Origin of the sequence: Marmoricola endophyticus (assembly GCF_014644415.1) — a bacterium.
GTDB lineage: Bacteria > Actinomycetota > Actinomycetes > Propionibacteriales > Nocardioidaceae > Marmoricola > Marmoricola endophyticus.
In genome coordinates this window covers 2,207,558-2,321,344 of record NZ_BMKQ01000001.1, presented here as the reverse complement: position 1 = coordinate 2,321,344, position 113,787 = coordinate 2,207,558, and the positions used below count along the sequence as shown (strand labels likewise).

Annotated in this window: 107 protein-coding genes, 3 tRNA genes and 2 pseudogenes (2 of these 112 only partly in view); 43 read left to right on the top strand and 69 right to left on the bottom strand. The window is 72.6% G+C overall.

Translation table 11 applies throughout. The features are described 5' to 3' along the window. Positions 1–430, top strand: partial view of an acetyl-CoA C-acetyltransferase gene (locus tag IEX42_RS11390; protein WP_229660802.1) — the 3' portion only. Its footprint begins 806 nt before the window's first position; 430 of the gene's 1,236 nt are visible here — the last part of the coding sequence; its start codon lies beyond the left edge, outside the window; it ends in the stop codon at positions 428–430. Between the two features lie 7 nt (positions 431–437). On the opposite strand, the gene IEX42_RS11385 is transcribed toward IEX42_RS11390, so the two are convergent. The 5 genes from IEX42_RS11385 to IEX42_RS11365 are packed head-to-tail and all read right to left on the bottom strand — an operon-like array spanning position 438 to position 5,122. Beyond that, positions 438–1,271, bottom strand: coding sequence for an FAS1-like dehydratase domain-containing protein (locus tag IEX42_RS11385; protein ID WP_188779870.1), 834 nt, complete (start codon positions 1,269–1,271; stop codon positions 438–440). Then, entirely contained in the window at positions 1,268–2,422 is a 1,155-nt protein-coding gene (locus tag IEX42_RS11380) for an acetyl-CoA acetyltransferase (protein WP_188779869.1), read from the bottom strand. Before IEX42_RS11380 ends, IEX42_RS11385 begins: the two co-directional genes overlap by 4 nt. Next, positions 2,419–2,790, bottom strand: a complete 372-nt coding sequence (locus IEX42_RS11375) for a Zn-ribbon domain-containing OB-fold protein (protein WP_188779868.1) — start codon at positions 2,788–2,790, stop codon at positions 2,419–2,421. Before IEX42_RS11375 ends, IEX42_RS11380 begins: the two co-directional genes overlap by 4 nt. Then, positions 2,787–3,971 carry a CaiB/BaiF CoA transferase family protein gene (locus tag IEX42_RS11370; RefSeq protein WP_188779867.1) on the bottom strand — a complete coding sequence of 395 codons (1,185 nt, stop codon included), beginning with the start codon at positions 3,969–3,971 and terminating at the stop codon, positions 2,787–2,789. The genes IEX42_RS11375 and IEX42_RS11370 overlap by 4 nt, the downstream gene beginning before the upstream one ends. Beyond that, positions 3,968–5,122, bottom strand: a complete 1,155-nt coding sequence (locus tag IEX42_RS11365) for an acyl-CoA dehydrogenase family protein (protein WP_188779866.1) — start codon at positions 5,120–5,122, stop codon at positions 3,968–3,970. Before IEX42_RS11365 ends, IEX42_RS11370 begins: the two co-directional genes overlap by 4 nt. A 92-nt stretch (positions 5,123–5,214) precedes the next feature. Here IEX42_RS11365 and IEX42_RS11360 point away from each other — a divergent pair, with 92 nt between their 5' ends. The 3 genes from IEX42_RS11360 to IEX42_RS11350 are packed head-to-tail and all read left to right on the top strand — an operon-like array spanning position 5,215 to position 7,806. Beyond that, positions 5,215–5,874 carry a GntR family transcriptional regulator gene (locus IEX42_RS11360; RefSeq protein WP_188779865.1) on the top strand — a complete coding sequence of 220 codons (660 nt, stop codon included), beginning with the start codon at positions 5,215–5,217 and terminating at the stop codon, positions 5,872–5,874. Then, positions 5,871–6,740: an HpcH/HpaI aldolase/citrate lyase family protein gene (locus tag IEX42_RS11355; protein WP_229660801.1), complete on the top strand. Its 870-nt coding sequence runs from the start codon at positions 5,871–5,873 to the stop codon at positions 6,738–6,740. Before IEX42_RS11360 ends, IEX42_RS11355 begins: the two co-directional genes overlap by 4 nt. A 31-nt stretch (positions 6,741–6,771) precedes the next feature. Then, positions 6,772–7,806 (top strand): alpha/beta hydrolase, encoded by a 1,035-nt coding sequence (locus IEX42_RS11350; RefSeq protein ID WP_229660800.1) that lies wholly within the window; start codon positions 6,772–6,774, stop codon positions 7,804–7,806. Here the strand turns inward: IEX42_RS11350 and IEX42_RS11345 are convergent, their stop codons facing one another. Together IEX42_RS11345 and IEX42_RS11340 are read right to left on the bottom strand one after the other, a co-directional pair. Further along, entirely contained in the window at positions 7,807–8,562 is a 756-nt protein-coding gene (locus IEX42_RS11345) for an SDR family oxidoreductase (RefSeq protein WP_188779864.1), read from the bottom strand. Between the two features lie 42 nt (positions 8,563–8,604). Next, a complete protein-coding gene (locus IEX42_RS11340; protein ID WP_188779863.1) occupies positions 8,605–9,123 on the bottom strand; it encodes a hypothetical protein in 519 nt (172 codons plus the stop codon). Positions 9,124–9,235: 112 nt separating this feature from the next. Here IEX42_RS11340 and IEX42_RS11335 point away from each other — a divergent pair, with 112 nt between their 5' ends. Next, positions 9,236–9,901: a histidine phosphatase family protein gene (locus IEX42_RS11335; RefSeq protein ID WP_188779862.1), complete on the top strand. Its 666-nt coding sequence runs from the start codon at positions 9,236–9,238 to the stop codon at positions 9,899–9,901. Positions 9,902–9,931: 30 nt separating this feature from the next. Here the strand turns inward: IEX42_RS11335 and IEX42_RS11330 are convergent, their stop codons facing one another. The 4 genes from IEX42_RS11330 to IEX42_RS11315 form a co-directional block, all read right to left on the bottom strand. After that, positions 9,932–12,415, bottom strand: coding sequence for a glycoside hydrolase family 65 protein (locus IEX42_RS11330; RefSeq protein WP_188781087.1), 2,484 nt, complete (start codon positions 12,413–12,415; stop codon positions 9,932–9,934). Between the two features lie 26 nt (positions 12,416–12,441). After that, a complete protein-coding gene (locus tag IEX42_RS11325) occupies positions 12,442–13,176 on the bottom strand; it encodes an HAD family hydrolase (RefSeq protein ID WP_188779861.1) in 735 nt (244 codons plus the stop codon). A 169-nt stretch (positions 13,177–13,345) separates the two neighbouring features. Then, positions 13,346–15,550, bottom strand: coding sequence for a 3-hydroxyacyl-CoA dehydrogenase NAD-binding domain-containing protein (locus tag IEX42_RS11320; RefSeq protein ID WP_229660799.1), 2,205 nt, complete (start codon positions 15,548–15,550; stop codon positions 13,346–13,348). Positions 15,551–15,753: 203 nt separating this feature from the next. After that, positions 15,754–16,989 carry an acetyl-CoA C-acetyltransferase gene (locus IEX42_RS11315; protein WP_188779860.1) on the bottom strand — a complete coding sequence of 412 codons (1,236 nt, stop codon included), beginning with the start codon at positions 16,987–16,989 and terminating at the stop codon, positions 15,754–15,756. Positions 16,990–17,105: 116 nt separating this feature from the next. On the opposite strand from IEX42_RS11315, the gene IEX42_RS11310 reads away from it, so the two are divergent. Beyond that, a complete protein-coding gene (locus IEX42_RS11310; protein ID WP_188779859.1) occupies positions 17,106–17,408 on the top strand; it encodes an antibiotic biosynthesis monooxygenase family protein in 303 nt (100 codons plus the stop codon). Here IEX42_RS11310 and IEX42_RS11305 read toward each other — a convergent pair. Beyond that, the gene (locus IEX42_RS11305; RefSeq protein ID WP_188779858.1) at positions 17,351–18,799 is read right to left on the bottom strand and encodes an FAD-dependent oxidoreductase; all 1,449 of its coding nucleotides are present in this window, start codon (positions 18,797–18,799) and stop codon (positions 17,351–17,353) included. The two genes, IEX42_RS11310 and IEX42_RS11305, sit on opposite strands and share 58 nt — an antisense overlap. Positions 18,800–18,863: 64 nt before the next feature. Here IEX42_RS11305 and IEX42_RS11300 point away from each other — a divergent pair, with 64 nt between their 5' ends. Continuing rightward, positions 18,864–19,472, top strand: coding sequence for a TetR family transcriptional regulator (locus IEX42_RS11300; protein WP_188779857.1), 609 nt, complete (start codon positions 18,864–18,866; stop codon positions 19,470–19,472). Here IEX42_RS11300 and IEX42_RS11295 read toward each other — a convergent pair. After that, complete coding sequence (locus IEX42_RS11295; RefSeq protein ID WP_188779856.1) at positions 19,469–19,801, bottom strand: ArsR/SmtB family transcription factor; 333 nt, start codon at positions 19,799–19,801, stop codon at positions 19,469–19,471. The genes IEX42_RS11300 and IEX42_RS11295 overlap by 4 nt on opposite strands. 56 nt (positions 19,802–19,857) lie before the next feature. Between IEX42_RS11295 and IEX42_RS11290 the strand changes: the two genes are divergently transcribed. Then, positions 19,858–20,061: a hypothetical protein gene (locus tag IEX42_RS11290; protein WP_188779855.1), complete on the top strand. Its 204-nt coding sequence runs from the start codon at positions 19,858–19,860 to the stop codon at positions 20,059–20,061. 60 nt (positions 20,062–20,121) lie between these two features. Here the strand turns inward: IEX42_RS11290 and IEX42_RS11285 are convergent, their stop codons facing one another. Further along, entirely contained in the window at positions 20,122–20,898 is a 777-nt protein-coding gene (locus IEX42_RS11285; protein ID WP_188779854.1) for a pentapeptide repeat-containing protein, read from the bottom strand. Between the two features lie 44 nt (positions 20,899–20,942). On the opposite strand from IEX42_RS11285, the gene IEX42_RS11280 reads away from it, so the two are divergent. After that, a complete protein-coding gene (locus IEX42_RS11280) occupies positions 20,943–21,521 on the top strand; it encodes a DUF805 domain-containing protein (RefSeq protein WP_188779853.1) in 579 nt (192 codons plus the stop codon). Positions 21,522–21,525: 4 nt separating this feature from the next. On the opposite strand, the gene IEX42_RS11275 is transcribed toward IEX42_RS11280, so the two are convergent. After that, positions 21,526–22,674 carry a CaiB/BaiF CoA transferase family protein gene (locus IEX42_RS11275; protein ID WP_308422228.1) on the bottom strand — a complete coding sequence of 383 codons (1,149 nt, stop codon included), beginning with the start codon at positions 22,672–22,674 and terminating at the stop codon, positions 21,526–21,528. A 156-nt stretch (positions 22,675–22,830) separates the two neighbouring features. Further along, positions 22,831–23,760 (bottom strand): cation diffusion facilitator family transporter, encoded by a 930-nt coding sequence (locus IEX42_RS11270; protein ID WP_188779852.1) that lies wholly within the window; start codon positions 23,758–23,760, stop codon positions 22,831–22,833. A 66-nt stretch (positions 23,761–23,826) separates the two neighbouring features. On the opposite strand from IEX42_RS11270, the gene IEX42_RS11265 reads away from it, so the two are divergent. Continuing rightward, on the top strand, positions 23,827–24,672 hold the full coding sequence (locus tag IEX42_RS11265) for a Cof-type HAD-IIB family hydrolase (protein ID WP_229660798.1): 846 nt from the start codon (positions 23,827–23,829) through the stop codon (positions 24,670–24,672). A gap of 3 nt (positions 24,673–24,675) precedes the next feature. Here IEX42_RS11265 and IEX42_RS11260 read toward each other — a convergent pair whose 3' ends face one another. The 7 genes from IEX42_RS11260 to IEX42_RS11230 all read right to left on the bottom strand — a co-directional run bounded on the left by IEX42_RS11260 (position 24,676) and on the right by IEX42_RS11230 (position 30,002). After that, entirely contained in the window at positions 24,676–25,170 is a 495-nt protein-coding gene (locus IEX42_RS11260; protein ID WP_188779851.1) for a hypothetical protein, read from the bottom strand. A gap of 87 nt (positions 25,171–25,257) precedes the next feature. Then, a complete protein-coding gene (locus IEX42_RS11255) occupies positions 25,258–26,049 on the bottom strand; it encodes a Cof-type HAD-IIB family hydrolase (RefSeq protein ID WP_188779850.1) in 792 nt (263 codons plus the stop codon). Next, positions 26,046–26,564: a GNAT family N-acetyltransferase gene (locus tag IEX42_RS11250; protein WP_188779849.1), complete on the bottom strand. Its 519-nt coding sequence runs from the start codon at positions 26,562–26,564 to the stop codon at positions 26,046–26,048. The genes IEX42_RS11255 and IEX42_RS11250 overlap by 4 nt, the downstream gene beginning before the upstream one ends. A gap of 13 nt (positions 26,565–26,577) precedes the next feature. Beyond that, positions 26,578–26,904, bottom strand: a complete 327-nt coding sequence (locus tag IEX42_RS11245; protein ID WP_188779848.1) for a hypothetical protein — start codon at positions 26,902–26,904, stop codon at positions 26,578–26,580. Further along, a complete protein-coding gene (locus tag IEX42_RS11240; protein ID WP_188779847.1) occupies positions 26,897–27,754 on the bottom strand; it encodes an HAD family hydrolase in 858 nt (285 codons plus the stop codon). Before IEX42_RS11240 ends, IEX42_RS11245 begins: the two co-directional genes overlap by 8 nt. After that, positions 27,747–29,027 carry a serine--tRNA ligase gene (serS, locus tag IEX42_RS11235; protein ID WP_188779846.1) on the bottom strand — a complete coding sequence of 427 codons (1,281 nt, stop codon included), beginning with the start codon at positions 29,025–29,027 and terminating at the stop codon, positions 27,747–27,749. The genes IEX42_RS11240 and serS overlap by 8 nt, the downstream gene beginning before the upstream one ends. Before the next feature lie 42 nt (positions 29,028–29,069). Next, entirely contained in the window at positions 29,070–30,002 is a 933-nt protein-coding gene (locus tag IEX42_RS11230; RefSeq protein ID WP_188779845.1) for a hypothetical protein, read from the bottom strand. Positions 30,003–30,107: 105 nt separating this feature from the next. Here IEX42_RS11230 and IEX42_RS11225 point away from each other — a divergent pair, with 105 nt between their 5' ends. Together IEX42_RS11225 and IEX42_RS11220 are read left to right on the top strand one after the other, a co-directional pair. Beyond that, positions 30,108–30,830 (top strand): hypothetical protein, encoded by a 723-nt coding sequence (locus IEX42_RS11225; RefSeq protein WP_188779844.1) that lies wholly within the window; start codon positions 30,108–30,110, stop codon positions 30,828–30,830. A gap of 88 nt (positions 30,831–30,918) precedes the next feature. After that, entirely contained in the window at positions 30,919–32,580 is a 1,662-nt protein-coding gene (locus IEX42_RS11220) for a bifunctional phosphatase PAP2/diacylglycerol kinase family protein (RefSeq protein ID WP_229660797.1), read from the top strand. Between the two features lie 24 nt (positions 32,581–32,604). On the opposite strand, the gene IEX42_RS11215 is transcribed toward IEX42_RS11220, so the two are convergent. Both IEX42_RS11215 and IEX42_RS11210 read right to left on the bottom strand, forming a co-directional pair. Continuing rightward, positions 32,605–33,360, bottom strand: coding sequence for an MgtC/SapB family protein (locus IEX42_RS11215; RefSeq protein ID WP_229660796.1), 756 nt, complete (start codon positions 33,358–33,360; stop codon positions 32,605–32,607). 63 nt (positions 33,361–33,423) lie between these two features. Continuing rightward, on the bottom strand, positions 33,424–34,731 hold the full coding sequence (locus tag IEX42_RS11210) for a hypothetical protein (RefSeq protein WP_188779842.1): 1,308 nt from the start codon (positions 34,729–34,731) through the stop codon (positions 33,424–33,426). Positions 34,732–34,875: 144 nt separating this feature from the next. Here IEX42_RS11210 and IEX42_RS11205 point away from each other — a divergent pair, with 144 nt between their 5' ends. From IEX42_RS11205 to IEX42_RS11195, 3 genes are all read left to right on the top strand, one after another. After that, positions 34,876–35,724, top strand: a complete 849-nt coding sequence (locus IEX42_RS11205; protein WP_188781083.1) for a prephenate dehydratase — start codon at positions 34,876–34,878, stop codon at positions 35,722–35,724. A gap of 29 nt (positions 35,725–35,753) precedes the next feature. Then, positions 35,754–36,344 carry a TMEM165/GDT1 family protein gene (locus tag IEX42_RS11200; RefSeq protein WP_188779841.1) on the top strand — a complete coding sequence of 197 codons (591 nt, stop codon included), beginning with the start codon at positions 35,754–35,756 and terminating at the stop codon, positions 36,342–36,344. Between the two features lie 71 nt (positions 36,345–36,415). Then, a complete protein-coding gene (locus tag IEX42_RS11195) occupies positions 36,416–37,645 on the top strand; it encodes an arginine deiminase (RefSeq protein WP_188779840.1) in 1,230 nt (409 codons plus the stop codon). 47 nt (positions 37,646–37,692) lie between these two features. Here the strand turns inward: IEX42_RS11195 and IEX42_RS11190 are convergent, their stop codons facing one another. The 3 genes from IEX42_RS11190 to IEX42_RS11180 all read right to left on the bottom strand — a co-directional run bounded on the left by IEX42_RS11190 (position 37,693) and on the right by IEX42_RS11180 (position 40,126). Beyond that, positions 37,693–38,556 (bottom strand): DUF5926 family protein, encoded by an 864-nt coding sequence (locus tag IEX42_RS11190; RefSeq protein ID WP_188779839.1) that lies wholly within the window; start codon positions 38,554–38,556, stop codon positions 37,693–37,695. Positions 38,557–38,614: 58 nt separating this feature from the next. Then, on the bottom strand, positions 38,615–39,082 hold the full coding sequence (locus tag IEX42_RS11185) for an ATP-binding protein (RefSeq protein ID WP_188779838.1): 468 nt from the start codon (positions 39,080–39,082) through the stop codon (positions 38,615–38,617). 141 nt (positions 39,083–39,223) lie between these two features. Then, positions 39,224–40,126, bottom strand: coding sequence for a glycerophosphodiester phosphodiesterase family protein (locus tag IEX42_RS11180; protein WP_188779837.1), 903 nt, complete (start codon positions 40,124–40,126; stop codon positions 39,224–39,226). A 54-nt stretch (positions 40,127–40,180) separates the two neighbouring features. Here IEX42_RS11180 and IEX42_RS11175 point away from each other — a divergent pair, with 54 nt between their 5' ends. Further along, positions 40,181–41,056 carry an oxidoreductase gene (locus IEX42_RS11175; protein WP_188779836.1) on the top strand — a complete coding sequence of 292 codons (876 nt, stop codon included), beginning with the start codon at positions 40,181–40,183 and terminating at the stop codon, positions 41,054–41,056. A gap of 12 nt (positions 41,057–41,068) precedes the next feature. Here the strand turns inward: IEX42_RS11175 and IEX42_RS11170 are convergent, their stop codons facing one another. Next, positions 41,069–42,409, bottom strand: a complete 1,341-nt coding sequence (locus IEX42_RS11170) for an esterase-like activity of phytase family protein (RefSeq protein WP_229660795.1) — start codon at positions 42,407–42,409, stop codon at positions 41,069–41,071. A 101-nt stretch (positions 42,410–42,510) separates the two neighbouring features. Between IEX42_RS11170 and IEX42_RS11165 the strand changes: the two genes are divergently transcribed. Together IEX42_RS11165 and IEX42_RS11160 are read left to right on the top strand one after the other, a co-directional pair. Further along, complete coding sequence (locus IEX42_RS11165) at positions 42,511–42,906, top strand: hypothetical protein (RefSeq protein WP_188779834.1); 396 nt, start codon at positions 42,511–42,513, stop codon at positions 42,904–42,906. A 4-nt stretch (positions 42,907–42,910) separates the two neighbouring features. Further along, on the top strand, positions 42,911–43,516 hold the full coding sequence (locus IEX42_RS11160) for a TetR/AcrR family transcriptional regulator (RefSeq protein ID WP_188779833.1): 606 nt from the start codon (positions 42,911–42,913) through the stop codon (positions 43,514–43,516). Here IEX42_RS11160 and IEX42_RS11155 read toward each other — a convergent pair. After that, positions 43,503–44,867, bottom strand: coding sequence for an MFS transporter (locus IEX42_RS11155; protein WP_188779832.1), 1,365 nt, complete (start codon positions 44,865–44,867; stop codon positions 43,503–43,505). The two genes, IEX42_RS11160 and IEX42_RS11155, sit on opposite strands and share 14 nt — an antisense overlap. Positions 44,868–44,955: 88 nt before the next feature. On the opposite strand from IEX42_RS11155, the gene IEX42_RS11150 reads away from it, so the two are divergent. Beyond that, positions 44,956–46,869, top strand: a complete 1,914-nt coding sequence (locus IEX42_RS11150) for a M3 family metallopeptidase (RefSeq protein ID WP_188779831.1) — start codon at positions 44,956–44,958, stop codon at positions 46,867–46,869. A 160-nt stretch (positions 46,870–47,029) separates the two neighbouring features. On the opposite strand, the gene IEX42_RS11145 is transcribed toward IEX42_RS11150, so the two are convergent. Next, a complete protein-coding gene (locus IEX42_RS11145) occupies positions 47,030–47,464 on the bottom strand; it encodes a hypothetical protein (RefSeq protein WP_188779830.1) in 435 nt (144 codons plus the stop codon). Between the two features lie 72 nt (positions 47,465–47,536). Between IEX42_RS11145 and IEX42_RS11140 the strand changes: the two genes are divergently transcribed. From IEX42_RS11140 to IEX42_RS11130, 3 genes are read left to right on the top strand one after another with little or no spacing between them, the layout of a single operon-like run. Then, a complete protein-coding gene (locus tag IEX42_RS11140; protein ID WP_188779829.1) occupies positions 47,537–48,403 on the top strand; it encodes an Fpg/Nei family DNA glycosylase in 867 nt (288 codons plus the stop codon). 14 nt (positions 48,404–48,417) lie between these two features. Then, positions 48,418–48,762 carry a rhodanese-like domain-containing protein gene (locus tag IEX42_RS11135; RefSeq protein WP_188779828.1) on the top strand — a complete coding sequence of 115 codons (345 nt, stop codon included), beginning with the start codon at positions 48,418–48,420 and terminating at the stop codon, positions 48,760–48,762. Next, the gene (locus IEX42_RS11130) at positions 48,759–49,292 is read left to right on the top strand and encodes a hypothetical protein (protein ID WP_188779827.1); all 534 of its coding nucleotides are present in this window, start codon (positions 48,759–48,761) and stop codon (positions 49,290–49,292) included. The genes IEX42_RS11135 and IEX42_RS11130 overlap by 4 nt, the downstream gene beginning before the upstream one ends. Here the strand turns inward: IEX42_RS11130 and aat are convergent. Beyond that, positions 49,276–49,971 (bottom strand): leucyl/phenylalanyl-tRNA--protein transferase, encoded by a 696-nt coding sequence (gene aat / locus IEX42_RS11125; protein WP_188779826.1) that lies wholly within the window; start codon positions 49,969–49,971, stop codon positions 49,276–49,278. The two genes, IEX42_RS11130 and aat, sit on opposite strands and share 17 nt — an antisense overlap. A gap of 47 nt (positions 49,972–50,018) precedes the next feature. On the opposite strand from aat, the gene IEX42_RS11120 reads away from it, so the two are divergent. Beyond that, positions 50,019–50,702, top strand: coding sequence for an EcsC family protein (locus tag IEX42_RS11120; RefSeq protein ID WP_188779825.1), 684 nt, complete (start codon positions 50,019–50,021; stop codon positions 50,700–50,702). Between the two features lie 4 nt (positions 50,703–50,706). On the opposite strand, the gene IEX42_RS11115 is transcribed toward IEX42_RS11120, so the two are convergent. The 5 genes from IEX42_RS11115 to IEX42_RS11095 all read right to left on the bottom strand — a co-directional run bounded on the left by IEX42_RS11115 (position 50,707) and on the right by IEX42_RS11095 (position 57,922). Next, positions 50,707–51,930: a hypothetical protein gene (locus tag IEX42_RS11115; RefSeq protein ID WP_188779824.1), complete on the bottom strand. Its 1,224-nt coding sequence runs from the start codon at positions 51,928–51,930 to the stop codon at positions 50,707–50,709. 88 nt (positions 51,931–52,018) lie between these two features. After that, on the bottom strand, positions 52,019–53,095 hold the full coding sequence (locus IEX42_RS11110; RefSeq protein WP_188779823.1) for a hypothetical protein: 1,077 nt from the start codon (positions 53,093–53,095) through the stop codon (positions 52,019–52,021). A gap of 41 nt (positions 53,096–53,136) precedes the next feature. Then, the gene (locus IEX42_RS11105) at positions 53,137–54,060 is read right to left on the bottom strand and encodes a hydroxymethylglutaryl-CoA lyase (protein ID WP_188779822.1); all 924 of its coding nucleotides are present in this window, start codon (positions 54,058–54,060) and stop codon (positions 53,137–53,139) included. After that, the gene (locus IEX42_RS11100) at positions 54,053–55,909 is read right to left on the bottom strand and encodes an acetyl/propionyl/methylcrotonyl-CoA carboxylase subunit alpha (protein WP_188779821.1); all 1,857 of its coding nucleotides are present in this window, start codon (positions 55,907–55,909) and stop codon (positions 54,053–54,055) included. The genes IEX42_RS11105 and IEX42_RS11100 overlap by 8 nt, the downstream gene beginning before the upstream one ends. Before the next feature lie 453 nt (positions 55,910–56,362). Next, positions 56,363–57,922 (bottom strand): carboxyl transferase domain-containing protein, encoded by a 1,560-nt coding sequence (locus IEX42_RS11095; RefSeq protein ID WP_188779820.1) that lies wholly within the window; start codon positions 57,920–57,922, stop codon positions 56,363–56,365. A 67-nt stretch (positions 57,923–57,989) separates the two neighbouring features. Here IEX42_RS11095 and IEX42_RS11090 point away from each other — a divergent pair, with 67 nt between their 5' ends. Together IEX42_RS11090 and IEX42_RS11085 are read left to right on the top strand one after the other, a co-directional pair. Then, positions 57,990–58,538, top strand: coding sequence for an SACE_7040 family transcriptional regulator (locus IEX42_RS11090; RefSeq protein ID WP_229660794.1), 549 nt, complete (start codon positions 57,990–57,992; stop codon positions 58,536–58,538). A gap of 93 nt (positions 58,539–58,631) precedes the next feature. Continuing rightward, a complete protein-coding gene (locus IEX42_RS11085; RefSeq protein WP_229660793.1) occupies positions 58,632–60,218 on the top strand; it encodes a DHA2 family efflux MFS transporter permease subunit in 1,587 nt (528 codons plus the stop codon). A 9-nt stretch (positions 60,219–60,227) separates the two neighbouring features. Here the strand turns inward: IEX42_RS11085 and IEX42_RS11080 are convergent, their stop codons facing one another. Both IEX42_RS11080 and IEX42_RS11075 read right to left on the bottom strand, forming a co-directional pair. After that, positions 60,228–61,439, bottom strand: coding sequence for an acyltransferase family protein (locus tag IEX42_RS11080; protein ID WP_188779818.1), 1,212 nt, complete (start codon positions 61,437–61,439; stop codon positions 60,228–60,230). A gap of 78 nt (positions 61,440–61,517) precedes the next feature. Next, positions 61,518–63,521, bottom strand: a complete 2,004-nt coding sequence (locus IEX42_RS11075) for a M13 family metallopeptidase (RefSeq protein ID WP_308422225.1) — start codon at positions 63,519–63,521, stop codon at positions 61,518–61,520. A 36-nt stretch (positions 63,522–63,557) separates the two neighbouring features. Between IEX42_RS11075 and IEX42_RS11070 the strand changes: the two genes are divergently transcribed. Then, positions 63,558–63,839, top strand: coding sequence for a GNAT family N-acetyltransferase (locus IEX42_RS11070; protein WP_188779817.1), 282 nt, complete (start codon positions 63,558–63,560; stop codon positions 63,837–63,839). Positions 63,840–64,133: 294 nt separating this feature from the next. On the opposite strand, the gene IEX42_RS11065 is transcribed toward IEX42_RS11070, so the two are convergent. Both IEX42_RS11065 and IEX42_RS11060 read right to left on the bottom strand, forming a co-directional pair. Beyond that, positions 64,134–64,712 carry a DUF4265 domain-containing protein gene (locus IEX42_RS11065; RefSeq protein ID WP_188779816.1) on the bottom strand — a complete coding sequence of 193 codons (579 nt, stop codon included), beginning with the start codon at positions 64,710–64,712 and terminating at the stop codon, positions 64,134–64,136. 160 nt (positions 64,713–64,872) lie between these two features. Continuing rightward, the gene (locus IEX42_RS11060) at positions 64,873–65,688 is read right to left on the bottom strand and encodes an ABC transporter ATP-binding protein (protein ID WP_188779815.1); all 816 of its coding nucleotides are present in this window, start codon (positions 65,686–65,688) and stop codon (positions 64,873–64,875) included. A 57-nt stretch (positions 65,689–65,745) separates the two neighbouring features. On the opposite strand from IEX42_RS11060, the pseudogene IEX42_RS18335 reads away from it, so the two are divergent. Next, positions 65,746–65,916 (top strand): annotated as a pseudogene (locus tag IEX42_RS18335) (FitA-like ribbon-helix-helix domain-containing protein); the annotation flags it as partial. A gap of 617 nt (positions 65,917–66,533) precedes the next feature. Here IEX42_RS18335 and IEX42_RS11055 read toward each other — a convergent pair. Both IEX42_RS11055 and IEX42_RS11050 read right to left on the bottom strand, forming a co-directional pair. Then, positions 66,534–67,502: an NADPH:quinone oxidoreductase family protein gene (locus tag IEX42_RS11055; RefSeq protein WP_188779814.1), complete on the bottom strand. Its 969-nt coding sequence runs from the start codon at positions 67,500–67,502 to the stop codon at positions 66,534–66,536. A 46-nt stretch (positions 67,503–67,548) separates the two neighbouring features. After that, complete coding sequence (locus IEX42_RS11050; RefSeq protein ID WP_188779813.1) at positions 67,549–68,778, bottom strand: M15 family metallopeptidase; 1,230 nt, start codon at positions 68,776–68,778, stop codon at positions 67,549–67,551. Between the two features lie 114 nt (positions 68,779–68,892). On the opposite strand from IEX42_RS11050, the gene IEX42_RS11045 reads away from it, so the two are divergent. The 3 genes from IEX42_RS11045 (at position 68,893) to IEX42_RS11035 (ending at position 71,775) form a co-directional block, all read left to right on the top strand. Continuing rightward, positions 68,893–69,069, top strand: a complete 177-nt coding sequence (locus tag IEX42_RS11045; protein WP_188779812.1) for a hypothetical protein — start codon at positions 68,893–68,895, stop codon at positions 69,067–69,069. 39 nt (positions 69,070–69,108) lie between these two features. Beyond that, positions 69,109–69,876, top strand: a complete 768-nt coding sequence (gene ppgK, locus IEX42_RS11040) for a polyphosphate--glucose phosphotransferase (RefSeq protein ID WP_188779811.1) — start codon at positions 69,109–69,111, stop codon at positions 69,874–69,876. A gap of 135 nt (positions 69,877–70,011) precedes the next feature. Continuing rightward, positions 70,012–71,775, top strand: a complete 1,764-nt coding sequence (locus tag IEX42_RS11035) for a sulfatase family protein (protein ID WP_188779810.1) — start codon at positions 70,012–70,014, stop codon at positions 71,773–71,775. Between the two features lie 8 nt (positions 71,776–71,783). Here IEX42_RS11035 and IEX42_RS11030 read toward each other — a convergent pair whose 3' ends face one another. The 6 genes from IEX42_RS11030 to IEX42_RS11005 all read right to left on the bottom strand — a co-directional run bounded on the left by IEX42_RS11030 (position 71,784) and on the right by IEX42_RS11005 (position 78,457). Continuing rightward, on the bottom strand, positions 71,784–72,452 hold the full coding sequence (locus tag IEX42_RS11030; RefSeq protein WP_188779809.1) for a DUF429 domain-containing protein: 669 nt from the start codon (positions 72,450–72,452) through the stop codon (positions 71,784–71,786). 53 nt (positions 72,453–72,505) lie between these two features. After that, the gene (locus IEX42_RS11025; protein ID WP_188779808.1) at positions 72,506–73,015 is read right to left on the bottom strand and encodes a YflT domain-containing protein; all 510 of its coding nucleotides are present in this window, start codon (positions 73,013–73,015) and stop codon (positions 72,506–72,508) included. Continuing rightward, the gene (locus tag IEX42_RS11020) at positions 73,012–73,701 is read right to left on the bottom strand and encodes an ATP-binding cassette domain-containing protein (protein WP_188779807.1); all 690 of its coding nucleotides are present in this window, start codon (positions 73,699–73,701) and stop codon (positions 73,012–73,014) included. The genes IEX42_RS11025 and IEX42_RS11020 overlap by 4 nt, the downstream gene beginning before the upstream one ends. Then, a complete protein-coding gene (locus IEX42_RS11015; RefSeq protein WP_188779806.1) occupies positions 73,698–74,537 on the bottom strand; it encodes an ABC transporter ATP-binding protein in 840 nt (279 codons plus the stop codon). The genes IEX42_RS11020 and IEX42_RS11015 overlap by 4 nt, the downstream gene beginning before the upstream one ends. Next, positions 74,534–77,572 (bottom strand): FtsX-like permease family protein, encoded by a 3,039-nt coding sequence (locus IEX42_RS11010; RefSeq protein WP_188779805.1) that lies wholly within the window; start codon positions 77,570–77,572, stop codon positions 74,534–74,536. The genes IEX42_RS11015 and IEX42_RS11010 overlap by 4 nt, the downstream gene beginning before the upstream one ends. 99 nt (positions 77,573–77,671) lie before the next feature. Further along, positions 77,672–78,457, bottom strand: a complete 786-nt coding sequence (locus IEX42_RS11005; protein ID WP_188779804.1) for a carbon-nitrogen hydrolase family protein — start codon at positions 78,455–78,457, stop codon at positions 77,672–77,674. A 93-nt stretch (positions 78,458–78,550) separates the two neighbouring features. Between IEX42_RS11005 and IEX42_RS11000 the strand changes: the two genes are divergently transcribed. Continuing rightward, positions 78,551–78,988: an HIT family protein gene (locus IEX42_RS11000; protein ID WP_188779803.1), complete on the top strand. Its 438-nt coding sequence runs from the start codon at positions 78,551–78,553 to the stop codon at positions 78,986–78,988. 36 nt (positions 78,989–79,024) lie between these two features. Here IEX42_RS11000 and IEX42_RS10995 read toward each other — a convergent pair whose 3' ends face one another. Next, a complete protein-coding gene (locus IEX42_RS10995) occupies positions 79,025–80,326 on the bottom strand; it encodes a M1 family metallopeptidase (RefSeq protein ID WP_188779802.1) in 1,302 nt (433 codons plus the stop codon). After that, positions 80,323–84,183, bottom strand: coding sequence for a Pls/PosA family non-ribosomal peptide synthetase (locus IEX42_RS10990; protein WP_229660792.1), 3,861 nt, complete (start codon positions 84,181–84,183; stop codon positions 80,323–80,325). The genes IEX42_RS10995 and IEX42_RS10990 overlap by 4 nt, the downstream gene beginning before the upstream one ends. A 56-nt stretch (positions 84,184–84,239) precedes the next feature. Between IEX42_RS10990 and IEX42_RS10985 the strand changes: the two genes are divergently transcribed. The 4 genes from IEX42_RS10985 to IEX42_RS10970 all read left to right on the top strand — a co-directional run bounded on the left by IEX42_RS10985 (position 84,240) and on the right by IEX42_RS10970 (position 87,627). Then, on the top strand, positions 84,240–84,860 hold the full coding sequence (locus IEX42_RS10985) for a 4'-phosphopantetheinyl transferase family protein (protein WP_188779801.1): 621 nt from the start codon (positions 84,240–84,242) through the stop codon (positions 84,858–84,860). 102 nt (positions 84,861–84,962) lie between these two features. Beyond that, positions 84,963–85,640, top strand: a complete 678-nt coding sequence (locus IEX42_RS10980; protein WP_188779800.1) for a response regulator transcription factor — start codon at positions 84,963–84,965, stop codon at positions 85,638–85,640. Continuing rightward, positions 85,633–86,994: a sensor histidine kinase gene (locus IEX42_RS10975; RefSeq protein ID WP_188779799.1), complete on the top strand. Its 1,362-nt coding sequence runs from the start codon at positions 85,633–85,635 to the stop codon at positions 86,992–86,994. The genes IEX42_RS10980 and IEX42_RS10975 overlap by 8 nt, the downstream gene beginning before the upstream one ends. An 87-nt stretch (positions 86,995–87,081) precedes the next feature. After that, a complete protein-coding gene (locus tag IEX42_RS10970) occupies positions 87,082–87,627 on the top strand; it encodes a PepSY domain-containing protein (RefSeq protein WP_188779798.1) in 546 nt (181 codons plus the stop codon). A 61-nt stretch (positions 87,628–87,688) separates the two neighbouring features. Here the strand turns inward: IEX42_RS10970 and IEX42_RS10965 are convergent. Further along, a tRNA-Leu gene (locus tag IEX42_RS10965) sits at positions 87,689–87,775 on the bottom strand. Between the two features lie 176 nt (positions 87,776–87,951). Between IEX42_RS10965 and IEX42_RS10960 the strand changes: the two genes are divergently transcribed. From IEX42_RS10960 to pknB, 7 genes are all read left to right on the top strand, one after another. Further along, the gene (locus tag IEX42_RS10960) at positions 87,952–88,692 is read left to right on the top strand and encodes an FHA domain-containing protein (RefSeq protein ID WP_188779797.1); all 741 of its coding nucleotides are present in this window, start codon (positions 87,952–87,954) and stop codon (positions 88,690–88,692) included. Next, complete coding sequence (locus IEX42_RS10955) at positions 88,689–89,159, top strand: FHA domain-containing protein FhaB/FipA (protein ID WP_188779796.1); 471 nt, start codon at positions 88,689–88,691, stop codon at positions 89,157–89,159. Before IEX42_RS10960 ends, IEX42_RS10955 begins: the two co-directional genes overlap by 4 nt. A 3-nt stretch (positions 89,160–89,162) precedes the next feature. Next, the gene (locus IEX42_RS10950; RefSeq protein ID WP_229660791.1) at positions 89,163–90,644 is read left to right on the top strand and encodes a PP2C family protein-serine/threonine phosphatase; all 1,482 of its coding nucleotides are present in this window, start codon (positions 89,163–89,165) and stop codon (positions 90,642–90,644) included. Positions 90,645–90,663: 19 nt separating this feature from the next. Continuing rightward, a complete protein-coding gene (locus tag IEX42_RS10945; RefSeq protein ID WP_188779795.1) occupies positions 90,664–92,055 on the top strand; it encodes an FtsW/RodA/SpoVE family cell cycle protein in 1,392 nt (463 codons plus the stop codon). 52 nt (positions 92,056–92,107) lie between these two features. Then, positions 92,108–93,598 (top strand): peptidoglycan D,D-transpeptidase FtsI family protein, encoded by a 1,491-nt coding sequence (locus tag IEX42_RS10940; protein WP_188779794.1) that lies wholly within the window; start codon positions 92,108–92,110, stop codon positions 93,596–93,598. Positions 93,599–93,659: 61 nt separating this feature from the next. Next, positions 93,660–95,153, top strand: coding sequence for a protein kinase domain-containing protein (locus tag IEX42_RS10935; RefSeq protein ID WP_188779793.1), 1,494 nt, complete (start codon positions 93,660–93,662; stop codon positions 95,151–95,153). Further along, complete coding sequence (pknB, locus tag IEX42_RS10930; RefSeq protein WP_188779792.1) at positions 95,150–96,892, top strand: Stk1 family PASTA domain-containing Ser/Thr kinase; 1,743 nt, start codon at positions 95,150–95,152, stop codon at positions 96,890–96,892. Before IEX42_RS10935 ends, pknB begins: the two co-directional genes overlap by 4 nt. A 6-nt stretch (positions 96,893–96,898) precedes the next feature. On the opposite strand, the gene IEX42_RS10925 is transcribed toward pknB, so the two are convergent. Next, positions 96,899–97,687 (bottom strand): DUF881 domain-containing protein, encoded by a 789-nt coding sequence (locus IEX42_RS10925; protein ID WP_229660790.1) that lies wholly within the window; start codon positions 97,685–97,687, stop codon positions 96,899–96,901. Between the two features lie 85 nt (positions 97,688–97,772). Here IEX42_RS10925 and IEX42_RS10920 point away from each other — a divergent pair, with 85 nt between their 5' ends. Beyond that, the gene (locus IEX42_RS10920) at positions 97,773–98,252 is read left to right on the top strand and encodes a cell division protein CrgA (RefSeq protein ID WP_229660789.1); all 480 of its coding nucleotides are present in this window, start codon (positions 97,773–97,775) and stop codon (positions 98,250–98,252) included. Between the two features lie 211 nt (positions 98,253–98,463). On the opposite strand, the gene IEX42_RS10915 is transcribed toward IEX42_RS10920, so the two are convergent. From IEX42_RS10915 to dnaA, 16 genes and pseudogenes are all read right to left on the bottom strand, one after another. After that, the gene (locus IEX42_RS10915) at positions 98,464–99,216 is read right to left on the bottom strand and encodes a rhomboid family intramembrane serine protease (protein WP_229660788.1); all 753 of its coding nucleotides are present in this window, start codon (positions 99,214–99,216) and stop codon (positions 98,464–98,466) included. Positions 99,217–99,368: 152 nt separating this feature from the next. Next, positions 99,369–99,884: a peptidylprolyl isomerase gene (locus IEX42_RS10910; protein ID WP_188779790.1), complete on the bottom strand. Its 516-nt coding sequence runs from the start codon at positions 99,882–99,884 to the stop codon at positions 99,369–99,371. A 61-nt stretch (positions 99,885–99,945) separates the two neighbouring features. Then, positions 99,946–100,299 carry a DUF3817 domain-containing protein gene (locus IEX42_RS10905; RefSeq protein WP_229660787.1) on the bottom strand — a complete coding sequence of 118 codons (354 nt, stop codon included), beginning with the start codon at positions 100,297–100,299 and terminating at the stop codon, positions 99,946–99,948. Between the two features lie 61 nt (positions 100,300–100,360). Further along, the gene (locus tag IEX42_RS10900) at positions 100,361–101,146 is read right to left on the bottom strand and encodes an endonuclease I family protein (RefSeq protein WP_188779789.1); all 786 of its coding nucleotides are present in this window, start codon (positions 101,144–101,146) and stop codon (positions 100,361–100,363) included. A gap of 61 nt (positions 101,147–101,207) precedes the next feature. Next, positions 101,208–101,966, bottom strand: coding sequence for an SURF1 family protein (locus IEX42_RS10895; RefSeq protein WP_188779788.1), 759 nt, complete (start codon positions 101,964–101,966; stop codon positions 101,208–101,210). Positions 101,967–101,989: 23 nt separating this feature from the next. After that, positions 101,990–102,062 (bottom strand) — tRNA-Ala (locus IEX42_RS10890). Between the two features lie 24 nt (positions 102,063–102,086). Further along, positions 102,087–102,269 (bottom strand): DLW-39 family protein, encoded by a 183-nt coding sequence (locus IEX42_RS10885; protein WP_188779787.1) that lies wholly within the window; start codon positions 102,267–102,269, stop codon positions 102,087–102,089. 81 nt (positions 102,270–102,350) lie between these two features. Further along, positions 102,351–102,424: transfer RNA gene (locus tag IEX42_RS10880), tRNA-Ile, on the bottom strand. 80 nt (positions 102,425–102,504) lie between these two features. Continuing rightward, a complete protein-coding gene (locus IEX42_RS10875) occupies positions 102,505–103,131 on the bottom strand; it encodes a DUF3566 domain-containing protein (protein ID WP_188779786.1) in 627 nt (208 codons plus the stop codon). Further along, complete coding sequence (gene gyrA / locus IEX42_RS10870; RefSeq protein WP_229660786.1) at positions 103,131–105,800, bottom strand: DNA gyrase subunit A; 2,670 nt, start codon at positions 105,798–105,800, stop codon at positions 103,131–103,133. Before gyrA ends, IEX42_RS10875 begins: the two co-directional genes overlap by 1 nt. A 133-nt stretch (positions 105,801–105,933) precedes the next feature. Further along, the gene (gene gyrB / locus IEX42_RS10865; protein ID WP_373286189.1) at positions 105,934–108,093 is read right to left on the bottom strand and encodes a DNA topoisomerase (ATP-hydrolyzing) subunit B; all 2,160 of its coding nucleotides are present in this window, start codon (positions 108,091–108,093) and stop codon (positions 105,934–105,936) included. Between the two features lie 312 nt (positions 108,094–108,405). Next, positions 108,406–108,987, bottom strand: coding sequence for a DciA family protein (locus tag IEX42_RS10860; RefSeq protein ID WP_188779785.1), 582 nt, complete (start codon positions 108,985–108,987; stop codon positions 108,406–108,408). Continuing rightward, on the bottom strand, positions 108,984–110,144 hold the full coding sequence (gene recF / locus IEX42_RS10855; protein WP_188779784.1) for a DNA replication/repair protein RecF: 1,161 nt from the start codon (positions 110,142–110,144) through the stop codon (positions 108,984–108,986). The genes IEX42_RS10860 and recF overlap by 4 nt, the downstream gene beginning before the upstream one ends. A 15-nt stretch (positions 110,145–110,159) precedes the next feature. Further along, positions 110,160–111,119, bottom strand: a pseudogene (gnd, locus tag IEX42_RS10850) (phosphogluconate dehydrogenase (NAD(+)-dependent, decarboxylating)); the annotation flags it as partial. 24 nt (positions 111,120–111,143) lie between these two features. Next, positions 111,144–112,304: a DNA polymerase III subunit beta gene (dnaN, locus tag IEX42_RS10845; protein WP_188779782.1), complete on the bottom strand. Its 1,161-nt coding sequence runs from the start codon at positions 112,302–112,304 to the stop codon at positions 111,144–111,146. 437 nt (positions 112,305–112,741) lie between these two features. Further along, a protein-coding gene (dnaA, locus tag IEX42_RS10840) for a chromosomal replication initiator protein DnaA (protein ID WP_229660785.1) crosses the window boundary here: on the bottom strand, positions 112,742–113,787 show its 3' portion. The gene runs 433 nt beyond the window's last position; only the last 1,046 of its 1,479 coding nucleotides appear in the window; its start codon lies off the right edge, out of view; it ends in the stop codon at positions 112,742–112,744.

Below are 113,787 nucleotides of genomic sequence, written 5' to 3'. Positions count from 1 at the left end.
CTGCATCGTCACCACGCCCGCCGAGGCGGAGCGTCTCGGCCTGCGCCCGATGGCCCGGATGCTCGGCTGGGCCGCGACCGGCGTCGACCCGCGCCGGATGGGCATCGGCCCGGTGAGCGCCAGTGCCAAGGTGCTGGACCGGCTCGGGCTGGGGCTGGGCGACATGGACCTCATCGAGCTCAACGAGGCCTTCGCCGCCCAGGTCCTCGCCTGCACGCGCGAGTGGGGCCTCGACGCCGAGACCGACGACCGGTTCAACGTCAACGGCTCCGGCATCGCCCTCGGCCACCCGATCGGCGCGACCGGCGGCCGGATCCTCGCCAACCTGCTCCACGAGATGGAGCGGCGCGAGGTCCGCTACGGCCTGGAGACCATGTGCATCGGCGGCGGGCAGGGCATCGCCGCGGTGTTCGAGCGCTGGGTGGGCTGAGCCGGCCTCAGCCGCGCACGTCCATCCGGGCGCAGCAACGACCCTGCGACCAGGCCTCGAGGTGCAGGCCGCCGGTGTCCTCGTCGGGTGCATCGGTGACGACCACCTCGTCGCCGACGTATGCCGTCGCGGTGAGCCGGTACGCCAGCGCGCCCGGCGCGCGCCCCAGGACCGTACGGGCGCGCTCGGCGCACCACAGCGCGAGCAGCGGGCCGTGCACGACGAGCGCGGGGTGGTGCTCGACGTCACGGGCGTACGGCGCGTCGTAGTGGATCCGGTGCAGGTTGTACGTCAGCGCGCTGTACGCGAACAGCAGCCGCTCGTCCGGCGTCGTGGACCAGCCCTCGGGCCGGTCGCCGCCGGGGCCGGCCGCACCTGCGCCGACGTCCTCCGCGCGGCGGTAGACCACGTCACGGCGCTCGCGGATCCGCTCCTCGCCCCCGACGCTCCAGGTGTGCTCCTCGGTGACCAGCAGCAGCCGGCCCGACCGGCCGTCGCGCACGCGTACGTCGGCGACCTCGCTGCGCCGCGAGGCGTGCTCCCCGACCCGCAGCGGAGCCACGACCTCGACGGTCCCCCCGCCGAACATCCGCCGCCGGTCGGCCAGCGGCGGCAGCAGCGCGCCGCCGAGCGGGTGGCCGTCGGGGCCGAGGTCGGCGAGCGCCGGCGCGTCGCGCAGCTGCGCCTCGCGCCACAGCGGCGGCAGCGGCGCACCGGCGACGGGCGGGTCCACCCCGAGCAGCGCCGCCAGCCGGCCGGCCGCCGACTCCTCGACGACACCGTCGGCCACCGCGGGCGCGGGCCGCCAGGTCGCGGCGACCTCCTCGAACGGGTCGCTCACAGCGTGTCCGCCGTGCCGAGAACGGCGGTGACCTCGCTGGCCAGCGCGCCGCCGTTGCCGTGCACCAGCGCCGTCCGGGCGCCGGCGACCTGGCGGGCGCCGGTCTCGCCGCGCAGCTGGCGGGTCGCCTCGATGAGCAGGAAGATGCCGAACATCCCCGGGTGGCAGTACGACAGCCCGCCGCCGCTGGTGTTGACCGGCAGCCGACCGCCCGGCGCGATGCCGCCGTCGGCGACGAACGCGCCGCCCTCGCCCTTGGCGCAGAAGCCGAGGTCCTCGAGGAACAGCACCGGGTTGATGGTGAACGCGTCGTAGAGCTGCACGACGTCCATGTCCGCCGGCCCGAGGCCGGAGGTCTCCCACGCGCGGGCCCCGGAGACGGCGGCGGCCGTCGTGGTGAGGTCGGGCATCTGGGAGAGGTTCGCGTGGTCGGTCGCCTCGCCGCCGCCGAGGACGTACACCGGCTCCTGGGGCAGGTCCCTCGCCCGCTCGGCGGAGGTCATCACGACCGCGCCGCCGCCGTCGGTGACCAGACAGCAGTCGCGCACGGTCAGCGGGTCGCTCACCATCCGGGAGCCGAGCACGTCCTCGACGCTCAGCTCGTCGCGGGCGTACGCCTTCGGGTTCAGCTGCGCCCACCGACGGGCGGCGACGGCCACCTCGGCCAGCTGCTCGCGGGTGGTGCCGAACTCGTGCATGTGCCGGGCGGTGGCCAGGGCGAACATCGAGATCGGGAAGCGCGGGGAGAACTCGCCCTCGTAGCTCAGCGGACGGTTGGTGGTGACCAGCCGCCCGCCGTCGGAGAGCTGGGTGCTGGAGTAGCAGATCAGCGCCACCTCCACCTCGCCCGCGGCGATCGCCTGCGCGGCGCGGACCGCCTGGGCGACGAAGGTGGAGCCACCGATGTTGGTGCCGTCGGCCACCCGGGGACGGACGCCGAGGTACTCCGCGGTGACCAGCGCCGACATCGGGAAGTACGCCGAGGTGGTGTAGAGCGCGTCCACGTCCTCGGTCCCGAGTCCCGCCTCGGCGAGCGCACCGGCGGTGGCCTGCCCGATCAGGTCCAGCGAGGACAGCCCCTCGGGGACCCGGCCGAGGTCGGACTCGGCGACGCCGACGATCGCGGCGGCACCGCGCCAGGCGGCGCTCACGACGGCTCCCCCGCCGGGTCGAAGACCGCCTGGGCGGCCTCGCCCGAGGTGTCGACGCGCAGCGTGACCGCGGAGCCGATGGCGACGGCCTCCGGGTCGCCGGTGACCCTGGACATCATGCGGAACCCCTCCTCGAGGTCGACGAGCACGACGCCGCGCGCTCCGTCGCGGGAGCGCACCACCGTGGCGGAGTAGACGGTCCCGGCCCCGCCGCTGACCCGCCATTCCAGGGCGGTGCCGCCGCAGCCGGGGCACAGGACGCGGGGGTAGAAGACCGGCGCGGCGCAGTCGGTGCACCACTGGTAGCGCAGCTCGCCGGCCTCCAGGCCGGCGCGGTAGTGGTCCTCGGGGGCGGGCGGGGCGCTCATGCCACCACTCCTGTCTCTCGCAGGGTCCGGATCGTCGCAGGGTCGCGGTCGAGCTCGGCCAGCACGCGGTCGGTGTGCTCGCCGAGCGCGGGCACGGCGTCCATCCGCGCCGGGGTGCCGTCGACCAGCGCCGGCGGTCGGAGGGCGGCGTACGTACCGTGCTCGGTCGCCACGTCGGCCCACCGGTCGCGGCCCTGCAGCTGCGGGTGCGCGGCGAGGTCGTCGACCTCGGTCACCTGGGCGGCGGGCACGCCTGCGTCCGCGAGCAGCTCGAGCAGGCTCGCGGTGGGGTGGGCGGCGGTGCTGCGGGCGACCTCGGCGTCCACCCGGTCCCGCTCGGCGACCCGCCGCCGGTTCGTCGCCAGGTCGGCGTCGGTGGCCAGGTCGTCGCGGCCGAGGGCGCCGACCAGCGCCTGCCACTGGCGGTCGTTCTGCACGCCGACGAGCACCTGGCCGTCCGCGGCGGGGTAGGCGTCGTACGGCACGATCGCCGGATGTGCGAGCCCGTTTCGGCCGACCCGGCGGCCGCCGTGCATGGCGGTGTAGAGCGGGTGGCCCATCCACTCGGTGAGCGCGTCGAACATCGAGACCCGCACGTGCGCGCCCTGCCCCGTACGCCCCTTGCGGACCAGCGCGGCGAGCACCGCGTGCGCGGTGTGCAGCCCGGCGGCGACGTCGGCGCTCGGGATGCCGGTCTTGGCCGGGTGGTCCTCGGTGCCGGTGACCGCGACCAGGCCGGCCTCGGCCTGGACGAGCATGTCGTACGCCTTGCGACCGGCGTACGCCCCGCCGTCGCCGTAGCCGGTCATGTCCGCCACCACGATCCCCGGGTGCCGCTCGCGCAGCTCGTCGGCCCCGAGGCCGAGGCGGGCCGCGGCGCCCGGGGCGAGGTTCTGCACCACGACGTCCGCGCCGGCGACCAGCTCGGCGAGCAGGGTGCGGCCCTCGACGCTCTTCACGTCGAGCGCGACCGACTCCTTGGAGCGGTTGAGCCAGAAGAAGTGGGAGGAGGTGCCGCCCACGGCGTCGTCGTAGCCGCGGGCGAAGTCGCCGCCGTCGGTGCGCTCGACCTTGATCACCCGGGCGCCGAGGTCGGCCAGGGTGCGGGTGGCGAACGGCGCGGCGACCGCCTGCTCGAGGCTCACCACGGTGACGCCCTCGAGCGGGAGTGGCGCGGTCACCGGCCGACCTGGTGCCGCGCGACCAGCTGGGCGGCGATGACGTTGCGCTGGATCTCGTTGGTGCCCTCGCCGACGATCATCAGCGGGGCGTCGCGGTAGTACCGCTCGATGTCGTACTCGCGGGAGTAGCCGTAGCCGCCGTGCACCCGCATCGCGTCCAGCGACACCTGCGCCGCGGCCTCCGAGGCGAACAGCTTCGCCATCCCGGCCTCGAGGTCGGCGCGCTCGCCGCGGTCCAGCTTCGTCGCAGCGTCCAACGTCATCAGCCGTGCCGCGTGCACCTTGGTGGCCATGTCGGCGAGCAGGTTGCCGACCGACTGGTGCTTCCAGATCGGCTTGCCGAAGCTCTCCCGCTCCTGGGCGTAGCGCAGCGAGTCGTCCAGCGCGGCCTGCGCGACGCCGACCGCGCGGGCGGCGACCTGCACCCGGCCGACCTCGAGGCCGCTCATCATGTGCCGCCAGCCCTCGCCGGGCGTTCCGCCGAGGACCGCGTCGTCGGGGACCACCTGGCCGTCGAAGACCACCTCGCACGCCTCGACGCCGCGGTAGCCGAGCTTGGGCAGCTTGCGGGAGACGTCCGTCCCGTCGCCCGGCTCGACCAGCAGCACGCTGATCCCGGTGTGCCGGGGCTCGGCCTCGGGGTCGGTCTTGCACAGCAGCGCGACCAGACCGGAGTGCTGGGCGTTGGAGATCCACGTCTTCGAGCCCGAGATCGTCCAGCCGTCCGGGCCGTGGGTCGCCCGGGTCCGCATCGCCTGCAGGTCGCTGCCGCCGCCGGGCTCGGTGAGCGCCATCGTGGCCCGCAGCGAGCCGTCGGCCATCCGGGGGAGGTACGTCTGCTGCTGCTCGGGGGTGCCGAAGCGGCGGATCAGCGTGGAGACGACCGAGTGGCCGCCGGTGGCGCCGGCGAGGCTCATCCACCCGCGGGCGAGCTCGGCGGTGACGCTGGCGAAGGCGGGGCCGGACAGCTCGATGCCACCGTGCTCGGCCGGGATGAGCATCCCGAAGAAGCCCATCTCCTTCATCTGCTCGATGAGGTCCTCGGGGTACACGTCGTCGTGGTCGTACGCCGCGACGTGCCCACGGACCCGCTCGTCCACGAACTCCCGGACCAGCGCGACCAGGTCGCGCTCCTCGTTGCTCAGCTCCACCGTGTGACCCTTCTCGTATACGACTTGCTCGAATCGTACACGATCCTGGATCATTCAGACTGTCCGCGTACGTACCGGACCGAGGAGGGCACGTGGCGAACCCAGACCGGGCGGAGCAGACCCCCGACCGGGTCGCCGCCGAGGTGCGCGAGCTGATCGTGGCCGGCGAGGTGCGGGCCGGGGAGTTCCTGCGCCTGGCGCCGCTGGCCCAGCGGTTCGGCACCAGCGTCACGCCGGTGCGCGAGGCGATGGGGCGGCTGCGCGGCGAGGGGTTCGTACGCCTCGAGCCGCGGCGCGGCTTCGTGGTGCTGCCGCTGACCGACGAGGACCTCGGCGACGTCTACCGGGTGCACGCGTACGTCGCGGGCGAGCTGGCCGCGCTGGCCTGTCGCCGGCTGACCGACGAGCAGCTGGACGCCCTGCGAGCGACCCAGGACGAGCTGGAGCGGGCGTACGAGGCCGGCGACGCCGACCGGGTCGAGGAGCTCAACTACGCCTTCCACCGCACCATCAACCGGGCCGCCGGCTCGCCGCGGCTGCAGTGGTTCCTGGCCACGGCGGCCAGCTACGCACCGCGGCTGTTCTTCGCCCGGATCGACGGCTGGGCGGCCGCCTCCGCCCACGAGCACGACACCGTCCTGCGCGCCCTCGCCGCCCGCGACCCCGACGCCGCCCGCCGGGCGATGGCGGCCCACGTGCGCAGCGCCGGCGACCTGCTCGCCCGTCACCGGAGCCGAGGAGACCACTCGTGACCCCGCACGACGCAGCCCCCGCACGCCCCCGGCGTAGCGCCCTGTCGGTGCCCGGCGACCGGCCCGACCGGGTCCGCAAGGCGTTGGCCAGCGCCGCCGACGAGGTCGTGGTCGACCTCGAGGACGCGGTCGCCCCCGACGGCAAGGAGGCGGCCCGCGGCACGGTCGTCGACCTGCTCGCCGCCCTCGACCCGGCCGAGCGGGACCGCCTGGCGGTGCGCGTCAACGGCCGCCGCACCCCGTGGTACGTCCACGACGTCGCGGCGCTCGCGGCGTGCGCGACACCGCCCGCGGGCGTCGTGCTGCCGATGGCCGAGTCGGCCGAGGACCTGCGCGACCTCGACCGGCGCCTGGCCGGCACCCAGGTCCGAACCCAGGCGCTCGTGGAGACCGCCGAGGGCCTGCACCGCGTCGACGAGATCGCGGGGACCGGCGATCGGCTGCTCGGGCTGGTGCTCGGGTACGCCGACCTCGCCACCTCGCTGGGACGCGACGTCGGGCCGGGTGGCGACGTCGCCTGGCTGCCGGTCCAGCACGCCCTTCTGCTCGCCGCCCGTCGGCACGGCGTGCAGGCGCTGGACGGACCGTTCCTCGACTTCCGCGACACCGAGGGCGGTGCCGCCGCCCACGCCTGGGCTGCGCGTCTCGGGTTCGACGGCACGTGGGTGGTCCACCCGGCCCAGCTCGACGCCGCCAACGCGGCGTTCACGCCGACCGCCGAGCAGGTCTCACGCGCCCGTGCGGTCGTCGACGCCTTCGAGGAGTCCCTCTCCGGCGGCGCGGGTGCCGTGGGGCTGGACGGCGCGATGCTCGACCGTCCGGTCTACGACCGCGCCCGCCAGGTGCTCGCCCGGGCCGCCGACTGATCCTGTCCGTGCCGCGTCCTACCGTGGCGGGGTGACCACCATCCCGCCTGGTCCGCAGGGACCGCCCACCGCCGGCCGCAGCCGCCACCTCGTCGACCCCGAGCTGCTGCCGGTCCTCGACCTGCTGATCGAGACGTCGCCGCCCGGTGGCGTGTCGGCGGACAACCTCGCCGCGACCCGGGAGCAGCGCGAGGCGATGGTGGCCGCCACTCCCGTCCCCGAGGGCAGCACCACCCGCGTCGAGCGGGTGAGCGCGCCGGCCTACGTCGAGGGCGACCCCGAGGTCTCCGCGCTCGTCTACCACCCGGCCGAGCCGTCGGGCGCCGCGCTGCTGCACGTCCACGGCGGCGGGTATGTCATGGGCTCGGCGCAGATGGCCGACCTGACCAACCGGGCGATCGCCGAGCAGGTCGGGATGCTGGTGGTCTCGGTCGACTACCGCCTGGCTCCGGAGCACCCGCACCCGGCGCCGGTGGAGGACTGCTACGCCGGCCTGGTCTGGCTCGCCGAGAACGCCGAGGAGCTCGGCGTCGACCCCGCCCGGATCGGGGTCAAGGGCGAGAGCGCGGGCGGTGGCCTGGCGGCGGCCCTCGCCCTGCTGGCGCGGGACCGTGGTGGGCCGGGGCTGGCCTTCCAGCACCTCGTCTACCCGATGCTCGACGACCGCACGCCCGGCGGCGACGACGCGCAGCCGTACGCCGGCGAGTACGTCTGGACGACCGTCAACAACCGCTTCGGGTGGGAGTCGCTGCTCGGCGGACAGGTCGGAGCGCCGGACACCTCGCCGTACGCCGTCCCCGCCCGGGCCGCGGACCTCGCCGGCCTGCCGCCGACGTACCTCGCCACCGGCTCGATCGACCTGTTCGTCGAGGAGGACCTGGACTACGCCCGCCGCCTGCTGCGGGCCGGGGTGCCGACCGAGGTGCACGTCTACCCCGGCGCGTTCCACGCCTTCCAGGCCGCCGAGCACGCGGAGGTCACCGCGCGGTTCCACCGCGACTCGATGGACGCGCTGCGTCGCGCCGGGCTGGACGATTCGTCCGAGAGACGACCGGTCGCCGGCTGATCAGACCAACCGCTTGAGCAGCGGCAGCGGGGCGTGCCGCATCACGTGCTGCAGCAGCTCCCAGGGCAGCGGTGGGACGTACGCCTGCGCCTTCTCCTTCTCGATCGCCGCCACCATCGCGGCGACGCCCTTCTCCGTCGAGGCCAGGAGCGGGGTGGACTGCTCGACCTGGTCGTTCATCTCCGAGGCGATGTAGCCGGGGTAGAGCACCGTGAACCTCTGCGGCTTGCCGACGAACTCCAGGCGCAGCCCCTCGACGAGGTGCGCGACCCCCGCCTTGGTGGCGGCGTACGTCGCCATCGACCGCGGCAGCCCGCGCACCGCCGACATCGAGGAGACCATCACCAGGTGGCCGAACCCCTGGTCGCGGAAGATCTCCATCGCCGCCTCGGTCTGGCACAGGCCGGCGACGAAGTTGGTCATCGCCGTCTCCCTGTTGGCGGCGTACTGCCCGGTCCCGAGCTTCGCGCCCTTGCCGAGGCCGGCGTTGACCACCACCCGGTCGATGGTCTCGAAGTCGGTCCGGAACGCCCTGAAGACCTCGAACACCGCGTCGTCGTCGGTGACGTCCAGCGCGCGGACCTCGACGCGGCGGTCCGGCCGGGCGGCGGCGATCTCCGCCTTCAGCGCCTCCAACCGGTCCAGCCGCCGCGCGCAGAGCGCGAGGTCGTACCCCTTGGCGGCGAACTGCCGCGCCATCTCCTCGCCCAGCCCGCTGGAGGCACCGGTGATCAGGATCGTCTCGGCTGCAGCCATGGTCCGAGTCTGCCCGGCGCCCGGGGACCCGCGCCGCGAGGGTCAGGTGCCGAGGAGCTTGCCGCACTTCTTGGTCGTCGCCTCGACCCGCTCGGCGAGCTGGGTCTTCCCGCCCTTGGTGTACTGGTCGACGATCGACTGCTTGAGGTCGGCGTCGCTGATCCCGTCCAGGCAGTCCACGTAGGCGTCGACCTGTGCCGCGCTCGCGCCGGAGTCCTTGGCGATGTCCTTCTTCAGCTTGGCGAAGTCGAAGCAGGAGACCAGACCGTCGCCGTACGCCTCGGCGGTGCGCTCCGAGAGCTTCTGCGGCACGCGGGAGGAGGCCTTCAGATCATCGTCGAGGACCTTGTCCGCCTTCAGCTGGTCGATGCCCGCCTCGTCGACCAGCGTGTCGCCGAAGCAGGACGCCACCGACTTCCGCTCCGCCGACGGGGTCGGGCCGGCGAAGACCTTGGCGACGTTCGCCGACGCCGTCGTCTCGTCCTTGCTCATGCCGTCGCCGCAGGCGCCGGTCGCGAGCAGCGCGACGGCAGCGAGGCAGGCCGTGATGAGCCGCTTCACGTCACCTCTCCGGGGGGTAGACAGGTGGCCCGGCAGTCGGGCCGACGTAGGTCATCCATGGTGCCGGACGCGCCCGCCGAACCGAAGCCGGGGGCGACTACCGTCGGCGCCCATGGGACAGGTGCTGCTCGTCCGCCACGGCCAGGCGTCGTGGGGCGCCGACGACTACGACGTGCTCTCGCCGACCGGGTGGGAGCAGGGGCGACGGCTCGGCCGGGCGCTGGCCGCGCGCGGGGTGGCGCCGGACGCCGTCGTACGAGGCACGATGCGGCGGCACCGCGAGACCCTGGAGGCCCTGTCCGAGGGAGCCGAGGGGCTCGCGCTCCCCACGGGCGAGGTCGACGAGCGGTGGGACGAGTTCGACTCCGCCGACGTGCTGCGCGGCGAGGCTCCCGTGCCCGAGGAGGCACCGGAGGACTTCCGCGCCTGGTTCGAGGCGGCGATCGGCCGGTGGACGGGCGGGGAGCACGCCGGCGACTACGTCGAGCCGTACGACGTCTTCACCGCCCGCATCGAGCAGGCGCTGGCCGCCGCCGCCGCGCGTCGGGGCACCGTCCTCGTGGTCAGCTCCGGCGGGCCGATCTCGTGGTGCCTGGCCATGCTCCTCGGCGTCGACCTCGACCGCCGCGGCCAGGTCGACCTCGCGCAGCGCCTCAACCCGCTGTGCGTGAACTCCGGGGTCTCCAAGGTGGTCAGCGGCCGCCGGGGGCTCAGTGCCGTCCAGTTCAACGAGCACACCCACCTGGAGCCCGAGCCGGGGCTGATCACCTACCGCTGACCCTGCGCCTCGGCCCTCACCCGCGCCGGGTCACAGCGGCGCGAGGTTGGCCTGGGTCTCGTCGGGTCCGACGGTCGGCTCGGGGACGCCCGCGGTGATCATCGTGCCGTCGGCGCGGTGGCCGCCGACCAGCGGCTTGTCGCCGAGGAAGCCGTCGATCCGCGGGCCCTGGTCGTCGAGACCGAAGGTGACCGCCTCGCCGCCGATGGTGTGCGGGGTGCCGCACACCCAGACCTCGATCGGCTCACCCCGGTCGACGTGCAGCTGGATCTCGTCCTGCCGGATCAGCACCCGCAGCCGCGAGCCGTGCCACTGCAGGGGGAACGCCAGGCTCTCCCAGCCGACGGGCAGCTTCGGGTAGAACGACAGCGCCCGGCCGTGGTCGCGCATCCCGCCGAAGCCGTTGACCAGACCGGCCCACACCCCGCCGGCCGAGGCGATGTGCAGCCCGTCGACGGTGTTGTGGTGCAGGTCCGCGAGGTCGACGTACAGCGCGTGGTGGAAGTAGTCCAGGGCCATCTGGTGGTAGCCCACCTCGGCCGCGATCACCGACTGCACGACCGCGGACAGCGTGGAGTCCCCGGTGGTGATCGGGTCGTAGTACTCGAAGTCGGCCTTCTTCTCCTCGATCGAGAACCGGTCGCCCTGCAGGAACAGCGCCATCACCACGTCGGCCTGCTTGAGCACCTGGAACCGGTAGATCACCAGCGGGTGGTAGTGCAGCAGCAGCGGTCGCAGCTCGTCCGGCGTCCGCGAGAGGTCCCAGACCTCGCGGTCCAGGAAGTAGTCGTCCTGGGGGTGGATCCCCAGGCCCTCCTCGTACGGGATGGCCATGCCGGCCGCGCACGCCTCCCACTCCGCGACCTCGTCGTCGCCGAGCTCGAGCCGCTCGACCATCGCGGCGTGCTCGTGGGGGTGCTCCTCGGCCATCTCGGCGACCGCCTGCGCCGCACGCTCGAGGTTGTAGCGGGCCATCACGTTGGTGAACAGGTTGTTGTTCACGACGGTGGTGTACTCGTCGGGCCCGGTGACGCCGTGGATGTGGAACGTCGGGTGGCCGTTGGAGCGCCAGAACCCGAGGTCGGCCCACAGCCGCGCGGTCTCCACGAGGATGTCGATGCCGTCGCGGAACAGGAAGTCCTTGTCTCCGGTGGCGTCGACGTACTTCGTCAGGGCGTACGCGACGTCCGCGTCGATGTGCACCTGCGCGGTGCCGGCGGCGTAGTACGCCGACGCCTCCTCGCCGTTGATCGTCCGCCACGGGAACAGCGCCCCGCGCTGCGCCATCTCCCCGGCCCGCTCGAGCGCCGCGGGCAGCATCCGGCGGCGGAAGTGCAGGGTGTTCCGGGCGACGTCGGGCTGGGTGTAGGTGAGGAACGGGACGACGTACACCTCGGTGTCCCAGAAGTAGTGACCCTCGTAGCCCGAGCCCGTCACGCCCTTCGCGGGCACTCCCATCTGGTCCGCGCGCGCACTGGCCTGCGCGAGCTGGAACAGGTTGAACCGGGTCGCCTGCTGGATCTCGGGCTGGCCCTCGACCTCGACGTCGGCGTTGCTCCAGAAGTCGGCGAACCACTCGCGCTGCTCGGCCTGGTAGTACGCGGCGCCGTGCGAGCGGGCCCGGTCCAGGGTCCGGTCGCAGCGGTCGGAGAGCTCGCGCGCAGGCACCCCGCGGGAGGAGTGGTACGCGACCAGCTTGTCGACGCGGATCGTGTTGCCCTCGTGCAGCTCGGCCCGGAAGACCGTCTTGGCGAGGTCCTGCTCGTGGCGGGTGATCTTCTCCACCGGCTCGTCCGAGGACAGCAGGTGGTCGGCCGCGACGGCGACGGTCATCTTCGAGCGGCTGCACATGTAGCCCAGCGCCATCCGGTCGTCCTCGGCGTACGACAGCCGCGGCAGCAGGACGCGCTCCTCGAAGCCCTGCGCCTTGCGCGGGTCGACGCCCTCGCCCATGGCGGCCGACTCGACGTGGTACTCGTCCTTGCCGTCCTGGCGGTTCAGCAGCTGCGAGGAGATGACGATCGGGGCGTCGCCCTCGAGCATCGTCACCGACAGCTGCATCACTGCGAGATGCCGCTGCGCCATGGAGACCATCCGGCTGGTCTCGACCTTGACCCGCTTGCCGGCCGGGGTGCGCCAGACCAGGGAACGGCGCAGGACCCCCTCCCGGAGGTCGAGGACGCGCTCGTACTCCTCGAGGTCGGCCTGGGCGACGTTGAGCGGCTCGTCGTCGACGTAGAGCTTCATCACCTTCGCGTCGGGCGCGTTGACGATGGTCTGCCCGGTCCGCGCGAAGCCGAAGGCCGCCTCCGCGTGCCGGATCGGCCAGGTCTCGTGCAGCCCGTTGATGAACGTGCCGTGCGCGTGGGCGTCGCGGCCCTCGGCCGGGTTGCCGCGCATGCCGAGGTAGCCGTTGCCGACCGCGAACAGCGTCTCGGTCAGGCCCAGGTCGTCGCTGTCGTAGCGCTTCTCGACCAGCCGCCACGGGTCGACGGGATACCGCGTGCGGTCCATCGGGTCGGTGGCGGAGTGCTGCTTGGTCACGGCACGAGCTCCTGCAGGTCGGGGACGACGAGGTCGGCGCCGGCGTCGCGCAGCGCCTGCGCCCCGGCTCCGCGGTCGACGCCGACGGTGAGGCCGAAGCCGCCGGCGGCCCCGGCGCGTACGCCCGAGACGGCGTCCTCGACGACGACGGCGGCGTCGTACGACGCACCGAGGACCTCGGCCGCACGCTGGAAGGTGTCGGGCGCGGGCTTGCCGGGCAGGCCCTCGGCCTTGGCGACGCGGCCGTCGACGACCGTGGCGAACCGGTCGGCGACGCCGGCGGTCTCCAGCACGGCGGGGGCGTTGGCGGAGGAGGAGACGACGGCCAGCGGGACCTCGAGGTCGCGCAGGTGGTCCAGGAGCGCCACCGAGCCGGGGAACGGCTGCACGCCGTCGCGCTCGAGGACCTCGTTGAAGGCGTCGTTCTTGCGGTTGCCCAGCCCGCAGACGGTGTCCGCGTCGGCCGGGTCGTCGGGGTCGCCCTCGGGCAGCTCGATGCCGCGGGAGGCGAGGAAGTCGCGCACGCCGTCGTAGCGCGGCTTGCCGTCGACGTGGTCGAAGTAGTCCTGGTCGGTGTACGCCGCCTGGTCCGGGTGGTGCTCGTCCAGGAACGCGGAGAACATCTCGGCCCACGCACGCATGTGCACCTCGGCCGTCGGGGTGATCACGCCGTCGAGGTCGAACAGCACGGCGGCGTACGACGACCAGTCGACCGTGGGGGAAGTAGTCACCGGACAAGGCTAGGGGGACGGCCACCGCTCTCGCAGCCGTCCCCCCGTGAACCTCTCGTTGCGCGTGGTTGGAGGTCTCGACGCGCTCGCTGGCGCTCGCTGCTCGACCACCTGCGGTGGTCGAGCCCGACCGAGCGCCAGCGAGGGAGGACGTCGAGACCCCTAGCTGTCAGGCGGGCAGCCGCTCGCCCTTCTCGGCCAGCTCGACGAGGTACGCCGGCGGCTCGAACCGCTCGCCGTACTCCGCGGCCAGCTCCTTGGCACGCGCGACGAAGCCGGCGGTGCCGCGACCGCCGGAGCCGACGTACCCCTGGATGAACTGGGCCGCGCCGCCGGTCAGCGGCGGGTAGCCGATGCCCATGATCGAGCCGATGTTGGCGGCCGCGGCCGACTCGATGACGCCCTCGGCGAAGCAGCGGGCGGTCTCGACGGCCTCGATGAAGAGCAGCCGCTCCTTCATCTCCTCGAAGTCGGGCTGGGTCTCGGCGGTCGGGAAGGTCGCGGTGAGGTCCTTCCAGAACCCCGCGCGCTTGCCGTCGACGTACTCGTAGAACCCGGCGCCCTTCAGCTTGGAGGAGCGGCCCTTCTCGATCATCGTGTCGATGACCTTCTCGGCCGGGTGCGGGGAGTACGTCCCGCCGTCGCGCTCGACCGCCGCCTTGGTGGCGTTGCGGATCTTGACCATCAGCTCCATGTTCAGCTCGTCGGTGAGCTGCAGGGTGCCGACCGGGTAGCCGGCCTGCGTGGCGGCCCGCTCCACCGACTGCGGGTGCGCGCCCTCGCCGAGCATGGCCAGACCCTCGTTGACCATCGTGCCGATCACGCGGGAGGTGTAGAAGCCACGGCTGTCGTTGACCACGATCGGGGTCTTCTTCAGCGCCTTGACGATGTCCAGCGCCTTGGCGGTGGTGGCGTCGGTGGTCTTCTCGCCGCGGATGATCTCGACCAGCGGCATCTTGTCCACCGGGGAGAAGAAGTGTAGGCCGACGAAGTCCTCGGGGCGGTCGACGCCCGAGGCCAGCTCGGTGATCGGCAGCGTCGAGGTGTTCGAGCAGAGCAGGGCGTCGGGGTTGATGACGTCCTTGATCTCGGCGAACACCTTCGCCTTGAGGTCGGGGTCCTCGAACACGGCCTCGATCACGGTGTCGACGCCGGCCAGGTCGGCCGGGTCGGCGGTCGGGGTGATCCGGGCGAGGATCTCGGCCTTCTTCTCCTCGCTCATCTTGCCGCGGGAGATCGCCTTGTCCAGCAGGCCGACGCTGTACTGCTTGCCCTTCTCGGCCGCCTCCGCGGAGACGTCCTTGAGGAAGACCTCCATGCCGGAGCGGGCGCAGGAGTACGCGATCCCCGCGCCCATCATCCCGGCGCCGAGGACCGCGACCTTGCGCGGCTCGTACGTCGGCACGCCCTCGGGACGCAGCGACCCGGAGTTGATCGCGCCGAGGTCGAAGAAGAACGCTTGGATCATGTTCTTCGAGTTCTGCCCGGTGATGAGCTTGGTGAGGTAGCGCGACTCGATCCGCGAGGCGGTCTCGACGTCGACCTGCGCACCCTCGACGGCCGCGGACAGGATCGCCTTCGGCGCGGGCATGTCGGCGCCCTTGAGCTGCGTACGCAGCAGCGCGGGGAACGCCGGCAGGAAGCCGGCCAGCTTCGGGTTGGACGGAGTGCCGCCGGGCATCTTGTAGCCCGGGCGGTCCCACGGCTGCTTGGCGGCGTCGGCGTCGGCGGCGTGCTCGGTGATCCACGCCTTCGCGGCGGGCACCAGGTCGTCCTGGCTGGCGACCAGCTCGTCGACCAGCCCGGCGTCCTCGGCCCCGGAGGGCTTGAACTGCGTGCCCTGCAGCAGCACCGTCATCAGCGCGTCCTGCAGCCCGAGCATCCGGGTCACGCGGGTGACCCCGCCGCCACCCGGCAGCAGGCCCAGCGTGACCTCGGGCAGGCCGAGCTTGATCTTGTCGTCGTCGACGACCACCCGGTGGTGGCAGGCCAGCGCGATCTCCAGCCCGCCGCCCAGGGCGGCGCCGTTGATCGCGGCGACGACCGGCTTGCCGCAGGTCTCCAGCGCCCGCAGCGCCGCCTTGGTCGTCTCGACCTGCTCGAAGATCTGCTCCGCGTCGTCCTCGGTGGCCTTCATCATGTCCTTGAGGTCACCGCCGGCGAAGAAGGTCTTCTTCGCGGAGGTGATCACGACGCCGGTGACACCGTCACCCTCGTCCGCGATCTCGCCCTTCAGCCTCTCCACCGCGGCGGCCATCGACCGGCGGTAGAGGTCGTTCATCGTGTTCGCGCTCTGGTTCGGGTCGTCCAGGGTCAGCACGACGATCCCGTCGGCGCCCTTCTCGTAGTGGACGGCGGTCTGCTCTTCGGTCACTGCTTCAGGTCCTGTTCTGGTTCGTGTACGTCGACAAATCGGTGGTCGAGCCCGACCGAGCGGCAGCGAGGGAGGATGTCGAGACCCGGTGACCCGAGGCTGCTTCCTGCCTCACCGGGTCTCGACTCGCTCGTCACGCCTTCGCAGGCTCAGGCGTGGTCGCGGCTCGACCACCAATGAGAGGGGCTGAGCTCGTTCCTCGCTCAGACCCTCTCGATGATGGTGGCGATGCCCATGCCACCGCCGACGCAGAGCGTGGCGAGGCCGCGACGCAGGTCGCGCCGCTCGAGCTCGTCGACCAGCGTGCCGAGGATCATCGCGCCGGTGGCGCCCAGCGGGTGACCCATCGCGATCGAGCCGCCGTTGACGTTGGTGATCTCGTCGTCGATGCCCATGTCTCGCATGAACCGCATGGCGACGGCGGCGAAGGCCTCGTTGATCTCGAACAGGTCGATGTCGCCGACCTCGAGCCCGGCCTTGGCCAGCGCCTTGCGGGCCGCCGGTGCCGGCCCGGTGAGCATGATCGTGGGGTCCGAGCCGGAGACCGCGGTGGCCAGCACCCGCGCGCGGGGGGTCAGGCCGAGGTCCTTGCCGACCTGCTCGTTGCCCAGCGCCACGATCGCGGCGCCGTCGACGATGCCCGAGGAGTTGCCGGCGTGGTGGACGTGGTCGATCTTCTCGATCCAGTGGTACTTCTCCAGCGCGACGTTGTCGAAGCCGGCCTGGGCGCCCAGGTCGGCGAAGGACGGCTTGAGCTTGCCCATCCCCTCGACGCTCGACTCGGGCTTGATGAACTCGTCGTGGTCGAGGACGACCATGCCGTTCTGGTCGACCACCGGGATCACCGAGCGGCCGAAGTAGCCGTTGGCCCACGCCTTGGCGGCCCGCGCGTTGGACTCGACCGCGAAGGTGTCGACGTCCTCGCGGCTCCAGCCCTCGATGGTGGCGATCAGGTCGGCGCCGATGCCCTGCGGGACGAAGCCCGTACGCAGGTTGGTGGCCGGGTCTGCCGCCCACGCGCCGCCGTCGGAGGCCATCGGGACGCGGCTCATCGACTCCACGCCGCCGGCGAGGATCAGGTCCTCGAAGCCGCCGCGCACCCGCGAGGCAGCCTGGTTGACGGCCTCGAGGCCGGAGGCGCAGAACCGGTTGAGCTGCACGCCGGCGACGGTGTCGGGGTAGCCGGCGGCGAGAGCTGCGGTCTTGGCGATGTCGGATCCCTGGTCGCCGATCGGGGAGACCACGCCGAGCACCACGTCGTCGACCCGGTCGGGGTCGAAGTTGTCGTTGCGCTTGCGGACCTCGTCGAGCAGGCCGACCACCAGGTCGACCGGCTTGACCTCGTTCAGACTGCCGCCGGGCTTGCCGGGCGCACCGGCCTTGCCCTTGCCGCGCGGCGTACGGATGGCGTCGTAGATGAAGGCTTCACTAGCTGGCACGGGAATCCCCTCGGAAGGTCGGTGGCACGGCGCGGGGCGGCGCCGGCGTACTCGACTCTGACAGTAACACTGTCATCGTCATCCGCCAGGGCGAGCGTGTGCCAGAGTGCGTGGCCGTGATCACCGAGCACGCGCTGCTGCCCGTCGTCCCCGGCCGCGAGGGCGAGTTCGAGGCCGCGATGCAGCGGGCGGCGCCCCTCGTCGCAGCCTCGCCGGGATTCGTACGCCTGTCCGTCACGCGCGGCGTGGAGTCGCCGTCGACGTACCTGCTGGTCGTGGAGTGGGAGCGCCTCGAGGACCACACGGAGGGCTTCCGCCGGTCGGCGGCGTACGAGGACTGGCGGGCCCTGCTGCACGAGTTCTACGACCCGTTCCCCGTCGTGGAGCACTTCGCGCCGGTGCTCGACGTCCGGGCCTGACCCCGCGACCAGACGTACCCGTCGGGCCGGATCACGACCACCTCGCCGTCGACGGCGGCGTACGCGGTGCGCAGGGTCTCGTCGGCCGCGAGCTCGTCGGCGTCGAGCACCTGGACCGACCCGGCGGGCAGGTCCGGGGGCGCGAGCGCGGCGCCACCGAAGGCCAGCACCGTCCAGTCCGCCTCGCGCCGACGGAGGAACACCGAGCCGCCTCCGACGAGCGGGGCGTCCGGCGCCCGGTCACCCGCTGCGGGGCCCGGACCGCGCTCGCCGGTGCCGTACGAGATCCCCAGACCGCCGGCGTCGCGGACCTGGTCCGCGGTCCGGGCCGTGATGGCGCGTCCCGTCAGCTCGCTGGAGAGCCCGAGCACGTGCGCCGCGACGGGGAGGCGCTCGTCGGCGTAGGACGCGAGCAGTGACGGGTCCGCACCGCGCAGCACCGCGGCGAGCTTCCACGCCAGGTTCACCGCGTCGCCGATCCCGGTGTTCATCCCCATCGCGCCCGCCGGCGAGTGCACGTGCGCGGCGTCGCCGGCGAGGAACACCCGCCCGACGCGGTAGTCCTCGACCATCCGCACGTTCAGCCGCCAGTCCGAGACGACCTCGACCCGGCGTACGCGGACGCGGGGGTGGAGCGCGTCGACGAGCTCGGTGAGGAGTGCGGGGGTGGCCCGCAGGTCGGGGTCCGCGTGCGCGATCTGGATCTGCCAGGTGCTGGCCGCCGGCAGCGGGCAGAGCGCGAAGAAGGCCGACCCGGTCCCGATCAATGGACCCTCCGCGGACCACATGTGCCAGTGGTCGCGGTCCAGCCCGTCGATCTCCGCGTCACCGAGGAGCAGCCGTACCTCCTCGTGGGTCTCCCCGAGGAAGCCCACGCCGAGCTGGCGGCGTACGACGCTCGTGCCGCCGTCGGCGCCGACCACCCACGCGGCACGGAGCCGTCGGTCGCCCTCGAGCACGAGGTCGACGCCCCCGTCGTCCTGGGAGAGCCCCGCGACGCGGGACACGTACTCGACCTCGACGCCCTCCTCGGCCAGCCGCTCGCGCAGCACCTGCTCGGTGCGCCACTGCGGGACGAGGAGCGTGCTGCGCCACGGCGTGGTCGGGTCGGGCGCCGTGTCGGGCTCGGGGTCCCGGCTGCGGTCGCTGAACGAGCCGTCGGGGGCGTGCGTACGGATCGGGAGGTCGAAGGTCCCCAGCGAGACCAGCCGATCGGCGACACCGATCTGGTCGAGCAGCTCGAGCGTGCGGGGCTGGACGCCCTTGGCCCGCGACCCCCGGTGCGGACCCTCCGCCGCGTCCAGCACCCGGACCGGCACCCCTCGCCGCGCCAGCTCGACAGCCGCCGTCAGCCCCGTCGGCCCTGCACCCACCACGATCACGTCGTCCATGGAAGTGACACTACATGCCAAGTGACACTGAGTGTCAATTGATTGCGTGTGCCATTCTGCTCCGGTGGGACTGCGGGAGCGGAAGAAGGAGCGCACGCGCGCCGAGCTGCAGCGTCACGCGCTGCGGCTGTTCCGCGACCACGGGTGGGCGGAGACCACCGTCGACGACATCGCCGCCGCCGCCGACGTGAGTCGCTCGACCTTCTTCCGCTACTTCCCGACCAAGGAGGACGTCGTCCTCTTCGACGACGTCGACCCGGTCATGGAGCGCATCGCCCGAGCACTCCCGCCGCAGACGCCACTGCTGCAGGCGGTGCGGACCGTCGTACGGGACGCGTTCGGGTCGCTCGACGACGAGGCGCGCGGACTGGAGGAGGTACGGATGGAGCTCGCCCGGACCGTGCCGCAGGTCGCCTCGATCCTTCGCGAGCGGAACTCCTTCGGCGTCGAGCAGATCGCGGCGCTCGTCGCGCTCGCCACCGGGCGCCCGGCGGAGGACCCCGAGGTCGTGCTCTTCTCCGGCGTGGTGTGCGGGGCCCGTCTCGCCGCCGTCGCCCGGGTGCACGCGGGCGACGCAGGTGGCTACATCGACGAGCTGGACGCGATGCTCGCCCGGCTCGAGCACGGGATCCCCCTCGCCACCGAGCCGATCGGGTCGGGGCGGGCCGACTAGTCGGGCCGGTGGTGGGCCGGCACACCCGGACCCAGGTGCTCGGCGTGGTGGACCCCGTCCAGCACCAGCGCCCGGACGTGGTCGTTGACCAGGCGGTAGAGCACCGTCGTCCCCTCGCGCCGGGTCGTCACCAGCCGCGCCATCCGCAGCCGGGCCAGGTGCTGGGAGACCGCGGTCTGGCGGCGGCCGACGTACGACGCCAGGTCGCCCACGGAGAGCTCCTCGCTCGCGCTCAGCGCGTGCAGCAGCCCGACCCGGGTCGGGTCCGCGAGCAGCCGGAAGATCTCGGCAGCGACGGTGAAGTCCTCGGGGGCGGCGTTCTCTGGCATATGTGCATTCCTACGCATATAGTGATGTGCACGATCATCGATCAACGGAGGACATCATGACCGATCAGCAGACGCCCGACCACGAGCACACCCACGCCGACGGCACCACCCACGCGCACGACCACGACCCCGGTCACCACGACGACCAGCAGGGCGGGCAGCAGAACGGGGCCCCCGTCGAGCACCACCTGCACGAGCACACGCACGACGACGGCACCACCCACACCCACGAGCACGGGACCGACCACCGGCACGGCTGAGGCGTCACGTCCTCGGCCCTCCGAGCCGCTGAGGCGTCGCGACGCCGAGGACGCGACGTCTCAGCGGAGGACGTCGGGCAGGACCGTCGTCGCGTCGGTACGAGCGGCGCGGACCTGGAAGCGGGTCAGGCAGAAGGTCTCGGACAGGTCCGCCCCGCGCAGGTCGGCGGCGCGCAGGTCGGCACCGAGCAGGTCGGCGGGGCCGAGGTCAGCCCCGCGCAGGTCGGCGCCGATGAGCACGGCGCCGCGCAGGCGGGCGGCGTACAGGTCCTCCTCGCGCAGGTCGCGACCCGCCAGGTCCGCGTCACGCAGGTCGCGCGCCCCCAGCCCCCGCCGGAGGTGCGACGACACCTCGTCGAGCAGCGCTCCGGTCCGGGCCTGGAGGGAGGTCACCTCGACCCCGGCCGGCGCGTCCCGGGAGGCCAGGACCGTGGCCTCCAGCCCGCCCACCTCGTCGGCCAGGCCCCGCGGCAGGGCACGCGCGGAGGCGTCGGCGACGTACCAGAGCAGCTCGTGGAGCCGCTCGACCACCTCGAAGGCGTCGAACATCGCCGCGCGCACACCCGGGTCGGCGTGGTCGGCGCCGGCGAACTGCACCGCCACCACCTGCTGCCCCGACCCGAAGCAGTCGTAGACCACGCACCCGGGGAAGCCCCGCTGCGGCAGCTCGGCGTGGATGGTGCAGCCGAAGTCGGCGCCGAGGTGGGGGCACGGCGTACGCCCCGGCTTGTCGATCGCGAAGTCGGCGGAGGCCTGGAACTGCGGGACCTCGCAGCACAGGCCCGCGCAGGAGGAGCAGTCGGCGACGAGCGCGAGCCGGGGGTCCGGTCGGGTCATGGCGTTCGCCTTTCGTCGCAGCGCGGGTGGTCTAGATTGCCGCCGTGACCTTCGGCGAGTCGATCAGGAGCGTCCTCTCCCAGTACGTCACCTTCTCAGGACGGGCCAGCCGCTCGGAGTTCTGGTGGTTCTTCCTCTTCCTCGTCCTCCTCGACGTCGTTCTGCGCGTGCTCGCCGCGGTCCTCCAGTTCAGCCTGAGGTACTCCGGCATCGGCCTGCTCGTCTTCCTGGCTCTGTTGCTGCCCTACCTCGCCGTCTCGGTCCGACGGCTGCACGACTCCGAACGGTCCGGGGGGTGGTTGGCCGGTCTGGTCCTCGCCTATCTCGGTGCGCTCCTGCTGCTCCTCGTAGGGCTGGTCGGCGCCTCGGTCGAGGGCGGCCCGGGCGACCTCGCCGACAACTTCCACAACGGCGACTTCGTCGGGTTCGCGGTGGCCGTCGTCCTCGGGGGCGCCGCACTGCTCGGCACCATCGTCATGTGGGCGGTGCAGATGTCCCGCCGGTCCACGACGGGCCCGAACAGGTATGGCCCGCACCCACTGCTGCCCTCGGCCTTGCCCGCGCCGAGCCCACAAGGACCAGCAACGCGGAGCCCATGGGGTGGGTCGGACCCGCCGCACTGAACCCTCACCCCTGGACGGCGACTCCGGCGTCGAGCAGCGTGTCGACGTCGTCGATGCCCCACGCGGCCAGCGCCTCGCGGGTGTTCGCGCCCGGTCCGACCGGCCCGGTCCCCAGGCTCGCCTGCGTACGCGAGAAGCGCGGCGCGGGCGTCGGCTGCGTGACCCCGTCCCGCTCGACGAAGACCCCGCGGTCCACGTTGTGGGGGTGCGCCGCCGCCTCCGACAGCGTGATCACCCCGGCGACACACGCGTCGGTGCCCTCGAAGTCGGCGACCCAGTCGGCCATCGGCCGCTCGGCGAACCGGGCGGCGATGGCCTCGCGCAGGGCGGGCGCCTGCTCGGCCACGTCGCGCGGCGGCAGCTCGACGCCGAGCACGCGGACGAACTCCTCGTAGAACTTCGGCTCCAGCGGCGCGACGGACACGTGCCGGCCGTCGGCGGTCTCGTACACGTCGTAGTACGGCGTCCCGCCGTCGAGGAACCCGGCCGCCCGGCGGTCGTCGGGCATGCCGGACGCCGCGAAGGTGGCGTTCATCAGACCGAGGTGGGCGGTGCCGTCGACGATCGCGGCGTCCACCACCTGGCCCTTCCCGGACACGCGCGCCTCGAGGAGCGCGGCCAGCACGCCGATGACGAGGTAGGTCGACCCGCCGCCGAAGTCGCCGAGCAGGTTCGCCGGGAAGTGCGGCCGGGCCGGGTCCTGGCCCAGGCCGAACAGAGCTCCCGCGACCGAGATGTAGTTCATGTCGTGACCGGCGCTCGCCGAGAGAGGGCCGCTCTGACCCCAGCCGGTCATCCGGCCGTACACCAGCGCGGGGTTGCGCTCCCAGCAGTCGTCCGGGCCGAGCCCCAGCCGCTCGGTGGTGCCCGGGCGCATCCCCTCGACGAGGACGTCGGCGGTCTCCACCAGCCGCAGGACCGTCTCGATCGCCGCGGCCTGCTTGAGGTCCAGCGCGACGCTCGGCCGGCCGCGGGTCAGCAGGTCACCGGGCCCGCCGGACAGGGCACCCCCGCCGGGACGGTCGACACGGACGACGTCGGCGCCGAGGTCGGCCAGCAGCGTGCACGCGTGCGGCCCGGGCCCGATCCCGGCGATCTCGACGACCTTGACCCCGGCCAGCGGCCCGGTGCCCTTGCCCAGCTCGTACGTCATGGGCCGCATGATGCCCCACCGCATTCCGGGTGCTCGCCCCCTGCCTGTCGAGTGGTGCCTTCTGCAGGGCCGAGTGGTGTGTTCTGCCGCTCGGCTCCTGGAGAAGGCACCACTCGAGCCAGCAGAAGGCACCACTCAACGGGTAGGTGGGGCCCGTCAGGGGTGGTCGGCGCCGAGGTCCTCGTGCTCCTGGTGGCTGGCCGGCTCGACCTGGAAGGTCGCGTGCTCGACGCCGAAGTCCTCGCGCACGCAGCGGGCGAAGTCGTCGAGCATCGGGCCGACGCCACGCTCGCGCAGGCAGGCGTCGGAGACGGTGACGTGCGCCGACAGCGACGGCATCCCCGACGTGATCGTCCACGCGTGCAGGTCGTGGACGTCCTCGACCCCGTCCATCGCGATCAGGTGCTCGCGGACCTCGGCGACGTCGAGCCCGGGCGGCGCGGACTCGAAGAGGACCGACGTCGCCTCGCGCAGCAGGCTCAGCGCACGCGGGACGATCAGGACGGCGATCAGCAGCGAGGCGATCGGGTCGGCCCGCTCGAAGCCGGTCGCGAGGATGACGACGCCGGCGACGATCGCCGCCACGGAGCCGAGGGTGTCGCCGAGCACCTCGAGGAACGCCCCGCGCATGTTCAGCGACTCCCCGCGCCGCGCGGTCAGCACCGCCAGCGAGACGGCGTTGGCGGCCAGCCCGACCACGGCGAAGACGAGCATCAGCCCGGACTGCACCGGCGGCGGGTCGAGCAGGCGCGAGACGCCCTCGTACGCGACGTAGACGAAGACCACGACCAGCAGCAGCGCGTTGACCAGGGCCGCGAGGATCTCGGCGCGGTGGTAGCCGAAGGTGCGCTGGTCGTTGGCCGGCCGCGTGGCGACGTACGACGCGAACAGCGCCAGCAGCACGCCACCGACGTCGGTGAGCATGTGCCCGGCGTCGGCCAGCAGCGCCAGCGAGCCCGAGAGCAGCGCCCCGACCACCTCGACCACGAACACCAGCGCGGTGATCCCGGCGACCAGCCACAGCCGGCGACGGTCCTCGGCGCGCCCGGCGGCGTGCCCCGTCCCGTGACCGTGCCCGTGTCCCATGCCGGACAGCGTAGGAGCCGACGCCCCGCCGGACCGTGGCGCCGCCCACACGACGAGAATCGGCGGGTGCCCGATATCCCCGGCCTCCCTGGCCTCCCCGACCTCCCCGACGGCATCGGCCTGGTCGCCGTCGACATGGACGGCACCCTGCTCGACGGCGACGGGCAGATCCCCGAGGACCTCTGGCCGCTGATCGAGCGGCTGCACGCGCACGGCGGGTGGTTCGCGCCGGCCAGCGGGCGGCAGTACGCCACCCTCGAGCGGCAGTTCGCTCGCGCCGGGGACGGTCTGGTGTACGTCGCCGAGAACGGCACGTACGTCGTCCGCGACGGCGTCGAGGTCTCCTCGACCACCATCGCCCGCCCGGTCGTGTCCGCGCTCGTGGAGCGGTTGCGCGCGCTCGCCGAGCAGCGTGACGTCGGCACGGTGGTGTGCGGCAAGCACGCGGCGTACGTCGAGCGCACCGACCGGGCGTTCCTCGACCACGTCGACCCGTACTACGCCTCGCTCGAGGTCGTCGACGACCTGCTCGCCGTCGACGACGACATCATCAAGGTGGCCGGCCGCGACGCCGTCTCCTCGTCGCCGCTCGCCGCCCCGCTGGAGGAGACCGCCCCTGGGCACCAGGTCGTCGTGTCCGGTCAGCACTGGCTCGACGTGATGGCCGCCGGCGCCAACAAGGGCACCGCGCTGCGCGCGCTGCAGGCCGACCTCGGCGTGACGCCGGCGCAAACGGTCGTCTTCGGCGACTACCTCAACGACCTGGAGATGCTCGACGCCGCCGAGGCGTCGTTCGCGGTGGCCAACGCGCACGAGGACGTACGAGCGCGCGCGGCGTACCTCGCCCCCGCCAACACCGAGGGCGGCGTGATCACCGTGCTCGGCGCGCTGCTGGACCAGGTGGGCGGCTGACGGTCAGCTGCCGCCGGTCGGGAAGTACATCTCGATGCCGCTCGTGGCCTCGCGCGCCCCGCACCCGGGCGGGACGTGCTCGGCGAGGTTGCCGCCGAAGTCCTCGATCGGCACCGGCCGGCCGCCACCGATACCGACCACGTCCCCGGGTCGGACGACCTTCGTCCCGATCGCGACGGCGACCTCCCCGTCCCGTTCGAACGCCTTGGCGCCGTACGGGAACACGAACAGCGATCCGTCCGACAGCCCGAGACACCCGCCCTCCAGCACCTCGAGACGACCGGTGCCACCGACGGTGGAGTAATCGCCACCCCACTCCTCGGTGTAGACGAGCACTGTCGTGCCGGCCACCGTGCGCGCGGCGGTGTCGGGGTCGAGGTTCGGCCGCGTGGCCCGCCACACCAGCACCCCGAGCGCCACCACGACGACCAGCACGGCGACGCCGGCGTACTGCAGCCGTCGGGTGACCCGGACGGGCTCGTCGAGCGTGAACGTCATGGCGTACCCCCTTGCGCCGAGTGTGCGGCATCCGACACCGCCGCGCAGGCGGATCGGTTCCTTTCCCCGTGGGAAGGGACAAGACGGTCAGCGGGCGGCGAGCAGCCCCTCGACCACCTGGGCGACCCCGTCCTCGTCGTTGGTGGGGGCGAGGTGGTCGGCGACGGCGCGGACGGAGTCGTGCGCGTTGCCCATGGCGTACGAGGTCCCCGCCCACTGCAGCATGGCGATGTCGTTGGGCATGTCCCCGATCGCGGCGACCTCCTCGCGGGCGAGGCCCAGCGACTCGCACAGCTGGGCGAGCGTGGTGGCCTTGGTGACGCCGGCCGCGCTGATCTCCAGCAGTGCCGTGCTCGAGGACCAGGTGACGACGACCCGGTCGCCGACGGCGTCCTCGGCGCGGCGCCAGAACTCCTGGGCGTCGACGCTCTCGTGCCGGGCGAGGAGCTTCACCGCGGGGCCGTCGAAGATCTCCTCGACCGTCCCACTGCGGGCGCCGTCGGGCACCGGGTGGTCGTGCAGGAAGTCCGCCTCGAAGGAGATCCCCCCGACCTGCTCGACCGCGAAGCCGGTGCCCGGGACCGCCGCGCGGATGAGCGAGACCACCTCGAGCCCCACGACGGGGTCGATCGCGCGGGTCGCGCGCACCGCGCCGGCCGCGACGTCGTACACCACCGCGCCGTTGGACACGATCGCGACGCCGTGCGGTCCGACGTGCTCGAAGACCTCCTCGGCCCACCGGATCGGGCGACCGGTCACGAAGACGACAGTGAGGCCGGCGGCGTCGGCGGCGGCGAGCGCGTCCGACGTACGAGCCGACAGCGCGCCGTCCGAGCCCAGCAGGGTGCCGTCGAGGTCGGTGGCCAGCAGCCGGATCACGACGCCGGCACCGCGCGGACCAGGACCACCTCGCGCTCGGCGTCCTCCGGTCCGCCCGACCCGCGCTCGACGAACCCGGCCGAGCGCAGCAGCGCCAGCGAGGCCTCGTTCGAGCGCTGCGTCCCCGCACGCACCCGGACGCCGACCTGGTCGGTCAGCGTGAGCACCGCGCCGAGCGCCTCGGTCATCAGCCCCTGGCCGCGCGCCTGCCCGACCAGTCCGAAGCCGACCTCGACCTCGGGGTCCTCGTCGTCCTCGGGAGGGCCGAAGAAGCCGATCGTCCCCACGACGAGCCGGTCGGCGAGACGGCGCACCTGCCGCGAGGACCACCCGGTGAGGTCGGTCGTCGCCCCCACCCCGTCCAGGTCGTCCTCGCGCGGGAAGTCCGGGTGCCAGTCGTCGCAGCGCCGCGACGGGTCGGTCTCCGAGGAGAGCAGGTCCTCGATCGCGGCGAGGTCCAGCGGCTCGACGGCCACCAGCGGGGTCTGCAGGGGCGAGTACGGCAGGTCGATCACGCCCGCGATCCTCTCAGGAGCCGTCCTCGACGCTCGCCCACCACTCGGCGTACGACGTCGTCCGCGCCAGGTGACGCGTGAGGTCCGGGGCACCGTCGTCCCACCAGACCGGTCCGCGCTCGCCGAGCGCCTCCTTGGCCGCCTGCACCCGGCGGCGCGCCACCTCGACCGCAGCCTCGTCACCCGAGCGCCGGGCCGCGCCCTTCGCCGAGCGGGCCGACATCAGCTCGGCGACCAGCCGCTCGCGCTCGTCGCGGTCCAGCGACGGGTCGGAGCGGCGCCAGAGCCGGCCGCGGACGACGACGTACCGCCCGTCGGGGGTGACCGCCGGGTCAGGCACCCGCGGGGAACCAGCGCCGCAGCTCGACCGCGGCGCCGTCCTCGCCCACGGGCAGGGCCACGTCGTCGGCCGCCGCCTTCACCACGTCGGGCGCCTGGCCCATCGCCACGCCCCGACCGGCCCAGGCCAGCATCTCGGAGTCGTTGCGGCCGTCGCCGATGGCCAGCACGTCCTCCCGCGCCACGCCGAGCTCGGCGCAGGCCCACTCCAGCCCGGTCGCCTTGCTGGTGCCCTCCGGCGCCAGGTCGAGCCAGGCGGTCCAGCCGATGAAGAAGTTGGTGCCGCGCAGACCGAGCATCTCGGCCAGGCGGACGAAGTCCTCCGAGGTGGAGTCCGGGTCGCGGATGATCACCCGGCTGACGTCCTCGAGCCGCATCTCGGCCAGCTCGGAGACGATCAGCTCGCCGTCCAGCTCGCCGGGCGGGAACATCCGGTTCACGCGGTAGCCCACCCCGTGCTCCTCGACCGCGACCGCTGCGCCCGGCACGTGCTCGAGCACCGTCCGCACGGCCTCGGTGGCGTCGAAGGTCACCTCGTGCACGACCTCCATCGGCGCGTGGCGGAAGACGACCGAGCCGTTGGAGGCCACCACGTGCAGCCGCTCGCCGGTCTGTTCGGCGACGAGCGCCGTCAGCCCGAGGTCGTCGGCCATGCCCGCCATGCTCAGCGGCGCCCGGCCGGAGGAGAGGACGACGTGGGCACCCGCACGGGCCGCGTCCAGCACGGCGCCGCGCACGGCGTCGGTCGCCTGCTCGACCGACATGCCGTCGGGATCGGGAACCAGCAGGGTGCCGTCGATGTCCAGCGCCACCACCGCCGGGCGCCAGCCGGCGCTCCCGGCCTCAGCCATCCGCGACCGGCTTCAGCTCCTCGCGGCCCTGGAGGTAGGGCCGCAGCGCCTCGGGGATGCGTACGGACCCGTCCGCCTGCTGGTGGGTCTCGAGGATCGCGACGATGATCCGCGGCATCGCGCACAGCGTGCCGTTCAGCGTCGCGACCGGCGCGGTCCCCTGCTCGAAGCGGCCGCGGATGTCCAGGCGGCGGGCCTGGAAGTCGGTGCAGTTCGAGGTCGAGGTGACCTCGCGGTAGCGCTCCTGGGTCGGGATCCACGCCTCGCAGTCGAACTTGCGCTGCGCGGAGAGCCCGAGGTCCCCGGCGGCCACGTCGATCACGCGGTAGGCGAGCCCGAGGCAGTCGAGGAACTCCTTCTCCCACTCCAGCAGGCGGCGGTGCTCGGCGAAAGAGTCCTCGAGGGTCGTGTAGACGAACATCTCGACCTTGTCGAACCAGTGCACGCGGATGATCCCGCGGGTGTCCTTGCCGTGCGAGCCGGCCTCCTTGCGGAAGCACGGGCTGAACGCGGCGTACCGCAAGGGCAGGCGGGCGGTGTCGAGGATCTCGTCGGAGTGGTACGCGGCCATCGGCACCTCCGAGGTGCCGACGAGGTACATGTCCTCGCCCTCGATCCGGTAGACGTCGTCGGCCGCCTGCCCGAGGAAGCCCGTCCCCTCCATCGCCCGGGGACGGACCAGGGCCGGCGGGATGACCGTGGTGAACCCGTGCGAGCGGGCCTGGTCCATCGCCAGCTGGGTCAGCGCCATCTCCAGGTCCGCGCCCGGGCCGGTGAGGTAGTAGAACCGCGAGCCCGAGACCTTCGCCCCGCGCTCGATGTCGATCGCGCCGAGCATCCGCCCGAGCTCGATGTGGTCGCGCGGCTCGAAGCCCTCGGCGGCGAAGTCACGCGGAGCGCCGACGGTCTCCAGGAGCGCGAAGTCCTCCTCGCCCCCGGCCGGTGCCTCCTCGGCGGCCAGGTTGGGAATGTCCATCAGCGCGGCGCGCCAGTCCTCCTCGGCCGCCGTCTGCGCGGCCTCGGCGCTCTTCACGTCGGCGGCCAGCACCTTCGTACGGGCCAGCAGGTCGGCCTTCTCCTCGCCGGTCGCCCGGGGGATCTGCTTGCCGAGCTGCTTCTGCTCGGCGCGCAGCCGCTCGTAGTCGGCGATCGAGGAGCGCCGCTCCTCGTCGGCGCCCAGCGCCACGTCGACCGGGTCGTCGGGCAGCCCCCGCTTGGCGAGGGCCGCGCGGACGCGGTCGGGGTCGTCGCGGAGCAGCCGGGGATCGATCACGCCGCGAGCCTAACGAGGACCACGGACAGGCGCTCCCGGGTATCAGGCGGGAGGGAGGACCAGCACCAGGTCGTGCTCGGGGGGTACGACGTCCTGCGCCGGCGGGCCGACGGTCGCCCAGCCCGCGCGGCCCTTCGCCCGGACCTTGACGACGAGGTCGGTGCCGGACAGGCAGAACTCCCAGGCGCGGCCGCCGCTCTCGACGAAGCCCGTCACCTGCTGGCAGGAGGCGTCCGCGGGCTGGCCGGCCAGGCTGGCGGGCGCGGCGCCGTCGGAGGGGAGCACCCGTCCGCCCGCGCGCCGCAGCACCTGCTCGTCGAGCTCGCCGTACCCCTTGGGACGGGTCTCGAAGCTGTCGATCGAGGACAGGAACGGGTCACCGGTGTCGGGCGCGAAGCCGCCGAAGATCCAGGAGTCGGTGATCGGGAGCTCACCCTCCTTCACGGCGCGGCCGGGGGTACCGGCGCCGCCGAGGTCCACGACCCACACGGACCGGCCGGACACGACCCGCAGCTGTCCCGGGACGTCGGCGTCGAAGGCGACGTGGTCGGCGCGCAGCGACGGGTCCCCGGTGGCCTTCCGCAGGTCGACCTCGCGCCGGCGGCCGTCGGCGAGGACCGTCACCTGCGCGCGCCCGGCCGCCTGGTCGGCCGCGCTCGGCACGGTGTCGGCCAGCGCGAGCCGGTGCCCGGCGTCGACCAGCAGCGCCCGCTCGGCCATCCCCGTGTCACCGCCCTGGACGGCCGGGGTGCTCACGGTGCGTACCGACCCCTCGGCCGGGCGGACCATCAGGTAGCTCGCCGTCGTCGTCTCCCCGTCGGCGCCACCGTGCCCGTCGATCCGCAGCACCCACGTGCCTCGGGCGAGGTCCGGTGCCGTGTCGTCGTCGCGCACGGGGTCCCCCGACTGCTGGCCGCACGCCGCGACGAGGACCGCGAGAGGCAGCAGCGCCGCCAGCACCCGGGGTCGTCTCATGCACACACTCTAGGAACCTCGTCGCGATCGTGCTGGGCACGCACCGCTGGCGCACCGCTCGGTGACGTACTAGGTTAGCCTCACCTAACTACCACGAGGTGACCGATGGACGACGCCCCCACCACCGCCGGGCCCCTGGCCGATACCGCCCGACGGCTGCTCTCCCGGCCGGTCGACGCGCGGCTGCTGGTCGACGGTCTCGGGCCCGCGGGACGCCGGGTCGCCGACGGCGTCGAGCTCGTCGACCACCACGGGACCCCTCTGCTGCTGTGCGACCCGTACGCCGCGCTGGCCAGCGCCGCCCAGGACGGCCGGGCGGCGACGCTGACCCTGGGCCGCTCCGGCGAGGAGAGCGTGCAGTTCCGCGGCCGGCTGCAGCCGCTGGGACGCGACCACCTCGAGGACCGCGAGGTCGAGCAGGTCGAGCTGCGCCTGGAGACGGTGCACGTCCGGATCGGCACCGCTCGGGGGGTCCCCGTCCCCCTGAGCGACTACCACGGCCGGCGCGACCCGCACCTGACCTCGTACGCCGAGGCCCTGCGCACGCACACCAACGACGGACACGCCGCCGAGCTGCGCGCCTTCGCCTCCCGGCTCAGCGGGGCCGCCGACCGCGTGCTCGCCGCGAGCCCCGACGGCGACTCGGGGATGGACCCGGAGTCGGTCGTGGCCTCGGCCGAGCTCGTCCGCCTCGACCCCAGCGGGACCGTCCTCGTCTGGGTCGACCTGGACGGCGCGCACGAGGTGCGGCTGCTCTTCCCCCACGCCGCGACCTGCTGCCAGGACCTGTCCGACCTGCTGCGCCACACCCTCTGCCCGCACGGGTGACCCCTCGGCTCGGGCGGCACCGGGTCTGCGGGGCGGTTTCCGGGCGGGATTCCGGTCGGGTGCACCCCGTGCGGCATGATGGCGGCCCGTGACCGAGCCACCCGGGTCCGCCACCGCCCCCGTCAGCGAGAGCGTGCAGCGCCGTCGTACCTCCCTGCTGTGGGGCTCCACGGCCGCCGTCGGGTTCGCCCTCGTGTGGCTGGTCGTCGGGCTGGGCTGGTCGCCCGTCCTCGAGCTCGACCGGGCCACCGGGCAGTGGCCCCAGGAGACGACCGCCCAGCACGAGTGGCTGCGACACCTGACGCTCGGGGTGTCCTACGCCTTCGACCTGATCCCGATGACGCTCTACACGATCGTCACCGCGGTGCTGCTCTACATGCGCAACCACGTCCGCGCCGCCGCGTGGACGGTGATCGTGATGCTGACGACCAGCGTCCTCACCACGGTCGTCAAGCAGGTCGTCCGCCGTGACCGCCCCGAGTGGGACGAGCCGCTGCACCGGCTCTCGTCGTACTCCTTCCCCTCCGGGCACGCCTCCGCGATCGCCGCGGCGGCATCGGTCGCCGCGGTCCTCGCCTGGATGCTGGTCCGCCGCCGCAACCTGCGCCGCCTCGTCGTCGCCGTGGCCGTCGCCGTCGCCGTGGTCGTCGCCGCCGACAGGGTCTTCCTCGGCGTGCACCACCTCTCCGACGTCGTCGCCGGCTGGCTGCTCGGCGTCGCGGTGGCCTCCTTCGCGGTGGCGCTGCTCGACCCCATCCCCCGACCGAGCGCGCCGCGCGTCGAGGCGATGCCCGCGGTCTTCCCCAGCTCCAGGCAGCTCGCCGTCGTCCTCAACCCCGCCAAGGTCGACGACCCGGACGCCTTCCGCGCGATGGTCGAGGCGATGGCCGCGGAAGCCGGCTGGGAGCAGACGACGTGGTACGAGACCACCGTCCAGGACCCTGGCGTGAGCCAGGCCCACGCGGCCGCGGTCGGTGGCGCCGACCTGGTGATCACCTGCGGCGGCGACGGCACCGTGCGCACCGTCTGCGAGGAGCTGGCCGGCACCGGCATCCCGATCGGGATCGTCCCCGCCGGCACCGGCAACCTGCTGGCGCGCAACCTCGAGCTCCCGCTCTACCTGCGTGCCGCCGTGGACGTCGCGCTGACCGGCCAGGACCGGGCCATCGACATGGTCTCGGTCAGCGGCGACGCGATGGAGGACAGCACCTTCCTCGTGATGGCCGGGATGGGCTTCGACGCGGCGATCATGGAGGGGGTGAACGAGGACATCAAGTCCAAGGTGGGGTGGCTGGCATACGTCCTCTCCGCGCTGAAGTCGCTGATGTTCCCCGCCGTCCGGGTGGAGATCTCCGTCGACGGCGCCGAGCCCACCAAGCACCGCGCGCGCACCATCGTGATCGGCAACGTCGGGTCGCTGCAGGCAGGGATGCCGCTGATCCCCGACGCCGAGATCGACGACGGCGAGCTGGACGTCGTCCTCCTGAACCCGCGGCGGTTCCTGTCCTGGCTGCCGCTGGCCGTCCGCGTGCTGAGCCGCAACAAGCGCACCGACGAGACCATCACCCGGATGCGCGGTCGCACCGTCCGGGTCGTCGCGTCCGGGGACTCCCCCCGGCAGCTCGACGGCGACCTGATCGAGCCCGGCAAGGAGCTGTACGCCGAGTGCATCCCCGGCCGCCTGCTCGTCCGGGTCCCCCGCGACAAGGAACGCTCCCGCCTGCGGCAGCGGGTCACCGGCGGCGCCTGAGGCTGGCGGCGGTGCCCTCCTCGGCTACTCCGCCTCCTCGTCCTGGACGGTGATGGTGGTGACCCCGTCGAGGACGCCGAGGACGCGGGCGGCGTCGCGCACCCCTGACCCGGACAGCGTGAGGACCACGCCGACCTGGTCGGGCTCGGAGGGGTCGACGGCGTTGATCGACTCGGTGATGTCGCTGACACCGGGCGGGTCGGCGGCCAGGCCGGTGACCGTCCAGTGCTGGCGGCCGCACTCGGTCAGCACCTGGCGCAGCACGCCGTGCCCGTCGACGTACATCACGTGCAGGCGCTGCGACCCGGGTATCCGCCCGGGCAGCCGGGCGAGGAGCGGCGGGAGGCCGAGGACGACGGCGAAGTGCAGCACCACGACCACCACCGCCAGCAGGACCAGGCCCGCCCCGGCGGCCATCCCGATCCCGGCGGTCTCCCAGACCGCTGCGGCGGTCGTCAGCCCTCGCACCGCGCCCTGCCGGGTGATGATCAGCCCGGCTCCGAGGAAGCCGACCCCGGAGACGATCTGTGCGGCGACGCGCGAGGGGTCGAGGACGACGTCGCCGCCGAGGACGTCGCCGAAGCCGTACTTGCTGACCAGCATCATCAGCGCCGCCGACACCCCGACGATCGTCTGGGTGCGCAGGCCGGCGCTCTTGCCGCGCAGCTCGCGCTCCAGGCCGACCAGGGCGGAGAGACCGAAGGCGGCGACCAGCTCGCCGACCTGGAGCACGCCCTGACCGGGACCGGTCAGCAGGTCCCAGGCGTCGTACGTCGTCACGGGCGCCATTCTCCTGCCCCGCGACCGAGCGCGGGGCAGGAGGGTGGGCGGCTACGGCGCGAGCTACTGCTTCGCCGTCGCGGCGTACGCCTGCGGTGCGGTCGGTGCGTCGGGCGCCGTCAGGGTCGGCAGCGCCTTCTCGAAGGCCCGGTCCAGCTTCAGGCTGGGCATCACCGTGTTCGGGTTGTTCGCGTACGCCACCTGGGCCGCCCCGAACGCCGACGCCGCGCGTCGCTGGTTCGGCGTGCCGTGGTGGCCCGGACTGTCGAACTGGCAGTCACCGACGTCGTAGAACGACTGCCCGGCGACCAGCACCTGCTTCGGGTTGAGCCCGAGGCCCTTCTTGTGGGTCACGAAGTACGTCCCGAACGCGTCGGCCATCAGCTCGGTACGACGGGTGGCCTCCGCGCCGGTGAGCTCGGAGTCGAAGAGGTCGTCCTCGTACTGCACGTGGTGCGACATCTCGTGGCCGAGCACGGCCTTGGGGCCGACGCCGTTCGCGCCACCCAGGCCGATCGACTTCAGCGCGGAGAGGATCCCGTCGCCGAAGACCATCTTGTCCTTCAGCCGCCGGATCACCGGGTCCGTCTCGCCCTCGCCGGAGAACGCGAACGCGTTGAGGGTGAAGATCGGGTTCTTCCCGTTCTTGAGCGCCTTGTCGCCCTTGACGATCGCGACGATGTCGCTCGCGATGTCGGTGGCGTCGGCCGGGCCGACGTCGTAGAGGTACTCCACGACCCGGGCCACCCGGTTCACGTCGGTCATCATCTCGCCGTGCATCGCCATCAGCTGCACGTCGTCGAGCCGGACGTCCCAGAACCGCTGGGCGTAGCCGAAGGTCGACGTCAGCGGCGCCTTGTAGGCGGGCAGCAGCTGGTGGTCGGCGTCGGTCGGGGTGCCGTACAGGATCGCGTCGTACGTCGGCACGTCCAGCGCCCCGGTCAGGCTCAGCACGAAGAGGTCGTTGGGGTCGACGTCGGCGAGGATCGAGTCGACGTAGCCGTCCAGCTTGGTGGGCGCGCACTGGTACTGCGTCGGGTCGATCGCATCGGCCTCGGTCGCGCCGGCGGCCTGCTGGACCTTGCCGTCGAGGATCTGCTCCGCGGGTGAGCGGTCGATGCCGAAGCGCTCGCGAGCGGCGTCGCGCCGCTGCGCGAAGTCCTTCGGGAGCTTGGCGAGGATGTCGTCGAGGCGGTCCGCGGAGGCGGAGTGGTCCGCGGCCGCGCTCGCCGCGTAGTGGTCGACGCCGGACGGGCCGGAGTCGCCCGGCGAGGACGGTGAGGCCTGGGCGGCGCCGGTGACGGCGCCGGCGAGGCTGAGCGAGAGGGCGGCGACCGCGGTGGCCGCCCGGGTGGCGAGAGGCAGGTGCATCTGAGGAACTTCCTCCTGTGGGTGAGGAGGCCGAGAGTTCGACCAATGGTGAGGACACCCGACCAGAAAAGATTGACGAAGACCAGACTTGTGCGGATCGTGGCGGTGAGATAGTGCGCGGTGCTGCGGCAGCGGCGTGACAGCATGCGGCGGGTGAACCGGATCGCCTACCAGGGAGAGCCGGGCTCGAACTCCCACACGGTCTGTGCCGAGCACTACCCGGACTGGGAGTCGGTCCCCTGCGCCTCGTTCGAGGACGTCTTCGCCGCCGTCGAGGGCGGCGAGGCGGACCTGGCGATGATCCCGATCGACAACTCGCTCGCCGGCCGGGTCGCCGACATCCACCACTTCCTGCCCACCTCCCCGCTGCGGATCGTCGGCGAGCACTTCCTGCGGATCCGGTTCTCGCTGATGGCGGTCCCGGGCGCGCGGATCGAGCAGATCACCGCCGCGCACAGCCACGTGCACGCGCTGGGCCAGTGCCGCAACGTGATCCGCGAGCTCGGCCTGACGCCGGTGATCTCGGGAGACACCGCCGGGGCCGCCCGCGAGGTCGCCGAGGCCGGCGACCCGACGCTGGCCGCGATCTCCCCGCCGATGGCGGCCGGGATCTACGGGCTGCAGGTGCTCCGCGAGGACGTCGAGGACGCGGACCACAACACCACGCGCTTCGTCGTGCTCTCGCGCGACCTCGTCGCCGCCCCTCTCGGCGCCAGGCCGACGGTGACGTCGTTCGTGTTCAACGTCCGCAACCTGCCGGCCGCGCTCTACAAGGCCCTCGGCGGGTTCGCGACCAACGGCGTCAACATGACCAAGCTGGAGAGCTACATGGTCGACGGCCGGTTCGTCGGCACCCAGTTCCTCGCCGAGGTGGACGGTCACCCCGACGAGCCCGGCCTGTCCCGCGCGCTGGAGGAGCTGGCCTTCTTCACCACCGACATCACGATGCTCGGCGTCTACCCCGCCGACCCGTTCCGCGCCTCCCAGGAGTGACCGACCGCGGCCCGGCCTAGCCTGGTGCCGTGGACCTCGCCGTCATCGCCATCGCCTTCGGCGCCATCTTCGTCGTCGAGCTCCCGGACAAGACGTTCATCGCCGCGCTCGTGCTCTCGACGCGCTACCGACCGCTCGCGGTGTGGATCGGGGTCGGCCTCGCCTTCCTCATCCAGACGCTGCTGGCGGTCACGGTCGGCAAGGCCGTCACCTTCCTGCCCGAGCAGATCGTGCAGGCCGTCGCGCTGGTGATCTTCCTGGCCGGCGCCGTCCTGCTGTTCCGCGAGGCGCCGAAGGCCGACGCCGCGGAGACCGAGAAGGACTACGAGGGCACCGACACCAAGCAGGGTCTGGCCGCCGTCGGCGCGTCGTTCCTCGTGCTCTTCGCCGCCGAGTGGGGCGACCTCTCCCAGCTGCTGACGATCAGCCTCGTCGGACGCTACGACGACCCGGTCGCCGTGTTCATCGGCGCCTGGGCGGCCCTGCTGGTCGTCTCCGGACTGGCGATCGTGGTCGGGCGCGTGCTGCTGCGCCACGTCCGGCTCTCGCTGGTGCACTACGTCGGCGCGGTCGTCTGCCTGGCGCTGGCGGTGTTCACCGCCGTCGAGCTGATCGCCTGAGCCGTACCCGGGCCACGCGCCGGCCAAGAGCGCGCGACGTACCCGGCGAGCCGGTCTCATAGGGTGCGGGCATGGCCCAGAACCCCGCTCCCCTCGGCGCGTCCAGCGAGGTCGGCCGGCTGCGCACGGTGATGCTGCACCGGCCCGGCCCGGAGCTGACCCGGCTGACCCCCCGAAACAACGACACGCTGCTCTTCGACGGGATCCCGTGGGTGGCGCGGGCGCAGGAGGAGCACGACCGGTTCGCCGATGCCCTGCGCGAGCGGGACGTCGAGGTCCTCTACCTCACCGAGCTGCTCACCGAGACGCTCGGCATCGCCGAGGCGCGTGCGCACGCCGTCGGCGAGGCGCTGGCGGGGCTGGACCTCGGCGACACGATGCGCGGCTACCTCTCCGGCTTCCTCGGTGAGGCGTCGCCCGAGGACCTGACCCGGCACCTGACGGCCGGCATCCGCAACGACGAGGTGCGCGGCGGGTTCGGGCTGGTGACCTCGCTGCTCGCACCCGACGACTTCCTCATCGAGCCGCTGCCGAACCTGCTGTTCACCCGGGACTCCAGCGTCTGGGTGCGCGACCGCGTCGCGATCACCTCCTTGGCGATGCCGGCCCGCAAGCGCGAGACCGAGCTGACCGAGCTGATCTACGCCCGGCACCCGCGCTTCGCCGGCACCGAGCGGATCCACGGCTCGCACTTCGAGCACGTCGAGGGTGGCGACGTGCTGCTGCTCGCGCCGGGCGTCATCGCCGTCGGCGTCGGGGAGCGTACGACGCCCGCCGGCGCCGAGCGCCTGGCCCGTCAGGTGTTCCGCCACGAGCTCGCGCACACCGTGCTGGCCGTGCCGATCGCCCAGGAGCGCGCCACCATGCACCTGGACACGATCTGCACCCTGGTCGACGTCGACAAGATGGTGATCTACCCCAACGTCGCCGACTCGCTGCAGGCGTACACCGTCACCGCCAGCGGGGCCCCCACCTCCGACCCCGACCTGGTCCTCGATGTCTCCGCCTCGGCGCCGTTCCTCGAGGCGGCGGCCGCGGCGATGGGCATCGACCGGCTGCACCAGATCGAGACCGGCCTGGACCCGGTCACCGCCGAGCGCGAGCAGTGGGACGACGGCAACAACACGCTGGCCATCGCGCCGCGGGTGGCCGTCGGCTACGAGCGCAACGTCGAGACCAACGCCCGGCTCGAGGACGCCGGCATCGAGGTCGTCGCGATCGCCGGCTCCGAGCTCGGCTCCGGCCGCGGCGGCCCGCGGTGCATGTCGTGCCCGATCAGCCGCGAGGACCCGCAGCGCTGAGCTGCGCCCCCTGCAGCGTCGAATCGCACCACTCGACGTGAAGGGGACTACCGCAGCGTCAGCTGTCGACCGGCGAGGCTGGCGCGGGCCGAGCGCTCGGCGGTGGTGAGCGGCTCGGGGCCGGCCATGGCCGCCTCCAGCGCCGGGAGGTACGCCGCCGCCGGCTCCTCGAGCGCCTCGGCACCGGTGCCGGCGGGCAGGTCCCACACGGGGACCAGCAGCCCGTGGGCGCGGAACATGCCGACCAGCCTGGCCCCGGGCACCAGCACGTCCTTCTCGGCGGCGTGCAGCCGGGCCAGCGCGTCGAGCAGGACGTCCTCGTCGTACGGCATCACCCAGCGGAGGTACTCCCTCGACCCGCTCTCCTCGGCCCAGTACGCCGCCTCGACCGAGGTCAGCCGCAGCGTCGGCGCGATCGCCTCGTTGGCACGCTCCAGGGCGGCGGCGTACGACTCCGCGTCCTCGTTGTCGGCCAGCCAGTAGTCGAAGCCGTCGTGGACCTCGAGGTCGATCGAGTCGCCGAGCAGGTCCTGCAGGCGCGGGCCGTCACCGGGGTCGCGCACGAGGACGACGTCGTCACCGGGCGCGGCCGCGAGGGCCGCCTCGAGCGCCGCGGCGAGGTCACGGCTGGGGTCGCGGTAGGAGTGCTGGACCTGCAGCCCCACCCACACGTCGCCGTTCTCGCGCACCAGCGCAGGGGCCGCGCCGGGCAGCAGCGAGCAGAGGCGGACGGAGCGACCACCCTCCTTGAGGGGTACGTCGGCCGTGGCCGCCGGCACGAACTCGCGCAGCGCGACCAGGTCGCACTCGCCGGGTAGTCCCTCGAACGGCCGCCGGACGAACGCCGGCATCTCCTTCTCGCCGTGGAGCTTGCGCTCGAGCCGGTTGCGCTGACGTGCCTTCTTGCCCATGACGCCAGGCTAGTGAGCCGTCCGCAGCCGTCGTACCGCAGGTCGTACGGCAGTCGTCTCAGGCCGTGCGCGCGACCTGGCCCGGCGCGATGACGGCGTGGACCGTGCCGTACGGCTCGGGCTGCTCGTCGCTCTCGTACCACCAGCGGGCGGCCAGCGCCTCGACCAGGGTGAGCCCACGGCCGAAGGCGTCGGCGGACTCGTTGACCACGTGGTGCGGCACGGTCACCGAGCCGCCGTCGGTGACGAAGAGGTCGACGGCGGCACCGTCGGCGCCCTCGCCGAGCCACTCGAAGCCGATGCGCATCGTTCCGTCGCCCAGGGGTCGGGCGTGGCGCACGGCGTTGCCGACCAGCTCGGAGATCACCAGGCGGGAGTCGTCGACGAAGTCCTCGGACAGCCCGAGGGCGTGGAGGAACTCCTCGAGGTGCTCGCGCGCGACCGAGGCGCTGCGCGGGGTGAACGGGAGCGTCAGGGCGATCGACGGCTCAGCACTGGGCTGGCCGCGAGGCACAGTGGTCGCCACACCGACTCCTCTCGGGCTCACCGGTCCGGCCCTGGCGTACGGGGCTGCGCGGTACGGGGGGTTCAGACCATGCACCTACCCGCCGGCGCACGGGTTCAAACGTAGCCCACCCCGTCGTCTCGCGGCACCCTCGACCACGGCTCACGGGCCGGGCGCCGGGCCGGCACCGTCGCGCTCGAGGTACCGCAGGATCTGTCCCGGCCGGTCCGAGATGAGTGCCTCGACCCCGAGGTCGGCGCACAGCTCGACGTCCTCCTCGGTGTTCACGACCCAGCAGTGCAGGCGCGCACTGCGGCCGATCCGGCGTACGGCGTCGGGGTGCTTGCGGAGCACCTTGATCCCCGGCCCGGCGATCCAGTGCCGGCCGGCGAGGGGTCGGGCGCGGTACCACTCCCCCGGGGAGTCCAGGAGGAACACCACGTCGAGGTCGGGCGCGAGCCGCTCGACCCGGCGCAGCGCCACCCACGAGAAGCTCATCACCCGCACCGGGGAGTCCACGCCGGCCCAGCCGAAGTCGTCGAGCAGGTCGACCAGCCGCTTCTCGACCAGCCCGCCGAAGCGGGTGGGGTGCTTGGTCTCGATCGCCAGCTCCACCCGCCGGGGGTAGTCGGCGACGGTCTCCAGCAGCCGGCGCAGCGGCAGCACCTTGTCCAGGTCGTCCTGCTCCTCGTCGAGCCGGGCCAGCTCCACCCCGCCGTGCGGCGGCGGCTGCCAGGGCCCGCGCTGCGACGCGGGCAGCGGGTCCTCCTTCCAGCGCGCGAAGTCGAGCTGGTCGAGGCTGGCCAGGTCGGTCGTGGAGATGAGTCCGTCGCTGCTGCCCGTACGCCGCAGGTCCCGGTCGTGGGCGCAGATCAGGTGGCCGTCGGCGGTCAGTCGTACGTCGCACTCGAGCGCGTCGGCGCCCTCCTCGAGCGCGGCGACGTACGCACCGAGCGTGTGCTCGGCCTTGAGCTCGCTGGACCCGCGGTGCGCGACGACCGCGGGGCGTCCGTCGGGGAGCGCGGGCGACTCGCCGGACCGCCGTCGAGAGCGCCGGGCTGGCATGCGTCGCATCCTTCCACGTGGGGTGGCTGCGGCGTACGACGCTACGTTGGCGCCATGAGCCGTCCCACCGCTCTCCTCGACCAGTCCGGCCGGACCTTCGTCGTCACCGGCGCCAACTCCGGGCTCGGGCTGGAGACCGCCCGGTCCCTGGCCGCCGCCGGCGGCCATGTGGTGCTGGCGGTCCGCGACACCGCCAAGGGCGAGCGGGCGGCGGCCGGGCTCGAGGGCTCCAGCGAGGTCGCCGAGCTCGACCTCGCCGACCTCTCCTCGGTGCGGAGGTTCGCCGAGTCGTGGGACCGGCCGGTCGACGGGCTGGTCAACAACGCCGGGATCATGATGGTCCCCCACGGCTACACCGCCGACGGGTTCGAGCGGCAGCTCGGGACCAACCACCTCGGCCACTTCGCGCTGACGAACCTGCTGCTGCCGCACGTCACCGGCCGCGTGGTCACCGTCTCCTCGCTGCTGCACCAGGGTCCGCCGATGGATCTCTCCGACGACGAGCACCTCGACCTGCCTCGCTACAACCCGTCGCGGGCCTACCAGCGCTCGAAGCTGGCCAACCTGCTGTTCACCGGCGAGCTCGCCCGTCGGCTGGGCGGCGCCGGACGGGACGTCCTGGCCACGGCCGCCCACCCCGGCTACTCCGCGACCAACCTGCAGAGTCACCACGGCAACCCGCTCGCACGGCTGGGCATGTGGATCGGCAACAAGGTCGTCGCGACCAGTGCCGCGCAGGGTGCCCGACCGACGCTGGCGGCGCTCACCGGCGACGTCCCCACGGACACGTTCATGGGTCCGACCGCGCTCGGTGGGACGCGCGGCGCGCCCGGGCCGGTCGCCCGGTCGGGGCCGGCGCAGGACCCCGAGGCCGCGCGCCGGCTCTGGGAGCTCTCCGAGGCGAAGACCGGGGTCTCGTTCCCCTTCTGAGCGGCCGGCGCGTCAGCGTCCGGTGCGGACCTCGAGCAGCTCGCCGTCGTCCTGCCGACCGTTCGGGAGCAGCTTGGGCTCGAGCGTGTACGGCGGCTGCTGCTCCCTCACCCCGGCGATGCCGAAGTCGTTGTCGTTGCTGATCAGCAGGCGCTTGCCGCGGTCGAGCACCGCGACGCCCTCGATCTTGTCGTGGCCGAAGAAGTAGCCGCGCGGGTCGATGCTGCTCACCAGCCCGGCGACGTCGAGGAACACCGAGGAGGACACCGGGGTGATCCCGGCGTCGGCCAGGTTGGCCACCGTGTCGGCGGTGTCGCTGTGCCCGGCGATGTCCTCCACGTTCTCCCCGCCGACGAGCAGCCCGCCGCGCGCGGGGTCGTACGACGAGCCCGGCACGGGTGAGTGCGGGCCGATGTCGGTGGCGCCGCGCAGGTCGATCTCGTACAGCAACTTGTTCGCCCCCGGCTCCGCCTTGCCGTCGCGCTCGTCGACGAGGAAGCGGTGGTCGTCCAGCGCGCTGATCTCGGAGACCCCGGTGGTCGGGTCGCCGTCGGTGTGCAGCGTGTAGACGTACTCCTTCGTGGCGCGGGTGCGCAGGTCGACGGTGACGATCCGCAGCGCGGACAGGTTCTTCGACTTCGGGCCGTCGGGGGCGTTCAGCCCGGCCTGCATGATCCCCACGAGCGTGCGGCCGTCGGGGGTCACGGTGAGACCCTCCATGCCCTTGTTCGGCTCGCGCTCGGCGAGCTCGCGCGGCAGCGACCCGTCGGTCGGGCTGAGCCGGGCGATCGCACGGCCGCGCCGGTCGACGTGCGTGATGAAGGGGCCGTACTCGTCGGAGACCCAGAACGTCCCGTCCGGCATCGCGGCCAGGCCCTCGGGGTCGTACCCCTCCGGGCTCGGGGGCAGCACGGTGCCGTCGAGGTCGGTGATCGTCTCGTTCGTCGGGTTGGCCGGGTTCGTGCGTCCGTTGTACGGCGTCCCGTCCGCGGCTGCGAGGCCGATGCGTCGTACGAGCCTGGCCTTGCCGTCCTTCAGCCGGAACTCGCCGATCGCGGGCTGGAAGTCCGGGAGCGGCTCGATCTTCGTGCCGTCCGGGCCGTCGACGTTGGGGCCGCGGTCGGTCAGGCCGTAGAAGCGGTCGGAGCGGCCGGGCTTCGCCACGAACGACGAGCCGTAGGCACCGCCCTCGACCCGCGTGCCGCCGATCGTGGCCAGCGGCCTCACGTGGGGGGCGTAGACGCGGACGACGCTCCCGTCCCCGTGGTCGTCGGCGAGGGCCGGGCCGGCCAGCGCTCCGGTCGTGAGGGTCAGGGCGAGGGCGCCCAGCGCCGCGCGGGAGGTCTTCTGCACGGCGAGCAGCCTCACGCGGCGCCGTGGCCGCCCGGTGACCGTGAGGTGAACGCTTCGGCCGGACCTTGCCTGTTGACTAGTCGGTCAATACTATTGACCACATGGTCAACACAGCACCGTCCGCACTCGCCGCGATCGAGCGGCCCGTGCGCGCGTACGTCGTCGTGGCCGTGGCCACGGTCCTCGCGCTGGCCCTGCTGACGGCGCTCGGCTCCGCGCAGGCCACGACCGACGCATGGGTGCACGCCGTCATCGTGGTGGTCCTCGCCGCGCTCCTGCCGCTGCGGCTGCGGGCGGCTCGCCGGGGCAGCGGCCGGGCGCTCGCCGCCGTCGGGGTGATCGCCGCGGTGCTCGCCGTCGCGAACCTCGTGGAAGCGGTCCTGCCCGGCCTCTTCCCCGTGTGGCTGCGCCTGGTCAGCGTCCTGGTCGTCGTCCTGATGGCGTGGACGCTCCTCGGCGTCCGCGCCGCGCTCGGCCGAGCGGGTCGGCCAGACTAGGTCCGTGACCGCCCGCCGACGACTCAGCCCGGAGCAACGCCGGGCGCAGCTCGTCGAGGCAGCGGTGCGGGTCGTCGACGAGGCCGGGTACGCCGGCACCACGGCCGCCGCGATCGCCCGTGAGGCGGGCCTGTCCAAGGGCTTGCTGTGGCACTACTTCGCCGACCTCGACGACCTGCTCGAGGTCACCGCGCGGCACCTCCTCGACGTCCTCCAGGCCGCCGCCGGGTCACGGATGGACCTGGACGCCCCCGCACCCGCGGTGCTGCGCGACGCCGTGCGAGCCAACGCCGCCCTGCGCTCGACCCACCGCGCCGAGCGAGCCGTGCTCGAGGAGATCGTGCGCACGATGCGCACCGGCGAGGGCGCGCTGCGGTTCACGGCGGCGGACTTCGAGCCGGTCTACCTCGCCCAGGAGGCGATCGTCCGCCGCGGCCAGTCCGAGGGTGACCTCCGGGCGTCGATCGACCCGCGCGCCGCGGTGCTCGCCTTCCAGGGCGCCGTCGACGCCATGATGGCCCACCTCGACGCCCATCCCGAGGTCGCGGGCGACGCCTTCGCGGAGGTCGTGGCCGACGTCGTCCTCGGCGGGCTGGTCAGCGAGCGCTGACCCGCCGGGCCACGACCGTGGTCGCAGCGGCGACGAGCGCCGTCAGGACGAGCACGGCGACGAAGGCGACGCGGTGCTCGGCACCTCCGGCCACACCGAAGGTCAGCCCGGCCATCGCGATCCCGACCGCTGCACCGACCGAGTCGCCGATCGCCATGGCGGCGGAGTTCTCGCCCTGCTGCTGCGGTGCGGACGCGGCCAGCACGAGGGCGGCGATGCGGGCGTACAACAGGCCCATCCCCGCCCCGGCGAAGGACCAGACGAGCACCATCACCAGCACCGGGAGGTGCAGCGCCGCGACCGCGAGCACGCCGAGCACCCCGATCAGCAGCAGCACCGACCCGATGCGCAGGGCGCGCTCGTGCGGCAGCCGGTCGCCGAGCCGCGCCTGCACCTGGGACGCCCCCGCCCAGGCGAAAGCGGTGAACGTCAGCGTCACCCCCGACAGCCACGGCGGCAGGTTGTAGTGGCTCTGCAGGAGGTACGGCAGGTAGATCTCCGAGGCGAAGAACGCCCCCGCCACCAGGCCGCGCAGCGCGATCACCGCGGGCAGGCCGCGTCGTACGACGAGGGTGCCCGCGGGCAGCAGCGGGCGCAGCGCGACCAGCGTGACGGCGAGCCCGGCCAACGCGGCGAGCGCCGCGACAGGGCCCGAGCCCCGGCCGCCGAGGTCGACCACGACCACGCCGGCGGCGACGAGCGCGGCCAGCCGCAGCCGCCGCCCGGCGCCGGCGACCGGTCGGTTCTCCGAGTCGGCGACCCGCCGGAGGGCCGGGGCGATCGTCGCGGACGCCAGCGCGGCGAGCACCAGCACCCCGAGGAACACCCAGCGCCAGCCGAAGGCCTGGCCGACCGCGCCGGCCACGGTCGGACCGACGAGCGAGGGCACCACCCATGCCGCGGAGAACGCGCCGAGGATGCGCGGGTGGTCGCGGGCGTCGTACAACCGCGCGACGAGGACGTACAGGCTCACGGTCAGACCACCCGCGCCGAGACCCTGCAGGAAGCGGGCGGCCACGAAGACCTCGATGGTCGGTGCCAGGCCGGCCAGCAGCAGACCGAGCGCGAAGAGACCGACCGCGGCGACGAGCGGTCGCCGAGGCCCGCGCCCGTCCGCCCACAGCCCCGCCGCAACGGTGCCGAGCACCCCGGCGGCCAAGGTGAGCGAGAACGCTACGGAGAAGTACGCCTGGCCGTCCAGCGCCCGGGTGACCTCCGGCATCACCGTGGTCACCGCGAGCGACTCGAACGCCGCGAGGAACACCAGCCCGACCGCTCCGATCGTGCTCCAGCGGTAGCGGGGCGCCAGCAGCGGCGTCGTCGGCTGCGTCTCCTCCTGGGTCGCGGTCATGTCGAGCACGCTAGGACTTCGAGCGCGGTCGAGGTCAAGGCGATTCGTCGGCTCGGTGCGCGTCGTTGCCCGCGCCTAGGGTGAGGCCATGCCGCTGGAACCCCTCGCCCTGCCGACCGACGACTGGGCGAGCTGGCTCGCCGACCGTGCCGGCGGGGAGCTCCGGCTGGCCGGGACCCAGGTCGGAGCGCTCAAGGAGGCGGCGGACGACGCGGTCGCGCTCGAGGTGTGGAACGACGCGATGATCGCGCTCGGCAACGCGTTCGCGGTCTGCTCGCTGCTGTCCTCGGTCCACCCCGACCCGAGCGTGGTGGAGCAGGCCGAGCGGATCGAGGTCGAGGCGCGGGCGTTCAGCACCGACCTGTTCCTCGACGCGGAGGTCTTCGCGCGGCTGGACGCGGTCGACCCGTCGGTGCTCGACGAGGGCGGGCGCCGGGTGCTGGCGGACGCGCTGCGCGACTTCCGCCGGTCCGGTGTCGACCGGGACGACGACGTGCGCGAGCGGGTGCGCGCCCTCGACCAGCGGCTGACGGACCTGGAGCAGGCGTTCTCGCGGCACATCCGCGACGGACGTCGTACGACCCGGGTGCCGGCCGACGCGCTGGACGGTCTCCCCGACGACTTCGTCGCCGACCACCCGGTCGACGCCGACGGGCAGGTGACGATCTCGACGGAGTACCCCGACACCCACCCCTTCCTCGCCTACTGCAGCGACCCCGAGGCCCGGCACGCGGTGGCGGCGACGTACTACGACCTCGCCCACCCGGCCAACGACCAGGTGCTGCTGGACCTGCTCGACACCCGCCACGAGAAGGCGACGCTGCTGGGCTACGCCGGCTTCCCCGACTACGACGCCGAGACCAAGATGATCGGCACGGGCGAGGCGATCGCCGCGTTCGTGGACCGGATCGCGGCGCAGTCCCTCGACGCCGGCGAGCGCGACGTCGCGGTGCTGCGCGAGCGGGCCGCGCAGGACGGTGTCGAGCAGATCGACATCTCCAACAGCCGCTACTACTCCGAGACCGTGCGTCGCGAGCAGTACGACGTCGACGCCCAGCAGGTGCGCCGGTACCTCGACTTCGGGCGCGTCCACGACGGGCTGCTGGCGGTGACCGGGCGGCTGTTCGGGCTGGACTACGTCCCCGTCGACCGCGGCGAGGCGCGCACCTGGCACGAGGACGTGTCGACGTACGACGTGGTCGCCGACGGCGCGCACCTCGGCCGGATCCACCTCGACCTGCACACGCGCGAGGGGAAGTACAACCACGCCGCGCAGTTCGACCTCGTCCCGGGCGTCGCCGGCCGGCAGCTGCCCGAGGGCGTGCTGGTCTGCAACTTCCCGCGCGGGCTGATGGACCACGACGAGGTGGTGACACTGTTCCACGAGTTCGGGCACCTGCTGCACCACGTGCTGGCCGGGCACCACTCGTGGGTGCGGTTCTCCGGCGTGGCGACCGAGTGGGACTTCGTCGAGGCGCCCTCGCAGATGCTCGAGGAGTGGGCGTGGAGCACCGAGGTCCTGCAGACCTTCGCGACCGACGAGGCGGGTGAGCCGATCCCCGCCGCGCTGGTCGAGGCCATGCGCGCGGCCGACGAGTTCGGCAAGGGGGTGCAGGCGCGCACGCAGATGTTCTACGCGGCGCTGTCGTACCGCCTGCACGAGGAGCGCCCGCGCGACCTGACGGCGGCGATGTTCGCGCTGTACGACACGTACTCGCTGGTCCGGCCGATCCCCGAGTCGCACTTCTACGCCGGCTTCGGGCACCTGGCGGGCTACACGTCGGCGTACTACACCTACATGTGGAGCCTGGTGATCGCGAAGGACATGTTCTCGGCGTTCGACGCCGGCGACCTGTTCGCCCCCGAGGTGGCCCACCGCTACCGCGACACCGTCCTCGTCCCCGGCGGGTCGAAGGACGCCGCCGACCTCGTCGAGGACTTCCTCGGGCGGCCGTACGACACCGAGGCGTTCACCGCCTGGCTGGACCGACCTGCGCGTTGAGTGGTGCCCCCTGCAGGGTCGAGTGGTGCCTTCGGCAGGGCCGAGTTGCGCCTTCTGCAGGTGGGCGACCGCGGCGACCGGCACAACTGACCACTCGATCCTGCAGAGCTGACCACTCGACCCTGCAGGTCTGACTACTCGAGCCGGCAGGGGGCACCACTCAACGGGAGCGGCGCGCCAGCACCGCCAGCACCGCCGCCTGGGTCAGTGCGACGAGCACCTCCTGCGGCATCCGGCGCGACGACTCGCGCTGGATCCGTACGTGGAAGGCGTCGACGGCGGCCGGGAAGGGCGAGCGGCCGAAGAACACCCGGCCCGGCTTGTCCAGGTCGGGCAGGCAGGCGCCGGTGATGCCCGCGAGCACCCGCAGCCGGTGTCGACGGGGGGTACGTGCGGCGACCACGGCGATCGCGGCCAGCCCGACCAGCCCGTCGGTGACCGCGACGTGCATGAAGTCCTCGATGACGCCCTCGCCCCAGTGCGGCACGGAGTCGAGGGCGAAGTGGGAGGCGACCCCGGCGCCGAGCGCGCTGGCCGGACCGGGGGACGCGGCGCCGACCAGGGCGCCGGACAGGACGTGGTTCGTGATCAGCACGTCTCCAGTGTGCCGAGCGGGCAGTTCTCGCACACGCCACGGGAGCGTGCGGTCGCCGGTAGCCTCGTCCCCGTGCCGGAGCTGCCCGAGGTCGAGGCGCTGGCCCAGGACCTGGGGCGGCGGCTGACCGGTCGCGCGATCACGCGGGTCGACGTCGCGGCGTTCAGCGCGCTGAAGACCTTCGACCCGCCGCTGTCCAGCCTGAACGGGATGATCGTGGACGGGGTGAGCCGGCACGGGAAGTTCCTCGACGTCGACGTCTCCGGGACCCACCTCGTGCTGCACCTGGCCCGGGCCGGCTGGGTGCGCTGGCGCGACGAGGTGCCCGCCGCGCCGCCGAAGCCCAGCAACAAGTCGCCGATGGCCGCGCGGGTCCACCTCGACGACGGCTCCGGACTCGACATCACGGAGGCCGGGACGAAGAAGAGCCTCGCGATGTACGTCGTGCGCGACCCGCAGGACGTGCCCGGCCTCGCCAGCCTCGGGCCGGACCCGCTCGACGAGGACTTCACGCCCGAGGTGCTCCGCGAGATCCTCGACCGCGCCGGCCGCGCCCAGCTCAAGGGGGTGCTGCGCCACCAGGGGACGATCGCCGGGATCGGCAACGCGTACTCCGACGAGATCCTGCACACCGCGAGGATGTCGCCGTTCAAGCCGGCGTCGTCGGTGAGCGAGGAGGAGCTGGGCACGCTCTACGCGGCGATCCGCTCCGAGCTGACCGCGGCGGTCGAGCGCTCGTCGGGTCTCGCCGCCGCCGAGCTCAAGGGTGAGAAGAAGACCAACCTGAAGGTGCACGGCAAGGTGGGCGCGACCTGCCCGGTGTGCGGCGACGTCGTGCGCGAGGTCTCCTTCGCCGACACCTTCCTCGACTACTGCGCCACCTGTCAGACCGGCGGGAAGCCGTTGGCCGACCGTCGTACGTCCAAGTTCTTGAAGTGACCCCGAGGAGAACAGTGCAGATCCCGACCGTCGCCGTCGCCGGCGTGCCCGACCCGCTGCCCGAGGGGCTGACCGTCCTGGACGTCCGCGAGGACGCCGAGTGGGAGGCGGGGCACGTCGACGGCGCCGTCCACGTCCCGCTCGCGGAGGTGCCACAGCGTCTCGATGACCTCGCCGAGCGCGCCGCCGGCGCGCAGGTGCTCGTGGTGTGCAAGGTCGGCGGCCGGTCCGCCCAGGCCACCGGCTACCTGCAGCAGAACGGCGTCGAGGCGGTCAACCTCGACGGCGGGATGCTCGAGTGGGAGGCCGCCGGGAGGCCGATGGTCAGCGAGTCCGGCGCGCCCGCGCAGGTCGTATGACGGCGACTCCCCCGCGCCGGCTGGTGGCGGCAGCCGACCAGGCACGCCTGGGACGGCTGGAGGCGGTCGACCAGGGGCCGCCGCCGCTGCACCGGGCCGCGTGGACGTTCGTCGGCGTGGTGGTGGCGATCGCGTTCGCCATCGTGCTCGCGACGCTGGTGCGTACGCAGGGTGCTCCCGACGCGCTGAGGCTCGTCGCGCTGCTGGCGCTGTTCGTGACGTTCGTGCCCTTCGGACGCGCGCTTCGCGGCGTGGTCGTCGGCGCCCCGACCACGTGCGTGCACGAGCGCGGGGTCGTCGTGGGCGACAAGCGCAGTGCGGTCACCCTCGCGTGGCGGGACATCGCCTCGGTCGAACGGCTCCGGACGACCAACCACGGCTCGGCGCTGGTCGGGTGGGCGCTGCACGGCAAGGACGAGCGCCGCTACCGCGTCCTGCTGCTGGGACACGCACCGGAGCGCGCCGCGCTGGCGACCGCGCTGGAGCGGACGGCCGCCGACGCCGGAGTCGCGCTCACCGACCAGGAGTGACCCGCAGGCCGGCCGGCTCCGGCAGCTCGAGCGCCACCGCCAGCCGGCGCAGGTAGTCGGCGCGCGGGATCTCCACGACGCCGAGCGAGGCCAGGTGGTCGGTGCGCCACTGCACGTCCAGCAGCCGGCTCCCGGCGTGCTCGTCGCGCAGGATCTCGACCAGGGCGACGAGCACGACCTTCGAGGCGTCGCGCACGCGGTGGAACATCGACTCGCCGGCGAACAGCCCGCCGATGCTGACGCCGTACAGGCCACCGACGAGCTCCCCGTCGCGCCAGGTCTCGACGCTGTGGGCGCGGCCGAGCTCGTGCAGCCGGGCGTACGCCGCCTCGATCCGGGCGTCGATCCAGCTGCCCGTACGACGCGGGTCCGCACAGGCGTGCACGACGTCGGCGAAGGCGGTGTCCACGCGGATCTCGACGTGCTTGCTCGCCTGCCGCAGCGACCGCGACACCCGCAGCCCGTCCAGCGGCAGCACGCCCCGCTCGACCGGGCTCCACCACCCGAGCCGTCGCGAGCCGCGGCCCTCCGGCATCGGGAACAGCCCGGAGCGGTACGCCTCCAGCAGCGTGCCCGGCTCGAGGTCCGCCCCGACCGCGATCAGGTCGTCGGTGCGCGCGTCGAGGTCGGGGTCCGCGAGGTCGGGGAACTGCCATCGCGACGGCGGGTCGGTCGGCACCGCCCCATCCAAGCACCGTGGCGCAGGAGGCTCCGTAGGATCGGCGCATGGGCATCTCTGGGAACATCGGCCGCCGCCTCGCACCGAAGGCCGCCGGCGCGGCGCCGAAGGTCACGACGACGTTCGTGCGTGAGGCGCTCAAGCGCGCGATCGAGGGCGTCGGCCCCCTCCCGGGTGCGGCGGCCGCCGCCGAGGCCCAGCTGAAGGAGCAGCACGGCGACGCGGAGAAAGCGGTCCACGAGATCATCGAGAATCACGTCCGCTGGTCGGGCCTGCAGGGCTTCGCCACCAACCTCGGCGGCCTGGTCACGCTCGCGGTCACCGTCCCCACCAACGTCACCGGCCTGACCCTGCTGCAGTGCCGGATGGTCGCCGCCGTCGCACACCTGCGCGGGTACGACCTCGACGACCCGCGGGTGCGCAACGCCATCCTGCTCGGCATCCTCGGCGAGGAGACGATCGCCGCCCTGCTGAAGAAGCACGAGATCCCCGGGACGCCGATGGCCGTCGCGACCGCGCCCGTCCACGACGACCGGATCGACCGCGTGATCGCCACCCAGGTCGCCTCCGCGATGATCGCGCGCGTGGCCGGCAAGCGCATCGCGGTCACGGCCGGCAAGCGGGTGCCCCTCGTCGGCGGCGCGATCGGTGCCGGTACGGACGCGTACTCGACCTGGAAGCTGGGGCGCTACGTCCAGCGCGAGCTCCTCCCCCGCCCGAAGAAGGCCTGAGTCCTCAGGCGCCCCGGCGCACGGCCCCGCGCACCCGACGCCACCCGTTGAGCACGCCGCGGACGGCGGCGTTCTCCTCGGCCACCCTGACCACCCCGTGCCGCGCCCGGAAGCCCAGCGTGGCGTGGTAGTCGGCGATCTCCCGGTCGCGGTCCTCGATCATCGCGTGCAGCCCGTCCTCGACGTCGCGCAGCCGCGCTGCCTCGATCACCATCGCCGCCAGCGCGTGGACGCCCGCGTCGGCGACCTGCGCCTCGTCGGGGTGGTCCGGGTCCTGTCCCGGTCCCCAGGTGACGTCCGGCTCGCCGGCGTCCAGGTCGGCGAGGTCGCCGACGACGTCGTAGCCCTTCTCGGCGATCGTCGCCGCCCACTCCCGACCGAGGTCGGCGGCCCACGCGGCCTGCGCGGGCGGCAGCGTCAGCCGCGGCGAGCGGGACTCGCGCGCGAGGCCCTGGTGCACCAGCCGCTCGCGGACGAGCTCGCGGTAGCGCTCGTTGGGGAGCACGTGGCGCAGCTGCACGTTGAGGCGTCGTACGAGCTCGGCCTCGGCGACGCCCAGCGAGGCGTTCGCCCGGTCGGTGCTCTCCGGGAGCGCGGCCGGGGGGATGCCGAGGACCTGGGCGAACCGTTCCCAGAGCACCTCCGGAGACCCGCCCGGCTGCGGGACCGTGACCACGTGGACGTGGGAGCGGGGCAGGGTGCCGCCCCACCGGTCGAGCACGTCGGGGACGTCCTGCACCGACCAGAACCACCGGGACAGGATGCTGGTGTCGTCGGGGTCGCGGATCGTGGCGAGGAACTCCTCGAAGCCCACGCGGCGACGGTGCTTGACGTTCTCCTGCCACTCCGCGGGCACCTGCCGCACGAGGTCGCGGGCGGAGACGACGACGTGCACCTCGACGCCCGCGTTTGCGCCGAGGTCCTCCATCGCCCGGGCGACGTCGGCCCGCGAGGCCTGGCCGAAGACCTCGTGGCTGATCACCGCCGTGCCCGGAGCCGCGCGGACCTGCTCGACGAGCCGGTCCCACGCACCGACCGCCTGGGTCTCCAGCCCACCCCAGCGCAGCCCGGTGAGGTCGACCGCGGCGAGGAAGTGCGCGTCGTGCCGGTCCGCCGGGTAGGCCAGCCCGTGCGCGGCCAGCGCCTCGGGGTTGCGGAACAGCCGGTCCTGGACGTACGACGTGCCCGTCTTCGGCACCCCGACGTGCAGCAGCACGGTGCGTGCCACGTCGTCCCTCCTCGCGTGCGGCGGTGCCGGTCCCGCCCGAGCGTACGTGGGCCTGCGGACCGTGGCGGCACGCGGGACGACGGCGGCGTCAGAGCCCCAGGCGTCGCCTCAGCTTGCGCGGGGTCGAGGAGCGGTACCGGTCGGCCTCGAGCTCGACCAGCTTGGCGATCGACTGGACGGCCGAGTCCAGGACGTCCTCGGCGGGCGGCTTGTCCGGGTCGACCCAGTCGACGGGGTCGTCCCACTGCGGCGTGAGCTCGTCGACGTCGCCGACGACGTCGATGCCGGACGCGGCGATCCAGTCCCGCCACTGCGTGGTGACCTCCTCGACGAACGACCGGAAGCGGGGCGGCACCGTGGCGCGCAGCGTCCCCTTCCGCGGCCCGAGGACGTCGCGGGCGAGCAGCTCGCGCACCGTCGTGGCGTAGACCGGCTGCGGGATCGACCGACCCTTGAGCGCGATGTTCAGGTGCCGCATCAGCGCCGTCTCGGCGGTCCCGAGCGAGGCGTTGGCCGAGCGCTCGGCCGCCTCGAGGTCGAGGTCGGCCGGGAGTCCGACGACGCTGGCGAAGCGGTCCCAGAGGACGTCGGGCGGGCTGCCGGCGGCCGGGACCGTGATCAGGTGGACGTGCTCGCGCGGCAGGTCGTCACCCCATCGCTCCAGGACCGCCGGCAGACCCTGCACCTTCCAGAACCAGCCGCTCGGGTGCGTGCGGTTGTCCTTGGCGAGGTCGGCCACGAACCGCCGGAACTGCTGACGACCGCGGTGCTTGACCGTCTCCTGCCACTCCGCCGGGATCTGCCGGGCGAGGTCGCGGGCGGTGTAGACGATGTGCACCTCCCGGTCGGCGAGCAGCCCCCGCGCCTTCGAGGCCTGCTCGGCGGTGGCGGCCGCGAGCACCTCGTGGCTGATGACCGCGTCGCCCGGTGTCTTGGTCGCCGCCCCGGCGAGCCGGTCCCAGTGACCCCGCGCCTGCTCCAGCCGCCCGCCCCAGCGGTGGTCGATGAGGTCGATGGCGGCGTCGAAGTGGTTGCCGGAGATGCTGGTCGAGGGGTAGGTGACGCCGTGGCCGGCCAGCAACGACCGGTTGGCCGCCATCGTCGCCTGGAGGTACGTCGTCCCCGTCTTCGGTGCGCCCACGTGCACGAACACCCGCCGCGTCATGGCGCCACCCTAGGGAACCGCACCGAGGCGGACGACGCCGCTCACCCGGCCAGCGCGGCGACGACCCGCGACGGGCTGGGGCGGCCGAGCACCTCGGCCATCCACACGCTGGTCGCCACGAGCGCCTCGAGGTCGACGCCGGTGCCGACCCCCAGCCCGTGCAGCATCCAGACCAGGTCCTCGGTGGCGAGGTTGCCGGTGGCGCTCTCGGCGTACGGGCAGCCGCCGAGGCCGCCGGCACTCGAGTCGAAGGTGCGGACCCCGTGCCGCAGGGCGGCGCCGGCGTTGGCCAGCGCCTGCCCGTAGGTGTCGTGGAAGTGCACCGCGAGCACGTCGTCGGGGACCCCGGCGGCGTTGAACGCGTCGAGCAGGGCGGTGACGTGGCCGGCCGTGCCGACGCCGATCGTGTCGCCCAGGCTCAGCTGCGAGGCACCGAGGTCGAGCAGCCGCGTACCGACCGCCACCACCTGCTCGACCGGGACGTCGCCCTCCCAGGGGTCGCCGAAGCACATGCTGACGTACGCACGGACGTCCATCCCCTCGGACCGGGCCCGCGTCACCGTCGGCTCGAACATCGCGAACTGCTCCTCCACGGAGGAGTTGAGGTTGCGCTGCGCGAACGTGTCGGTGGCGCTGCCGAAGATCGCGACGTGCTCGCAGCCCAGGTCGATCGCCCGCTGCAGCCCCCGCTCGTTGGGTACGAGCACGGGGTGCCGCCGCCCGTCCGGGCCCAGCCGCTGCACCAGCTCGGCGGCGTCCGCGAGCTGCGGGACCCACTTCGGGTGCACGAAGCTGGTCGCCTCGACCACGGGGAGGCCGGCGGCGACCAGCCGCTCGACGAACTCCGCCTTGGCCTCGACCGGCACGATCGCCGACTCGTTCTGCAGGCCGTCGCGCGGGCCGACCTCCCAGATCGTCACCGCCTCGGGCAGTCCCGGCTCCGCCACCACCGTGGGCTCACGCATGCTCGGCCTCCTCCACCACGAACAGCACCGCGCCCAGGGCGACCTGCTCCCCGGCGGCGGCGCCGACCTCGGCGACCGTTCCGGCGTACGCCGCCTTCAGCGCGACCTCCATCTTCATCGCCTCCAGCACCCCGAGCGTCTGCCCCTCCTCGACGGTGTCCCCCTCGGCGACCGAGACCGCGAGCACCGTGCCCGGCATCGGGGCGGTCAGGGTGCCGTCGCCCGCGGTCGTCGTGCGACGGAACGGGTCGGCCCGGTCGAGCAGGAAGCGCTGGCCGGACACGACCACCTCGGTGCCGCTGCGGGTGCGCTGCACGACACCGTCACCGACGCCGAGGATCCCGGTGCGGACGAGCCCGTCGGCGTCCGGCGCTCCCGGGGCGGCGACCCACCCGGAGAACTCCAGCACCCGCCCGTCCTCCACCAGCGGGCCGCGCGGCCCACCGAGCCGGAAGCCGTCCGGCTGCCAGGGGGCAGCAGGTGCCGACCGGAGCTCCTGGTCGAGCACCACCCCCGCCAGCGCGCGGGCGCCCGAGTCGTCGGGAGCCGTCAGCGGCGAGGTGTCCAGCCAGGCGGTGTCGACCGGCCCGGCGGCGAACTCGGGCGAGTCCACCAGGGCGCGGAGGAACCCGGTGTTGGTGGTCAGCCCGAGGATGGCGGTGCGGTCCAGCGCCTGGACGAGCAGGTCGCGGGCCTGCTCACGGTCGTCGGCGTGCGCCACGACCTTGCCCAGCATCGGGTCGAACCCGGTGCTGACCTCCTGCCCGGACCCGAGCGCGTGGTCGACGCGCACGCCCCCGGGCCAGCGGACCACCGTCGCGGTGCCGGCCTGCGGGAGGAAGCCGTGCCAGGCGTCCTCGGCGTACACCCGGGCCTCCATCGCGTGGCCCTCGCAGCGCACGTCCTCCTGGGTGAGGCCGATCGGCTCACCGTCGGCGACCCGCAGCTGCAGCTCGACGAGGTCGAGGCCCGTGATCGCCTCCGTGACCGGGTGCTCGACCTGGAGGCGGGTGTTCATCTCCAGGAAGTAGACCTCCCCGGTGTCGGTGTCCAGCAGGAACTCCACGGTCCCCGCGCCGGTGTAGCCGACCTGCTGGGCGAGCGCGACCGCCGAGGTCAGCACCGTGTCCTCGACACCGGGCGGCAGGTCCGGCGCCGGGGCCTCCTCGACCACCTTCTGGTGCCGCCGCTGGGCGGAGCAGTCGCGGTGCCACAGGTGCAGCACCGTGCCGTGGGCGTCGCCCATCACCTGCACCTCGACGTGGCGGCCGTGCTCGACGTACTTCTCGATCAGCATCGCGTCGTCGCCGAACGCCGAGCGCGCCTCGCGCTTGGCGGCCTCGACGGCCTCGGCGAGGTCGGCGGCCGAGCGGACGGTCCGCATGCCCTTGCCGCCGCCACCGGCCGCGGCCTTGACCAGCACCGGGTAAGAAAGCGCGGACGGGTCCGCGGTGGCTTGGCTCAGCGAGTACGACGGCACCACCGGCACACCTGCCGCGACGGCGATCTCGCGGGCAGCGTCCTTGCGCCCCATCGCGTCCATCACGGCCGCGCTGGGTCCGACCAGGGTGATGCCGGCGGCCTCCAGGGCCGAGGCGAACGCCGCCCGCTCGGAGAGGAACCCGTAGCCCGGGTGCACCGCGTCCGCCTCGCTGCGCACGGCTGCGTCGACGACGGCGTCGATGTCGAGGTACGACGACACCTCCGCGACGTACTCCGAGGCCCCGGCGTGCGGAGCGTGCTCGTCGGCCGCGGTGTGGATCATCACCGCGTCGATGCCCAGCCGCTCGGCCGTCCGCGCCACCCGCAGCGCGATCTCGCCGCGGTTGGCGATCAGCAGTCTGTCCATCGTCTCTCCTGGATCTCGTCGGTGGTCACGCTCGCCCGTCCGTCACCGGGTCTCGACGCGCTCGCTGGCGCTCGCTGCTCGACCACCCGCGGGTGGTCGAGCCCGAGCGAGGACACCGTCGGTGGTCGAGCCCGAGCGAGCCCTGCGAGCGAGGACGTCGAAGGTGGTCGAGCCCGAGCGAGCCCTGCGAGCGAGGACGTCGAGACCACCGACCGCGACCCCCGGAGGTCGACCTTGTCGAGACCAGCGACCGCGACCACGGAGGTCGAGCCTGTCGAGACCAGCGACCGCAACCACGGAGGTCGAGCCTGTCGAGACCAGCGATCGTTACGGGCGCCCGCACCTCGTGGGCTGGTCTCGACCCGGCCGTCGCGCGCTCCTTCGTCGCTCGCGGGCCTTGCTCGACCTGACGGCCCCACGTGCCGTCCTCGTACCTCGGACGTCACTGGGCCGTCACATCCTGAAGACGCCGTAGGACGGGTCCGCCACCGGCGCGCCGGCGCAGGCCGCGAGCGACATGCCGAGGACCCGGCGGGTGTCGACGGGGTCGATGACGCCGTCGTCCCAGAGCCTCGCGGTGGAGTAGTACGGCGAGCCCTGGGCCTCGTACTGCTCCCGGATCGGGGCCTTGAACTCCTCCTCGGCCTCGGCCGACCACTCCTCGCCCCGGGCCTCGAGCCCGTCGCGGCGCACGGTCGCCAGCACCGACGCGGCCTGCTCGCCACCCATCACGGAGATCCGCGCGTTGGGCCACATCCACAGGAACCTCGGGTCGTACGCCCGCCCGCACATGCCGTAGTTGCCGGCGCCGTACGACCCACCGATCACCACGGTCAGCTTCGGGACCGTCGAGCAGGCCACGGCGGTGACCAGCTTGGCGCCGTCGCGCGCGATGCCGCCGTTCTCGTACTCCCGCCCGACCATGAAGCCGGAGATGTTCTGCAGGAACACCAGCGGGATGCCGCGCTGGTTGCACAGCTCGACGAAGTGCGCACCCTTGCGGGCCGACTCCCCGAAGAGGATCCCGTTGTTCGCCACGATGCCGACCGGGTGGCCCCACACGTGGGCGAAGCCGGTCACGAGCGTCTCGGCGTAGAGCGGCTTGAACTCGTGGAAGCGGCTGTCGTCGACGACGCGGCTGATCACCTCGCGCACGTCGTACGGCGTGCGCGGGTCGGCGGGGACGACGTCGTACAGACCGGCGGGGTCCTCGCGCGGCTCCACCGGCTCGCGCACCTCCCACGCCGGTGCGGGCACCGGAGGGAGCGTGTCGACCACCGAGCGCAGGATCGCCAGCGCGTGGTCGTCGTCGTCGGCCAGGTGGTCGACGACGCCCGACCTCCGCGCGTGGACCTCACCGCCGCCGAGGTCCTCGGCGCTGACGACCTCACCGGTCGCGGCCTTCACCAGCGGTGGGCCGCCGAGGAAGATCGTGCCCTGCTCCTTGACGATGACGGTCTCGTCGGACATCGCGGGGACGTACGCGCCCCCTGCCGTGCACGAGCCCATCACCGCGGCGAGCTGGGGGATGCGCTGCGCAGACAGGTTCGCCTGGTTGAAGAAGATCCGGCCGAAGTGCTCGCGGTCGGGGAACACCTCGTCCTGCAACGGCAGGAACGCGCCGCCGGAGTCGACGAGGTAGACGCACGGCAGCCGGTTCTCCCGGGCGACCTCCTGCGCGCGCAGGTGCTTCTTGACCGTCATCGGGTAGTACGTGCCGCCCTTGACGGTCGCGTCGTTGGCCACGACCACGCACAGCCGCCCGTGGACGGAGCCGATGCCGGTGACGATCCCGGCGGAGGGGACGGCGTCGCCCGCCTCCGGGTCGCCGTACATCCCGGTGGCGGCCAGCGCACCCAGCTCCAGGAACGGGCTGCCCGGGTCGAGCAGCCGGTCCACGCGCTCGCGCGCCAGCAGCTTGCCGCGCTCGACGTGCCGACGGCGCGACGACTCCGAGCCGCCCTGCCGCACCGTCTCGAGGCGCGCCCGGAGGTCCTCGACCAGCTCCCTCATGTCCACGCCTCGCAGGTTAGCAGTCATTAACCACGAGGCGGGCCGTCCGCTCGCTACTGTTCCGCTGGTGAGCGACCGGCGTGAGCAGATCCTGGCCACTGCTGCGGGCCTGTTCGCACGGCGTGGTTTCCACGGGGTCTCGATCGCCGACATCGGCGCCGCGTGCGGCATCTCGGGGCCGGCGCTCTACAAGCACTTCGACGGCAAGGACGCCCTCCTGGCGGAGATGCTGGTCGGCATCTCCGAGCAGCTGCTCGGCGTCGGTCGCGAGCGGGTCACCGCGGCCGACGGCCCGACCAGCAGCCTCGAGGCGCTGCTCGGCTGGCACGTCTCCTTCGCCCTCGAGCACCCCGAGCTGATCGTCGTCCAGGACCGCGACTGGTGCTCGCTGCCCGACGCGGCCCGGGAGCGCGTACGCGGTCTGCAGCGCGAGTACGTCGGCGTCTGGGTCGAGGTGCTGCGTGCGCTGCGACCCGACCTCCCGCCCGAGACGGCGCGCGCCCGGGTCCACGCCGGCTTCGGGCTGATCAACTCCACGCCGCACAGCGCGCTGCTGGCGCGCGGGCGGATGCAGCCGCTGCTCGAGGACATGGCGCGCGCCGCGCTGCTGGCCTGACCCGGGCGGCCCGTCGGTTGCTGCGAGCAACCTCACGTGATGGTCTGCACATTCTCCTGGCGAACTGTCGGGCCCCGTCCATACGATCAGAACGTGACACTCCAGACCGATGCCCCGACCCCGGCGACGCCCGACGGGTCCAGCGACAAGCTCGACCGCCAGACCCTGATGATCGCCGGCGTGGTGGTGCTCGGCGCCATCATGTCGATCCTCGACATCACCGTCGTCTCGGTCGCGCAGCAGACCTTCCAGCGGGTCTTCGACACCACCCAGGCCAACGTCGCGTGGACCGCCACCGCGTACACCCTGGCGCTGGCGTCGGTGATCCCGCTGACCGGCTGGGCGGCGGACCGGTTCGGCACCAAGCGGCTCTACCTGATGGCGGTGACGCTGTTCGCGCTCGGCTCGCTGCTGTGCGCGCTGGCGCCCAGCCTCCCGCTGCTGGTCACCTTCCGGGTCGTCCAGGGCCTGGGCGGCGGCATGCTGATGCCGCTGGGCATGACGATCCTGACCCGCGCCGCCGGGCCCGAGCGGGTCGGCCGCGTGATGGCCGTGCTCGGCATCCCGATGCTGCTCGGCCCGATCTTCGGTCCGATCCTCGGCGGCTGGCTGATCGACATCGCCAGCTGGCACTGGATCTTCCTCATCAACCTCCCGATCGGCGTCGTGGCGCTGGTCTACGCCCAGGTCGTGCTGCCCAAGGACAACGTCGCGCCGTCCGAGACCCTCGACTGGCGCGGCCTGCTGCTGCTCTCCCCCGGCCTCGCGCTGTTCCTGTTCGGCGTCTCCTCGATCCCCGAGGAGGGCACCGTGTGGTCCGCACGGGTGCTGGTCACGGCGATCCTCGGCCTCGTGCTGATCGTCGGCTTCGTCGGCTGGGCGCTGAGTGGCCGGACGGCGCACCCGCTGATCGACCTGCACCTGTTCCGCAACCGCCACCTCACCGTGGCCGTGATCGCGATGATGCTCTTCGCGATCGCCTTCTTCGGTGCGAGCCTGCTGTTCCCGCTCTACTTCCAGCAGGTGCGGGGCGAGGACGCCCTCCACGCCGGCATCCTGCTCGCTCCCCAGGGCCTCGGCGCGATGATCACGATGCCGATCGCCGGGATCCTGGCCGACCGGACCGGCCCGGGCAAGGTGGTCCTCGCCGGCATCGCCACCATCGTGGTCGGGATGGGCATGTTCACCCAGGTCGGCGTGGACACCTCCTACACCTACCTCCTGGCCGCCCTGTTCGTGATGGGCCTCGGGATGGGCTCCACGATGATGCCGATCATGAGCTCGGCCCTCGCCACCTTGAACGAGCACACGACCGCGCGCGGCTCGACGCTGCTCAACATCACCCAGCAGGTGGCCGCCTCGATCGGCACCGCCGTCTTCTCGGTGCTCCTCACCAACGGGATCAAGGGCTCCGACGCCATCTCGGCCAGCGGAGCGCTGCAGGCCGCCGGCAAGAGCCAGGAGGCGATCGCCGCGGTGATGCAGCGCTTCGGGCTCGACCAGGCCGATCTCCGGGCCCTCCCGGGCCAGGCGCTCTCCGACCTGGCCGGCGCGTTCGGCAGCGTCTACGTCGTCGCCACGATCCTCGTCGCGCTCTGCCTGATCCCGGCGTGGTTCCTCCCGCGCCGCAAGGTGGCCGCCGACTCCGAGACCCCTGCGCCGGTGATGGTGGGCCACTGACCCCTTCGGTCAGCGGGCGGCGTGCACCGGCTCGTCGCGCGGGTCGCGGTCGATCGGCACGTCGCGGACGACGAACGGCTCGCCGGTGCGCGCAGCCGCCGGGGCCACGTCGGGGAGCAGGCTGCGCATGAAGTGCCGCGAGGGCTCCTCGACGTACCTCCACGCCAGCCAGGCGACGACGAGCAGCACGGGGATCCAGGCCAGCTCGAGATAGATCCTCAGCGCACCGGGCCTGATCCCCAGGCCCTCGCTCAGCGTGTCCCGGATGAGGTACAGCAGCGGTGAGTGCACGAGGTACAGCGCGTACGACACCTTCCCGCCCAGCACCGCCGGGCGGCTCGCCAGGAACGACGCCAGCGGTCCGGTCCCGACCGCCAGGCCGGCGATCACCACGGGGATCAGCAGCACGGTGACCAGCGTCCGCACCCAGCCCGAGCCCTGCAGCTCGTACGTCGCGTAGTAGACGCCCACCATCAGCATCAGCGCCGCGACGGTCACCAGGCCGACGACCCGCTTCGCCCGTCGGCCGACGTCGACCCTGGAGACGGCGGCACACAGCAGCATCCCCGCGGTGAACTCGGCGACCACGCGCACCGCCCAGCCACCCGGGCCGGTGAAGCTGCCCTGGGCGAGCGCCAGCACCGCACACGGTGAGATGGCGACGCCGGCGCCGACCAGCAGCGCCCGCGCCCGCAGCCGGTGCTGCAACCGGAAGACCACGAGCGCGAGCAGCGGACACAGCAGGTAGGCCAGCCACTCCGCCGACACCGACCAGGCCGGGCCGGCCCACGACGTCGTGCCGAACCACTGCTGGACGAGGAACAGCTGCTGGACGAACCGCCACCCGTCGACCTGACCGGCCGGCGCCGAGTCCCACAGCCGGTCGCGGACGCAGATCAGCGCTCCGGCGAGCAGCAGGACGGTGACGTAGAGCGGCCACACCCGGGCCAGCCGCAGCCAGAGGAACCGGCCGGCGGTGCGTACGTCGGCACGCGGGCCGAGCTGGTCGAGGTAGTTCAGGGCCAGCACGAAGCCGGACAGGACGAAGAACAGGTCGACCCCGTGGATGCCCTGACCGAGCAACGGCCTGGTCAGCCGGTCGACGTCGGAGAAGCTGGTCTGCAGGACCGCCTGGTTGTGCCGGGTGACGTGGTACAGCACCACCCACAGCGCGGCGAAGAACCGCATGCCCGTGAGGGCGCGGAGGTGGTGAGAGCGCACGAGCCGGCTCCCTTCACGGACGGTGGGACGGTCGCCTCACCATAGATTCCGTTGGGGCCCAGCGGTAGCGACTCGCCGTCACCAGATCCGGACGCGCTCCTCGGGCGCCAGCCACAGGCCGTCGCCCTCGACGGTGCCGAACGCGTCGTGGAACTCGGCGAGGTTGCGCACGATGTTGGCGCGGAACTCCGGCGGTGAGTGCGGGTCGATGGTGAGGTACTGCAGCTCTTGCTCCTTGCGGCGCTTGGTGCGCCAGACGTACGCCCAGTTGAGGAACAGCCGCTGTGCACCGGTCACCTCCGCGTCCTGCCCGTCCCCGCCGGTGGCGTCGCCGACCGTACGACCGGTGCCCTCCAGCGAGATCGCGTACGCCAGGTGCGCGATGGTCAGCCCGCCCAGGTCGCCGATGTTCTCCCCGACGGTCAGCTGCCCGTTGACGTGCTCGCCGGGCAACGCCCGCGGCTCGAAGGTGTCGTACTGGCTGACCAGCGCCGTGGTCTTGACCTCGAACGCCTCCTTGTCGGCCGGCGTCCACCACTCGTTGAGGTTGCCCTGACCGTCGTACTGCGCGCCCTGGTCGTCGAAGCCGTGCCCGACCTCGTGGCCGATCACCGCGCCGATGCCGCCGTAGTTCTCGGCCGGGTCGGCGTCGAGGCTGAAGAACGGCCGCTGCAGGATCCCGGCCGGGAAGCAGATCTCGTTGGTGCCGGGGTTGTAGTAGGCGTTGACGGTCTGCGGGAGCATGAACCACTCGTCGCGGTCGACGGGTCCGCCGATCTTCGCCAGCTCGCGGTCGGTCTCGTACGCCGCGGAGGCGAGCACGTTGCCGAGCAGGTCTCCGGCGTCGACCTCCAGCGCGGCGTAGTCGCGCCACTTCACCGGGTAGCCGATCTTCGGGTTGAAGGTGTCCAGCTTGTCGTAGGCCCGCTGCTTGGTCTCCTCGCCCATCCAGTCCAGCTCGCCGATCGAGCGGCGGTAGGCCTCGAGCAGGTTGGCCACCAGGCGGTCCATCGCGGCCTTGGCCTCGGGCGGGAAGTGCCGGGCGGCGTACTCCTTGCCGACCGACTCACCGAGCGCGCCCTCGACCAGGGAGACGCCGCGCTTCCAGCGGACGCGCATCTCGGGAGTGCCGGACAGGGTGCGGCCGTAGAAGTCGAAGTTGGTCTCGACGAACGCCTCGGAGAGGTACGGCGCGCTGCCGCGCAGCGCCTTGACCACCAGCAGCTGGCGCCACTGCTCGATCGGCACCTCGCCGAGCAGCGACTCCAGGTGGGTGAGGTACGACGGCTGCCGCACGATCACCTCGGCCAGGCTCTGCTCGTCCCCGCCCAGCGCGGCGACGTACGCCGACCAGTCGAACGACGGCGTCGCGGCCTGCAGGTCCGCCGCGCTCCTCAGGTTGTAGGTCTTCTGCACGTCGCGGGTCTCCGCGCGCTCCCAGTGCCCCTCGGCGATCCGGGTCTCCAGCGCGAGCACGTCGGCGGCCACCCGCTCGGCGTCGGCCACGTCGGCGAGCTCCAGCATCCGCTGCACGTACGCGACGTACGCCGCCCGCGTCTCGGCGAACTTGTCCTCGCGGTAGTACGACTCGTCGGGCAGCCCGAGCCCGCCCTGCGCGACGTGGAAGAGGTAGCGGTCGGAGTCCTTGTCGTCGGTGCTGACGTACGACCCGAACAGCCCGCCGAGACCGCGCCGCTCGAACGCGCCGAGGTACGCCGCGAGCCCGTCGACGGAGGCGACCCGGTCGATGGACTCGAGCAGCGGCCGCACCGGCTCCGCACCGAGCGCCTCGACGCGGTCGGTGTCCATGAAGCTGGCGAACAGGTCGCCGACCTTGCGCGCGTCGACGGCGCTGATCCCGCCGTCGGTCACACGCGCACCGTCACCGCTGGCGCAGTCCTCGACGATCTGGCGCACCTTCTGCTCGGCCTCGTCGGCCAGGCTCACGAACGGGCCCCACGAGGAGCGGTCGCTGGGGATCTCCACCGTGGCCAGCCAGGCGCCGTTGACGTGGCCGAACAGGTCGTCCTGGGGTCGGATCGAGGGGTCCATGCCCTCGCGGGCGTCGTCGAGGATCGTCACCCCCCGAACCTATCGAGGCTTCCTAGACTTGTCGGCATGACACAGGTTGAGGTCCACGACCAGCCCGAGGCGCACCGCTACGTCGCGACCGTCGACGGCGAGCAGGTCGGTCTGGCGGCCTACACGCTCGACGGCGACGTCATCACCTTCACCCACACCGAGGTCGACGACAGCCACGCCGGCGAGGGCATCGGGAGCACGATCATCACGACCTCCCTGGAGGACGTACGCCGCCGTGGCCTGCGGGTGGTGCCCCGCTGCCCGTTCTACGAGGCGTGGTTCGACAAGCACCCCGAGGCGGCCGACCTGCTGGCCTGATCCATGTGACGAGGGGCTCGCGCGGCCTCCGACTCCGCAATCCCGGGGGCTCAGTAGTCCGCGGTCTCACCAAGGTGGTCTCAGACCACCGTCCATGTGCCGCGCGGGGCGCCTGCCCCGGTGACGACGTCCGGACGGGCCTTGCGGGGCTGCCGCGACGACGCCGGGGTCTGACGAGCGTGCGTTCCGCACGGGGTTCCTCCTGCGGTGCGGTCACTGGTCGAGTCAAGGCAATGTCAGTGGCGCTCGAGGACTGTGACGACGGCTATTGGGACTGAGCTTGTTAGGCAAGAGTCAGCCCGACGCGAGCCAGTCATCGGTGACGCACCCCTCTTCGTAGTGCCACCACCCATCCTCATGCCCTCGCTCCAAGAGACGCTTCACGGGATCGGCGGCCGTGGCTGGACTGATGTCGAGCGCGACGATGCTGACCGGTTCCGCTATGCCCTCACCCTCGACCCCGAGCGGAGCGAAAGCATCGAGAACTGCCTGTCGGTCGCCCTTCAAGGGCCCCTCGAGGCGCGGGATGACGCGAACCACTACGCGACCGCCAGCCTCTAGCACCCGAGTGCACCACCACACACCCTCGTCGTCCTGCTCGGCCTCGACGATGTCGTCGGCGGCGACACCGCGTACGAACCACGGGGTGTTGTCGAGCTTGAACTGGCTAGGGCCTACTGGCCACGCCCAGAGGCCCTCCGAGGTCACCGGAGGCCATCCCGAATCGTCCTGCTCCATCCCAAAGCGAACTCTCACCATGTCCTCCACCAGGTCATGGTGGGGCATCGGGCTCGGCGTGTCACCAGCGCTGACGATCTGCCCGGAGCTCATCCGCGCCTGTCTCGAGAGCAGTCCAAGAATCACGACGCCCACACTTCCGCCTCAGCGAGACCAGCTCTCACGACGGGGGCAAACTGCATTGTCGGCCAACGTCGTCGTCGCATGAGAATCCCTGACTGGTGACGGCATTTCCGCGAGCTCACGGATACCGCAGGTCTGGCGATCGTCGCTAGCGGTGAGCTCTTGACTTCTGTCATTCCTTGCGGCTCCAGGCGTCGGCCAACTGGGCGGACCAGCGGCCAAGGTGCCGGCGGATCGTGATGTCGCCGCCGAAGCATGCAGAGACGTGTGAAGAGGTCAGCGACTGCGCGACCGGCCCTTTGGACACGATCCGGCCGCCGCGTAGGAGGAGGGCGTGCGACGTCGAGGCGGGTAGCTCCTCGATGTGGTGCGAGACCAGCACGATGGCGATCTGTGGCATGTGGGTGCGGATCACGGAGATCGCGGAAAGCAGCTCCTCGCGCGCCATGAGATCGAGACCGGTCGCTGGCTCGTCGAGCAAGAGCAGCTCGGGATCGGACATCAGTGATCGAGCGATGCGCAGGCGCCCTCGCTCGCCCTGAGAAAGGCCGTTGACTTGCCTGCCGCGCAGGTGCTGGCAGCTCATCACTGTCATCAGCTCGTCGGCACGGTGGTGATCGTCTGCTGTGTACTTCTTCCACATCGGGTGCACGCTGCCGGTGCGTCCGGTCAGGACCACGTCCTCGGCGTTGAGGTCCTCAGGCATCTGCGTGCTGGGATTGACGGCACCGAGCTCTGCTCGCAGCGTCCAGATGTCGACGCGACCCATGGTGCGGCCGAGGATCGTGACGCGCCCGGCGCTGGGGAAGCGTGAGGTGTCAGCGAGAGACAGCAACGTCGTCTTTCCAGCCCCGTTGGGGCCCAGCAGGGCCCAGGTCTCACCGTGTCTGACTGTCCAGTCGATGTCTTCGACGAGTCGCTCTCCCGAGGGAACCCAGACCGTCACCCCGGCAAGCTCGAGAGCGATACCACCCACTGACTGGTTCATCGAGCCCTCCTCAGGTCGACCGACGCTCCACATCATCAGGAGAACACTCGGCGAAGGATGGCAGGCACTCCGGCCGTTTCCTCGACTGTCCGTAAGCCAAACGATGAGCGACGTTCCGGAGCCGGGGTGACCGCGCTCCGCAACCTTCCCGCGGGGACCAAGGCGGCGCTGCGCAAGCGTGCCGAGCAGAGTCATCGGTCAGTCGAGGCCGAGGCGCGCGAGGCGCTGACCAAGGCACTGAGCGACCGCCACGATCGTCGACCTGCCGGGAACCGACGAGGGCGCCGAGCTCTAGTTCGAGCCCGAGCGGCTGGGGCTGACCGCTCGCTCCGCGCACCTGTGAGGTACCTGCTGGACACCGACGTGGTGTCCACGCTTCGGGTTCGAGGGCGCAGTCCCGCGGTCGAGGCGTGGGCCGTGTCGGTGCCGCTGGGCGATCAGTTCGTGTCGGCGTTCACCGTCGCCGAGATCGAGCGCGGCGTGATCGCGAAGGAACGCGCCGACGCCGGGCAGGGGGAGGTCCTGCGTCGCTGGTTCGAGGATCACGTCCTGCCTGCGTTTGCGGGTCGCGTGGTGCCCTTCGACGTCGCAGCGGCGAGTCCTCGCTCGGTACCGGGTCCCCGAGCACGCGCCGTTCGACGACGCACTCGTCGCGGCGGTTGCGGAGTCCGCCGAGATGACCGTGGTGACGCGCAACGTCCGACACTTCGAGCCCCTCGGAGTGCTCGTTCTCGATCCGTGCGACCTGCCGAGCTCCGACGTCTGACACCGCGGGGCTCCGCATCGGACCGCCGCGCCGGCCTCCAGGGAGCACGACCTGCCGACTGGTCCGGCCGCCCCAGGGCTCAGAAGCGAAGCACCGTTTTGCCCAGCACCTTGCGCTCGGCCATCTCGACCAGCGCGGCGCCGATCTCCTCGACCGGGCGCACCGGGCCGAGCGGCGGGTCGACGGTGCCGGCACGCATCATCGGCACCAGCGCGTCCCACTGCCAGCGCATGTAGCCGCGCCGCGACATCGCGTACGCGCCCCAGCCGACGCCACGGACGTCGACGTTGTTGAGCAGCAGCCGGTTCACCTTCACCTCGGGGATCGAGCCGCCGGTGAAGCCGAGCACCAGCAGCCGGCCCTCCTCGCCCAGGCAGCGGAGGTAGTCGGTGAACAGCTGTCCGCCGACGACGTCGGCCACGATGTCGACGGGGCCGCCGGCAGCCTGCACCACCGCGTCCTTCAGCCGCCCGTCGAGCTCCTCCAGCACCACGGTCGCGTCGGCTCCGGCCGTACGAGCCACCTCGGCCTTCTCGGCGGTGGAGACCAGCCCGACAGTCCGCGCGCCGAGGCCCTTGGCGACCTGGAGCAGGGCCGTGCCCAGCCCGCCGGCGGCGCCGGTGACGAGCACCGTCTCGCCCTCGGCCAGCGACCCGCGCACGGCGAGCGCGAAGTGGGCGGTCAGGTAGTTCATCCCGATCCCGGCGGCCTGCTCGAAGGACACCTCGTCGGGCAGCGGGAAGACCGCCTCGGACGGCGCGGCGAGCACCTCGCAGCCCGAGCCGTGCGACTGCACCACCGCGACGCGGTCGCCGGCGGCGTACTCCCCGGACGCCTCGCGCACGGTGCCGGCGGCGTCGACGCCGAGGGCGAAGGGCAGCTCCGGGCGCACCTGGTACTCGCCCTTGGACAGCAGCAGGTCGGGCCAGGCGATGCCGACCGTCTGCACGTCGACCAGCACCTGCCCCTCGCCCGCCGTCGGCTCGGGGACGTCGACCACCTCGACCGCGTCGGGACCGTCCAGGCTGCTCACCATCGCTGCACGCATGGGCCCAACCTAGGACCCGGCACGCACGTCGTCGCGACGGGCCGGGTCAGCGTGCCTCGACGACCTTGTGCAGCTCGAAGTGCATGGGGTCGGTGTAGCTCCAGTCGCCACCCCAGGCGAAGCCCCACTTCTTGAAGATCGCCACGACGGTGCGGTCCATCTCACCCACGGTGCCGCGCTGGTTGCCCGGGACGTTCATGTCCAGGGCGGTGCCGAAGGAGTGGAAGGAGAGCTGGCTGGTGCCGGCGATGAACTTCGGCACGAAGCAGCCGGCGTACTCGCCGGGGTGGATCTTGTCGGCCAGGCCGCGCTGGACGACCTCGGTGAGCGCGGCCCGCAGCTCGGGGAGCATCACCTTGTTGCAGGTGACCCTGCCGAGGATGGGGACCTCCTCGGTGCGGATGTACTTCGCCACCCACGCCGGGTCGACGCGCACGCCGCCGCCGGCGGTCGCGGTGTAGCGCAGCGTGTCCAGCGAGCCCGTGACGGACCCTCCGGTCACCACGGCCGTGAGCTGCTGTCCGATCTTCAGGTCGACCCCGAGGATCTGGACGCTGGCGTCCTTGCCCATGATCTTCTGGATCGTCGAGTAGACCTCGCGCGGAGCGGTCGCGCCGGTGGAGACCAGCAGCGCGTTGTCCTTCTTCATGCCGAGCTCGGAGGCCCACTTCTCGTTCACCACGGCGTCGATGACGCTCTTGCCGCTCGCGCGCGCGACGAGCGGCGCGTACGCCCCGACGTGGACCCGGTCGGCGTCCTCGGCGGTGCCCATGCGGACGTAGCCCTTGTCGTCCTCGAGCCGCTTGCCCACGGCCGGGTCGACCGCCATCTCGCCGCCGGCGACGCGCTGCCACACCGCCTGGGTCTTCGCCGAGCCGGCCGGCGTGAACCGGCGGAACGTCGCGGGGTCGACCGCGGCGTACGAGACGGGCCGCTCCTCGTCGTAGAAGTTCGCCAGCGAGAACGAGTCGGTGTCGGTGACGCCGCGGAGCTTCGCGACCTTCTCCACCGCGTCCTTCGACAGCGAGGAGGAGCCGGTCACCAGGATGTCCGCGGAGACCGCCGGCTGGGACAGCGCCGGCGGCATGTCCATCGCGAGCCCGTCGACGGTGGGGACGTCGGAGCTCGGCGTCGCGGTGGCCGACGGCTCGCCCTTCTGCGACGAGGTCTCGACGTCGTCCTGCCTGGTCCCGCACCCGGCCGCACCGAGCAGCAGCGCCCCCGCCGCGAGCGCGGCGGTGAGCGTGCGCGCGCGTACGCCGGTCCCCGTGATCACAGTCCAGGACTGTAACCGCGGTCACCCAACGAGATGTCCGGTTCTGGCGGTTGCTCCGGTCGTCGGTCCCGCGGATCCGTGCCCCCCGACCACCCCCGGCGGTAGCGTCGTCGCATGAGCGAGGACGAGAAGACCGGCAGCGACGACGCGGCTCAGCCGGGCATCAGCGACGACCAGCTGCCCGACGACGTACGCCCCGACGACGACAACCCGCTGGCCCACGGCCCGACCGACGAGGACGACGAGGACGAGGGGATGTCGCTGGGCGAGGACGGCCCGGGCGCCTCCTGAAACCCGACGGCGGAACCGGGTGCGGATAGCGTCTGCCCCATGAGCAGCACCTCAGGCCCCTCCGACACCGTCTGGCCGATCGGGATCGACTTCGGCGGCACCGGCATCAAGGCGGCGCCCGTCGACCTGGTCACCGGCGAGTTCGCCCGGGACCGGAAGCGGATCGACACGCCGAAGCCCGCCACGCCAGAGGCGGTCGCGGAGGTGATGCGTCAGCTCGTCGACGCGTTCCCCGAGTCCACCGGCCCCGTCGGGGTGTGCGCGCCGGCCGTCGTACGACGCGGCGTGCTGGAGTCGGCCGCCAACATCGACAAGTCCTGGATCGGCGTCGACGCGGACGCGCTGCTCACCGAGCGGCTCGGTCGGCCCGTGCACGTGCTCAACGACGCCGATGCGGCCGGGTACGCCGAGCTCCAGTACGGCGCCGCGAAGGGTCGCACGGGGCTGGTCATCCTCACCACGCTGGGCACCGGGATCGGCAGCGCGTTCCTGTACGAGGGGCGCCTGATCCCCAACTCCGAGCTCGGCCACCTCGAGATCGACGGCCACGACGCCGAGTCCCGCGCCGCCACGAGTGCCCGCGAGCGCGACGACCTGTCGTGGAAGGAGTGGGGCAAGCGGCTCACGACGTACTACAAGACGCTGGAGAAGCTCTTCTCCCCGGACCTGTTCGTCGTCGGTGGCGGGGTCTCGAAGAACTCCGAGAAGTTCTTCGACTACATCGACATCAGCACCGAGATCATCCCCGCGCAGCTGCGCAACTCCGCCGGCATCGTCGGCGCCGCCGCGCAGTCCCACCTGGACTGATCCGCGGGTACGCCGCAGGCGCGTCCCGACGACCTGTGCAGAACTCCCCGCACCGAGACGTCCTCCGCATAGAATCCGCGGCGAGTCGGATGGTCCGATTTAAAGTCTATCGACTTTGTGTGCAATGGTGTTCCCGTGAACGCTCTCGGACTCACGCGCCGCTATCGGCTGCTGCTGGTGGCCGTCGTCGTGGTGCTCGCGCTGGCAGCCAGCGTCCTCGCGATCAGGGACGCCACCGCGCAGGGGGGCAGCGCCCCGGCGCCGCCCACCGCCACGGCGACCTCCCGGGCGACCTTCCAGACGACCTCACCCGAGCCGAGCCCGGCCGTCGCCCGTCCCGGCCCGAGGCCCAACGTCATGGTCGTGATGCTCGACGACATGCGCTTCGACGAGCTGAGGTTCCTGCCGCGGACCCGGGCGTTCGTCCAGGACCGCGGCCTGACCTTCACCAACGGGTACTCGCCGTACCCGCTGTGCTGCCCGGCGCGCTCGTCGTTCCTGCTCGGCCAGTACGCGCACAACCACGGCGTGCTCTACCACGAGCGGCCGTACGGGTTCGGCGCGATCGACGACCACGAGAGCATCGCGACGTCGCTGAGCAGCGCGGGCTACCGCACCGCGATGGTCGGCAAGTACCTCAACAAGTACGGCGTCGCCCGCTCGAAGGTGACGGGCCGGTCGTCCTACCGCTACGTCCCCGCCGGCTGGACGGACTGGATGGCCGGCCTCGACAGCACGCCGGGCAGGCGGGGGCCGTACGCCGGCAGCACGTACGACTACTTCCACCTCAACCAGAACATCAACGGCCAACCGACCTCGTTCCCCGGGCAGTACTCCTCCGACGTGATCGCGAGCGAGGCCGCGGACCTGATCGGGACGTACGGCGCCGAGCGGCCGGCGAAGCCGTGGTTCCTGTGGCTCACACCCGTCGCGCCGCACCACGGCGGACCGGTCGAGCCCGACGACCCGCCGACGTACCACCGCCGCAACGGCAGCGAGCAGGAGTTCGTCACCCCGGCCCGTCCGAGCTGGGTGAAGGGACGCTTCGACACGCAGGTCACCCACGGTCTCGGCCAGCCGGTGGGCCACGCCGCCGAGGCCGACCTCTCCGACAAGCCGCGGGTCTACCGCCGCCAGCCGGAGGCGGGACCGGTGGAGAAGCGCCGGCTGCGCGACACCGAGCGGCAGCGCGCCGAGGCGCTGTACGCCTGGGACCGGGCCTTCGGCACGGTGATCGACCGGCTGCGCAGCACCGGGCAGCTGGCGCACACGCTCGTGGTGTTCACCTCCGACAACGGCTACTACAACGGCGAGCACCGTCAACGGATCGGCAAGATCAAGCCGCACGAGCCGGTGATCCGCGTGCCCCTGCTGGTCGCCGGGCCCGGCATCCCGCACGGGGTGCGGCAGACGCCGGTCACCACCTTCGACCTGACGTCGACCATCCTCGACATCGCGGGCGCCGGCCCGGCGACGAGCCGTCCGATGGACGGCGAGTCCAAGGCCGACGTGCTCTACGGCCGCGACCGGGGCTGGACGTACCCGATGCTCACCGAGGGGCTGCTCACCGGGATCAAGCGGGCCGGTCACGGGTTCGACGGTGGGCTGAACGAGGTGGGCATCGACACCGGCCGCTACAAGTACGTCCGCTACGCGACCGGGGAGCGCGAGCTCTACGACCTGCGGACCGACCCGCTCGAGCTGACCTCGCGGATCGGGGACCCCGCGTACGCCCGGGTCCAGGCCGACCTGGACCGGATGTGGCGGCGCTACAAGTCCTGCATCGGCGAGGCCTGCCGGGTGCCGATGCCGAAGCGGTATCAGGTCTCGGTGAACGCCCTCGCCGACCAGCACGCGAGGGCGACCGCGGCGACCCGGGCGTACTACGGCGGCCGCTGAGCGGTGCCCTACGGCGTCCGCGCGGGGACGACGACGTACCCCGCAGACGCGTCGCCGTACACCGTGAGCCAGTCGCGGTCGTGGTGCCAGCGCCACGCGAGGTGGGCGCAGACGATGCCGTCGACCTCGTCCTCGACGCGCTCGAGGTCGACCTGGCGACGGGCGTCCGCGACGGCCGTACGGATCTCGGCCCAGCGCGGGTGCTCGCCGAGGCGCAGCGGCGCCACCCGGGTCAGACCGTCCAGCAGGACGCGGAAGGCCGCCTGCCGGTCGGCCACGCTGCGCCCCTTCTTCGCCTTGTACGCCAGCACCCGGTCCAGGTCGAGGAGCGCCACGATCGCAGGATGGGGGTAGACCTCCAGCGCCACCGGCGCTGCCGGCGACCCGGTCAGCCCCGGGTCGGGCGCCCAGCCCTGCCGCGCGCACAGCACCTCGGCACGCGGTGGGTCGAAGTGGGCGAAGCCGCGGTGGGAGGGGTACGCGCTCGCGCCGAAGCGCCCCCACGTACGGCCGACCTGACGCTCCGCCTCACGCATCCCCGACGCGTTCGGCACCACGATCGGCGCATCGATGCCGATCACCGCCGGCGCGAGACCGGCCAACCAGGCGTCCAGCTCCGCGTCGCTACGGACGACGCCGGAGCGTACGAGCGCCCCGTCCTCGTCGACCAGCGCCACCCCCGTCCGGTTGCGGGTGCTCCAGGCGAGGTCGACGCCGACGTACGACGCGCTCAGGCGAACGGGTTCGGCAGCGCCCCCGGCAGCCGGCCGAGGATCTCGCGGGCCTGGTCGGCGGACCGGTGCTCGACGAGCACCTCGTACTTCGTGGCCACGACCTGGGTGACGGAGGAGAAGTCCCGCTGCCCGCGTGTCAGGGCGTAGCCGACGAGCGCCCAGATGACCCCGAACAGCGCGCCCAGGAGGGCCGTGCCGACGATCTGCACCAACGCGTTGCCGCCGTCGGTGAACAGGCTGAACAGCAGCCCGATCAGCACACCGAACCACAGCCCGGAGACGGCGCCGCCCGCGGCGACCCGGCCCTGGGTCAGCCGACCGGTGATCCGCTCCACCCGCTTGAGGTCGGTGCCGACGATCATCAGCTGCTCGACCGGGAACTTCTCGTCGGAGAGGAAGTCGACCGACTTCTGCGCCTGCGCGTAGTCGTCGTACGTCGCCAGGGACTGGGGGAACTCCAGCTTCAGCGGGTTCAGCGAGGCCGCCGCGGCCATCGGGTTGCTCATGGCTCCCAGTGTGCCCCACCGCCCGAGGGGGGCGGGCCCAGCGCGCGCTCCCAGCGGGAGCGACCCTCGTGCAGGGCGAGCTCGCCGTCGGTCCGCTCGGCCGCGACCGGGTCGTGCGTGGCCATCACCACCACCGCCCCGCGGTCGGCCTCCGCCCGCAGGGCGGCGATGACCTGCTCACGGTTGCCGGCGTCGAGGTCGCTGGTCGGCTCGTCGGCGAGCACGACGGCCCCTCGGGCCGCCAGGACGCGGGCGACGGCGACCCGCTGCTGCTGGCCACCGGAGAGCTCCTCGGGCAGCTGCCGCCCGACGTCCTCGAGACCCACTCTCTCCAGAGCGGCGATCGTCCGGTCCGCGGCCTCGGGCGGGGGCACCGCCGCACTCAGCACCGGTACGAGAACGTTCTCGTGAGCGGTCAGCGACGTGACCAGCGCATTCCCCTGCGGTACGACGACCACGCCCGCGCGAGCGGCCGCGGACCGGTCGGCCAGGGTCCGCCCGTCCACGCTGACGTACCCGTCGCTCAGCGGTACGGCCCCGGCCAGCGCCCACAGCAGGGTGGTCTTGCCCGCACCCGAGGGCCCGGTGACGGCCAGGAACGTCCCCGCGTCCAGAGCGAGGTCGACAGGGGACAGCGTGAAGTGCTCGTAGGCCACCGTGAGGCCGTCGGCGCGCAGCACGCTCACCGCTCCTCCTCCGGCGCCGGGTCGAGCACGAACCGGTCACCCGACTGCTCGACGCGGACCAGGGTGCCGGGCACCAGCGCCTCCCGGGCGTGCGTGGGCAGCGGGAGGAAACCGTCGGCGGTGACCACGGAGTACTCCTCCCCGCTGCGGCCCTCGCCACCGACGCGCCCGTCGCGGATCGTCACCGTCCGCGGCAGCGACGCCGCGACGTCGGGGTCGTGGGTGACGACGACGACCGTGGCGCCCAGCGAGCGGTTGACCTCCGCCAGCGCCGCCATCACCCGGTCCCGTGCGACGTGGTCGAGCTGGCTGGTCGGCTCGTCGGCCAGCAGGACCCCGGGCGCCGCGGCGACCGCCACCGCGACGGCGCACAGCTGCAGCTGGCCCGGGGTCAGCGCGGTCAGCGCGGCCTCGCCCGCACCGGCCAGGCCGACGGTGCTGAGCACGTCGTCGACCTCCGGCACCTCGCGGCCCAGGCGCCGCGCAGCGTACTGGGCGAAGCCGACGTTCTCCCGCGGCGTGAGGTACGGCAGGAGGTTGCGCCAGGCGCCCTGCAGCACCAGCGCGATCGTCCCGGCGCGAAGGTCCTCGAGCTCGCGGGTCGTCGCGGCCGACAGCTCGACGTCACCGACCTGGATCGTTCCGGCGCTCGGCCGGAAGAGACCGCCCAGGAGGCTCAGCAGAGTCGACTTCCCCGCGCCCGAGGGACCCAGGAGACCGATCTGCTCGCCCGCGCGCACCCGCAGGTCCACCCCCGAGAGCGCAGCGACGTCGCTGCCCTCGGAGCGGTAGATGTGCACCAGCCGGCTGGTGAGGATCGGGAGCCCGGCGCTCACAGGACCTCCCTGAGCCGGTCGAGGTGGGACCTCGCCGCGATCGCCCGGCCGGCCGCACCGACGACCACCGCGGCGACCAGCGCGGCCGTCGCCAGGCTCGCCAGCACCACGACCCAGGCCGTCGACAGGTCCAGGGTGGACACCTCGGGTCGCCGGGCGAGCAGCGGGACCGAGGGCAGCGCGAGCACCGCCCCCAGCAGTCCGGACACACCCCCGGCGATCGCCGCGAGGAGGACGACGAGGACGTCCGCCGCGGCTGCGACCCGTCGTACGTCGGAGGGCCGCAGGCCGGTCATCCGCAGGGCCGCGAGGTCGCGGGACCGCTGGCGCCACCCGGCGACCGCGATCACCAGCAGGGCGAGGAGCACGGCCAGCAGCGCAGCGCCCCCGACTGCGGCGCCGAGCTCCAGCGCCCAGGCGGGGATGGTGGAGTCGAAGCGTCGCGTCGTGCCCGACAGCGTCGCGACGCCGGCGAGCGCGACGCCCTCGTCCGCGAGCGCGGTTCGCACGGCACGGAGCAACGCCGGGTCGACGGAGCCGAACCAGATGGAGAGCCCGCTGTTCGGGTCCACCGCACGTCCGCGCTCGAGCACGTCGAGGTTGACCAGCGCGGCGCTCGCCCCGGAGGAGGGGATCCGCGGGAGCCGCCCGACCTCCACCGCCGGCTGGGCCTGCGAGTCGATGCCGGTCGTCGTGAACCGCCCCTTCCGCGCGCCCGGAGGCAGCGACCCGGTGACCAGGGCCGGCACCCGCTGGGGCAGCCACTGCTGCTGCGAGGAGACCGTCCGAGAGCTCGTGGTCCTCAGCGACAGGGTCAGCGAGGAGCTGCTCCCCGAGGACCGGACCGAGCCGGTGCTGGCACTGACCTGGGAGGTCCAGGACGACCCCCGCAGCGCCACCGGTGTCCCGTTCGCGGCGACGTCGCTCAGGCGCAGGTCCCCGACGATCGAGGCGGGGACGCCGGTCGTCACGTCCACGGCGACCAGGCGGCAACCGGTCGCGCAGCTGACCTGCCGGGAGAAGCGGAACCCGGCAGAGTCCTTGCGCAGCTTCCCGAGGGGGACGGGGAGGAGCTCGTTGTCGGCGCTCAGCACCTGCAGCGTCACCGACACGGGGGTGTAGCCGCCGCCCGGCACGTCCACACGCAGCGACAGGGCGTCCAGTCGTCCGGTGAGGGTCGTCCCCCGCAGCACCACGGGCGGCACGTCGGGCGCGGCGAGCCTCGGCCAGGGGATCGTGCTCGCGTCCTGGCCCGGGAAGAGCGCGACCCGCCGAAACTCGTCGGGCACGACGGCAAGCGCCTCCGCCCCGTCCGACCCGGCCGGACGGGTCCGTACGACCGGGGTCGCCCGGCGTCCCCCGGGGTCGACCCGCGCGAGCGCGCGACGCACGGCCGCGAGGTCGGTACCGCGCACCTCCGCGACCATCGGAGCACCGACCTGCTGCTCGGCGGCGGACTCCCGGTTGCGCGCACCCACCGCCAGGGCGTCCGCGCTGAAGACCACGAGGGCCACGCCCACGGTGACCAGCACGACGGTGCGTCGCGTGGTCCGTCCACGTGCCCCCGTGAGCACCGAGATCGCCAGCCGCGCCCGTCCGCGCAGCAGCAGCCGGCGTCCCAGCCACGCCGCCACCGGGAGCACCACCGTGGCCAGCACCAGGCCGACGAGGAGGGCCAGGAGCGCGGGCGCGACGAGGGCGAACGGTCCCGAGAGCGCACCGGACGCGAAGGCGAGGCTGAGCGCACCGGCCACCGACGCGAGCACGATCTCGCCCGGCCCCGGCCGCCAACCGCCCCGCGCCGGCACCGATCTGAGGAGGGAGTCGATGCCTTCCCTGGTCACCAGGCCGACGGGGAGCCAGGTGAGGGCACCGAGCACGAGCACGCACCCGGGTGCCGTCGCGACGGCGCTCGCGGTCAGCTCGACCGGGGCACCGCCGGGAAGGAGGTGCACCGTCGCGACGTCGAGAAGCAGCGCGAGGCCCAGCCCGGCCGGCACACCGGCCAGCACCGGCGGGAGCAGCTCCTCGGCCAGCAGCCACCGCGCTCCCTTCCGACCACTGCCGCGCAGCAGCGCCACCGCCACCTCCTGACGCCGCTGCCCGGTGGCGACGCCGAGCACGAACCACAGCACCACGACGACGAGCAGCGCCAGCTGACCGACCAGCAGCGGAACCGTGACCCGCGACTGGTCCCGCTGGTGGAGCACGTCGCCCCGGACGTCGCCCAGCCCCGTCTCGACCTTGATCCCGGCCTGGTCGGCACGGCGCTGCAGGGTCGGCAGCGTCGCGGTCGCGGCCAGGAGCTCGTCGACGCCGGTGGCCGAGCGTCGCAGCAGGTAGTCGTCGGTCGACTGCTCGGAGAGCAGCACCGGCGTCGTGGAGTCGTGCAGCGTCTGCTGGGTCGTGAACCACACGTCGTGGGAGAAGGACGCGATCGGCCCTCCTCCCTCGGCTCCCGAGGAGACCGCGACCTGCCGGCCGAACCAGTACGCCGACGGCTTCTGCCGGTAGACGCCCACGACCCTGAGCGGCAGCTCCGGGCGCAGCCCCCCTTCGCTCGCCTGCGCCGAGTCCGCGCCGATGACGATGCGCTGGCCCACGGCGTACCCGTAGTGGCGGACGTCGCCCTCCGAGACGAGGACCTCGCCGATCGCCCGCGGGCAGCGTCCGCGCACCACGAGGTGCGCACAGAAGCCGTCACGCCACTCGATCGTGCCGTCGGGCGAGGTGAGGGTCTCGGGCAGCACGGGCGCGTCGGCCGAGTCGCTGCGGATCGGTCGCCCGAGCTGGCGCCGCAGCGGCGCCGGGATCGGCGACGCGGAGGCGATCAGGTCGCCGTCGGAGCGCAGCCGGTCGCTGCGCATCTGCAGGCCACTCGTCTCCACCGGCCGCGACGCGAGGTCGGTCCGGACCAGCGCCTGCTGGGTCGCGCGCGTGAACAGCGGCGCGAAGACGGCGCAGGTTGTGACCAGCGCCGCCAGCGCGAGGAGTACGAGGGCCTGCGCACGGCGGTAGCGCAGCCGCTTCCACATCCCCGCTCCGATCGGTCCCGAGGGTGCCGGACCAGCACCGGCTTTGGTTCTACTCCTCTCGCATCGATCGTGGAATCACGGTGCGGTCACGATCAGCGCTCAGAACCGCGCGTTCGCGAGGACCGGCAGGGCCGCTCGCGCCTTCGCGACCTGGTCGCCGTCGACGTCGACGACGAGGAGGCCCGGCTCGTCCCCGAGCTCGCCGAGCACCTGGCCGGTCGGGCCGACGACCATCGAGTGCCCGACACCCGTGGGCGCGCTCCCGGTCGCGCCGGGTGGCGGCGCCTGCCCCGCCGCGGCCACGACGACGGTCGCGTCCAGCGCGCGGGCCCGGACGAGGGTCCGCCACTGGTCCACCTTGCTCGGCCCGGCGCCCCACGACGCCGGCAGCAGCACCACCTCGGCCCCCTCGCGCGCCAGCGCGGTGAACAGGCCGGGGAAGCGGACGTCGTAGCAGACGGCCAGCCCGACCGTCGTCCCCGCGATCTCGACGGTGACGGGCTCCGAGCCCGGTGCGACCGTGTCGGACTCCTTGAAGCCGAAGGCGTCGTAGAGGTGCACCTTGTCGTACGACGTCCGCTCACCGCCGGGGGACGCGACCAGCAGGGTGTTGCTCACGCGCCCGTCGTCGTTGGGCGTGAACATCCCGGCGACGACGGTGACGCCGTGCTCGGTCGCGGCGGCCGCGACGGCGTCGGCCCACGGACCGTCCACCGGCTCGGCGACCTCGTCGAGACGACCGCCGCCGAAGCAGCGCATCGTCGCCTCGGGCAGGACGACCAGGTCCGCGCCCTCCCCCGCGGCCCGGGCAGCCTGCTCCCGGACGATCTCGAGGTTGGCCCGCGGGTCCGGGCCGGTGGTCACCTGGGCGAGTGCGAGACGCATGTCCCCATCGTGCACGGGTCGTGTGCCCGATGGTCGCGGGAGTGGTCGCCGGAGCAGCCGCTGCCGCACACGACCGCGCCCTAGAGTCGGCCCATGAGTGAGAGCTGCCTGTTCTGCGCGATCGTGGCGGGCGACGTCCCCAGTGCGCGCGTCGCGGAGGACGAGACGACGTACGCCTTCATGGACATCAACCCCGCCACCACCGGCCACCTGCTGGTGGTGCCGAAGCGGCACAGCACCGACCTGCTCGAGATCGGCCCGGACGACCTGACCGCGGTGACCCTGGCGGCCCAGCGCATCGCCGGCGTGGCCAAGGCCGAGCTGGGCGCGGACGGCGTCAACCTGCTCAACTGCTGCGGCGCTGCGGCCTGGCAGACGGTGTTCCACTTCCACCTGCACGTGATCCCGCGGTACGCCTCGGACACCCTCACCCCGCCGTGGCTGCCCGACCAGGGCGGCGACGCGGACGCGATCCGGGCCACCGGGGCGAGACTGGCCGCCGCCGTCGGATGGTCGAGCAGCGAGCGCTAGCGAGCGCGTCGAGGCCCCCGCACCCGACAAGCAGCCTCAGGGCAAGGCCGGCAGCGCCTCCTGGCGCAGCCAGGCGTCGAACAGGTCGGCGACGTCACCGCCGCAGTGCGCCACGAAGTCGTCGCTGGTGACCGAGCCGCCGCGGTGGGCGGCGACCCAGCTGCGCAGCAGGTCGAAGAACCGCTGGTCGCCGACCCGGGTGCGCAGCGAGTGCAGCAGCAGCGCGCCGCGCTTGTAGACGCGGTCGTCGAACATCAGGTCCGGGCCGGGGTCGGCGAGCAGCAGGTCCTGCGGCTGCGCGGCCAGGCGGGCGTGGTGCTCGGCGGCGTGGGAGGCCGCCGTACCCCGCCCGGAGGCCTCCGACCACAGCCACTCCGCGTAGCAGGCGAAACCCTCGTGCAGCCAGATGTCGCGCCAGTGCCTCAGCGTGACGGCGTTGCCGAACCACTGGTGCGCCATCTCGTGGGCGACCAGCCGCTCGCGGCTCCAGTCGGCCGAGACGAAGTTGCGGCCGAACGTCGACAGCGACTGGCTCTCCAGCGGGATCTCGAGGTCGTCGTCGGTGATCACGGAGGTGTAGGAGGAGAACGGGTACGCCCCGAACCGCTCGACGTAGGCCGCCATCATCTCCGGCTGCCTGCCGAACGAGGCGTCGAAGTCCGGTCCACCCACGTCGGCCGGCGCGACCACGCTCATCGGCACCGGGCCGTCCTGCTCGTGGACGACGTAGCGGCCCACCTGCAGCGTCGCGAGGTACGTCGCCATCGGCTCGTCCATCGCGAACCTCCAGGTCCGGGTGGCGCCCGACCGCGACGGCCGACCGGCGGGCCCGTTGCCGGCGACGTGGTACTCGGCGGGGACGCTGAGCGAGACGTCGTACGTCGCCTTGTCGTCGGGCCGGTCGTTGCACGGGAACCACGACGGCGCGCCGTGCGGCTGGCTGGCCACGATGACGCCGTCGGTCAGCTCCTCCCAGCCGGCCTCGCCCAGGTGCCGCTTGCGGACGGGGCGGGGGTTGCCGGCGTACTTCACGAACACGGTGAGCTCCGCGCCGGCCGCGACCGGTCGGGCCAGGGTGATCCGCAGCCGGCCGCGGCGGGCGGTGAACTTCGCCGGCGCCCGGCCGTCGACCCGCACCTTCGAGGGCGTCAGGTGGTGCAGGTCCAGGCTCAGCGAGCCGAGCTCCTCCTCCGCGCGGCAGGTCAGCATCGCGGTGCCGGACAGCCCGTTCCCCGACGGGCGGTAGGCCAGGTCGAGGGCGTAGTGCGTGACCGAGAAGGACGCGTCGCCGTGGTCGGGGACGTAGGCGTCGGTGCCCGCAGACGCTCCAGCCGTCACTCGGGGCCCTCCCACGGTCCGATCGGGTTGCCCAGCCAGCGGGTGCGGCTCGGGACCTCCTCCCCCCGCATCACCAGCGAGGCGGGCCCGATCGTCGCATGGCGCCCGATCGTCGCCGCGGGCAGCACCACGGAGTTGGGGCCGAGGGTGGCGCCGCGCCGCAGGCGTACGGGGTCCAGGGCCAGCACCCGGTCGTGGAACAGGTGGGTCTGCACGACGCAGCCGTGGTTGACCACCGACCCGTCGCCGAGCTCGACCAGGTCGGTCTCCGGCAGCCAGTACGTCTCGCACCACACCCCGCGGCCGATCCGGGCGCCGAGCGCCCGCAGCCAGACGTTGAGCGCGACCGTGCCCGGCACGACGGTGGCGAACCAGGGCGCCGCCAGCACCTCGGTGAAAGTGTCGGCCAGCTCGTTGCGCCACACGAACGACGACCACAGCGGGTGCTCGCCCGAGCGGTGCCGGCCGACCAGCAGCGCCTTGGTGAGCACGCTCAGCGCCGCGGCGAGCGCCCCGGCCAGTGCGAGCACCGGGCCGCAGAGGACGACGGCCAGCCAGAGGTGCCGCTCCAAGAGCACGACCAGCACGGCGGCGGTGACGGCGTACCAGAGCACGGAGACCAGCAGCGGCACCACGCGTGCCGTCTCGACGAGCGCGCGCAGCACCTTCAACCGGGTCGGCGGGTCGTAGGTGCGGCTGGAGTCGGTCTCGCCCGCCGTACGACGCAGCCGCGTCGGCGGGCTGCCCACCCAGGACGAGCCCTTCTTCGCCTCGCCGCGCTGCGGGGCCGCGGAGAGCACGGCGACCAGCGAACGCTTGGGCACCTTGCGGCCCACCGCGGCCATGCCGGAGTTGCCGAGGAAGGCCCGCTTGCCGATCCGTACCTCGTCCACGCGCAGCCAGCCGCCGCCGAGCTCGTAGCAGCCGAGCAGCGTGTCGTCGGCGAGGAACGCGTGGTCGTCGACCTGGGCGAGCCGCGGGACGAGCAGCACCGTCGAGGCCTCGACGCCCGTGCCGATCCGGGCGCCGAGCAGCCGCAGCCAGGCCGGGGTGAGCGCGGCCGCGTAGACCGGGAACAGCCAGGTACGCGCGTCGTCGAGCACCCGGAACGTGGTCCACACGCGCAGCGCCCGCCACGACCGGACCGGCACGTGGCCGGGGGCGAGGCGGATCCCGAGCAGCCGCACCACGAGCACGACGAGCAGGGCGAGGACGGCGTACCCGACCAGGGCGCCGAGCGGCAGCAGCGGCAGCGCGGCGAGCAGCGCGGCGCCCGGGCTCGTCTCGTCGAGCGTCGACGGGACCACGACCGCCAGCCCGGCCAGGATGCCCAGCGCGGGGAGCGCGGCGACCACCAGCGCGGCGACGGCGTACGCCGCGGTCCACCCGCGACCGCGCGACGGCCGGTCGTCCCAGGGTCCGCGCGCGGAGCGGCTGACCCTCGAGGCGGGGACCCCCGACCAGTACTCCCCCGGTGGCACCTCGCCGAGGACCAGCGACCCCGGCGCCACCTCCGCCTCTCGGCCGACGTCGGCACCGGGGGCCAGCGTGCTGCGGGCCCCGACGCGGGCGCCGCGACGCACGCGTACCCCGCCGACGACGAAGGTGTCGCCGTCGATCCAGGTGCCCGACAGGTCGGCCTCGGGCTCGATCGCGGCACCCGGACCGACCCGCAGCAGCCCGGTGACGGGCGGCAGCGTGTGCAGGTCGACGTCGCGGCCGACCTCGGCGCCGAGGAGGCGGGCGTACCAGAGGAGGTACGGCGCGCCGGCCACCGACACCGCGGCCAGCTCGTCCTGGACGCGGCCGGCCAGCCACACCCGCAGGTGGACCTTGCCGCCGCGGGGGTGCCGACCGGGCGTCACCGGGCGCAGGACCAGCCGCACCACACCGGCGGCCAGCAGCATCCGGCCCGGCGCGGAGAGCAGCACCAGCGCGGCCGGTGCCAGCAGCCACCAGGACAGCGCGGGAGCCCACGCCGCGTCCAGCAGGTCACGCGCGAGGCGACCGCCCAGGGCGAGCCAGGCGAGCCAGCGCAGCCCGGCCAGCGCCCGCAGCGGCAGCAGCGCCACGAGCTGCCCGGCCTGGGTCTTGACGGGTACGGGCGGCACCTCGCGGTCGGTCCTCGTCACCGTGCCGGACAGCTCGCGCAGGCAGGCGGCGAGGCCGGACACGGTCGGGTGGGCGTACAGGTCGCCGACCGCGACCTCGGGGAACCGCTCCCGCAGCCGGCCCACGGTCTGCGCGGCGGTCAGCGAGCCGCCGCCGAAGTCGAAGAAGTCGTCGCCCCCACCGCTCACCTGCGCCCCGAGCACCGCCTGCCAGATCTCGGCGATCCACTGCTCCAGCTCGTCGTCGAGCCCGGTCCCGCCGGCGCTGCCGGGCAGCGGCCACGGCAGGGCGTCCCGGTCGACCTTGCCGGACGTCCGGGTCGGCAGGTCGTCGACCGGCGCGAGTCGCGGCACCAGCGCGGCGGGCAGGCGGTCGCGGAGCAGGTCGAGGCTCGCCGCGGCGTCGAAGGCGTCGTCGGTGCGCAGGTAGCCGACCAGCAGCGTGTTGCCGGTGCTGGTCGACCGCACCGCGGCGGCCGCCGCGACGACCCCGGGGAGCCGCAGCAGCTGGTCGTCGACCTCGCCGAGCTCGATCCGGCGCCCGCCCAGCTTGACCTGGTCGTCGGCGCGGCCGCCGAAGACCAGCCCGGCCGGGTCGTTGCGGACCACGTCGCCGGAGCGGTACGCCCGGTCCCAGCCCAGCGTCGGCATCGGGGCGTACGTCGCCGCGTCCAGCTCCTGGTCGAGGTAGCGGGCCAGCCCGACCCCACCGATGATCAGCTCGCCGGCCTCCCCCGCGGCGACCGGGTTGCCGTCGCCGTCGACCACCGCGAGGTCCCAGCCGTCCAGCGGCAGCCCGATCCGTACCGGGTCCGAGCCGTCCAGCAGCGCCCCGCAGGCGACGACCGTCGCCTCGGTCGGGCCGTAGGTGTTCCACACCTCGCGCCCCTCGCGCTGCAGCCGCGCCGCCAGCTCGGCCGGGCACGCCTCGCCGCCCATGATCAGCAGCCGCACCCGCTCCAGCGCGGTCAGCGGCCACAGCGCGACCAGCGTGGGGACGGTCGAGACGACGGTGATGTCGTTGGCCTCCAGCCAGGGGCCGACGTCGACGCCGCTGCGGACCAGGGACCGCGGTGCCGGCACGAGGCAGGCGCCGTACGCCCAGGCCAGCCACATCTCCTCGCAGCTCGCGTCGAAGGCCACCGAGAGCCCGGCCATCACCCGGTCCCCGGGCCCGACCGGCTCAGACTGCAGGAACAGGCGCCGCTCGGCGTCGACGAAGGCCGCCGCGTTACGGTGGGTCACCGCGACGCCCTTCGGCGTACCGGTCGAGCCGGAGGTGAAGATCACCCAGGCGTCGTCCGCGGGCGTCGGGGCGCGGTCGTCGTCACCGTGCGCCCCGCGACCGTCCTCGTGCGGGGTGAGCACCAGGTCGTCACCGACCACCACCGCGACGGCGGCCTCGCCGAAGACCACCCGTGCCCGCTCGTCGGGGTCGTCGGCGTCGACGGGGACGTACGCCGCCCCGGCCAGCAGGGTGCCGAGGATCGCGACGTACAGCTCGGTGGTCCCCGAGCTGACCCGCACGCCCACCTTGTCGCCGCGTCCGACGTCCGCCGTCTCGAGCTGCTCGGCCAGCACCTGCGCACGGTCGGCGAGCTCGGCGTACGTCAGCACCTCGCGCCCGTTGTCGATGGCCAGCGCGTCGGGGAAGTCCGTCACCGTCTCGGAGAAGATCTCGGCCAGCGTGCTCGGCGCCGGTGCCCGGTCGCCGGCGAGCAGGGACGGCGTCAGGGAGGGCGGCACGCGGGCGATCGAAGCGGAACCAGGTGAACGGCAGGCGACATCCCTAGGCTCACGGCGTGGACGAGCCCGTGGTCGCCTGGGCCGACGCCCGGTCCCTGGGCCCGGCGGACGCCGCGCTGCTCTCCCCCGCCGAGGCACGCCGGGCGGAGCGGTACCGCCGTCCCGAGGACCGCGCGGCGCGGACCGCGGCGGCCGTACTGCTCCGCCGTACGCTCGCCAGGGCCACCGGCGCCGACCCGCGAACCGTCGAGGTCACGCGCCGCTGCCCCCTGTGCCGCGCCACCGACCACGGGCGCCCCGAGGCGCCGGGCACCGGCTTGCACCTGTCGGTCACCCACTGCGGCAGCGTCGTCGGCGTGGCGCTCGCCGCGACCGCGGCCGGGCTCGACGTCGAGCACCCGCGGCGCTTCGCCGATCCGGCGATCGCCGGCGAGGTCCTCGGCGAGGAGGAGCACGCCGCCTCCCCCGCTGAGCTGTGCCGCACCTGGGTCCGCAAGGAGGCGGTCGTCAAGGCCACCGGCGACGGGATCACGGTCGGGCTGCGCGGGGTACGCGTCACCGCGGCCGACGAGCCGGCGGCGCTGCTGTCGTACCCCGGCCCGCTCCTCGCACTGCGGCTGCGCGACGTCCCCGCACCCGAGGGGTACGTCGCCTCCCTCGCCGAGCTGCACGACTGAGCCGGCGGGGAGGTGGCGGGCTCCCCCGTGCCCGCGTTCAGCGGATCTTCAGCCCGCACCCCTCAGACTGGCGCCAGACGTGGTCGGACAGGAGGGGTCGCGGTGCGGGTGCTGGTGGTCGACGACGAGGTCAGGCTGGCGAGGTCGCTGCGGATCGGCCTGGAGGCGGAGGGCTTCGCGGTCGACGTCGCGCCCGACGGGACCGACGGGCTCTGGATGGCTCGCGAGAACTCCTACGACGCGATCGTCCTCGACCTGATGCTGCCCGGCATCAACGGCTACAAGGTCTGCGAGACGCTGAGAGCGGAGCGCAACTGGACACCCGTCCTCATGCTCACGGCCAAGGACGGCGAGTGGGACCAGGTCGAGGGTCTCGACACCGGGGCGGACGACTACCTCACGAAGCCGTTCTCCTTCCCGGTGCTCGTGGCCAGGCTGCGGGCGGTGGCGCGCCGCGGCGCGCGGGAGCGGCCCACCGTGCTGCAGGTCGGGGACCTTCGGATCGACCCGGCGCCGCGCCGGGTCCACCGCGGCGAGGTCGAGGTCGAGCTGACCGCTCGGGAGTTCGCCCTGCTGGCGTTCCTCGCCCGCCACGTCGGCGAGGTGGTCTCCAAGCGTCAGATCCTCGATGCCGTGTGGGACGCCGACTTCGAGGGGGACCCGAACATCGTCGAGGTGTACGTCCGTCACCTGCGCAACAAGCTCGACCGGCCGTTCGGCCGCGAGGCCATCTCGACCCTGCGCGGGGCCGGCTACCTGCTGCGGAGCGACGGTGGCTGAGCGGCGTCGGGCGGCCTCGTTCCGCGCCCGGACGACGCTGGCGGCGACCCTGGTCGTCGCGCTCGCCCTGCTCGCCGGAGCGGTGAGCCTCGTCCTCCTCGTCCGTGGCTCGTTGCGCGAGGGGGTGGAGACCGGTGCCGAGCAGCGGGCCGCCTCCCTCGCCGCCCAGGTGGAGAGCTCCGGGGTGCCGGCCCAGCCTCGGCAGGACGAGGACGACGACGACCCCGAGGACGAGGTCTGGCAGGTCAGCGACCGTGCGGGGTCTGTCGTACGGACCTCGCAGCCCCTGACGAAACCGATCCCGGAGTCGGACGGCGACGTGGTGCGCCTTCCCGGCGCCGACAGCGACTACCTCGCCGTCACCGAGGACGCCGGCGAGTACGACGTGACCGTCGCGGTCTCGCTGGAGGAGGTCGAGGACTCGACCCACGCGCTGGTCCCTCCCCTGCTGATCGGCGTCCCGGTGCTGCTCCTCCTGGTCGCCGCCACGACGTGGACGGTGGCGACGAGGGTCCTGACCCCGGTCGAGCGGATCCGGCGGGAGATGGAGCAGATCACCGGCGACAAGCTCCAGCGACGGGTTCCCGAGCCGCCGACCGGCGACGAGATCCACCGGCTCGCCGTGACGGTGAACCGCACGCTGGCCCGGCTCGAGGCGTTCGGGGTACGGCAGCGACAGTTCGTCGCGGACGCCTCGCACGAGCTGCGCTCACCCTTGGCGAGCATCCGGCAGACCGCCGAGGTGGCGCGCGCACACCCCGGTGCGCTGCCGGAGGGCGAGCTGGCCGACACCGTGCTCGACGAGGGCGCCCGCATGCAGCGGCTCGTCGCGCAGCTGCTCGTGCTGACCCGTACCGACGACGGTGGCGCGGCTCGCGAGCGACGAGAGATCGACCTCGACGACCTCGTGCTCGCCACCGCCGGCCGGGTGCGGCACGGCTCGGCAGGGCGGCCGGACGCCGACCGTTCCCTCCGGGTGGACACCTCGCGCGTCGGGCCCGTGCGGGTCCGTGGCGACGAGCTGGCACTGACCCAGGTCGTGCGCAACCTGGGCGACAACGCCGCGCGGCACGCGCGCTCGACCGTGTCGTACTCCCTCGTGCAGCGTGGTGACCGCGCCGAGCTCGTCGTCGAGGACGACGGCCCCGGCGTCGCCGAGGAGGACCGGGAGCGGATCTTTGAACGGTTCGTCCGGCTCGACGAGGCGCGGGCCAGGGACGACGGCGGGAGCGGGCTGGGGCTGGCCATCGTCGAGGAGATCGTCCGCGCCCACGGTGGCTCGGTGCAGGTGTCGCGAGCGGAGCTCGGCGGCGCCCGCTTCGTCGTCCTGCTGCCCGTCGGCACTGCTCCCTGAACGATCCTTCAGGTGGCTTCAGGGCCGGTTCAGCGAGGCCGTCGCACGGTGGGTCCACCAGCTCGACGAACCGGAAGGACCATCACCATGACCACCACCAAGCGCATCGCCATCCCCGCCCTCCTCGCCGCCATCGCCCTCGTCGTCGGCGGCGTCGTCTGGGCCACCACCGCCTCCTCCGCGGACCTGAACGGCAGCGAGCGCGACCGCGTCGTCGCCGCGGCGAAGGCGGCCGCGGGCGACGGCAAGGTCCTCGACGCCGAGAGCGACGACGCCGAGCCCTCCGACCCCGACCCCCTCGACCGGGTCAAGACCTACGAGGTCGAGCTCCGCAAGGCCGACGGCACCGAGGTCAAGGTCGTGCTGGACAAGGACCTGAAGGTCCTCGACCAGAAGCGGGAGGACGACGGCGCCGACACCGACGACCGTGCCCTGAGCGCGACGGAGCGGACCCGCGCCGAGGCCGCCGCGCGCGAGGCCGTCGGCGGTGCGGGCACCACCGCGGGAGACGCCGAGGCGAGCGACGACCCCGGCGTGGCGTACGAGGTCGAGGTCCGGACCGCTCGGGGAGCGGAGTGGAAGGTCGACCTGGACCGCGGGTTCGCCGTCGTCGGCAAGGCGCTCGACGACTGAGACGCGGCGCACCGAAAAAGCCCGCAGCCCCCGGCACAGGATGTCGGGGGCTGCGGGTCGCTGGTGCGCGAGGGGGGAGTTGAACCCCCACGCCCTTTCGGGCACACGGACCTGAACCGTGCGCGTCTGCCTATTCCGCCACTCGCGCCAGAAGCGACACGAACGTTATCCCACACCGATCGCACCGCCCAAACCGGATCGGCCTGGTTGGCTACGATCGACGCAGCCATGACAAGGTCGGGGCTTTCGTGCGGCCTCACGAGTCCCGCACCGACGAGCCACGACGCCGGACCACCGACCGTACTCAACGACGAGGAGACCCCGATGGGCGGGATGCGCCGCTTCGAGGATCGCCTGGAGCAGATGATCTCCGGGGTCTTCGCGCGCACCTTCCGCTCGGCGGTGCAGCCGGTGGAGATCTCCGCCGCGCTCGCTCGTGAGGTCGACAACTCCGCGCAGATCCTCAGCCGTGACCGGCGGCTGGTGCCGAACCAGTTCCACGTCGAGATGGCCGAGGGCGACCTCGAGCGACTGCAGGAGCTCGGCCCGGCGCTCAACCACGAGCTGGTCTCGATGCTGCGCGACCACGCGACGGCGCAGTCCTACGTCTTCACCGGGCCGGTGCACATCGACCTCGAGCCCGACCCCGACCTGTCCACCGGCCGGTTCCGCGTCCGCAGCGAGACGGTCAGCCAGGTCTCCACCCCCCGCAGCGCGGAACCCGGCCGCGACCCGCAGAAGCCGAGCAGCCCCGGCCACACCAGCTCGGCGGAGGTCGAGGTCAACGGACGCCGGATCCCGCTGACCGCACCCGGCCTCGTGATCGGCCGCGGCTCCGAGGCCGACCTGCGGATCACCGACCCGGGCGTCTCCCGCAAGCACGCCGAGCTGCGCGTGGACGACGCCGGCTACACCCCGCGGGTCTCGATCGTCGACCTCGGCTCGACCAACGGCCTCAGCGTCAACGGCCGTCGTACGACCTCGGAGGACCTCGCCGACGGCGCCGAGATCCGGATCGGGAACACCACGCTGCGCCTGCGGCTGCACGCGGGAGGCGACCGGTGAGCGAGCTGACCCTGCTGCTGATCCGCTTCGCGTACCTCGCCGTGCTGTGGATCTTCGTGCTCTCGGCCGTCTCGGTGGTGCGCACCGACCTGTTCGGCGCCCGCTCGGCCCGGCGCGAGGCCGAGGGCGGCAAGTCCGCCAAGCGCCAGCCCAAGGCGGCCCGGCCGCGGCGCGGCGACCCCCGCTCCGTGGTCATCGTCCAGGGCGACAACCGCGGCGAGGTGATCTCGCTGGAGCTGGCGCCGCTGCTGATCGGCCGAGGCAGCGACGCTGCGATCCGCCTCGACGACGACTACGTCTCGACCCGGCACGCACGGATCGCGACCGACCAGACGCAGTGGTATGTCGAGGACCTCGGGTCCACCAACGGCACGTACGTCGGCTCGACCCGGATCACCCAGCCCACCACGCTGACCCTCGGCAGTCAGGTCCGCATCGGCAAGACGATCCTCGAGCTGAGGAAGTAGCCGATGCCCGCGGACGACGGCACGACGAGCGCACGGCCCGACGCAGCCCTGCGGCTGCGCTACACCGCCATGTCCGACGTCGGGCGGGTCCGCAAGGACAACCAGGACTCCGGCTACGCGGGCCCGCACCTGCTGGTGATCGCCGACGGCGTCGGCGGGTCCGCCCGCGGCGACATCGCCTCCAGCGCGGCGGTCGCCGCCCTGGGCCCGCTGGACACGCCCCCCGGCAACGACCTGCAGGGACTGCTGGCCGAGGGCATCGAGGGCGCCCAGCGCGGGATCGCACGGCAGGTCTCCGGTCAGCGCGACCTCGAGGGGACCAGCACCACGCTGACCGTGGCGGTCTTCGACGGCACGCGGATCGGCGTCGGGCACGTCGGCGACAGCCGCGGCTACCTGCTCCGCGAGGGCGAGATCTACCAGCTCACCAAGGACCACACCCTGGTCCAGAGCCTGATCGACGAGGGCCGGATCACCGAGGAGGAGTCCCGGGTCCACCCGCACCGCAACATGATCCTGCGGGCGGTCGACGGCGTGCACGAGGCCGAGCCCGACCTCTTCCTCGTCGACGTGGCCGCGGGTGACCGGCTGCTGCTGTGCTCCGACGGCGCCAGCGGCGTGCTGGACAACCCGACCCTCGCCCAGCTCCTCGGCGCGGGATCGGTGGAGCAGGCCGCGGTGACCATCGTCCAGGAGTCGCTCGAGCAGGGCAGCACCGACAACGTGACCGTGGTGGTCGCCGACGTCGTGCCCGCCGACCAGCCCGACCCGGACGACCCCGACGAGACCCAGGGCATGCCCCTGGGCCCGGTGGTCGTCGGCGCCGCGGCCGAGCCCGCGCGCCCGGTGACCCGCCGCGAGGACGTCGAGACCGGTGACATCGAGGCGCCGGCGCTGGCCACCGACGGGCCAGACGCGGTCAGCGAGAACCCGGCCTCGGGCCCGCCGCAGCGCGACACCCGCGACCCCGAGGAGATCCGCTACGCGCCCCGTCCGCCACGGAGGTTCCGCTGGGTCGGCCGGCTGGTGGTGCTCGTGGTCGTCGTCGCGCTGCTGTGGGCCGGGGGCGCCGCGGCGTACTCCTGGAGCCAGAAGCAGTACTACGTCGCCCCGGCCGGCGGGAAGGTCGCGATCTACCGCGGTGTGGAGGCGGACGTCCCGCTCGTCAGCCTGCACCACGTCTACGAGCGCAGCAGCACCACCGTGGCGCAGCTGCCCGACTACTACCGCGGACAGGTCCGCAACGGCATGAACGCCGCCAGCCTCGACTCCGCCCGCGCGACCGTGCGCCGCCTGCGCGACGCCGCGGTCTGCAACGCCGCCGAGGCCTCGCAGAGCCCCACGACCTCGGCGAGCGCCAGTCCCACGCCCACGCCGTCGCGCGCGGCGACGCAGGCGCCCACCCGCGCTCCCACCGCGAGTCCGACGCCGAGCCCCACGCTCGCGCCGGACGGCTCGGTGGTCGACTGCTCGGACCAGCCGTGACCGGGCCGGTGAGCAGACGATGAGCGTCACCGACTCCGGCCTGCTGGGCTTCGTGCACCGCCGCCGGCGGGGCGCGGAGCTGTTCCTGCTCCTCCTCGCGCTCGCCGTCGGCATCGGGGCGTACGTCGTGGTCGGCATCGGCACCGAGGGCGAGGTGCCGCCGGACGTGATCGGCTACTCCGCCTGGCTGCTGGTCCTGATCGTCGGCTGCCACGTGGTCATCCGGATCACCGCGCCGTACGCCGACCCCGTGCTGCTGCCGGTCGTCTCCGCCCTCAACGGGCTCGGCCTGGCCATGATCGGCCGGATCGACCACGCCCGTCAGGCGAGCAACCCCGACGCGAACACCTACGCCCCGCAGCAGCTGGTCTGGATGACGCTCGGCGTCCTGCTGTTCGCCGGCGTCCTCGTCCTGCTGCGCGACCACCGGCGGCTGCAGGCCTTCACCTACACCGTCGGTCTGGCGGCGATCGTGCTCCTGCTGCTGCCGCTGGTGCCGGGCATCGGGACGACGATCAACGGCGCCCGGATCTGGATCCGGGTCGGCCCCGTGGGCTTCCAGCCCGGCGAGGTGGCCAAGGTGCTGCTGGTGATCGCGTTCGCCGGCTACCTCGTCCAGCACCGCGACGCGCTGGCGCTGGCCGGCCGGCGGCTGGTCGTCGTCGACCTCCCCCGCGGCCGCGACCTCGGCCCGGTGCTCGGGATGTGGCTGATCTCGCTGGCGGTCCTGGTCTTCCAGAACGACCTCGGCTCCTCGCTGCTGTTCTTCGGGCTGTTCCTCGTGATGCTCTACGTCGCCACCGAACGACCCGGGTGGCTGGTGGTGGGCACCGTGCTGTTCGCGGTCGGTGCGTACGCCGGCTACCTGTACGTCAACCAGGTCCAGGTCCGCGTCGAGGGGTGGCTGGACCCGTTCGGCAACCCCGACCGCGCGTACCAGCTGATCCAGGGGATGTACGGCATGGCCTGGGGCGGCCTGGTCGGCAAGGGACTCGGCGAGGGCAGCCCCAACCTGACCCCGCTGTCGTTCTCCGACTTCATCCTGCCCTCGCTGGGCGAGGAGCTCGGGCTCACCGGCGTGATGGCGATCATCCTGCTCTACGGACTGATCGTGGAGCGGGCGCTGCGAATCGCGCTGATCTGCCGCGACGGCTTCGGCAAGCTGGTCGCGGTCGGGCTGGGCGTCGTGTTCGCGCTGCAGGTGTTCGTGGTGATCGGCGGGGTCACCCGGCTGATCCCGCTGACCGGCCTGACCACCCCGTTCTTGTCCTACGGCGGATCATCGTTGGTGGCGAACTGGGCGATCATCGCGCTGCTGCTGCGCATCTCCGACCAGGCCCGCCGTCCCCCGCCCGAGACCCGCGCCCCTGACGAGGACGCCGACCAGACCCAGGTGGTGAGCCTGAGATGAACAACCACCCCACCCGGCCACTCGCTTCGCTCGCACCCGTGCGGGGGCCCCGATGAACAAGCCGATCCGTGCGCTGTCGGTGTTCTGCCTGATCCTGTTCGCACTGCTGCTCGCCAACGCCACGTTCCTGCAGTACTGGCAGTCCGGCGACCTCACCTCGCTCTCCGAGCACCCCGACAACCGGAGAGTGCGCGACGAGCAGTTCTCCCAGGAGCGCGGTGCGATCCTCGTCGACGGCAAGGCGATCGCCCAGAGCGTGCCGACCAAGGACGGCTACGACTACCAGCGCGTCTACCCCCAGGCACGGCGCTACGCCGCGCTGACCGGCTACTACACCCGCGACTACGGCCTCGGGGGCATCGAGGCCACCCAGAACGACATCCTCTCCGGCTCCGACCCGGGGCTGTTCGTCAACCGCGTGATCGACCTGATCGGCAACGACGACACCAAGGGCGGCAACGTCACGCTGACCGTCAACCCGGCCGCGCAGAAGGCGGCGGCCGACGGCCTGCGCGCGCTGGGCGCCAACACCAAGGGCGCGGTCGTGGCGATCCAGCCCTCGACGGGCAAGATCCTGGCGATGGCCACCAACCCGACGTACGACCCGAACGCGCTGGCCACCCACGACTTCACGCAGGCCGGCAAGGTCAAGTCCAGGCTCGAGGCCGACGACGACGGTCCGCTGCAGAACCGGGCGATCGAGGACGTCCTGCCGCCCGGGTCGACGTTCAAGATGGTCACGTCCGCGGCCGCGCTCGGCGACCGGTTCACCCCGACCTCGAAGGTGCCCGGCGGACGCAGCCTGGACCTCCCGCAGACCAACCTGGACCTGAAGAACGAGAACGGCGTCTCCTGCGGCGGCGACCAGATCACCCTCACCCGGGCCCTCGACGTCTCCTGCAACGTCGCCTTCGGCTGGCTGGGGACGAAGCTCGGCGCCTCGAAGCTGCGCGACCAGGCGGACAAGTTCGGCTTCGGCCAACGCTACTTCACCCAGCTCGACGACGCGCTGACCCGCCAGGCGATCAGCCGGTTCCCCGAGCAGAAGGACCTGGCCCCGCCGTTCGAGGCCTACTCCGCCATCGGGCAGTACGAGGTGGCCGCGACGCCGCTGCAGATGGCCATGGTGGCGGCCGGCATCGCCAACAACGGGAAGGTGATGAAGCCCTACCTCGTCGACGAGCTGCAGACCCCCGACCTGGACACCCTGCGCAAGACCGACCCCGAGTCGCTGACCGACGACGCGCTCAGCCCGGCCGACGCGAAGGCGCTGACCGAGATGATGGTCAGCGTGGTCGACAACGGCACGGGGACCGCGGCGAAGATCGACGGGGTCGAGGTGGCGGGCAAGACCGGGACCGCGCAGAGCGCGAGCAACCGGTCGCCGTACGCCTGGTTCACCTCGTTCGCCCCCGCGACGAACTCCCAGGTCGCCGTGGCCGTCCTCGTGCAGGACGCCGGCGTCCAGCGCGACGAGATCTCCGGCAACGGCCTGGCCGCGCCGATCGCGAAGTCCGTGATGCAGGCGGTGCTGAAGAAGTGAGCGCACCCCGGAGCACGACCACCGAGACCACGTCCAAGTCGACCTCGACGAGGTACCACGCATGAGCCGATACGAGTTCACCGAGCGCATCGCCACCGGCGGGATGGGCGAGATCTGGCGCGGCCGTGACACCGTCTTGAACCGCGACGTCGCCATCAAGGTGCTCAAGCCCGAGATGGCCGGCGACGCCCGCTTCCGCGAGCGGTTCGCCAACGAGGCGCGCAACGCCGCGTCGCTGCAGCACCCCCACATCGCGTCGGTCTACGACTACGGCGAGACCGACGACGCCAGCGGGCCGCGGCCGTACCTCATCATGGAGCTGGTCGACGGACGGCCGCTCTCGGACCTGATCCAGCCGGGTCGGCCGATGCCCGCCGATCGGGCCCGGCTCGTCGTGCGCCAGGCCGCCGAGGCGCTGGCCGCCGCCCACGCCGCCGGCATCGTGCACCGCGACGTGAAGCCGGCGAACCTCCTGGTGCGCCCCGACGGGACCGTCAAGGTCACCGACTTCGGCATCGCCCGCGCGGTGGACGCGGCCTCGCTGACCAGCACCGGCGAGGTGCTCGGCACGCCGCACTACCTCGCCCCCGAGCAGGCCGAGGGCAAGCCGAGCACGTCGGCCAGCGACGTCTACTCCCTCGGCGTCGTCCTCTTCGAGTGCCTCACCGGCAACCGCCCGTTCAGCGGCGACAACGCCGTCGGCGTCGCCATGGCCCACCTGCGTACCCCGGCCCCACCACTGCCCGACAGCGTGCCGGAGGACCTGCGGACGGTGGTGGAGACGGCGATGGCCAAGGACCCGTCCGCGCGGTACGCCGACGCCTCCGCCATGGCCATCGCGCTCGGCGCCTCCCCCGGGGCGCTGCACCAGCAGGCCGGGACGCCGGCCGCGGCCGTCGCGCCCGACCCGGCGACCGAGGTCATCCCCGAGGCCTCTCCGGCCACCGAGGTGATGCCGCGGACGCAGGCCACCCCCGCTCCGGTCCCGGTGGCCGCCGCCGAGCCACCGCGCAAGACCGAGGCCGAGCTGCAGCGCGAGGCCGACGACCGCCGCGCGAAGGCGTGGTACGCCGTGGCGGCGGTCCTGCTCGTGGCCCTGATCGTCGGCGGGATCGCGCTCTTCCTCTCCGGGGGAGGCGACGACCCGAGCGACTCCCCGAGCACCGTGGAGATCGTCTCCGGCGACTACATCGGGCTCTCCGAGGGCGAGGCCCGGGACAAGCTCGAGGACCTCGGCTTCACCGACATCCAGACCACCGACCAGTCCAACCCCGGTGGACGGACCGAGGGCAACGTCGCCGGGATCTCCCCGCGCGGCAACGTCTCGACCGACCAGACGATCACGCTGCGGCTGTGGGGCGAGGAGCCCCAGGACGAGCCGACCCAGCAGGACACCCCGACGCGGGACCCGGAGCCGTCGCAGACGCCGACGCAGGAGGACACCCCGACCCAGGAGCCGAGCGACACGCCCAGCACGTCGCCCTCGACCGGAGGCGGGTCCGGCGGCGCGTCCGCTCCGAGCAGCGCTCCCACCGGCAACGGGAGCGGCCGGTGACCGCACCCGTACTCGTCGGAGGTCGCTACGAGCTGGGCGAGATGCTCGGCCGCGGCGGCATGGCGGAGGTCCGCAAGGGCCACGACGTACGCCTCGGGCGCACCGTCGCGGTCAAGCGGCTGCGCACGGACCTGGCCAGCGACCCGACCTTCCAGACCCGGTTCCGCCGCGAGGCGCAGTCGGCGGCCTCGCTGAACCACCCCGCCATCGTGTCGGTCTACGACACCGGCGAGGAGATGTCGACGGACGGCACCGACGTCGCGCAGCCGTACATCGTCATGGAGTACGTCGCCGGGCGGACGCTGCGCGAGATCGTCCGCGAGGGGCGCAAGATCCTGCCCGAGCGGGCGCTCGAGATCACCTCCGGGGTGCTCTCCGCGCTGGACTACAGCCACCGCGCCGGGATCATCCACCGCGACATCAAGCCGGGCAACGTCATGCTGACCCCGACCGGCGAGGTCAAGGTGATGGACTTCGGCATCGCGCGCGCGATGTCCGACGCGAGCAGCACGATGACCCAGACCGCCGCCGTCGTGGGCACGGCGCAGTACCTCTCCCCCGAGCAGGCCCGCGGGGAGGCCGTCGACTCGCGCAGCGACGTCTACTCCGCCGGCTGCCTGCTCTACGAGCTGCTCACCGGGCGCCCCCCGTTCCAGGGCGACAGCCCGGTCGCGGTCGCCTACCAGCACGTGCGCGAGGAGGCGCCTCCGCCGTCGGCGCTGGACGCCGAGCTGTCCCCGGAGATCGACGCCATCGTGATGAAGGCGCTGACGAAGTCGTTGGCCGACCGCTACCAGAGCGCGGCGGCGATGCGCTCGGACATCGACCGCTACCTCGCCGGTCAGCCCGTCGAGGCACGCATCGCCCCGGCGCCCGTGCCCGAGCCGGTGGCGGCTCCCGCGGCGCCACCGGCCGCAGCGTCGGCCGACGCCCCGTACCAGGAGAAGCGCAAGCGGCGCGGCCCCGGCGCCGTGATCGCCGTCCTCGTGGTCGCGCTGCTCGCCCTCGCGGCGTTCTTCGTGCCCAAGTTCGTCAACAGCGGTCCCGACCAGACCACCGTCCCGGCGCTCGCCGGCATGAACCAGGGTCAGGCCGAGATCACCCTGCAGCGGGCGAAGCTCGAGCTGGGCGAGGTCAGCGAGACCGCCAGCGAGTCGGTCGACGAGGGACAGGTGATCTCCTCCAGCCCCGAGTCCGGGTCACCGATCGACGAGGGCCAGATGGTCGACCTCGTGGTCTCCTCCGGCAAGCCCGACGTCCAGCTGCCCGACCTCGTCGGCACGTCGAAGGACCAGGCGAGCGCAGACCTGAAGAGTCGGGGGCTCGACGTCCGCCTCGTGGCCCGGGACTCCGACGAGCCCACCGACGACGTCGTGCAGATGGACCCGGCCGCCGGGACCCAGGTCGCGGCGGGCTCGCAGGTCACGCTGTTCTGGTCGAACGGGCCCCAGCAGGTCCCCGACGTCGTCGGCAAGACCCAGGCGCAGGCGACCAAGGCGATCCGCGACGCCGGCTTCGAGCCCTCGGTCGTGGAGTCCTCCGAGGAGACCGACGCCAAGACCGGGACGGTCGTCCAGCAGAACCCCGCCAAGGGACAGACCGCGGACCAGGGCTCGACGGTGTTCATCGTCGTGACGACCTACGTCAAGCCCACCCCGACACCGACGCCCACGCCCACGCCGACACCGACTCCGACGCCCACACCCACCACCCCACCGCCGGGAGGGTTCGGGTTCTAGCGAGGGTCAGCCCGCCTGCGACAACGGCTTGGCGTAGCGCAGGTCGAGCGGGCCGTCGTAGCCGGGCAGCTGCATCGCGTCGTCGGACTCGACGTCGTACCCGAGCTGGTAGGCCGCCGCGACCTCGCGGTAGGCGCCGATCCAGGCCGACTCGCCCAGCGCGGCTCGCAGCCGCAGCGGGTCGCCGACCGCCTTGATGACGTACGGCGGGGAGTACGGCACGCCGTGGAGGATCACCGTCGGACCCGCGCACTTGATGCCGGTGGTGCTGACGATCCGCTGGTCCTGCAGGGTGATTGCCCGTGCGCCCCCCAGCCAGAGGGCGTTGACGACCGCCTGCAGGTCCTGCTGGTGCACGACCAGCTGGTCGGCGGGCGGGTCTCCCGTCTCCAGGGCACGGTTCGCGACCTCGGTGGGCGCGTCGTCGAGCGTCACCTCCACACCAGGCCCGGACACACCGCTCAGGCCCGCCGGCGCTTTCGCGCGGGCGACGGCACGCTGCAGCCGGTCGACGTCCTTGTCGTCGACGCCGGCCAAGAGCGCGTCGACCTGGTCGTTCAGCTCGGCGACGCGGGTCTGCAGGGCGTCGGTGTCACGACGCTCCTGGCGGACCACGCTGGTCAGGTCGGTGACGCTGGCCGCCCGCAGGTCCAGTCCGTCGGAGTTGACGTAGCTGGTGACGAAGAGCGCGCCGGCGGCCAGGAAGGCCACGACACCGAGGACGTGCCACCGGCGCGGCACCCGGCGAGCGGCGTGCTCGTGCGTACGGGCACCGTCCCGCTCTCGTGCTCGCACCGACTCGCCTCCTGTGCCCGGCCGTGGCCACTGCGGCCCGTTGACTACGCTACCCAGAAGCACGTCCCCGAGCGAGGAGCCCCAGTTGTCCAAGACCAAGGCCCGTCTGCCCCGCGCCACCGGCGTCAGCGGCTACGAGACCTCCGTGCGTCGTACGGCGCTCGCCGTGCTGCTGGTCGTGGTCGGCATCGCCTGGGTGACCGTCTACCTCACGGTGGCCCGCGACGCCGCCCAGTGGCAGAAGGGCCTGGGGCCCAAGCCCTCGGACCAGAGCGGGTTCATGGCGCCGCTCGGTGACTGGAACATCCTCATCGGCTTCGCCATCCTGATCCTGGGCCTGTTCGTCTCCGCCCACCCGACGACGCCGATGGGCCGTGGTCGCGGCGTCGTGATCGGGATGCTCGGCTTCCCGCTGATCGGCCTGCTGTGGATCGTGCTGTTCTACTTCGTCGGCAACTCCGCCGACGTGAAGATCCCGCTGATGGACGTCCTCGGGCAGAAGAACCTCTTCCTCGGGATCGCCTTCATCGCCGTGGGGTTCTTCTACGCAGTCCACTGGGAGTAGCGCTCGTCGGGCACCGAGCTCTGCTCCCCACGACGAATCTGCACTTCCCTCGGTGTGCTCCACGTGGGAAGTACGCATTCGTCGTGGGAAGCGCGCACGCCTGCCCGAATCGACCGATACCCACCTGCATACCGTGGTGAACCCGCATCGACCGCGAGTTACACGCGTGTAGTTACCCACAGGGTTTTCCCCCACTGTGGGAAACGACGAGCTAGCTCAGGGCGAGTGCGCGCAGGGCGACGCCCACGAGCGTGAGGACGACGACGCCGGCCACCGCCCCCCACTGGAACCACGACCGGAACCGACCCCGGGGTGCGTACGCCACGGCGGCGGTCAGCAGCAGACCACCGATCAGCCCGCCGAGGTGCCCCTGCCAGGAGATGCTCCTCCCACCGACGACGAGCGGGTAGACGAGCATCAGCACGCCCCACGTCGCGAGCGGGCGGATGTCGCCGCCGGCCTTGCGCGCGGTGACGAGGATGCCGCCGAGCAGGCCGAAGATCGCCCCGGAGGCACCGAGCGTGACCGAGTACGGCGACGAGAGCAGCAGCACCGCGAGGCTGCCGGTGAGCGCCGAGGCGAGGTAGATCGCGAGGAACCGCGCGCGGCCCACGACCGCCTCGAGGGCGGGGCCGAGGAAGTACAGCGACAGCATGTTCAGCGCGATGTGGAGAACGCCGGTCTGGGCGAACGCGCTGGTCAGCAGCTGCCACCACGCGCCGTCGGCGACGCCCCGGGCGACGGTGACGCCGCCGTCGCCGTTCGAGACCGGGATGCCGGTCGGGATCAGCACCAGCGCGCGGTACAGCGCACCGCCGGCGCCGCCCGTCGCCAGGAAGGCGAGGAAGAGGAGGACGTTCAGCCCGATCAGCACATACGTGGTCTGCCGCGGATCGGCCGAGCGGGAGCCGCCGTACGTCGCGCGGCCCTGGCGGGTGCTGCGCTGCCCCTCCTTGACGCACACCGGGCACTGGTGACCAACCGCGGCGTCCCGCATGCAGTCGGGGCAGATCGGCCGACCGCAGCGCTGGCAGCGGATCCCCGTCTCGCGGTCGGGGTGCCGGAAGCAGACGGGCAGCGCCGACCCGCGGTCGGCGCTGCCCGTGGAGAACTCGCTCAGCTGCGGGTCACCTCGACCGTCTCGATGACCACCGGGTCGACCGGCTGGTCCCCACGGGAGGTCGGGGTGGTGGCGATGGCGTCGACGACGTCGCGGCTGGCCTGGTCGGCGACCTCACCGAAGATGGTGTGCCGGTTGGTCAGGTGCGGCGTCGGGGCGACGGTGATGAAGAACTGCGATCCGTTGGTGCCCGGTCCCGCGTTGGCCATGGCCAGCAGGTACGGCTTGTTGAACGACAGCTCGGGGTGGAACTCGTCGGCGAACGTGTAGCCCGGGCCGCCGGTGCCGGTGCCCAGGGGGCAGCCGCCCTGGATCATGAAGCCGGAGATGACGCGGTGGAAGCCGAGGCCGTCGTAGAACCTCTCCCCCGAGCGCCCGGCGTCGTCGGTGTAGTCCTTCGTGCCCTCCGCGAGGCCGGTGAAGTTGTCCACGGTCTTCGGCGTGTGGTTCGGCAGGAGGTTCACGACGATGTCGCCACGGTTGGTCTTCAGCGTGGCCTGGAGGTCGGACATGGGTCCCTCTCGGGTCGGGAGTGGTGGTACGCCTCGATCCTCGCACGTCGCCCCAGCAGGCTCAGACCGTGCTGTGCTCCGGTGCGGTCTCGGGGTACTCCGCACGCACCCGACGCGTCGCCCGGTGCTCGGCCCAGAAGCTCAGGACCGGGACGGTGCCGCACAGCAGCGTGACGATGGTGAACCCGATGTCCCACCGTGCCCGCCGCGCCAGCAGCAGGGCCATGACCAGGAAGATCATGTAGAGGTAGCCGTGCCCGATGCCGAGGTACTCGGTGATGAAGTCGCCGGCCGAGTGGGTGCCGGTGCCGTCGGCGGTGAGGTACTTCAGCGGAACGCCGACCAGGATCAGCACGATCAGCAGGACCCCGACGATCGTGGCCATCACGCGGTAGCGCAGCAGGGCGTTCTTCACGGTCTTGAACCTACTGACCGGGACCCAGCCGGGGACCGGGAGGTCCCCGGCCGGCCCGGGGTCAGCCCCAGATCCGGGCGGCGAACTCGGGGTGGTCGACGAACGGGTTCCGGTTGTGCTGCCAGCGGGTGTAGATCTCCTCGTTGCGGCGCTGCTCGAAGGCGTCCGGCGGGTCCTGGGCGTTCCAGGTCAGCAGCGTGGAGAGCTTGCCGATGTGGGGCGCGGAGCCGTTGCCGGTCCGGTCGTTGACCTCGAGGTCGGCGAAGCCGTCGCCGCCGTCGTAGCGGACCGACATGTAGAGGACCATCCGTGCGACGTCGCCCTTGACGGCGTCGCGCGGCTCCCAGGAGTCGGCATCCGCGTAGTTGCCCGGCGCCTCGCTGTTCTGGGTCCCGCCCTCGTCGAAGTCGAGGTTGCCCCGTGCGCCGTTGACGGTCACGTCGCTGGGCCGCAGGTGGTGGACGTCGGTGCCCGGGCCGGCGGACGTGCCGAAGTCCCCGTGGCTCTTGGCCCACACGTGCTCACGGTTCCACTGGTCCACGCCACCGCCGTGGTTCGACTTGGCGATGCTCCTGCCGGTGTAGAGCTCGATCACGTTGCTCGGGTTCGCCGGGTCCTGGTCGGTGTCCTGCAGCGCGGTCCAGACGTCGTCGTACGACAGCCTGGTCACGCCGGTGGAGACGATCGTGTGCAGCTTCGCCTCCAGCGCGGAGCCGGAGAGACCGGACGTACCGGCGTAGTAGTCGGCGGCCGAGGCCGGGGGCGAGGCGGGCGAGGCGACGACGGCGCCCAGCAGCAGCACCAGCACCGCCCCGAGGCGCGCGAGGGTGTCCCGAGAGAGAGTCATGGTCGACACCCTCCCCTGCGCCACCGGCGCGCGCCAGCACCGCAGACGTGAACATCCGGTGTCAGTGGGCGACCGGGTCCTCGGTGCTCGTGACGGGCTCGTCGGCCTCGTCGGAGCGGCGCTCCGGGTCCAGGGTGTCGCGGCACCACCGCACCCAGACCACGAACGCGAACAGGGCGAAGACCCACCACTCGATCGCGTAGAGCAGGTTGCGCAGCGCCGTCGTCGAGCCCACGGGCGGGGCGTCGGTCGGGCTGACCTGGCTCAACCCCGGACCCGCCGACTGGTCGATGACGAAGCCGCCGTAGAGGTCCGTGGGCACGTGCTGGACCATCGACGCGATCCGCATCTCGGGGATCACGTCGTCGTCGGGGTCCTCGTCGAGGAGGTTCGAGCCCTCTCCCGGCTGCAGCCAGCCGGTCAGCCGGACCGACCCGCTCACCGCCGGGCCGGAAGGGCGTGGTGACCAGCCGCGTACGACCGGCATGGCCGAGGAGGTGCCGGACACCTGTACCGGGGTGACCACCCAGTAGCCGTACCGGTCGCCCTCGCGCCGGTCGGAGACGTACATCGTGCTCCGCGTGAGCCACTCCCCCGACAGGGCGACGGGACGTCCCAGCGACTGCCCCGGGAACGGCTCGTCGGGTCCCATCACCGAGGACAGCGGCCGGGGCTGCGCGGTGGTCAGGTCGCGCTGGGCGTCGGCCCGACGCGACTGCCAGGCGTCCAGCTGCCAGATCCCGAGACCGGTGGCGATCACGACGGCCAGCACCATCAGCAGGTGCGCACCGAGGTAGCGAGGGGCGAGCAGCGTCGGCATGCCTCCTCCTCACCCGTGGTCGGTGGAGCCAAGGGGACTCGAACCCCTAACCCCCTGCTTGCAAAGCAGGTGCGCTACCAATTGCGCCATGGCCCCTGGTGCGTCGTACGACGCGGTGGGTCAGCCTCGCGGCCCGGAATCGCGGGACAGGTCGGCCGCGGGGCCGGTGACCGCGTCGGTGGCCTCGCGCCACAGCGACTGCTCCTCGTTGGCGGCGTCGACACGCCTCTTGGCGACGACACCGGCGGCGACCGCCAGGGCGACCAGCAGGATCTTCTTCACCAGACCTCCTGAAGTGGGCACGGGACCCTCGCCAGCGTAGTCGGCGCGACGAAGGCGACCGAGCCGAACTCCGGACCGGCGAGGGGTCGCGGGGGCGAGGAGTGGGCCTAAGAGGACTTGAACCTCTGACCTCTTCCTTATCAGGGAAGCGCTCTAACCGTCTGAGCTATAGGCCCCAGCAGGGGTGGTCCGCCGAGCGGCGCCACGACCTCGCAGAGGTTATCGCACGGCCTCGCGGCCCTCCAAAATCGCTGGTTCAGCGGTCCTCGGTGAGCGTGACCTCGACCCCGCCGAGCAGGGTCGCCGCGAGGTTGTACAAGAACGCCGCCAGGGTGCCGATCGCGGTCAGGAGCACGACGTTCACCACCGCGAAGATCATCGTGAAGCCGAGGATCCGACCGGTCCCGATGTAGTCCTGGATCCGGAAGTCGTTGCCGAGCAGGGACTGGATGGTGTCGTTCATCGAGTCGAAGACACCGGCCACGCCGAGCACCGTCCAGATCACCGCGACCGCGACGATGCTCACGATCCCCATCGCGATGGAGAGCAGGAAGGTCGTCTTCAGCACCGTCCACGCATCGACCTGGGTCAGCCGGAGTCGCGCCCGGCGCGGCTTGCGAGCCGGGTCGCCGGCGCGATCCTTGGATCCCGCCGCAGCGACGCGCGAGACGATGCTCGCGGCCGCTCCGGACTTCGGGGCCGCCGTCGAACCGGTGGACCCCTTCGCCGACCCGGCCGACTTCGCGGCCGCGTCGCTCGAGGACGACGTACGGTCCGACTCCGGCCTCGAGCCGGGCTTGTCCGCCGTCGTCGTCGAGGACCTCCCTGTGCCGCTCGGGCGACGGGCCGGGCCGTCCTGGCCTGACTGGTCGCTCTGGGTCATCACGGCTCCTCGGGTGCGTCGGCTGCGGCGTCCGGACCGTCATCCGGACCGTCGGCGTCGATTGTTGCACCACTCGCCTCATCCGCGACATCCTCGCCGTCGCCGATCGGGGCCTCGTCACCGATCTCCGCGTCGATCTCGGGCGCCCGCTCGACGCTGCGCGCCACCACGGCCACGGAGTCACCCCGCTTGGGCGAGACGAACTTGACGCCCATCGTGGAGCGCCCGGTCGGGCGGAACCCGTCGTCGATCGGGCTGCGGACGACCTGCCCGGCACCGGTCACCGAGAGGACCTCGTCGCCGTCGACGACGATGAAGGCCCCGACCAGCCGGCCGCGCTCCTCGTTGTCGAGCTTCATCGCCTTGATCCCGATGCCGCCGCGCGACTGCAGGCGGTAGTCGCCGATCGAGGTTCGCTTGGCGAACCCGCCGTCGGTGATGGTGAAGACGTACTGCGGGGCGACCGCCTCGCCCTCCTCCTCCAGCGCGACCTGGCTGGCGCGGATCACCGACATCGAGAGCAGGTCGTCGCCGTCGCGGAACTTCATCCCCTGGACACCGGAGGTGGCCCGGCCCATCGGCCGCAGCTGGGCGTCGTCGGCGCGGAAGCGGATCGCCTGACCCTTGGCCGAGACCAGCAGGATGTCGTCGTCGGCCTCGACCAGCTCGGCACCGATCAGCTCGTCGTCGTCCTCGCGGAAGTTGATCGCGATGACGCCGGCCTGGCGCGGGGAGTTGTAGTCGCCGAGCCGGGTCTTCTTGACCAGCCCCGCCCGGGTGGCCAGCACGAGGTACGGCATCTGGTCGTAGTCTCGGATCGCCAGCACCTGGGCGATCTCCTCGTCGGGCTGGAACGAGAGCAGGCCGGCCACGTGTCCGCCCTTGGCGTCGCGCGACGCCTCGGGGAGCGTGTAGGCCTTGGTCCGGTAGACGCGTCCCGCCGTGGTGAAGAACAGCAGCCAGTGGTGGTTGGACGTGGCGAGGAAGTGCTCGACCACGTCGTCGCCACGCAGGGTCGCACCGCGCACACCCTTGCCGCCCCGCTTCTGCGAGCGGTACTGGTCGGCCCGGGTCCGCTTGGCGTAGCCGCCGCGCGTGATGGTGACGACCAGCTCCTCGTCGGGGATCAGGTCCTCCATCGACAGGTCCCCGTCGGCGGCGATGATCTGGGTGCGCCGGTCGTCGCCGTACTTCTCCACGATCTCGCCGAGCTCGTCGATGACGATCCGCCGCTGGCGGGAGACGTTGGCCAGGATGTCCTGCAGGTCCGCGATCGTCTCCTCGATCTCGGCCAGCTCGTCGATGGTCTTCTGGCGCTGCAGCGCGGCCAGGGCACGCAGCTGCATGTCGAGGATCGCGGTGGCCTGCACCTCGTCGATGTCCAGCAGCCCCATCAGGCCCTGGCGCGCTTCCGCGACGTCCGGCGAGCTCCGGATCAGCGCGATCACCTCGTCGAGGGCGTCCAGCGCCTTGACCAGGGCACGCAGGATGTGGGCGCGCTCCTCGGCGCGGCGCAGGAGGTACTCCGTGCGCCTGCGGATCACGTCGATCTGGTGCTCGACCCAGTGCGCGATGAACTGGTCGATCGTCAGGGTCCGCGGCACCCCGTCGACCAGCGCGAGCATGTTCGCCGAGAAGTTCGTCTGCAGCTCGGTGTGCTTGAGGAGGTTGTTCAGCACCACCCGCGCGACCGCGTCGCGCTTGAGGGTGACCACGATCCGCTGGCCGGTGCGCGAGGAGGTGTCGTCGCGCAGGTTGCTGATCCCCTGCACCCGACCGGACTCGGCGAGGTCGGAGATCTTCTCCAGCAGGTGGTCGGGGTTGACCATGTACGGCAGCTCGGTGATCACCAGCTCGGTGTTGCCGCGGGCGTCCTCGTCGACGTCGATCACCGCACGCTGGGTGATCGAGCCACGCCCGGTGCGGTACGTCTGCTCGATCCCGTCGCGGCCGACGATCAGCGCCGAGTTCGGGAAGTCGGGGCCCTTGATCCGCTCGATCAGCGCCTCCTGGAGCTCCTCACGCGTCGCGTCGGGGTGCTCCAGCGCCCAGATCGCGCCGGAGGCGACCTCGCGCAGGTTGTGCGGAGGGATGCTGGTGGCCATCCCGACCGCGATCCCCGCCGAGCCGTTGACCAGCAGGTTCGGGAAGCGCGAGGGCAGGATCAGCGGCTCCTGCGAGCGGCCGTCGTAGTTCGGCCCGAAGTCGACGGTCTCCTGGTCGATGCCCTTGACCATCTCCATCGCGAGCGGCGCCAGCCGGCACTCGGTGTACCGCATCGCCGCCGCCGGGTCGTTGCCCGGCGACCCGAAGTTGCCCTGCCCCTGGATCAGCGGCGCCCGCATCACCCACGGCTGCGCAAGCCGCACCAGGGTGTCGTAGATCGCGGAGTCGCCGTGCGGGTGGTACTGCCCCATCACGTCGCCGACCACGCGCGAGCACTTGGAGAACCCGCGGTCGGGGCGGTAGCCGCCGTCGTACATCGCGTAGAGCACCCGGCGGTGCACCGGCTTGAGCCCGTCGCGCACGTCCGGCAGCGCCCGGCCGACGATGACCGCCATCGCGTAGTCGATGTACGAGCGCTGCATCGAGGTCTGCAGCTCGATCGGCTCGACCCGGCCGCCGGGGCCGCCACCCTCGCCGCCGAGGTTGCTGGTCATCTCGGTCATGTCTGCTCTCCTGAGACCCGCGTGGGGGTCGGTGTCCTACGTTGGGTCAGATGGCTGTGTCTTTGTCGACATCCTGCGGGCCTCCGGCTCCGGCACACCTCGCTGGCGCTCGGCGTACCTCCGCCTGCGGTCCTCAGATGTCGAGGAATCGGACGTCTTTAGCGTTGCGCTGGATGAAGCTGCGTCGCTGCTCGACGTCCTCGCCCATCAGGATCGAGAAGATCTCGTCCGCGGCGGCAGCGTCGTCCAGGGTCACCTGGAGCATCAGCCGCTGGTCGGGGTCCATCGTGGTCTCCCAGAGCTCGTCGGCGTTCATCTCGCCGAGACCCTTGTAGCGCTGCACCGGGTTGTCCTTCGGGAGCTTCTTCCCCTCCTGCAGCCCGTCGCGCATCATCAGGTCGCGCTCGGCGTCGGAGTAGACGAACTCGTGCTCGGCGGGCTTGTTCCAGCGCAGGCGGTACAGGGGCGGCTGGGCCATGTAGACGTACCCGTGCTCGATCAGCGGTCGCATGAACCGGAAAAGCAAGGTGAGCAGCAGCGTGTTGATGTGGTGACCGTCGACGTCGGCGTCGGCCATCAGCACGATCTTGTGGTAGCGCAGCTTGGCCAGGTCGAACTCGTCGTGCACGCCGGTGCCCAGCGCGGAGATGATCGCCTGGACCTCGGTGTTGGCGAGCACCTTGTCGATGCGGGCCTTCTCGACGTTGAGGATCTTTCCCCGGATCGGGAGGATCGCCTGGACCCGCGGGTCGCGCCCGGACTTGGCCGAGCCCCCCGCGGAGTCGCCCTCGACGATGAAGACCTCGCACTCCTCGGGGTTGTGCGACTGGCAGTCGGAGAGCTTGCCGGGCAGCCCGGCCCCGGTGCCGAAGCCCTTGCGGTTGCGAGCGAGCTCACGCGCCTTGCGCGCGGCGAGCCGGGCCTGGGCGGCGGCCTGGGACTTGCGGATGATGTCGCGGCCCTCGGCCGGGTTGGACTCGAACCAGTGCCCGAGCTGGTCGTAGACCACCTTCTGGGTGAAGCTGCGCGCCTCGGTGTTGCCGAGCTTGGTCTTGGTCTGCCCCTCGAACTGGGGCTCGCCGAGCTTGATCGAGATGATCGCGGTGAGGCCCTCGCGGATGTCGTCGCCGGAGACCCGGTCCTCCCGCTTCTTCACCAGGCCCCACTCCTCACCCCAGCTGTTGACCAGCGAGGTCAGCGCCGAGCGGAAGCCCTCCTCGTGGGTGCCGCCCTCGTGGGTGTTGATGGTGTTCGCGAAGGTGTGCACCGACTCCTGGTACGAGGTGTTCCACTGCATCGCGATCTCGAGGCTCATCTGGTCCTCGGCGTCGGCGGGGGTGGCCGCCTCGAAGCTGATCACGCTCGCGTGGGCCGCGTCCTTGCGCCGGTTCAGGTGCTCGACGAAGTCGACCAGGCCGCGGTCGTAGCGGAAGCGCTGCTCGCGCGGGTCCGCGCCCTCGACGCTGCCGTCGGCCACTGCCTCCCCGGCCCCGTCGGCGGACCCGGCGTCGGTCTGCATCGGGTCGGCCGCGAGGTCGTCGGTGCCGGCCTCCGCCGAGACCCGCTCGTCGCGGACGACGATCTCCAGCCCCTTGTTCAAGAAGGCGTACTCCCGGAACCGGCTGGTGATCGTCGACAGCGAGTACGTCGTGGTCTCGAAGATCTCCTCCGAGGCCCAGTAGGTCACCGTGGTGCCGGTCCGCTCCCCCGGCTCCAGCTCGCGGACCTCCTCGAGGCCGCCGTCGGGGACGCCCAGCTGGAAGCTCTGGCGCCACAGGTGGCCGCGGTTCTTGACCTCGACGACCAGGCGGCTGGAGAGCGCGTTGACCACCGAGACACCGACGCCGTGCAGCCCGCCGGAGACCTTGTAGCCGCCACCGCCGAACTTCCCGCCGGCGTGCAGCATGGTCAGTGCCATCGTGACCGCCGGCAGCTCCTGTCCCGGAGCGGTGTCGGTCGGGATCCCGCGGCCGTTGTCGGTGACCCGGACGGCCCCGTCCTCGGTGAGTGTGACGTCGATCCGGTCGCAGTAGCCGGCGAGCGCCTCGTCAACCGCGTTGTCGACGATCTCCCAGATCAGGTGGTGCAGGCCGCGCTCGCCGGTGGAGCCGATGTACATGCCGGGGCGCTTGCGGACCGCCTCCAGGCCCTCGAGGACCTGGATCGCGCTGGCGTCGTAGGCACCCTCGTCGACGAGGCTGCTGGACACCTGCTCCGGCGCCGGCTGCTCGGGGACCCCGGCAGGCAGGTCGGGGGTCGCGTCGTCGCTGGTCGGCTCGGGTACGTCGGCCACGTGGAGGTCGCCTCTCTGGTCCGGCCCCACCGCGGTCCGGGTGGGTTCGTCGGCCACGGGTCCAGCGCGCGAGATCGGGCTCGTCGCGGGTCCGGTGGTCGTTCGACCAGTTTAGCCGCCAGGACCTTCAGAACGGCGACCGACCCACAGGGGGAAGGGCATCGGGCTTGCTCAGAGGTGTCCAGAGGGCCGAGAACCCGCCCGTCAGCGACACGGCACGCACGCGTGCGGGGGTCCGTACGGCCGAACGGCCGTCAGCGTCCGTCAGCGGCGATCTCGCACAGGGGCCGCCCCGGGCCGCCCGGCCCCGCCTCAGCCGTAGGTGTCGCGCGGTCCGCGCCCTCTGACCCGGAGCCTGCCCTTGCGCCAGCTCGGCCCCCGCGGGCCGAGCACCTCGACCACCCTGACGGTCTCGTCGCCCAGCTCCTCGTCGATCCGGCGGACCAGGGACGAGGCCATCAGCGTCAGCTGCGTCGCCCAGGCGGTGGAGTCGGCGCGGACCACCAGGCGGCCCTCGACGTAGGACTCGGGGGTGGCGTGGGCGGCGATGTCGGGGCCCACGATCGCCCCCCAGCGCGAGAAGACACCGTGGACGCGCAGCTCCGTGCCCCAGCCGCGGTCGGCCACCAGGCGCTCGACGCTGGCATCCATCGGCTGCGGGTCGCGGTCGTCGGGGTGGCTCCCGGAGTATCGCGAGCCACCGGCGCGGCGCACCACGTCCGCCGACCACGCCCCCGCACCACGCCCCCTCCGGCGCGGCGCCGCGGCGCGCGTGCGTCCGGCCAGGCCCCGGGCGATCACCGTCGCCAGGTCGGTCCCGTCGTCGCGGTGCTCCTCCTCCGGGTCCGGTGCGTGGCCGGAGGGACCGGGGTCGGCAGGGGGCTCGCTGCTCATCCGCGCCCCCCCTCGTCCCGGGTGACCTGCCCGTCGGCGACGACGTACCTCGCACCGCTCAGCGCCGCCGGCACGTCCTCGGCGACCGCCGCGGTCACCAGCACCTGCTCGGCGTCGGCGACGAGAGCCGCCAGCTGGTCGCGGCGACCGGAGTCCAGCTCGGCGAAGACGTCGTCGAGCACCAGGATCGGGTCGTCGCCCTCACCGCGCAAGAGGGCGTACGACGCCAGCCGCAGCGCCAGCGCGTACGACCACGACTCGCCGTGGCTGGCGTACCCCTTGACCGGCAGCCCGCCCAGAGCGAGCACCAAGTCGTCGCGGTGCGGCCCGACGAGGCTGATGCCGCGGTCGAGCTCGTCACCGCGGCGCCGCTCGACCTCTGCCAGCAGGACCTCCTCGAGCGCGGCACGGTCCGGCTCGCCCTCCGGCGGGCCGTCGGGCAGGAAGGAGCAGCGGTAGGACGCCACCGCCTCGACGTTCGCCGTCCCGAGCGCCACCGCGGCGTACGCCGACGACAGGTGCGGCCCCAGGTCGGCGACCAGGCGCAGCCGTGCGGCCACCATCTCGCTGCCGAGCTCGGCGAGCCGGGAGTCCCACACGCCGAGGGTGGAGAGCGCCGACTCCGCGGAGGGCCCGCCGCGCCGGGCCGCGCCGGCGGTCTTCAGCAGCGAGTTGCGCTGCTTGAGCACCCGGTCGTAGTCGCTGCGCGTCCCCGCGTAGCGAGGGCTGCGCTGGACCAGCAGGTCGTCGAGGAAACGGCGCCGGTCGGACGGGTCGCCCTTGACCAGGACCAGGTCCTCCGGGGAGAAGACCACGGTGCGCACCAGACCGAGGAGCTCGCGCGCCTTGGGCAGCGCGGCGCGGTTGACCCGGGCCCGGTTGGAGCGTCCGGGGTTGAGCTCGATCTCGAGCACGGCCCGCCGCCCGTCCCGTACGACCGCCGCACGGACGACGGCCTGCTCCGCACCGGCACGGACCAGCGGGGCGTCCGAGGCCACCCGGTGCGAGGACAGCGAGGAGAGGTAGTCGACCGCCTCGACCAGGTTGGTCTTCCCCTGCCCGTTGCGGCCGACGAACGCGGTCGCCCCCGGCTCGAGCTCGAGGTCCAGGCTCGACCAGGAGCGGAAGTCGTGCAGGGTCAGGTGGACGACGTGCACCGGTGCGGCGCGACCTCAGCCCAGGGAGCCGTGCGCGTCGCCGCCGGCCGGCGGCTCGGTGTGCACGGCGTGCCCACCGAACTGGTTGCGCATCGCGGCGATCGCCTTCATCGCCGGGGAGTCCTCCTGGCGCGAGGTGAAGCGGGCGAACAGCGAGGCCGCGATGACGTTCATCGGCACCGCGTGGTCGATCGCCGCCTGGACGGTCCACCGGCCCTCGCCGGAGTCGTCGGCGTAGCCACTGAGCTTCTCCAGGTGGGTGTCGTCCTCGAGGGCGTTGACCAGCAGGTCGAGCAGCCAGGACCGGATGACGGTCCCGGAGCGCCAGGAGTCGAAGGTGGCCGGCACGTCGTCGACGAGGTCGGTAGCCTCGAGCAGCTCCCAGCCCTCGGCGTACGCCTGCATCATGGCGTACTCGATGCCGTTGTGGACCATCTTGGCGAAGTGCCCGGCGCCCGCCTTCTTCCCGGCGTGCACGAAGCCGGACTCGCCCTCGGGCTTGAGGGCGTCGAAGGCCGGCTGCACCTTGGCGACCTCCGCGTCGGGACCGCCGCACATCAGGGCGTACCCGTTGTCCAGGCCCCAGACGCCGCCGGAGACGCCGCAGTCGACGAACCCGACGCCCTTCGCGCTCAGCAGCTCGGCGTTCGCCTCGTCGTCGGTGTACTTCGAGTTGCCGCCGTCGACGACGAGGTCGCCCTCGCCGAGCAGGTCGCCGAGCTCGGCGACCGTCTGCCGGGTCGGGTCGCCGGCGGGGACCATCACCCAGACCACCTTGGGGCTGGGCAGCGCCGCCACCATCGCCTGGAGGCTGTCGACGTCGCTCACGTCGGGGTTGCGGTCGTAGCCCACGACCGTGTGCCCGCCGTTGCGCAGCCGCTGGCGCATGTTGTTGCCCATCTTGCCGAGGCCGACGAGTCCGATGTCCATGCGAGTTCTCCTCGTAAGTCGAAAGGGGTGCCGAGACGGTGTCGTGCCGCCGGAGGTCGAGCGGTGGGCTCAGGACAGCAGACGGCGTGGCATCAACAGGTAGCGGAAGTCCCCGTCGACCTCCGCGTCGAGCTCGGCCAGCCCGGTCATCACGACCGGCTTGGCCGCGGTGGTGAAGGCGAGCTGGACGTACGGCGACTCGATCGCGGTCAAACCGTCCAGGAGGAACTGCGGGTTGAACCCGGTGGTGATGTCGTCGCCGTCGACCTTCGCCTCGATCGACTCCGACGCCATCGCCTCGTCTCCGCTCCCGGCGTCGAGGGTCAGCACACCGCCGGAGAAGGTCAGCTGGACCGCGGTGTTGCGCTCGGCGACCAGCGAGACGCGACGCACCGAGTCGACCAGGGCGGCGCGGTCGACCGCAGCGGTCGTGAGGTGCTCGTTCGGGAACAGCGAGCGGACCTTGGGGAACTCGCCGTCCAGCAGCCGCGTGGTGGTGCGTCGTACGCCGCCTCCCGTGGCAGCGCCCTCGAACCCGATGATGCCGTCGCCGTTGCCGCCGTCGGCCAGGGCGATCGAGATCTCGGTGCCGCCCGTGAGCGACTTCGCCGTGTCGGCGAGGACCTTGGCCGGCACCAGGGCGGCGCCGGTCGTGTCGGGGGTGCCCGGCGACCAGGTCAGCTCGCGGGTGGAGAGCCGGAACCGGTCGGTGGCCAGCAGGGCGATCGACTCGCCCTCGATCTCGACGCGGACACCGGTCAGCACCGGGAGCATGTCGTCCCTGCCCGCCGCCGTCACGGCCTGGTTGACGGCGTTGGCGAACAACCCGCTCGGCACGGTCCCCCGGGCCTCCGGCATCGACGGCAGGCTCGGGTAGTCCTCGACCGGCATGGTCTGGAGGCTGAACCGCGCGGACCCGCACGTGAGGACCACCTTGGGGCCGTCGAGGCTGAGCTCGACCGCTCGGTTGGGCAGGCTGCGGCAGATGTCGGCGAGGAGGCGCCCCGAGACCAGCACGGTGCCCTCGTCCTCGACCGAGGCGTTCAACGTGGCACGGGCCGAGGTCTCGTAGTCGAAGGTCGACAGGCGCAGACCCTCGGAGCCGTCCTCGAGCGGGCCGGCCTCGATGAGGAGGCCGGCGAGGACGGGAGTGCTGGGCCGCACCGGCAGGGCACGCGCGGTCCACGCCACGGCATCGGCGAGGACGTCGCGTTCGACGCTGAACTTCACGGCCACTCTCCTGGCTCTGGTGCGGTTGGGTGCGGGGAGACGGACTCGAGACTAGTGGCCACGACGGGTGCGTGGAGCGCTCGGTGCCCGGATCGGTCGGTGGAATCCTCGCACGTGGTCGGGCGGTGGCCCGGCCCACCAATCCCCAGGTCGGTGCCCTCCCGGAGTTGTGACTCGATCGGGTGTCTAGATATCTCGTCATCGTCATAGGGGCTGTGGGTCCTGTGGGCAACGTCCTCCCGTGCAGGTCAGCCGTGGTTCGTCGTCCACACCGCTTGTGGGAGCGCATGTGCGTGACCGGAGGACGGCTGTGGAGGGGCGAGAGCCGTGTGGACGGCAGGCGCAGGCTGCGCACAGGTCGTCCCCAGGCAGCGGCGCGATAGCCACACGGCTGTCCAGATGTTGCACCCGTGTGGTTCACGGTGCCCGGACGTGGGTCAGCCCTGCTGGGCGCGCTGCTTGATGAGGGTCGTGAGCTGGGTGACCTGGTGGTACAGCGTGCGGCGCTCGGCCATGTCCCGGGCGATCTTCTTGTTCGCGCTGATGACGGTGCTGTGGTCCCGTCCGCCGAACTCCTTGGCGATCTGGGGCAGCGACATGCTGGTGAGCTCCCGGCACAGGTACATCGCGACGTGGCGTGCGGCGACGAGCGGACGGGTACGACTGGGGCCGCACAGGTCGTCGATCGAGATCTCGAAGAACGAGGCGCTCTGGGCGATGATCAGCCCGGCGGTGATCTCGTGGCTCTCGCCGTCCGGGATGAGGTCACGCAGGACGATCTCGGCCAGGGTCAGGTCGATCGGCTGGCGGTTGATGTTGGCGAAGGCGCTGACCCGGATCAGGGCGCCCTCGAGCTCGCGGATGTTGGTGTGGATCCGCGAGGCGATGAACTCGAGCACGTCGCGCGGAGGCTCGAGACGCTCGGCGGCGGCCTTCTTGAGCAGGATCGCGATGCGGGTCTCGAGGTCGGGCGCCTGGACGTCGGTCAGCAGCCCCCACTCGAAGCGGTTCCGCAGGCGGTCCTCCAGCTTCTCGATCGCCTTCGGTGCGCGGTCGGAGGTGAGGACGATCTGCTTGTTGGCGTTGTGGAGGGAGTTGAAGGTGTGGAAGAACTCCTCCTGCGTCTGGATCTTGCCCTCGAGGAACTGGATGTCGTCGATCAGGAGGACGTCGACCTCGCGGTACTTCTTCTGGAAGGCCGCGACGTTGCTCTGCTGGATCGCGTTGATGAACTCGTTCGTGAACTCCTCGCTGGAGACGTAACGCACCGTCTTGCCGGCGGAGAACCGGTGGACGTAGTCGGTGATCGCGTGCAGCAGGTGCGTCTTCCCCAGCCCAGAGTCGCCGTAGATCATCAGCGGGTTGTACGAGCGTCCCGGAGCCTCGGCGACGGCGACGGCCGCCGCGTGGGCGAAGCGGTTGCTCGCACCGATGACGAAGGTGTCGAAGGTGTACTTGGCGTTGAGCAGTCCAGGGCCACGCT

Bases quoted from the DNA above. Each gene is read 5' to 3' on its own strand.
- IEX42_RS11375 (WP_188779868.1), bottom strand. From the start codon at position 2,790: ATGAGCGCCCCGCCCGCCCCCGAGGACCACTACCGCGCCGGCCTGGAG.
- IEX42_RS11345 (WP_188779864.1), bottom strand. From the start codon at position 8,562: ATGGCTGCAGCCGAGACGATCCTGATCACCGGTGCCTCCAGCGGGCTG.
- IEX42_RS11335 (WP_188779862.1), top strand. From the start codon at position 9,236: ATGGGACAGGTGCTGCTCGTCCGCCACGGCCAGGCGTCGTGGGGCGCC.
- IEX42_RS11330 (WP_188781087.1), bottom strand. From the start codon at position 12,415: ATGGACCGCACGCGGTATCCCGTCGACCCGTGGCGGCTGGTCGAGAAG.
- IEX42_RS11305 (WP_188779858.1), bottom strand. From the start codon at position 18,799: ATGGACGACGTGATCGTGGTGGGTGCAGGGCCGACGGGGCTGACGGCG.
- IEX42_RS11295 (WP_188779856.1), bottom strand. From the start codon at position 19,801: ATGCCAGAGAACGCCGCCCCCGAGGACTTCACCGTCGCTGCCGAGATC.
- IEX42_RS11290 (WP_188779855.1), top strand. From the start codon at position 19,858: ATGACCGATCAGCAGACGCCCGACCACGAGCACACCCACGCCGACGGC.
- IEX42_RS11285 (WP_188779854.1), bottom strand. From the start codon at position 20,898: ATGACCCGACCGGACCCCCGGCTCGCGCTCGTCGCCGACTGCTCCTCC.
- IEX42_RS11275 (WP_308422228.1), bottom strand. From the start codon at position 22,674: ATGACGTACGAGCTGGGCAAGGGCACCGGGCCGCTGGCCGGGGTCAAG.
- IEX42_RS11270 (WP_188779852.1), bottom strand. From the start codon at position 23,760: ATGGGACACGGGCACGGTCACGGGACGGGGCACGCCGCCGGGCGCGCC.
- IEX42_RS11260 (WP_188779851.1), bottom strand. From the start codon at position 25,170: ATGACGTTCACGCTCGACGAGCCCGTCCGGGTCACCCGACGGCTGCAG.
- IEX42_RS11240 (WP_188779847.1), bottom strand. From the start codon at position 27,754: ATGGCTGAGGCCGGGAGCGCCGGCTGGCGCCCGGCGGTGGTGGCGCTG.
- IEX42_RS11230 (WP_188779845.1), bottom strand. From the start codon at position 30,002: ATGAGACGACCCCGGGTGCTGGCGGCGCTGCTGCCTCTCGCGGTCCTC.
- IEX42_RS11225 (WP_188779844.1), top strand. From the start codon at position 30,108: ATGGACGACGCCCCCACCACCGCCGGGCCCCTGGCCGATACCGCCCGA.
- IEX42_RS11210 (WP_188779842.1), bottom strand. From the start codon at position 34,731: ATGCACCTGCCTCTCGCCACCCGGGCGGCCACCGCGGTCGCCGCCCTC.
- IEX42_RS11205 (WP_188781083.1), top strand. From the start codon at position 34,876: ATGCGGCGGGTGAACCGGATCGCCTACCAGGGAGAGCCGGGCTCGAAC.
- IEX42_RS11195 (WP_188779840.1), top strand. From the start codon at position 36,416: ATGGCCCAGAACCCCGCTCCCCTCGGCGCGTCCAGCGAGGTCGGCCGG.
- IEX42_RS11190 (WP_188779839.1), bottom strand. From the start codon at position 38,556: ATGGGCAAGAAGGCACGTCAGCGCAACCGGCTCGAGCGCAAGCTCCAC.
- IEX42_RS11180 (WP_188779837.1), bottom strand. From the start codon at position 40,126: ATGCCAGCCCGGCGCTCTCGACGGCGGTCCGGCGAGTCGCCCGCGCTC.
- IEX42_RS11175 (WP_188779836.1), top strand. From the start codon at position 40,181: ATGAGCCGTCCCACCGCTCTCCTCGACCAGTCCGGCCGGACCTTCGTC.
- IEX42_RS11165 (WP_188779834.1), top strand. From the start codon at position 42,511: ATGGTCAACACAGCACCGTCCGCACTCGCCGCGATCGAGCGGCCCGTG.
- IEX42_RS11155 (WP_188779832.1), bottom strand. From the start codon at position 44,867: ATGACCGCGACCCAGGAGGAGACGCAGCCGACGACGCCGCTGCTGGCG.
- IEX42_RS11150 (WP_188779831.1), top strand. From the start codon at position 44,956: ATGCCGCTGGAACCCCTCGCCCTGCCGACCGACGACTGGGCGAGCTGG.
- IEX42_RS11130 (WP_188779827.1), top strand. From the start codon at position 48,759: ATGACGGCGACTCCCCCGCGCCGGCTGGTGGCGGCAGCCGACCAGGCA.
- IEX42_RS11120 (WP_188779825.1), top strand. From the start codon at position 50,019: ATGGGCATCTCTGGGAACATCGGCCGCCGCCTCGCACCGAAGGCCGCC.
- IEX42_RS11110 (WP_188779823.1), bottom strand. From the start codon at position 53,095: ATGACGCGGCGGGTGTTCGTGCACGTGGGCGCACCGAAGACGGGGACG.
- IEX42_RS11105 (WP_188779822.1), bottom strand. From the start codon at position 54,060: ATGCGTGAGCCCACGGTGGTGGCGGAGCCGGGACTGCCCGAGGCGGTG.
- IEX42_RS11100 (WP_188779821.1), bottom strand. From the start codon at position 55,909: ATGGACAGACTGCTGATCGCCAACCGCGGCGAGATCGCGCTGCGGGTG.
- IEX42_RS11095 (WP_188779820.1), bottom strand. From the start codon at position 57,922: ATGAGGGAGCTGGTCGAGGACCTCCGGGCGCGCCTCGAGACGGTGCGG.
- IEX42_RS11070 (WP_188779817.1), top strand. From the start codon at position 63,558: ATGACACAGGTTGAGGTCCACGACCAGCCCGAGGCGCACCGCTACGTC.
- IEX42_RS11060 (WP_188779815.1), bottom strand. From the start codon at position 65,688: ATGAACCAGTCAGTGGGTGGTATCGCTCTCGAGCTTGCCGGGGTGACG.
- IEX42_RS11055 (WP_188779814.1), bottom strand. From the start codon at position 67,502: ATGCGTGCAGCGATGGTGAGCAGCCTGGACGGTCCCGACGCGGTCGAG.
- IEX42_RS11045 (WP_188779812.1), top strand. From the start codon at position 68,893: ATGAGCGAGGACGAGAAGACCGGCAGCGACGACGCGGCTCAGCCGGGC.
- ppgK (WP_188779811.1), top strand. From the start codon at position 69,109: ATGAGCAGCACCTCAGGCCCCTCCGACACCGTCTGGCCGATCGGGATC.
- IEX42_RS11025 (WP_188779808.1), bottom strand. From the start codon at position 73,015: ATGAGCAACCCGATGGCCGCGGCGGCCTCGCTGAACCCGCTGAAGCTG.
- IEX42_RS11010 (WP_188779805.1), bottom strand. From the start codon at position 77,572: ATGTGGAAGCGGCTGCGCTACCGCCGTGCGCAGGCCCTCGTACTCCTC.
- IEX42_RS11005 (WP_188779804.1), bottom strand. From the start codon at position 78,457: ATGCGTCTCGCACTCGCCCAGGTGACCACCGGCCCGGACCCGCGGGCC.
- IEX42_RS11000 (WP_188779803.1), top strand. From the start codon at position 78,551: ATGAGTGAGAGCTGCCTGTTCTGCGCGATCGTGGCGGGCGACGTCCCC.
- IEX42_RS10970 (WP_188779798.1), top strand. From the start codon at position 87,082: ATGACCACCACCAAGCGCATCGCCATCCCCGCCCTCCTCGCCGCCATC.
- IEX42_RS10960 (WP_188779797.1), top strand. From the start codon at position 87,952: ATGGGCGGGATGCGCCGCTTCGAGGATCGCCTGGAGCAGATGATCTCC.
- IEX42_RS10950 (WP_229660791.1), top strand. From the start codon at position 89,163: ATGCCCGCGGACGACGGCACGACGAGCGCACGGCCCGACGCAGCCCTG.
- IEX42_RS10945 (WP_188779795.1), top strand. From the start codon at position 90,664: ATGAGCGTCACCGACTCCGGCCTGCTGGGCTTCGTGCACCGCCGCCGG.
- IEX42_RS10940 (WP_188779794.1), top strand. From the start codon at position 92,108: ATGAACAAGCCGATCCGTGCGCTGTCGGTGTTCTGCCTGATCCTGTTC.
- IEX42_RS10935 (WP_188779793.1), top strand. From the start codon at position 93,660: ATGAGCCGATACGAGTTCACCGAGCGCATCGCCACCGGCGGGATGGGC.
- IEX42_RS10910 (WP_188779790.1), bottom strand. From the start codon at position 99,884: ATGTCCGACCTCCAGGCCACGCTGAAGACCAACCGTGGCGACATCGTC.
- IEX42_RS10900 (WP_188779789.1), bottom strand. From the start codon at position 101,146: ATGACTCTCTCTCGGGACACCCTCGCGCGCCTCGGGGCGGTGCTGGTG.
- IEX42_RS10895 (WP_188779788.1), bottom strand. From the start codon at position 101,966: ATGCCGACGCTGCTCGCCCCTCGCTACCTCGGTGCGCACCTGCTGATG.
- IEX42_RS10875 (WP_188779786.1), bottom strand. From the start codon at position 103,131: ATGACCCAGAGCGACCAGTCAGGCCAGGACGGCCCGGCCCGTCGCCCG.
- gyrA (WP_229660786.1), bottom strand. From the start codon at position 105,800: ATGACCGAGATGACCAGCAACCTCGGCGGCGAGGGTGGCGGCCCCGGC.
- IEX42_RS10860 (WP_188779785.1), bottom strand. From the start codon at position 108,987: ATGAGCAGCGAGCCCCCTGCCGACCCCGGTCCCTCCGGCCACGCACCG.